The sequence below is a fragment of the Lamprocystis purpurea DSM 4197 genome (genome assembly GCF_000379525.1).
In the GTDB taxonomy this organism is placed as follows: domain Bacteria; phylum Pseudomonadota; class Gammaproteobacteria; order Chromatiales; family Chromatiaceae; genus Thiodictyon; species Thiodictyon purpureum.
This window is the reverse complement of sequence record NZ_KB902564.1, coordinates 1-115343: the sequence shown is the minus strand read 5'-3', so window position 1 is coordinate 115343 and position 115343 is coordinate 1. Positions and strand designations below refer to the sequence as shown.

Annotated in this window: 85 protein-coding genes, 1 other RNA gene and 3 pseudogenes (1 of these 89 running past the window's edge); 49 read left to right on the top strand and 40 right to left on the bottom strand. The window is 64.4% G+C overall.

Annotated features, from left to right (window positions below):
• Both A39O_RS0130390 and A39O_RS0130385 read right to left on the bottom strand, forming a co-directional pair.
• Window positions 1-919, bottom strand: partial view of a glycosyltransferase gene (locus A39O_RS0130390; RefSeq protein WP_020508414.1) — the 5' portion only. It extends 527 nt beyond the left edge of the window; only the first 919 of its 1446 coding nucleotides appear in the window; its start codon is at window positions 917-919; its stop codon lies off the left edge, out of view.
• 212 nt (window positions 920-1131) lie between these two features.
• Window positions 1132-1890: a competence/damage-inducible protein A gene (locus A39O_RS0130385; RefSeq protein ID WP_040529189.1), complete on the bottom strand. Its 759-nt coding sequence runs from the start codon at window positions 1888-1890 to the stop codon at window positions 1132-1134.
• A gap of 204 nt (window positions 1891-2094) precedes the next feature.
• On the opposite strand from A39O_RS0130385, the gene A39O_RS0130380 reads away from it, so the two are divergent.
• The 5 genes and pseudogenes from A39O_RS0130380 to A39O_RS0130360 all read left to right on the top strand — a co-directional run bounded on the left by A39O_RS0130380 (window position 2095) and on the right by A39O_RS0130360 (window position 13954).
• Entirely contained in the window at window positions 2095-7830 is a 5736-nt protein-coding gene (locus A39O_RS0130380) for a right-handed parallel beta-helix repeat-containing protein (RefSeq protein ID WP_026199862.1), read from the top strand.
• Window positions 7831-8696: 866 nt separating this feature from the next.
• Window positions 8697-10151, top strand: coding sequence for an N-6 DNA methylase (locus A39O_RS0130375; RefSeq protein ID WP_026199861.1), 1455 nt, complete (start codon window positions 8697-8699; stop codon window positions 10149-10151).
• Window positions 10148-11350, top strand: a complete 1203-nt coding sequence (locus A39O_RS35860) for a restriction endonuclease subunit S (protein WP_083924993.1) — start codon at window positions 10148-10150, stop codon at window positions 11348-11350. Before A39O_RS0130375 ends, A39O_RS35860 begins: the two co-directional genes overlap by 4 nt.
• Before the next feature lie 8 nt (window positions 11351-11358).
• Window positions 11359-13770, top strand: a pseudogene (hsdR, locus tag A39O_RS35855) (EcoAI/FtnUII family type I restriction enzme subunit R).
• On the top strand, window positions 13751-13954 hold the full coding sequence (locus A39O_RS0130360) for a hypothetical protein (protein ID WP_020508409.1): 204 nt from the start codon (window positions 13751-13753) through the stop codon (window positions 13952-13954). The pseudogene hsdR and the gene A39O_RS0130360 overlap by 20 nt, the downstream one beginning before the upstream one ends.
• A 400-nt stretch (window positions 13955-14354) precedes the next feature.
• Here A39O_RS0130360 and A39O_RS0130355 read toward each other — a convergent pair whose 3' ends face one another.
• Genes A39O_RS0130355 through A39O_RS0130340 form a run of 4 tightly spaced genes read right to left on the bottom strand, consistent with a single transcriptional unit; the run spans window position 14355 to window position 18348 of the window.
• Entirely contained in the window at window positions 14355-14996 is a 642-nt protein-coding gene (locus A39O_RS0130355) for a 2OG-Fe(II) oxygenase (protein ID WP_020508408.1), read from the bottom strand.
• A 6-nt stretch (window positions 14997-15002) separates the two neighbouring features.
• Window positions 15003-16244, bottom strand: coding sequence for an SAM-dependent methyltransferase (locus tag A39O_RS0130350; RefSeq protein ID WP_020508407.1), 1242 nt, complete (start codon window positions 16242-16244; stop codon window positions 15003-15005).
• Complete coding sequence (locus A39O_RS0130345) at window positions 16244-17011, bottom strand: DUF1365 domain-containing protein (RefSeq protein WP_020508406.1); 768 nt, start codon at window positions 17009-17011, stop codon at window positions 16244-16246. Before A39O_RS0130345 ends, A39O_RS0130350 begins: the two co-directional genes overlap by 1 nt.
• A complete protein-coding gene (locus tag A39O_RS0130340; RefSeq protein ID WP_020508405.1) occupies window positions 17008-18348 on the bottom strand; it encodes an NAD(P)/FAD-dependent oxidoreductase in 1341 nt (446 codons plus the stop codon). The genes A39O_RS0130345 and A39O_RS0130340 overlap by 4 nt, the downstream gene beginning before the upstream one ends.
• A gap of 217 nt (window positions 18349-18565) precedes the next feature.
• Between A39O_RS0130340 and A39O_RS0130335 the strand changes: the two genes are divergently transcribed.
• Entirely contained in the window at window positions 18566-19375 is an 810-nt protein-coding gene (locus tag A39O_RS0130335; RefSeq protein WP_020508404.1) for a fumarylacetoacetate hydrolase family protein, read from the top strand.
• Window positions 19376-19520: 145 nt separating this feature from the next.
• Here the strand turns inward: A39O_RS0130335 and A39O_RS0130330 are convergent, their stop codons facing one another.
• Window positions 19521-20105, bottom strand: a complete 585-nt coding sequence (locus A39O_RS0130330; protein WP_020508403.1) for a hypothetical protein — start codon at window positions 20103-20105, stop codon at window positions 19521-19523.
• Window positions 20106-20403: 298 nt separating this feature from the next.
• On the opposite strand from A39O_RS0130330, the gene A39O_RS0130320 reads away from it, so the two are divergent.
• From A39O_RS0130320 to A39O_RS0130265, 13 genes are all read left to right on the top strand, one after another.
• Window positions 20404-20778: a hypothetical protein gene (locus A39O_RS0130320; protein ID WP_157640530.1), complete on the top strand. Its 375-nt coding sequence runs from the start codon at window positions 20404-20406 to the stop codon at window positions 20776-20778.
• A gap of 310 nt (window positions 20779-21088) precedes the next feature.
• The gene (locus A39O_RS37300; RefSeq protein WP_020508401.1) at window positions 21089-21814 is read left to right on the top strand and encodes a GNAT family N-acetyltransferase; all 726 of its coding nucleotides are present in this window, start codon (window positions 21089-21091) and stop codon (window positions 21812-21814) included.
• Window positions 21815-22043: 229 nt separating this feature from the next.
• Window positions 22044-23435 (top strand): M16 family metallopeptidase, encoded by a 1392-nt coding sequence (locus A39O_RS0130310; RefSeq protein WP_020508400.1) that lies wholly within the window; start codon window positions 22044-22046, stop codon window positions 23433-23435.
• Window positions 23425-24819, top strand: a complete 1395-nt coding sequence (locus A39O_RS0130305) for a M16 family metallopeptidase (RefSeq protein ID WP_020508399.1) — start codon at window positions 23425-23427, stop codon at window positions 24817-24819. The genes A39O_RS0130310 and A39O_RS0130305 overlap by 11 nt, the downstream gene beginning before the upstream one ends.
• A complete protein-coding gene (gene rsmD, locus A39O_RS0130300) occupies window positions 24806-25429 on the top strand; it encodes a 16S rRNA (guanine(966)-N(2))-methyltransferase RsmD (protein WP_157640529.1) in 624 nt (207 codons plus the stop codon). The genes A39O_RS0130305 and rsmD overlap by 14 nt, the downstream gene beginning before the upstream one ends.
• 129 nt (window positions 25430-25558) lie before the next feature.
• Window positions 25559-26035 (top strand): pantetheine-phosphate adenylyltransferase, encoded by a 477-nt coding sequence (gene coaD, locus A39O_RS0130295; protein ID WP_026199860.1) that lies wholly within the window; start codon window positions 25559-25561, stop codon window positions 26033-26035.
• Window positions 26036-26206: 171 nt separating this feature from the next.
• On the top strand, window positions 26207-26455 hold the full coding sequence (locus tag A39O_RS0130290; RefSeq protein ID WP_026199859.1) for a YfhL family 4Fe-4S dicluster ferredoxin: 249 nt from the start codon (window positions 26207-26209) through the stop codon (window positions 26453-26455).
• A gap of 29 nt (window positions 26456-26484) precedes the next feature.
• Window positions 26485-28215: a gamma-glutamyltransferase gene (ggt, locus tag A39O_RS0130285; RefSeq protein ID WP_020508395.1), complete on the top strand. Its 1731-nt coding sequence runs from the start codon at window positions 26485-26487 to the stop codon at window positions 28213-28215.
• 298 nt (window positions 28216-28513) lie between these two features.
• On the top strand, window positions 28514-28828 hold the full coding sequence (locus tag A39O_RS43765) for a diguanylate cyclase domain-containing protein (RefSeq protein WP_083924991.1): 315 nt from the start codon (window positions 28514-28516) through the stop codon (window positions 28826-28828).
• A gap of 92 nt (window positions 28829-28920) precedes the next feature.
• Complete coding sequence (locus A39O_RS0130280) at window positions 28921-30009, top strand: SUMF1/EgtB/PvdO family nonheme iron enzyme (protein WP_020508394.1); 1089 nt, start codon at window positions 28921-28923, stop codon at window positions 30007-30009.
• A 305-nt stretch (window positions 30010-30314) separates the two neighbouring features.
• Entirely contained in the window at window positions 30315-31121 is an 807-nt protein-coding gene (locus A39O_RS43050) for a metalloregulator ArsR/SmtB family transcription factor (RefSeq protein WP_020508393.1), read from the top strand.
• Window positions 31122-31124: 3 nt separating this feature from the next.
• Complete coding sequence (gene arsB / locus A39O_RS0130270) at window positions 31125-32207, top strand: ACR3 family arsenite efflux transporter (RefSeq protein WP_020508392.1); 1083 nt, start codon at window positions 31125-31127, stop codon at window positions 32205-32207.
• Between the two features lie 16 nt (window positions 32208-32223).
• The gene (locus tag A39O_RS0130265; RefSeq protein WP_040529177.1) at window positions 32224-33174 is read left to right on the top strand and encodes a sulfurtransferase; all 951 of its coding nucleotides are present in this window, start codon (window positions 32224-32226) and stop codon (window positions 33172-33174) included.
• A 188-nt stretch (window positions 33175-33362) separates the two neighbouring features.
• Here the strand turns inward: A39O_RS0130265 and A39O_RS39725 are convergent, their stop codons facing one another.
• The 5 genes from A39O_RS39725 to A39O_RS0130240 all read right to left on the bottom strand — a co-directional run bounded on the left by A39O_RS39725 (window position 33363) and on the right by A39O_RS0130240 (window position 39070).
• Window positions 33363-33512 (bottom strand): PIN domain-containing protein, encoded by a 150-nt coding sequence (locus tag A39O_RS39725; protein ID WP_020508390.1) that lies wholly within the window; start codon window positions 33510-33512, stop codon window positions 33363-33365.
• On the bottom strand, window positions 33499-33759 hold the full coding sequence (locus A39O_RS0130255; protein ID WP_020508389.1) for an AbrB/MazE/SpoVT family DNA-binding domain-containing protein: 261 nt from the start codon (window positions 33757-33759) through the stop codon (window positions 33499-33501). Before A39O_RS0130255 ends, A39O_RS39725 begins: the two co-directional genes overlap by 14 nt.
• 364 nt (window positions 33760-34123) lie before the next feature.
• Window positions 34124-35110, bottom strand: coding sequence for a hypothetical protein (locus A39O_RS35845; protein ID WP_211211762.1), 987 nt, complete (start codon window positions 35108-35110; stop codon window positions 34124-34126).
• A 463-nt stretch (window positions 35111-35573) separates the two neighbouring features.
• Window positions 35574-38660 (bottom strand): HAD-IC family P-type ATPase, encoded by a 3087-nt coding sequence (locus tag A39O_RS35840; RefSeq protein ID WP_020508387.1) that lies wholly within the window; start codon window positions 38658-38660, stop codon window positions 35574-35576.
• A gap of 20 nt (window positions 38661-38680) precedes the next feature.
• Window positions 38681-39070: an EF-hand domain-containing protein gene (locus A39O_RS0130240; RefSeq protein WP_020508386.1), complete on the bottom strand. Its 390-nt coding sequence runs from the start codon at window positions 39068-39070 to the stop codon at window positions 38681-38683.
• Between the two features lie 588 nt (window positions 39071-39658).
• Between A39O_RS0130240 and A39O_RS39720 the strand changes: the two genes are divergently transcribed.
• The 3 genes from A39O_RS39720 to A39O_RS0130225 all read left to right on the top strand — a co-directional run bounded on the left by A39O_RS39720 (window position 39659) and on the right by A39O_RS0130225 (window position 41164).
• Entirely contained in the window at window positions 39659-40363 is a 705-nt protein-coding gene (locus A39O_RS39720; protein ID WP_169338517.1) for a formylglycine-generating enzyme family protein, read from the top strand.
• 163 nt (window positions 40364-40526) lie between these two features.
• The gene (locus A39O_RS0130230; protein ID WP_020508384.1) at window positions 40527-40961 is read left to right on the top strand and encodes a PIN domain-containing protein; all 435 of its coding nucleotides are present in this window, start codon (window positions 40527-40529) and stop codon (window positions 40959-40961) included.
• Window positions 40958-41164 carry a hypothetical protein gene (locus A39O_RS0130225; protein ID WP_020508383.1) on the top strand — a complete coding sequence of 69 codons (207 nt, stop codon included), beginning with the start codon at window positions 40958-40960 and terminating at the stop codon, window positions 41162-41164. Before A39O_RS0130230 ends, A39O_RS0130225 begins: the two co-directional genes overlap by 4 nt.
• A gap of 46 nt (window positions 41165-41210) precedes the next feature.
• On the opposite strand, the gene A39O_RS0130220 is transcribed toward A39O_RS0130225, so the two are convergent.
• The 14 genes and pseudogenes from A39O_RS0130220 to A39O_RS41455 all read right to left on the bottom strand — a co-directional run.
• Entirely contained in the window at window positions 41211-41444 is a 234-nt protein-coding gene (locus tag A39O_RS0130220; RefSeq protein WP_020508382.1) for a thioredoxin family protein, read from the bottom strand.
• Window positions 41445-41455: 11 nt separating this feature from the next.
• Window positions 41456-42508: a permease gene (locus A39O_RS0130215; RefSeq protein ID WP_020508381.1), complete on the bottom strand. Its 1053-nt coding sequence runs from the start codon at window positions 42506-42508 to the stop codon at window positions 41456-41458.
• 181 nt (window positions 42509-42689) lie between these two features.
• A complete protein-coding gene (locus A39O_RS0130210; protein WP_020508380.1) occupies window positions 42690-43529 on the bottom strand; it encodes a sulfite exporter TauE/SafE family protein in 840 nt (279 codons plus the stop codon).
• Between the two features lie 243 nt (window positions 43530-43772).
• Window positions 43773-45329, bottom strand: coding sequence for an ATP-binding protein (locus tag A39O_RS0130205; protein WP_020508379.1), 1557 nt, complete (start codon window positions 45327-45329; stop codon window positions 43773-43775).
• A gap of 491 nt (window positions 45330-45820) precedes the next feature.
• Complete coding sequence (locus A39O_RS0130200; protein WP_020508378.1) at window positions 45821-48160, bottom strand: toll/interleukin-1 receptor domain-containing protein; 2340 nt, start codon at window positions 48158-48160, stop codon at window positions 45821-45823.
• A 381-nt stretch (window positions 48161-48541) separates the two neighbouring features.
• Complete coding sequence (locus A39O_RS0130195) at window positions 48542-50095, bottom strand: ATP-binding protein (protein WP_020508377.1); 1554 nt, start codon at window positions 50093-50095, stop codon at window positions 48542-48544.
• Between the two features lie 144 nt (window positions 50096-50239).
• Window positions 50240-50770: a sigma-70 family RNA polymerase sigma factor gene (locus tag A39O_RS0130190; protein WP_020508376.1), complete on the bottom strand. Its 531-nt coding sequence runs from the start codon at window positions 50768-50770 to the stop codon at window positions 50240-50242.
• A 16-nt stretch (window positions 50771-50786) separates the two neighbouring features.
• Window positions 50787-51212: a methyltransferase domain-containing protein gene (locus A39O_RS0130185; protein WP_020508375.1), complete on the bottom strand. Its 426-nt coding sequence runs from the start codon at window positions 51210-51212 to the stop codon at window positions 50787-50789.
• 42 nt (window positions 51213-51254) lie between these two features.
• The gene (gene arsA / locus A39O_RS0130180) at window positions 51255-53003 is read right to left on the bottom strand and encodes an arsenical pump-driving ATPase (protein WP_020508374.1); all 1749 of its coding nucleotides are present in this window, start codon (window positions 53001-53003) and stop codon (window positions 51255-51257) included.
• Complete coding sequence (gene arsD / locus A39O_RS0130175) at window positions 53003-53386, bottom strand: arsenite efflux transporter metallochaperone ArsD (protein WP_020508373.1); 384 nt, start codon at window positions 53384-53386, stop codon at window positions 53003-53005. Before arsD ends, arsA begins: the two co-directional genes overlap by 1 nt.
• 5 nt (window positions 53387-53391) lie before the next feature.
• Window positions 53392-53703, bottom strand: a complete 312-nt coding sequence (locus A39O_RS0130170) for an ArsR/SmtB family transcription factor (protein WP_020508372.1) — start codon at window positions 53701-53703, stop codon at window positions 53392-53394.
• A gap of 126 nt (window positions 53704-53829) precedes the next feature.
• Window positions 53830-54162: a DUF5615 family PIN-like protein gene (locus A39O_RS0130165; protein WP_020508371.1), complete on the bottom strand. Its 333-nt coding sequence runs from the start codon at window positions 54160-54162 to the stop codon at window positions 53830-53832.
• Window positions 54159-54389: a DUF433 domain-containing protein gene (locus A39O_RS0130160; RefSeq protein ID WP_020508370.1), complete on the bottom strand. Its 231-nt coding sequence runs from the start codon at window positions 54387-54389 to the stop codon at window positions 54159-54161. Before A39O_RS0130160 ends, A39O_RS0130165 begins: the two co-directional genes overlap by 4 nt.
• A 452-nt stretch (window positions 54390-54841) precedes the next feature.
• Window positions 54842-55003: pseudogene (locus A39O_RS41455) on the bottom strand (GTP 3',8-cyclase MoaA); the annotation flags it as partial.
• Window positions 55004-55593: 590 nt separating this feature from the next.
• On the opposite strand from A39O_RS41455, the gene A39O_RS41450 reads away from it, so the two are divergent.
• Entirely contained in the window at window positions 55594-55770 is a 177-nt protein-coding gene (locus tag A39O_RS41450) for a response regulator (protein ID WP_020508367.1), read from the top strand.
• Between the two features lie 71 nt (window positions 55771-55841).
• Here the strand turns inward: A39O_RS41450 and A39O_RS0130140 are convergent, their stop codons facing one another.
• Window positions 55842-57200 carry a hemolysin family protein gene (locus A39O_RS0130140; RefSeq protein WP_020508366.1) on the bottom strand — a complete coding sequence of 453 codons (1359 nt, stop codon included), beginning with the start codon at window positions 57198-57200 and terminating at the stop codon, window positions 55842-55844.
• A 170-nt stretch (window positions 57201-57370) separates the two neighbouring features.
• Entirely contained in the window at window positions 57371-59161 is a 1791-nt protein-coding gene (locus A39O_RS0130135; RefSeq protein ID WP_040529170.1) for a GspE/PulE family protein, read from the bottom strand.
• A 356-nt stretch (window positions 59162-59517) separates the two neighbouring features.
• On the opposite strand from A39O_RS0130135, the gene A39O_RS0130130 reads away from it, so the two are divergent.
• On the top strand, window positions 59518-59907 hold the full coding sequence (locus A39O_RS0130130; RefSeq protein ID WP_026199857.1) for a hypothetical protein: 390 nt from the start codon (window positions 59518-59520) through the stop codon (window positions 59905-59907).
• A gap of 47 nt (window positions 59908-59954) precedes the next feature.
• On the opposite strand, the gene A39O_RS0130125 is transcribed toward A39O_RS0130130, so the two are convergent.
• The 4 genes from A39O_RS0130125 to A39O_RS35835 form a co-directional block, all read right to left on the bottom strand.
• Entirely contained in the window at window positions 59955-61352 is a 1398-nt protein-coding gene (locus tag A39O_RS0130125) for an FAD-binding oxidoreductase (RefSeq protein WP_020508363.1), read from the bottom strand.
• Between the two features lie 4 nt (window positions 61353-61356).
• Entirely contained in the window at window positions 61357-62019 is a 663-nt protein-coding gene (locus A39O_RS0130120; protein WP_245562017.1) for a BON domain-containing protein, read from the bottom strand.
• 123 nt (window positions 62020-62142) lie between these two features.
• Window positions 62143-62514 (bottom strand): YraN family protein, encoded by a 372-nt coding sequence (locus A39O_RS0130115; protein ID WP_020508361.1) that lies wholly within the window; start codon window positions 62512-62514, stop codon window positions 62143-62145.
• Complete coding sequence (locus tag A39O_RS35835) at window positions 62511-63857, bottom strand: penicillin-binding protein activator (RefSeq protein ID WP_051088918.1); 1347 nt, start codon at window positions 63855-63857, stop codon at window positions 62511-62513. The genes A39O_RS0130115 and A39O_RS35835 overlap by 4 nt, the downstream gene beginning before the upstream one ends.
• Window positions 63858-63919: 62 nt before the next feature.
• Here A39O_RS35835 and rsmI point away from each other — a divergent pair, with 62 nt between their 5' ends.
• The 16 genes from rsmI to ftsZ all read left to right on the top strand — a co-directional run bounded on the left by rsmI (window position 63920) and on the right by ftsZ (window position 81426).
• Entirely contained in the window at window positions 63920-64771 is an 852-nt protein-coding gene (gene rsmI, locus A39O_RS0130105; RefSeq protein ID WP_020508360.1) for a 16S rRNA (cytidine(1402)-2'-O)-methyltransferase, read from the top strand.
• A 254-nt stretch (window positions 64772-65025) separates the two neighbouring features.
• An RNA gene (gene rnpB / locus A39O_RS37320) (RNase P RNA component class A) lies at window positions 65026-65411 on the top strand.
• A gap of 277 nt (window positions 65412-65688) precedes the next feature.
• Window positions 65689-66144 carry a division/cell wall cluster transcriptional repressor MraZ gene (gene mraZ / locus A39O_RS0130100; protein ID WP_020508359.1) on the top strand — a complete coding sequence of 152 codons (456 nt, stop codon included), beginning with the start codon at window positions 65689-65691 and terminating at the stop codon, window positions 66142-66144.
• A gap of 8 nt (window positions 66145-66152) precedes the next feature.
• Window positions 66153-67085 (top strand): 16S rRNA (cytosine(1402)-N(4))-methyltransferase RsmH, encoded by a 933-nt coding sequence (rsmH, locus tag A39O_RS0130095; protein ID WP_026199856.1) that lies wholly within the window; start codon window positions 66153-66155, stop codon window positions 67083-67085.
• Window positions 67082-67396 (top strand): cell division protein FtsL, encoded by a 315-nt coding sequence (gene ftsL / locus A39O_RS0130090; protein WP_020508357.1) that lies wholly within the window; start codon window positions 67082-67084, stop codon window positions 67394-67396. The genes rsmH and ftsL overlap by 4 nt, the downstream gene beginning before the upstream one ends.
• Window positions 67383-69146, top strand: a complete 1764-nt coding sequence (locus A39O_RS0130085) for a peptidoglycan D,D-transpeptidase FtsI family protein (RefSeq protein WP_020508356.1) — start codon at window positions 67383-67385, stop codon at window positions 69144-69146. Before ftsL ends, A39O_RS0130085 begins: the two co-directional genes overlap by 14 nt.
• 11 nt (window positions 69147-69157) lie before the next feature.
• Window positions 69158-70507, top strand: a complete 1350-nt coding sequence (locus tag A39O_RS0130080; RefSeq protein ID WP_020508355.1) for a UDP-N-acetylmuramoyl-tripeptide--D-alanyl-D-alanine ligase — start codon at window positions 69158-69160, stop codon at window positions 70505-70507.
• Window positions 70508-70518: 11 nt separating this feature from the next.
• Complete coding sequence (gene mraY / locus A39O_RS0130075) at window positions 70519-71601, top strand: phospho-N-acetylmuramoyl-pentapeptide-transferase (RefSeq protein WP_020508354.1); 1083 nt, start codon at window positions 70519-70521, stop codon at window positions 71599-71601.
• Window positions 71601-72956: a UDP-N-acetylmuramoyl-L-alanine--D-glutamate ligase gene (murD, locus tag A39O_RS0130070; protein WP_020508353.1), complete on the top strand. Its 1356-nt coding sequence runs from the start codon at window positions 71601-71603 to the stop codon at window positions 72954-72956. The genes mraY and murD overlap by 1 nt, the downstream gene beginning before the upstream one ends.
• Entirely contained in the window at window positions 72953-74161 is a 1209-nt protein-coding gene (gene ftsW, locus A39O_RS0130065) for a putative lipid II flippase FtsW (protein ID WP_020508352.1), read from the top strand. Before murD ends, ftsW begins: the two co-directional genes overlap by 4 nt.
• Window positions 74146-75225, top strand: a complete 1080-nt coding sequence (gene murG, locus A39O_RS0130060) for an undecaprenyldiphospho-muramoylpentapeptide beta-N-acetylglucosaminyltransferase (RefSeq protein ID WP_026199855.1) — start codon at window positions 74146-74148, stop codon at window positions 75223-75225. Before ftsW ends, murG begins: the two co-directional genes overlap by 16 nt.
• Window positions 75222-76730, top strand: coding sequence for a UDP-N-acetylmuramate--L-alanine ligase (gene murC, locus A39O_RS0130055; protein ID WP_020508350.1), 1509 nt, complete (start codon window positions 75222-75224; stop codon window positions 76728-76730). The genes murG and murC overlap by 4 nt, the downstream gene beginning before the upstream one ends.
• The gene (locus A39O_RS0130050) at window positions 76730-77653 is read left to right on the top strand and encodes a D-alanine--D-alanine ligase (protein ID WP_020508349.1); all 924 of its coding nucleotides are present in this window, start codon (window positions 76730-76732) and stop codon (window positions 77651-77653) included. Before murC ends, A39O_RS0130050 begins: the two co-directional genes overlap by 1 nt.
• Window positions 77646-78758: a cell division protein FtsQ/DivIB gene (locus A39O_RS40085; RefSeq protein ID WP_020508348.1), complete on the top strand. Its 1113-nt coding sequence runs from the start codon at window positions 77646-77648 to the stop codon at window positions 78756-78758. The genes A39O_RS0130050 and A39O_RS40085 overlap by 8 nt, the downstream gene beginning before the upstream one ends.
• Window positions 78759-78765: 7 nt before the next feature.
• A complete protein-coding gene (ftsA, locus tag A39O_RS0130040; protein WP_020508347.1) occupies window positions 78766-80001 on the top strand; it encodes a cell division protein FtsA in 1236 nt (411 codons plus the stop codon).
• A gap of 255 nt (window positions 80002-80256) precedes the next feature.
• Entirely contained in the window at window positions 80257-81426 is a 1170-nt protein-coding gene (gene ftsZ, locus A39O_RS0130035; protein ID WP_020508346.1) for a cell division protein FtsZ, read from the top strand.
• Between the two features lie 110 nt (window positions 81427-81536).
• Here ftsZ and A39O_RS0130030 read toward each other — a convergent pair whose 3' ends face one another.
• Window positions 81537-83039 (bottom strand): sigma-54 dependent transcriptional regulator, encoded by a 1503-nt coding sequence (locus tag A39O_RS0130030; protein WP_211211761.1) that lies wholly within the window; start codon window positions 83037-83039, stop codon window positions 81537-81539.
• Between the two features lie 871 nt (window positions 83040-83910).
• On the opposite strand from A39O_RS0130030, the gene A39O_RS0130025 reads away from it, so the two are divergent.
• Both A39O_RS0130025 and A39O_RS41960 read left to right on the top strand, forming a co-directional pair.
• Window positions 83911-85407: a sugar transferase gene (locus A39O_RS0130025; protein ID WP_020508344.1), complete on the top strand. Its 1497-nt coding sequence runs from the start codon at window positions 83911-83913 to the stop codon at window positions 85405-85407.
• A gap of 371 nt (window positions 85408-85778) precedes the next feature.
• Complete coding sequence (locus tag A39O_RS41960; protein WP_169338516.1) at window positions 85779-85934, top strand: hypothetical protein; 156 nt, start codon at window positions 85779-85781, stop codon at window positions 85932-85934.
• Between the two features lie 167 nt (window positions 85935-86101).
• On the opposite strand, the gene A39O_RS0130015 is transcribed toward A39O_RS41960, so the two are convergent.
• The 3 genes from A39O_RS0130015 to A39O_RS0130005 form a co-directional block, all read right to left on the bottom strand.
• Window positions 86102-87250, bottom strand: a complete 1149-nt coding sequence (locus tag A39O_RS0130015) for a sulfotransferase family protein (protein WP_020508342.1) — start codon at window positions 87248-87250, stop codon at window positions 86102-86104.
• A gap of 139 nt (window positions 87251-87389) precedes the next feature.
• Window positions 87390-88013 (bottom strand): hypothetical protein, encoded by a 624-nt coding sequence (locus A39O_RS0130010; protein ID WP_157640527.1) that lies wholly within the window; start codon window positions 88011-88013, stop codon window positions 87390-87392.
• A 370-nt stretch (window positions 88014-88383) separates the two neighbouring features.
• The gene (locus A39O_RS0130005) at window positions 88384-90519 is read right to left on the bottom strand and encodes a glycosyl hydrolase family 28-related protein (RefSeq protein ID WP_083924988.1); all 2136 of its coding nucleotides are present in this window, start codon (window positions 90517-90519) and stop codon (window positions 88384-88386) included.
• A 781-nt stretch (window positions 90520-91300) separates the two neighbouring features.
• Between A39O_RS0130005 and A39O_RS0130000 the strand changes: the two genes are divergently transcribed.
• From A39O_RS0130000 to A39O_RS0129985, 4 genes are all read left to right on the top strand, one after another.
• Window positions 91301-95179 carry a Calx-beta domain-containing protein gene (locus tag A39O_RS0130000; RefSeq protein ID WP_169338515.1) on the top strand — a complete coding sequence of 1293 codons (3879 nt, stop codon included), beginning with the start codon at window positions 91301-91303 and terminating at the stop codon, window positions 95177-95179.
• A gap of 111 nt (window positions 95180-95290) precedes the next feature.
• Window positions 95291-97069, top strand: coding sequence for a hypothetical protein (locus A39O_RS0129995; protein ID WP_157640526.1), 1779 nt, complete (start codon window positions 95291-95293; stop codon window positions 97067-97069).
• Window positions 97070-97089: 20 nt separating this feature from the next.
• A complete protein-coding gene (locus tag A39O_RS0129990; RefSeq protein ID WP_157640525.1) occupies window positions 97090-98622 on the top strand; it encodes a lipopolysaccharide biosynthesis protein in 1533 nt (510 codons plus the stop codon).
• Window positions 98623-98912: 290 nt separating this feature from the next.
• Window positions 98913-101483 carry a putative glycoside hydrolase gene (locus A39O_RS0129985; protein ID WP_020508336.1) on the top strand — a complete coding sequence of 857 codons (2571 nt, stop codon included), beginning with the start codon at window positions 98913-98915 and terminating at the stop codon, window positions 101481-101483.
• 323 nt (window positions 101484-101806) lie between these two features.
• Here A39O_RS0129985 and A39O_RS0129980 read toward each other — a convergent pair whose 3' ends face one another.
• The gene (locus A39O_RS0129980) at window positions 101807-102718 is read right to left on the bottom strand and encodes a sulfotransferase (RefSeq protein WP_020508335.1); all 912 of its coding nucleotides are present in this window, start codon (window positions 102716-102718) and stop codon (window positions 101807-101809) included.
• A gap of 1235 nt (window positions 102719-103953) precedes the next feature.
• Between A39O_RS0129980 and A39O_RS0129975 the strand changes: the two genes are divergently transcribed.
• The 3 genes from A39O_RS0129975 (at window position 103954) to A39O_RS0129960 (ending at window position 112585) form a co-directional block, all read left to right on the top strand.
• Window positions 103954-105348 carry a sulfatase gene (locus tag A39O_RS0129975; protein ID WP_020508334.1) on the top strand — a complete coding sequence of 465 codons (1395 nt, stop codon included), beginning with the start codon at window positions 103954-103956 and terminating at the stop codon, window positions 105346-105348.
• A gap of 897 nt (window positions 105349-106245) precedes the next feature.
• A complete protein-coding gene (locus A39O_RS0129970; RefSeq protein ID WP_169338514.1) occupies window positions 106246-108663 on the top strand; it encodes a Calx-beta domain-containing protein in 2418 nt (805 codons plus the stop codon).
• 430 nt (window positions 108664-109093) lie between these two features.
• A complete protein-coding gene (locus A39O_RS0129960; RefSeq protein ID WP_083924986.1) occupies window positions 109094-112585 on the top strand; it encodes a Calx-beta domain-containing protein in 3492 nt (1163 codons plus the stop codon).
• Between the two features lie 306 nt (window positions 112586-112891).
• Here the strand turns inward: A39O_RS0129960 and A39O_RS0129955 are convergent, their stop codons facing one another.
• The 3 genes and pseudogenes from A39O_RS0129955 to A39O_RS35820 form a co-directional block, all read right to left on the bottom strand.
• A complete protein-coding gene (locus A39O_RS0129955) occupies window positions 112892-113530 on the bottom strand; it encodes an FkbM family methyltransferase (protein WP_040529154.1) in 639 nt (212 codons plus the stop codon).
• 120 nt (window positions 113531-113650) lie between these two features.
• Entirely contained in the window at window positions 113651-114544 is an 894-nt protein-coding gene (locus tag A39O_RS35825) for a sulfotransferase family protein (protein WP_169338513.1), read from the bottom strand.
• 475 nt (window positions 114545-115019) lie between these two features.
• Window positions 115020-115343: pseudogene (locus A39O_RS35820) on the bottom strand (hypothetical protein); the annotation flags it as partial.

The following is a 115343-nucleotide window of genomic DNA, read 5'->3' as shown; positions in this document are numbered from 1 at the left end:
GCTTATGCCGGAATGACAAGGCACTGCTGCGCCAGACGCGGGGCGTCAGCTTGAGCGCGCACTGCACGAATCCTTTGGTCCAGCGAAACTGCTGCGCCCGCCAGGCCGGCGCGGAGGCCGGCAGGGCGCCGGGGACGGTCACATCGATCAGGAAGGCCGACCGCCACCCGCGCAGCCGCGCACGCACGCTGAGATCCAAATCCTCGGTCAGGGTGTCGCCCTGCCAGCCACCGGCATCGTCGATGGCGGCCCGCCGCCACACCCCGCAGGTGCCGTTGAACGGCAGGAACAGACCGAGCCGCCAGCGCGCCTCCTGCTCGACCCGAAAATGGGCATCCAACAGCCGCGCCTGGATGCGGGTCAACAGATTCTCGGGCGCGTTGAGGTGGGTCCAGCGGGCCTGGACGTACGCCATGACCGGGTTCGCCTCCAACACCGCCAGGGTGCGCCGCAGAAAATCCGGCGGCGGGATGAAATCCGCATCGAAGATGGCGACATAAGGTGCGGCACAGCGCTTCAGACCCGCGGCCAGGGCGCCCGCCTTGAACGCGGTGCGGTGGGTGCGATGCAGCAACTCGATCCGGAAACCTTGCCGTTTCAGGTCCGCGACCGCCTGACGACTCAGGGCGCAAGACCCGTCGGTGCTGTCATCGAGGACCTGAATCTGCAAGCGGTCGCGCGGCCAGTCGAAAGCAGCCACCGCGCCCAGAATGCGCCGGACCAGGGCTCCTTCGTTGTAGAGCGGCACCTGCACCAGGACCTGAGGGAGGTCGGCACCGTCCAGTCGGGCGCGCACGCCGCGCCGTTCGCCGACCAGCAATCGGGCGGCGGCGAGCACGACGAGGTTCAGCGAGAGCACGCTCAAGACGATCAGACCAACCGTAACCAGGTGATCCAGGGCAGGGACGGATGCGAGCATGGAGAAACCCTTTGGTTGACGACTAAACCGCGCCCAGCGCGGTATGCGATGTTTTTTGATGAGATCGGCCCCGGCAGACGCAACGATTGCTGGATCTGGCGCGGTTTAACGTTTTAAAAAATATCAATTTTAAACCGCGTCTCCACCGAGGTTGGTGAAATCCCCAAGGCCGAACACACCATGAAAATCACGCATTTCGCGCTGGACGCGGGTTAAACTTCGCAAAACCGCATGGACTCGCTGACGAGCCGGGCACGCAGGGTATCCATCGCGGTCTCCAGGTCGATCCGGCCTCGGAAGCCTAGCAGGATGCAGGCGTCTGCGCCCAGATGGGGCAGGCTGAACATCTTGAGCTGCGGGAACGCCTCTCCCAGGTCGCGCATCAGCGGGATCAAGGCGCTCTCCGGGACACCCAGCACCTGCACGGCCGACTCGCGCACCAGATCCGCGGTCCCGTAATGCGTTTCCAGCACCCATTCGGCCATGGGCCAGGCCATTTGCGGAAACCCCGGCAGAAACCAGTGTCCGGACACGGAGAATCCGGGGATCTGATTGAATGGATTGGGAATCAGCTCAGCGCCCGCGGGCAGATCGGCCATCAGGATGCGGTGTGGATAGGCCGCATCTCCAAAGCGTGCTTCGATCAGGTCCCGCGCGCCCGGGTGGCGCACCAACGCCACGCCGGCCGCCGCGGCGGCGCCGGCGCGGGTGTGATCATCCGGGGTGGCGCCGATCCCGCCGCAGACGAACACCGGGTTGGTCCGCGCCATGGACCAGCGCAAATGCGCTTCCAGCACCGCCGGGTCATCCGGCAGCAGCCAATGCCAGGACAGCGCGTGTCCGCGCTCGCCCAACAGCGTCTTGAACGTCCGCAGATGCTGATCGGTGCGCGCGCCGTTCAACACCTCGTCACCAATGACGATGAGCCCGAAGCCAATAGGTCCGAGGCTGGACCGGCGCGCAATATGCATGGTTGAGGTGACCGCCAAAACGAAACTCCAGCACTTGCTTTCGCGTTCAATTGCTACGATTGGGGTTTTCAGGTTATTTTCATTTTGCGACCTGAATCACGACTCAGGCCTGGCCGCCGCACCATACTGCCTTAAGGTTTGCCAGGAATTGGGACGCCACACAGCACAAACAAGCCCCAAGGCACTTCAGCCGGGACGGCCATCTTGAACAACGCGCATCGCCAAGCCCTGTCTTGGCTCGTTTCCCTGACCCTGTTTTGCGGGACCGCCCAGGCCGCAACCCTGACCATCGGCGCCGATGCGCCTTACCAGACGCTTGCCGCGGCTTATGCGGCGGCCCAACCGGGCGATGTGCTGGAGATCGCCGACGGGCGCACCTACAACGAGAGCCTCTCGATCCTCAAGGACGATCTGACCCTGCGCGCCGCGCCGGGTACCGCGCCTACCATCCGCGGCAAGGCGGCCAGCCATGGCGCGGCCATCTTCATCGCCGCCGATGGGGTCACCATCGAGGGGCTGACCCTGGACGGCATCGACCGCAGCGGCCGGGTGCTGGCCACCCTGGCGCCGACGCGGCTGATCATCCGCGACAACGTGATCCGCAACGGCGCCTACGGCATCTTCGCGCTCTACACCCTGGGTGACCCCCAAGGTTTCCGGATCGAGCGCAACGACCTCTATGACAATGCCTCCGACCTCTGGCTGCACAATGTCAGCGGCGCCTGGGTGGCGAACAACAGCGTCCATTCCAATTCAGGTTCCGGCATCGGCATCGGCGGCTATTCCTCGCGCATCCAGGTGGTCGGCAATCAGGCTTACGCGGACCTGCCGCCCACGCAACTGCGCTCCCGTTACGGCATCCTGGTCTCCGGTGATGACAATCTGGTGGAGCACAACGAGGTCCACGGCTCGGTGCAGGGCATCTGCCTGAGCTGGAGCGCCGGCAATCAGGTTGTCCGCAACCGTGTGTACGACAATCTCCAACAGAACTTCGCGCTGATCGGCGCACTCGACAACCGGCTCGAGGGCAACCTCGACTTCTTCACCGGGACCCAATTCGCGGGCGGCATGTCGATCTATCTGGCCAATGCCAGCCACAACACCATCAGCCAACACTCCTCGATCGGTGCCGGGCGCGGCATCTGGTTCACGCAGAATTCCGGGGCCAGCCTCGACAACCGCGTGCTTGACTCGGTGTTCGTCGGCGACCCGACCACCGGCCGTTACGGCCTGGATGCCACCGCGGCTTCAGTGGCCCAGACGCAACTGAGCCATCTGGCGATCCATGGGTTTCGCGCGGCCTTGGGCGGCGGTCTCGCGGTCGCCAATCTCTACCCGACCGACCCCCGCCTGACCACCGATTACCGGCTGAGCACCGACAGTTGGGCCTTGAGCGCCGGCAGCCTGGGGCAGCATCTGGGTGCCTACGGCGCCGGGCTGGACCGCATCGACCGCGATCTGGACAGCGTGGCGGACCTGGCCGCATTCACCCGTTTCAATATCCCGGCCACGGCCCTGGCCGCCGGCGGCCTGGAGATCGCCGATCCGCAAGACGGGGTGCAGCGCGACGCCGGTCTGCTGAGCCTTGCCGCGCTGTCCGGCAATCTGGACGTGATCGTCGAGTACCGCGATCATGCGCTCCTGAACACCGGCTATCAGGCCAAGCTGGCACTCTTGCTGGCTGGAGCGGACTACGACTGGGCGACCGACCAGCCGACGGCCCGTCTCACCCACACCATTCACGACAGCAGCAACTGGTCCTGGCACACCTTTGCGGAGCCCGGCGGCCCCAACTACAACTACAACCACAGCGGACGACTGCAAAGCGGCTACCTGCGGCTCACCCGGCAGGATGGACTGATCAGTGCCTTCGTCTGGGACTCGGATCACTGGCAGGCCCTGGCCGGCGAAGGGCTGGGCGTGACCAGCCCGGCCCCGCTGCGGGTCGGCCTGCGCATGCTCAGCAATTGGAACGATGACTACGCGGTGCGAATCGAGCGCATCCAGATTCAGTCGGATACCGACGGCGACGGACTCCTGGATGCCGAGGAGGACGTGATCGGCACCTTCCCGGACCTCGCCGACAGCGATGCGGACGGCACCCCGGACGGCGCCGAACTCGCCCCGCGCGACGCCCGGACCCAGTCCCCGACGCCGGCGCCACTGGCCGGCGACGCGGCCGTCCGGCTGCACTGGTTCAGTGACGCACAGCACCGACGCTTCATCCTGGCCCACAACCTTACCGGGGCCGCGGCCGCGGTCGCGTTCCCCGTGGCGGGTATCGCGGCCGTGCAAGTCCCGCTGGAGGGGATCGCGGTGCAGCCGAGTGACGGTCAGCTCAGCGACACGCTGCCGGCGTTCGCCCGCCGACTCTATCGGATCGCCGAGGATGCCGCGCTCCTGCTCCCGGCACCACCCGCGACGCCCCTGGTCCAACCGCGCGACGGCCCCTGGACCCTGGATCTCAGCACTTACGTGCTCGACCTCCACGGGGCCTCGCCGCTGACCTTCAGCCTGGTGTCGCTCGATCCGACCGCCCTCACCGGCACCCTGACCGGCTCCAGCCTGCACCTCACCCCGACCGCTGCCGCCTGCGGTCCGAGCAGCATTCGCTTCAAAGTCGTCAACGATTTGGGAGATGAAGCAATGGTGGACCTCGTTGTCCAGAGCCTGGGCGACGCCGGTCCCAACCTGCTGGTCAACGGCAACTTCGAACAGCTCGGCGCGTCCAGCGGGCAGATTCCAGGGTGGATCTACAACATCTGGAGTGGCACGGCAGAGTTGGTGCAGGACAGCAACGCGCAGGAAGGTCAGCACGCCGCCCGCCTCCAGGGCCTTGGCACCAGTAAGAGCGCGATCCGCCAGACTCTGACGCTGAGTCCGGGGCGCTATCGGTTGAGCGCGCGGGTCGCCTCCTGGGACCTGCGGCCCGGCGAGTACGATCGCACCAGCCTGCTGTATGTGAGTGGAACCGGCGGTGCCGACCTGTCGCTGCCGCTGGTCGGCGGCGACAGCGACTGGACTACCGCGGAGCTGATTCTCACGCTCACCGAAACCCGCAGCGTCTCGTTCTATTTCTTCAACTATGGCTCGGGCTACCTGTGGGTGGACGACGTGCGGCTGCAGACACTCGAACCCTGTGCCGCCGATGCGGATAACGGCCGGTTGGTCGGCCCGACCGGCGACCCGCTCGACTTCCTGCCGCCGGTCACCGCGTCCGACCTGCTGCTCGCCGGCTATTGCACCGACCCGGGAATGGCCGACACCCTGATCTGCCGGCGGCTGGCCGGTGTGGACCCGACGACGCTGACCAAACCGCGCGCCGCCGGCCCACTCACCATCGCCGGTTTCGATCCCTGGGCCGCGGTCGGGGACACGGCCGGTTACCTCAATCTGGGCGCCGCGGTCACTCTGCCGACCGACTGGAGCGGCCACGACTACCTGGAAATTCGTCTCACCAATCCGGGCACCGCCACCCTGGACGGGATCGTGGAGATCCGCGATCAACACACCAGGGACTACTGGTCACGGGTCAACTGGTACACCCAGTTCGTCCCCGGCGAGCAGGTCATCCGCATTCCGCTCCAGGTCTTCGTCGGCGAGAAATCAGTGATCCAGCAGCGCCGTCGGCTCGATCTGACGGCCATCACCCATCTGTTCGTCGACGTGCTGGAGCCTGGCCAGGTCTTCGTGCAGGACGTGCGGCTCACCCTGGAGCCGCCCTATCAGCATGACTTCGCACGCCTGCTCAAGCTCGATCCGGGCACCGACGTCAGTCCGATCATGCATGGCTTCACCGCCCTCACCCCGGCTTCGACCTATCGGCCTGAGTTCGGCTTCGGTCTGACCTCGGCCACGGGGTTACGCGCCGAGGACCGCCAACACCCGGACGAACTGCTGCGCGACTGGATCTCCATCCCGTCCGGCGACCTCAGCGTCACGCTGCCCAACGGCCGCTATCATGTCTGGATGATGCTGGAAGACCCCGGCTACTGGGAATACGTCCAGAGTTACAGTTGGCGCGCGGTCTCCGCCGAGGGCTTGCTCGAGTACAGTGACACCATGAGCGCGGACAGCCTCTGGTCGCGCCTCTTCGCGCACGCCGCCGCGGAAGACCTGCCGGGCGACGCGATCTGGCAGCGCTATATCCCGGACCGCTACCAGCCGGTGGAATTCACCGTCGAGGTCGGGGACGGCAAGTTGGATCTGAGCTTCACCTCGGGCAGCTATTACACCTATGCCAACACGGTCTCCGCGCTCTTGATCTGGCCCGCGGCGGACGAGGCCCAGGGCCAGGCCTTCGTGGCCGAGCTGTGGCAGCGGCTGCGTGCCCATTTCGACACCGAGTATGTTCAGACCCTGCCCGCGGCCAGCCCGCACCCGGTGCCCGCCGCAACGGCGGTCCCCGGTCTCCTGGTCTTCCAGCGCAACCCCGAGGACGATATCCAGGCGCACGATTGGCCGACGGAAACCGAACTGGTCGAGGCGCTCGACCTGAATCTCGCCCGCGGTGAGTTCGAACCCCTGACCCTGGGACTCTATGCCAAAACCAACCTGACCCTGACCCGAGCCGAACTGACCCTGCCGGGGCTCGCAACCCAGGCACTGAGCGTCCGCAACAAGATCCGCCGCACCGCGCCGGGCGGGGTGCGCTACAGCGCCCTGCCCCATCTGCTCGACGACCTGGAACTGCCGCTCGAACTCCCGGCCAATGCGGCGCGACGCCTCTGGTTCGTGGTCCAGGCACCCGTGGACACGCCTTTGACCCAGGTCGCGGGCACCCTGGCATTGGACTTCGCCAACGGCGCGTCGGTCACCCTGCCGGTCAGCGTGCGGATCAGCCCCTTCGTGCTGCCCGCGGCCGACATCCCCTTCGGCTACCTGGGGGTCCTTCCGAACTACCCGTCCAGCGCCTTCCCGGACGCCGTGGACGCGCGCGCCCTGGCCGACCTGGGACCCGCGGTCCAGTTGGTCGGCGACCATGCCATGACGGCGTTCAGCGGCGGACGCGGCGGCCCGGCCTTCAGCGGCTACGGCGTCGGCGGCGTCCAGATCGACTGGGCGCGGTTCGACTCGGTGATGGCGGCGGCAACTGACGCCCTCCCCTTCGCCCCGCTGACCTATGGCGGACTGGCACCGAGCGGCGGACTCGGATTCGAAACCTACGCGGTCACCGACACCCTGACCCGGTACGGCAAGCCCCACACCCAGGTGCTCACCGACGTCCTGGGCGCCGTGCGTACCCGCTGTGCGGCCCAGGGTTGGCCGGAGCCCGTCTACACCGTCGGCGACGAACCCGGCGAGACCAGCCTGCCCCAGGTCACCGCCTTCGCGGACGCCATCCAAGCGGCCGGATCACGCACCGCGGTCTTCACCAGCTTCACCGCCGCCGACGCGCCCAAGGCGATCCTGGCGAACCATGTGGACCAAGTCTATCTGACCCACCACAACGCGGCGGCCATGCAGCACATCCTCGCGCAGGGCCACGCCTGCGGAACCTACAACCTGGGCGGCCGCTATGCCCGCGGGATTTACCAGTTCAAGCTGCGTCAACTGGGCTGCCGCGCCGGGTTCTACCAATTCGCGTTCGGCTCCAGTCACGGCGATATGTACTACGCCCTGGACGGCCGCGAGGACGATCTGGTCGCGGCCCTGCCGAGCGCCGAAGCCGGCAAGCTCATCCCCACCCTGGAAGTGGAGCGCTTCCGCGAGGCGGTCGACGACTACCGCTACCTGCTCGCCCTGGAACAGGCCATCGCGGCACCGGTGAATCCGCAAGCCGCGGCCACCGCCCGCGTCTGGCTGGACAACCTGATGGCGGGCCTCACCGTCGACCATACTGAACTCGCGGACCCGCCGTTCGATGCCGCGGATCTCGACGCGATTCGCGCCGTTGCGCGGCAATTCATCATTGAGGTTTTGGGGCTGTCGACGGAATAGGGCACGCGTCACCGGCGGGGACTCCCCGCCGGGCACCCCGCGCGTGCGGGTGGGCGAGTCGGCCTTGATCACGTACCCGATTTAAGCGACGCACTCTCGACCTCTTCGTGCGTCATAACGCACGAAGGGTAAATAGTAAACGAGTTCCGGGCGAGTTCCGGGGACAGTTTACTCAATTCCGGCGTCCTTGATCATCGTCTCGGCCGCAAGAAGACCGGAGGTCGAGGCTTCAGCCGGTGGACCTCGCGTCTGAGCGACCCTTGTCCGGGTAAAGCGATTCCCAGGAGTAAAGATCCCGACCGCGCATGCCTGCAAGATCCGTAGGGGCAACTGTAGGGGCGAATTAATTCGCCCCTACACGCCGGCCTTGGTCATGAACCCGGCCACCGCGCGATCTGCACGGTCGTTGGTCCGCACAGCGGACCCTACAGGTCACGGTGTTACCGTAGGGTCCGCTGTGCGGACCGTCCGCTATGCGGACCCTCCGCGGCCGGCCGGAACCATGATCAAGGCCCGGCTCGCCCTGAGACAGGCCATCAAGGCGCCGGCGAGCCCGCAAGCCGCGGGGCAACCGCCCGTGGCTGGCTGGCTGAAGAACCGGATGGCGGGCCTCACCGTCGACCCCGCCATACGAGGTCGCCGATTGCCAGCCGTCCCAAGCGTCGGCTCTTTGACACCCCAGGTAACGCGTAGTAGCCTCGCTACAGGGTTGGCATCCGCGCGAAGGTTTCGGAGCAAACGATCAGCAGGCCCTGTCGGTGTCACGCGGTACGCGCAACCGCGGAGCGGCTGACCGGTGACACCGACCTGCGTGACAGACAAGAATATAAGGAGCAGCCATGGGCGCACGGGAAGACCTGGGACGGATGTTCCAGCAGGCATTCAAGAATATCGATGACGTCCTCTGGAAAGAGGCCGGTTGCACCACCGAACTCGACTATACGGAGCAGACCTCCTGGCTCCTGTTCCTGAAATATCTCGACGACCTGGAGGGTGACCGGGCGACCGAGGCCGAGCTCGAAGGCCGGGTCTATGACTACATCCTGGAAGAGCAGTACGAATGGGACAGTTGGGCCGCGCCCAAGGGGCCGGACGGCACCCTCGACCACCAGCGCGCCCTGACCGGAGACGACCTGGTCGACTTCGTCGAGCGCAAGCTCTTTCCCTATCTGCACGGGTTCAAGCGCCGCGCGAGCGGACCCAACACCATCGAATACAAGATCGGCGAGATCTTCGGCGAGATCAAGAACAAGGTCCGCAGCGGCTACAATCTGCGCGAAGTCATCGACCAGATCGACGGGCTGCGCTTCCGCTCGCAGGTGGAGAAGCACGAGCTCTCCGCGCTCTATGAAGAGAAGATCAAGCGAATGGGCAACGCCGGGCGCAACGGCGGCGAGTATTACACCCCGCGCCCGCTCATCCGCGCCATGGTGCAGGTGGTCGCGCCCAAGGTCGGGGAGCGCATCTACGACGGGGCCTGCGGCTCCGCGGGCTTTCTGTGCGAGGCCTACGACTACCTGGCCGCCCGACCCGAGATCTCAACCACGGATCTTAAGACACTCCAGGAGCGCACTTTCTACGGCAAGGAAAAGAAGTCACTCGCCTATGTGATCGCGATCATGAACATGATCCTGCACGGCATCGAGGCGCCGAATATCGCCCATACCAATACGCTTGCCGAGAACCTCGCCGACGTGCAGGACCGCGACCGCTTCGACGTGGTACTGGCCAATCCCCCCTTCGGCGGCAAGGAGCGCAAAGAGGTCCAGCAGAACTTCCCGATCCGCACCGGCGAGACCGCCTTCCTGTTCCTCCAGCACTTCATCAAGACGCTCAAGGCCGGCGGACGGGGCGGAGTCGTCATCAAGAACACCTTCCTCTCGAATTCGGACAACGCCTCGGTGTCGCTGCGCAAACTCCTGCTGGAAAGCTGCAACCTGCACACCGTGCTCGACTGTCCGGGCGGCACCTTCCAGGGCGCCGGGGTCAAGACCGTGGTGCTCTTCTTCGAGAAGGGTGCACCGACGCGCCAGGTCTGGTATTACCAGCTCGACCCTGGGCGCACGCTGGGCAAGACCAATCCGCTGAACGATGGCGATCTGGCCGAGTTCGTGGCGCTTCAGAAGACCCGAGCCGACTCGCCGAAAAGTTGGACCCTTGACGTGTCGGGGGTCGATGCGGCGACCTGCGACCTGTCGGTGAAGAATCCGAATGGCGGCGAGGCGGTTACGCATCGGAGTCCGCAGGCGATCATGGACGAGATTGCGGCGCTTGATGCGGAGAGTGCGGAGGTGTTGGAGAAGATCAGGGCACTGCTATGAAAACGGATTGGCAAAGTAAATCATTGGGCGAAGTGTGCGACGTCGTGAACGGCGGAACGCCTAAGACTGGCGTTCCGGAATACTGGGGTGGAGAACATCGCTGGATTACACCTGCCGAAATGGGCAAGCGCCCCACCCACTATGTCGACGACACCGAGCGCAAGATTTCCGATCTCGGTCTCCGTGATAGCTCGGCGCGGCTGTTGCCCTCTCACTCTGTCATTCTTTCTTCGCGTGCTCCAATTGGCCACTTGGTTATCAATACTAAGCCAATGTCTACGAACCAGGGCTGCAAAGGTTTGGTTCCAGCGAAGGAACTTCACCACAAGTTTTTATACTACTATCTCTCCAGCATCGTTGAGATGCTCGACTCGCTAGGCACTGGCGCGACCTTCAGAGAACTGTCAGCCGGAAAGCTAAAAGAGATAGCCGTACCGATCCCTCCGCTTCCCGAACAACAGCGCATCGTCGGCATCCTCGACAAAGTATTTGAGGGAATCGTTGTCGCCAAGGCAAACGCCGAAAATAACCTCAAGAACGCTCGCGCGATCTTTGAGAGTGAATTAGATGCGATCTTTACTCGAGAAGGGAAAGAATGGGAGCAAAAGAAGTTAGGAGACGTGTGTGAGTTTGAGAACGGTGATCGCGGAAAAAATTACCCAAACCGATCCGAATATGTGGAATCGGGCATACCCTGGATTAACACAGGGCATATCGAACCGGATGGAACTCTGTCTATTCGTGAGATGAACTATATTACTCGGGAGAAATTCGATTCTCTTCGTAGTGGTAAGATTAAGTCAGGAGACTTGGTTTATTGCCTGCGTGGTGCAACGCTCGGGAAAACCGCAATAGTTGATCCTCTCACTATAGGCGCTGTTGCGTCCTCGCTGGTCATCATCCGCCCTGGCGACTTAGTCGACTCCCGGTTCCTTTACTATTTTCTAACCAGTCCATTCGGCCAGCGCCTTATCAAACTTTATGACAATGGCGCTGCTCAACCGAATCTTGGAGCAAAGAGCGTCGCTAAGTATAGGATAGCAATCCCGACGCCAGCGGAGCAAAGAGTCATTGCGGAAGATCTCGACTACCTCCGCGCAGAAACGCAAAACCTCGAATCGACCTACCGCCGGAAGCTCGAACAACTCGACGCTCTCAAGAAGTCGCTCCTGCACCACGCCTTCACTGGCCAACTCTGAAAACGACCATGAACGAATCCGAAACCCGAGCCGAGCACATCGACCCCGCCCTCAAGGCCGCGGGTTGGGGCGTGGTCGAGGGGAGCCGGATTCTGCGCGAATATCCGATCACGCTCGGGCGGCTCCAGGGCCACGGCCGGCGCGCGATGCCGCTCAAAGCGGACTATGTGCTGGCGTACAGGAACCACAAGCTCGCGACCCTGGAGGCGAAGGCCTGGGCGAAGCTGCTGACCGAGGGGGTGATGCAGACCAAGGACTACGCCGGCCGGCTGTGCGTGCGTTTCGCCTATTCAAGCAATGGACAGGGATTCTACGAGATCGATATGGAAACGGGCGCCGAGTGCGAACTCGCAGGCTTTCCGTCACCGGACGCACTGTGGGACCGGACCTTTGCGGCCCCGAACCGCTGGCGCGACCGGTTTGCGGCCGTGCCCTTCGAGGACCGGGGCGGCTACTTCCAGAGCCGCTACTATCAGGACATCGCCGCCGAGCGGGTGCTGGCGGCGATCGTCGCTGGACGGCTGCGTATCCTGCTCACGCTCGCGACCGGCACCGGCAAGACCTTCATCGCGTTCCAGATTGCCTGGACGCTCTTTCACAGCCGCTGGAACCTCGCCGACTGGACGCGTGACGGGGAACCGACCCGCCGGCCGCGCATCCTGTTCCTCGCCGACCGCAACATCCTGGCGGATCAGGCCTACAACGCCTTCTCGGCTTTCCCCGAGGATGCGCTGGTGCGGATCGACCCCGCGGATATCCGCCGCAAGGGGCGGGTGCCGACGAACGGGAGCCTGTTCTTCACCATCTTCCAGACCTTCATGAGCGGGCCGCCGAAAGACGGGCAGCCGTCGCCCTGGTTCGGCGACTACCCGCCGGATTTTTTCGACTTCATCGTGGTCGACGAGTGTCACCGCGGCGGCGCGAACGACGAGAGCCAGTGGCGCGGCATCCTGGAGCATTTCGCGCCGGCCGTGCAGCTTGGGCTCACCGCGACCCCCAGGCGGAAGGAGAACGGCGATACCTACGCCTATTTCGGCGAGCCGGTCTTCACCTATTCGCTCAAGGAGGGGATCAACGACGGGTTCCTCACCCCCTTCCGCGTGAAACAGATTGCGACCACGCTCGACGACTACGTCTATACGCCGGACGATACCGTGGTCGAGGGCGAGATCGAGGCGGGCAAGCGATACGAGGAAAAAGACTTCAACCGGATCATTGAAATCCGCGAGCGCGAGCAGAAGCGCGTCGAGATCCTGCTGTCGCAGATCGACCCGCGCGAAAAGACCCTGGTGTTCTGCTCGAACCAGGCGCACGCGCTCGCCATCCGCGACCTCATCAATCAACTGAAGACGAGCCCGGACCCGAATTACTGTCATCGGGTGACCGCGGACGACGGCGCCTTGGGCGAGCAGCACCTGCGCGATTTTCAGGATAACGAGAAGACCATCCCGACCATCCTCACCACGTCGCAGAAGCTCTCGACCGGGGTCGACGCGCGCAATGTGCGCCATATCGCGCTGCTGCGCCCGATCCGTTCGATGGTGGAATTCAAGCAGATCATCGGCCGCGGCACCCGGCTCTACGACGGCAAGGACTATTTTACGATCCTGGACTTCGTGAAGGCGCACCACCACTTCAGCGATCCGCAGTGGGACGGAGAGCCGGTCGCGCCCGAGCCCTGCACGCGGTGCGGAGCGGCCCCTTGTGTCTGCGGGAGCGCGGACCCCGAGCCCTGCGCCCGCTGCGGACGGTTGCCGTGCGTCTGCGTCAGGGAGCCGGAGACGCGCTGTCCGGTCTGTGGCACGTTGCCCTGCGGCTGCGGGAAGAAGGTGAAGACGCGCGTGACGCTCGCGGACGGCAAGGAGCGGGCGATCCAGAATACGCTGGTGACCTCCTTCTGGCACCCGGACGGGACGCCCATGTCCGCCCAGCAGTTCATGGAGGCGCTGTTCGGCCGGCTGCCGGCCTTCTTCAAGGACGAGGCGGAACTGCGCGCACTCTGGAGCCTGCCGGACACCCGCACGCGATTGCTGGCTGGATTGGCGGAACACGGCTTCGGTCAAGAACAACTCGCGCAGATGCAGCGGCTCATCGCGGCGGAGCACAGCGATCTGTTCGACGTATTGGCTTACGTCGGCTATGCAGTGGCCCCGCTTACGCGCGCCGAGCGCGCGGCACGGGCGAAGGTCATCATCAGTACGCACTTCTCCACCCGGCAGCAAGTGTTCCTCGATTTTGTGCTGTCTCACTATGTGCGGAGCGGCGTCGAGGAGCTGAACCAGGAGAAGCTGGCACCGCTGCTGCGGCTCAAGTAGCGCGGTTCCATCGCCGATGCGGTCGCGGATCTCGGGAGCGCAGCGGAGATCGGGCAGGTCTTCGCCGGGTTTCAGAAGTGGCTCTATGCGGACGAGGCGGCCTGACTGGCTGTTCCGCATCGCCTTCGGCCGCGCGTACCAGCGGCTCCAGAGGCAACCCGAGCGTGGTCAAGAGGTGGTGACCGCGCCGGTCCCCGCCGAGACGCCGCGGCTCACCCGCCACACGGGACAGGCCGCCCCCGGCCTGCGCTCGCCCTCGCCCGCACGCCGGAAAATGGTCTACAATTGACTCCCAATAGCCTGCTTAACCAGCGTCGTTACGGCGCAGGACTCATCTGAATAGGTATTGACCCATGGAAAAGCCAAAGAGCACGAAAAGCTATGTCACTCCGTTTGCGCTCAAGAGTGCGAACAACCGGATCATGTCCGCAAAGAGATCAGGGGATGGCTTTGTCATTCGCCACTCAGCTACCGGCAGGTTCGTCTCTCGCGCTGAACTTAAGGCCGCTTTTAAGACGGCCTCTCGAAAACTGAAGACCACTTCATGAATCCGTCTGCACGAGATGAAGGATACAACTATATCTACAGCGAGTTGGTAGAGGACTCAGACGACATCTTAGGAATCATCGCCGGCATTGATCATCGTTCCGGCCACCCTGCGGCCTGAATGGTGATCAAGGCCGCCGCCGTCACCCGCGCCGCTTAAACCACCCAGTCAGACTCAAGCGCTCACGGCTGGCGAGCATGACCTCATGCTCAAAGCTGGCGCTAAGGAAGGTCACCAGGGTGCCGCCGATCGGCGCAACCTCCTCATAGTGATCCGGCCGATCAGGATCGGTGTAGATGCGCAGCAGACCACCGTCCGCCGGCTGCCAGTCGGGGTTGAGGTAAAGAATGCAGGTCAGGGTGCGCAGTTCCACGCCGCGGAACTGATCCAGGTGGCGGCGATAGAAAGACCCCGGCGGATAGATGGCGAGGTGACCCTCGAAGTTGAAAAGACCAAGGCAGAGATCGCGGTTGAGGGTTTGCCGCAGGTCTTCGAGTTGGGCCAGATAGGCGCCGATGGCGCCGTCGCGGGACTCGGGATCCAGCCAGCAAACGCGATCCGAGCGGATGGTGGAGCGGATCGCCAGATCGGCGGCCCGGCCGACTCCAGCGGGTTTGAACGCCCCTTGGCGATCGAGCGTATCGGCCTGTACGCGCAACGCATCGAGTTGCGCCGCGGACAGGAAGCCGCCGGTCAGACACCAGCCGGGTCCGGCGAGTGCGTCGGCGATACGGGCGTAGGCCGCCGCGTCCGCGGCGGCCTGGGGCCTGTCAGTGACGTTCATGGGTGTTCAATTGCTGGTCTGCGCCGGAACCTGATAGAGCGTTTGGACGAGATCGGTGACACCGCTGTCGAAGCCGACCTCACAGTAGGCCAGATAGTAGTCCCACATCCGCCGGAAACGCGCATCGTAACCCAGCGCGTCGATGGCCGACTCGGCTTCGTGGAAACTCCGGCGCCAACGGCGCAGGGTCTCGGCGTAGTCGGCACCCGACCAGCGGCTTTCAAGATGCACGAGCCCGGCCGCGCCGGCCGCGGACTGGAGCCGCTCCGGGGTGGGCAACATGCCGCCCGGAAAGATGTAAAGCTGGATGAAATCGGCAGTGCGGCGATAGTTGGGGAAGTCGTCCTCGTTCATGGTGATGACCTGCAGCGCGATGCGCCCGCCCGGTCGGACCAGACGGCGCAGTGCACCGAAGTAGACCGGCCAATAGGCCTCGCCTACGGCTTCCAGCATCTCGATCGAGACCACATGGTCGAACTGACCGCGGATGTCCCGGTAATCCTGCAGCCGCAGTTCCACCTGTTCGGCCAACCCGGCGTCGGCGATGCGGGCACGGGCAAAGTCCAGTTGTTCCCGTGACAGGGTCACCCCGGTGACTTTGAGTCCGCGGCGCGCCGCGGCTTCGGCCAGCCCGCCCCAGCCGCAGCCAATCTCCAGGATGTGCTCGCCGGGCCGGGCGCCAAGGTCGTCGAGCAAACGCTCATACTTGCGCGCCTGGGCCTCCGCCAGCGGCTCGCGCTCCACATCCGCGAACAGGGCCGCGGAATAGGTCATGCTCGGGTCCAGCCACAACTGGTAGAACGCATTGCCCAGATCGTAATGCCGGGCGATGTTGCGGCGGCTGTTGCGGCGATGATTGTCACGCAGCCGGTGCGTGAGCCGGTTGAACCAGCGCGACCAGACCAACCCCTTGGGACCCGCACCCAGATGCTCGGCATTGAGTTGAAGCAGGTCCAGCAGCACCGGCAGGTCGGGGGTGCGCCACTCACCCTCCATGTACGCCTCGGCGAAACCAATCTCGCCGCGGATGACCAGCCGCCTGAGAAAGCGCCAGGGCCTGGTGATCACCAGTTCACCCGTCGGGCCGGCGAACCGGCCGCGGTACAGATCGGCACGACCGTCGGGGAAACGCAGCAGCAGACTCCCGAAGGCGAGGTGACGGCAAAAGCCGCCGAACAGGCGCCCCACCCTGGCCGGACGATCCGGCACGGCCTGGGGCGGGCAATCGAGTATTTCCTCCGCAGACATCAGGTAACCTCCTCGGGGGGCGGCGCGGGCTTGGGATAATAGGTCGCGCCGCGCAGCCAAATCTTCAGGGCATGCCAGTGAATCAGGGCGACGACCTTGAGGGTGAGCAACGGGAAGGCGAGCGCCGCCCGTAACAGATTGGAATCGGTGAAGGCCTGCAGGTTGCCCCGCTGGACCGCGACCAGCATGAGCCGGTCGTCTTCGTATTCGTGGATGACGATGCTGGATTCGTCTCCGACGCGGGCGAAGCGAAAGCGGTAATCCGCCGCCATGCCGACAAAAGGCGAGACATGGAAGCCCTTGGCGCGTCCCTGCCGCACCGGCCATTGCATGGGCTCCCCGTGCTCATGCAGCAGATAGCCATGACGCTCCCCAAAGGTGTTATGGACCTCGGCCAGGATGGCCAGCAGCTCATCCTTGGGGCCATAGCAGTACCAGGTGCTCATGGGGTTGAACCCATAGCCGAAGACCCGCGGCATACACTGGATTTCGATCCGACCGATGGGCAGTGAGAGCCCCAGGCGAGCGATGTTGCTCATGAGCCAGTCACGCAGCGACGCGCCATCCCCGGCCCCATGGTCGCGATCGTGAAAGGCGAACAGATTGAAGCCATTGCGGGAGAACCAGCGATGCTGCCGTGCCAGATCGTCGATCCGATCCAGGTCCAGCAACATGCTGAGTACCCCGTAGACGAAACGGTACTGCACCGGAAAGAAGCGCCGGTGCATCACCTGTCCGAACAGGAGCTGTCCGGCCGGGGCGGTCATGACCGCACCGGCCGCGGGACAGCCGCGGCATCGGGAACCGCCCGGACCGGCGCACCGGCACGCGCGGTCGCCCAGGGGACCGACACCCCCAGGCCGCCGGCCACGTCGACCGCCGCCCGCAGACCATCCTCATGGAAGCCGAACCCCAGCCAGGCGCCGCTGAACCAGAGCCCGGAACGGCCCTGGATCTCGTGCATCCGGCTCTGGGCGGCAATGGCCGCCGTGTCGAAGACCGGGTGGTCATACTCCATCTGCGCGATGACCAGCTCGGCTCGCGGCGGCTCCACCGGGTTCAAGCTGACGAAGCAGTCCTGATCCGGGGGCAAATCCTGGAGGCTGTTCATCCAATAGGTCACGGTCACCGGACCGGTCGGCGCGACGCCGGGGCCGCGCAGGTAGTTCCAGGATGACCAGACGCGGCGGCGCCGCGGCATCAGCGCCGGGTCCTGATGCAGATAGACGCGATTGCGCTGATAGCGGAAGCACCCGAGCAGCTCGCTCTCCAATGGGGACGGGTCTTCTATCATCGCCAGGGCCTCGTCGCCGTGACAGCCCAGCACCAGATTGTCGAAGACCATGCGCTCGCCCTGAACCGTCTGCACCTCCACCCCGCCCGGGGTACGGCGGACCCGCTGCACCCCCGCGGCCGTGCGTACGGTGCCGCGCAGTTGGCCCAGCAGACGCCGGACATAGGCCTGACTGCCGCCGGTCACGGTCCGCCACTCGGGTCGGTTGCTCAGATCCAGCAGGCCGTGATTATCGAAAAAGCGGGCGAAGGACAGGAACGGGAAGGCACGCATCTGCTGCGTCGGACAGGACCAGATGGCCGCCGCCATCGGCAACAGATAGTGCGCGGCGAAGCGCTCCGAGTAACCCCCGCGCTCCAGGAACTCACCGAGCGACAGGCCGTCGCGCTCGCGACGCTCCAGAAACGCCTTGGCCTCGCGGTTGAAGCGCAGGATCTCGCCCAACATCCACAGGAATTTGGGATTCAGCAGGTTACTGCGCTGACCAAAGAGCCCGTTGATGTCCGACCCGGCGTACTCCACCCGTCCCCCGTCCAGACTGGCCGCGAACGACATGGTGGTCGGGTAGGACGTCACGCCCAGGTGATCGAAGAGCCCGCACAGCAGCGGATAATTGCGATCGTTGAAGACCATGAAACCAGTGTCGACCGGGAAGGCCCCCCGCGGGTGATCGACCATCAGGGTATTGGTATGGCCGCCCACGTAGGCGTGACGCTCCAGTAAGGTGACCTCATAGCGCTGATCCAGCAGCCAGGCAGCCGCCAGCCCGCCGATTCCGCCCCCGACAACCCCGATCGTTCGTATCGACACCGAGACACTCCCCCAGTCCAGTCGTTCAGGACTTGACGCAATCCCACAAGCGCACCATGCACTTGTCCAGGTTCCGACCAATATTGAAACCGTGGGCCGCGAGTACAAGGGGGCCGGCGGGTCCGAGCAACCGCACCGGATGTTGCGTGGGTCGATCGCAGCCCCATGTTCATCGGCCGTGTCACCACAATTGCGACCCAACCTGGCAGGATTCACTATGAAAATCGCGCGCCTGATCGACACCGCCGGTCAGATCCACTACGGCTCACCCAGCGCGGCAGGACAGGCCCGACGCCTGGCCGGCAGTCTCTACGAGGGACTCACCGAGACCAGCGAGACGCTGACCGTCGCGCGCTGGCTGGCACCCGTGCTGCCCGTCAACATTTACGGCATCGGCCTGAACTACCGTGCCCACGCCATCGAAACCGGGGCGGCGCTGCCGGAATCACCGGTGCTCTTCATGAAGCCGACAACGACGATTGCTAATCCGGGGGACTCGATTCCCCTGCCGCTCGCCTGCGAACATGGCCCGGAGGTGGACTATGAGGCGGAACTCGCCGTGCTGATCGGCCGCACCGCGCGCGACGTGCCGGTCGCGCACGCGCTCGACTACATTCTGGGCTACACCTGTGCCAACGATGTCTCCGCCCGCCGCTGGCAAAAGCAAGGGGGCGCGGGCCAGTGGATTCGCGGCAAGAGCTTCGACGGATTCTCTCCGCTGGGTCCCTGGCTGGTCACCGCGGACGAGATTGCGGACCCCCAGGCGCTGGATGTGACCTGCACCCTCAATGGTGAACGCGTCCAGACCGGCAACACCAGCGACATGATCTTCAGCGTGGCCGAAATCATCGCCTTCCTGAGCCGGGACACCACGCTGCTCCCCGGCACCCTGATCCTGACCGGCACGCCGCCCGGCGTGGGGATGGCGCGCAATCCGCCGCGCTACCTGAGCGATGGGGATCAGGTCGTGGTCGAGATCGCCGGGATCGGCGCCTTGGCGAATCCGGTCCGCCAGACGATGCCGTAGCCACTCGACCGCCGGTCACCGGGGTGACTCGACTGCGGGCCGACGCTGCAGCGGGCGCCGCCGCGTCCGGCCGACGCCGCGATCTCCGGTCGGTTGCGGGGGTCCGGCGTTATCCGGACTTCGCCTCGGGCGGTTGCCGTCAACTTCAGAACGGCGGTTCGCCGGGCGGCCGCGGCGTCCAGACATTCGTGAAGGGGTACGGCGCGGCGCGCCCCAGCGGCAGATAACCGAAGATGATCTCGCCCTTGGTGCCGTCGTTCAGTGTCAGTTGGCCGATGCCGTTGCGGCCGGTCTGATCCAGGATGAGGTCCGCCCAGCCGGCACGTCCGTCGTCACAATAGACGTCATAGAGCGCATCCCGTGACCCGGCGAAGGCATCGAACGACCCGCGGCAGGCGTTCTTACCGCTGGAAACCTCAAACCGCCCCGAGAAGGGCTGCGAGGCGTAGGTTCCCATGTAAAATGTGCCGTCCATCGACACCGCGAAGGGCCCCGAGGTGGATTGCCCGGAGGGGAGGTCGTCAGCGTGCGGTTCCTCGAAATAGTCCAGGACACTGCTCATACAGGACGGGTAACTCTCCAGGTCAACCTTGGCGCAGAGCAGTTCACCATAGTCTTCGGCCGAGACATAGGTGGCAATGCCTCCGAGGTGACCAGGCAAGGTGGTACCGCAGCCGCCAAGTAGCGGGGCCAGAACCAAGATTGTGGTCGTCAGGATGAGTCTATGCATGGGTTTTGGCCTCAGCACAAGGTCCCCGGTCCGTTTCGCCGACGCGTCTCGAACTCGGCGGGGCGTGACCGCCGGTGCGCGCACCTTCTCAGTGTACCCGCACCGGGGTCTGGATGGTATGCCGTCGCGTTGCCGCTTCTCACCTGACACGCGTGCGCAGAGATGCGTTTACGCACCGATAGGGCTAAAGTTAAGGATGACAGTTGAGTCGTGAAGCACGGACGGAGGTTACACTAGCCGGCAGCCCGGACCAGTGGTCCCCGTCACCCGCCATTTTTTCATTATCGGGGTCACCCTGATGAGGCCATCGTCAGCCAATGCCGCGTTTGGAACCAGGCCGTATTTCATGGCGGCGGTCTCCATCTCCCTGCTCCTCGCCGCCGCGGGATGCACCCGTTCACTCTTCTCCGAGGACCTGTCCCGGCGAGTCGCCGAGAACGCCTGCATCAACCGCTGCCAGAACGTCAAGGACCAGTGCGACGCCGACGCCCGCTACGACTATCAACAGTGCCAGGCCGGCTATCAGGCAGCCCAGCGCACCTTGCGCTGGTGTAACGCCTCCGATCAGGAAAACTGCGGCTACCCCTGGTGGTCATGCAGCGAGAACCTCTACGGCTTCTGCACCAACCGCTACTGGGAATGCCACACCGCCTGCCGACGACCGCGGAGCTAACCCGCTGCGCGTCATTCCGGCAGGATGCCGGAATCCCGCGCCATGGATGGTCCCTCGCGGCGGGCACGGACCCGCAAAATGAGACGCAACACCCCGCCCGTTCGCCGTTGAACGCCTGATCGCGTTGCCATGGACGGTCACGTGGCGCCCCCTGCCCCACCAGTCACGCCTCCGCCGCTGGCCCGCCCTGCCCCATAAGGGTTGTTTATGGTTTAGCCAGGAACCATAATGCTGCAATGCACAAAAAGGCACTGGGGCGACAATCGACGCCGCCCCTGGCCCAGAACTGCCCTCGCGGCAGGGGAACTGAATGTATGAACCACATCTGGTCGAACATGAAACCAATCACATAAACCCGGCGCCTCAGGCGCTGAATCTGCGGATTCGTCCCTCCGGAGCCGCCGACCGGGAACGGCTCAAAGCGTGCTTCGGCGCGCTCTCGCCCGAATCGCGGCGCCTGCGCTTCTTTGCCAGCAAACCCAACCTCAACGACGCGGAACTTGACCTCTTTTCCAACGCCGACGGCTGGGATCACATCGCCGTTGCGGCGGTCCGACTGGACGACCAGGGCCGGGAGACCGAGACCCTGGGTTTCGCCCGGTGTATCCGTCTCGCCCCTGGGGGTGACTGCGCGGAGTTCTCGATTACCGTGGCGGACGCCGCTCACGGTCAGGGCATCGGCACTGCCATGTCCCGCCAACTGCTGGAACTGGCCCGGGCGGCCGGCGTCCGGCACCTGCGGTTCGAGGTGTTGGCCGAGAATACGCCGATGCGCAAACTCGCCTTGGCGATCGGCGGTAAGCCGGATTGGACGGGAGATGGTATCGTCGAATACGACTGCGAACTGCTGCCGTCGGTCAACCCGCACCGCAGTCTGCCCTGGTTCGCCAGCCCGCATCGACTGCTCAGCGCCTACGTGGATCTGTGGCTTGCCTCGCTCGATCGCGGCCTGCACGCGGCGCGGACCGCCCAGCAGGGGTTTGCCCACTGGCTGGACCAGGTCGGGGGCCTCGATCAAGATTCGCCGGATGCGTAGTCAGGCCATCCTGGCCTGACACCATCAGGGCTGGAAGCCCTGACGACGCACGCCGCTGACCGGGATTATGATCACGGCCCCAGGTCGCACCGCAGGCGCGCCGCTGCCTGAAGCGGAACAGCCTCGTCACGCGTAAGCCCCATGACGAAATTGTCACCCCAGCCAACTGGCAGCGGGCCTCACCGGCCCATACATTGCCAAATTATCGCAGTCGATTACCGGAGACCTCATGCACCGACGCGCGCTCGCACTCAGCCTGCTCATCGTTCCGCTCCTGACGGCCGCGCCGGCGTTCGCCGACGCCCCCAAGGTCTTCGAGCGGCGGCTCGACAACGGGCTCAAAATCCTGGTCAAGCCGGACCACCGCGCCCCGATCCTGACCACTCAGGTCTGGTACAAGGTGGGGGCGAGTTATGAGTACGGCGGCATCACCGGCGTCTCGCATATTCTCGAACACATGATGTTCAAGGGCACCCAGACCCGCGGCCCCGGCGAGTTTTCGCGCATCATCGCGGAGAACGGCGGTGAGGAGAATGCCTTTACCGGGTCGGACTACACCGCTTACTACCAGAATCTGGCGAGCGACCGGCTGGAGGTCTCGTTCGCGCTGGAGGCCGACCGGATGCGCAATCTGGCGCTGGACCCGGCGCAGTTCGCCAAGGAGCTGGAAGTCGTCAAGGAAGAGCGTCGCATGCGCACCGATGACGACCCCCAGTCGCTCACCTATGAGCACTTCGACGCGACGGCCTTTCTCGCGTCACCCTACGGCAACCCGGTGATCGGCTGGCCCGGCGACCTGGAGCAACTCACGGCAGAGGATTTGCGCACCTGGTATCGCCTCTGGTACGCACCGAATAACGCGACCCTGGTGGTTGCCGGCGACGTGGACCCGGATCAGGTGTTCGCCCTGGCGGAACAGTATTTCGGGCCGCTCAAAGCGGAAACGGTCGCCCCGCCCAAGACCCGCGCCGAGCCGGAACAGGTGGGCGAGCGGCGTATCCGGGTCAAGGCGCCGGCCCAGGAGCCCTACCTGCTGATGGGCTATAAGACACCGGCCATCGCGGATGCCGCGGAGGCGTGGGAGCCCTTTGCCCTGGAGGTCCTGGCTTCGGTCCTGGACGGCGGCAGCAGCGCGCGCCTGACCCGCGAACTGGTGCGCGGCAGCCGGATCGCCGCCTCCACCGGCGCCTCTTACAGCGCGACCTCACGGCTGCCGGGGCTCTTCCTGTTCGACGGCGTACCCGCCAAAGGACACGACATTCCGGCCCTGGAGCAGGCCCTGCGCGCCCAGATCGAGCGACTTGCGCAGGAGCCGGTCGATCCGGCCGAGTTGGAGCGGATTCGCACCCAGTTGATCGCCGGCAAGATCTTCGCCAAGGATTCAGTCTTCGCCCAAGCCATGGAACTCGGACAATTGGAGAGTGTGGGACTGCCCTGGACCCTGGCCGATCAGTACGTCGACCGGCTGTCCGCGGTGACCCCGGAACAGGTCCAGGCGGTCGCCCGCAAGTACCTCACCCCGGACCGGCTCACGGTCGCGGTCCTCGACCCCCAGCCGCTCGCCGCCAACCAACCGCAACGCGCCCCGACAGGGCTCGGAGGACACGACAATGTACGTTAAGGCGATTTCCGAAGAAGGTCGTACTACCCCAGCCCGACCGCCGGCAACGCTGCCCAGGGCCGGCCTCGCCGCCGCCCTGCTGCTGTTGATCGGCGTGGTTCAGGCCGGCCCTCGGATTGAAACCTGGCAGACCGGCAACGGCGCCAGGGTGCTGTTCGTGGCTGCCCCGGAATTGCCGATGGTGGATGTGCGGGTCGTCTTCGACGCCGGCAGCGCCCGCGACGGAACGCGGCCGGGGCTCGCCGCCTTCACCGCCGGCATGTTGACGGAAGGCGCCCGCGACTGGGATGCGGATACCATCGCCCTGCGCATGGAGAACGTCGGCGCCAGCCTGAGCGCGTCCGCCGACCGGGATCTGGCCGCGGTCGCCATCCGCAGCCTGACCCAGGAGCCGGCGCTGGGGACCGCGGTCGAGACCCTGGCCGGCGTGCTGACGGCCCCGACCTTTCCGCCGACCGACCTGGAACGGGAGCGCGAGAACGCCCTGATCGGCCTGCGCCAGGCGCAGGAGCAACCCGCCAAGGTTGGCCAGAAGGCCCTGTTCCAACAGGTGTTCGGCACCCACCCCTATGCCTCGGACCCGGCCGGCACCGAGGACGCGATCCGCGCCCTCACCCGCGCCGACCTGCAAGCATTCCACCAGCGCTATTTCACCGGATCCAATGCCGTGGTCGCCATCGTCGGCGCACTGGACCAACCCGCCGCGCAGGCTCTGGCCGAGCGGGTGGTCGGCGGTCTGCCGGCCGGTGAGCGGCCCCCGGCCCTGCCGCCGGTCGCCGACCTCGCCGCCGCCGCGGTCGAGCGGATCACCTTCCCGTCGAGCCAGACCCATGTCCTGGCCGGTCAGCCCGGCATGGCCCGCGGCGATCCGGACTACTTCGCGCTCTATCTGGGCAATCACATCCTGGGCGGCAGCGGCCTGGTCTCGCTGCTGATGAATGAGGTCCGGGAGAAGCGCGGGCTGTCCTACAGCACCTACAGCTATTTCGTGCCCATGGCCAAACCGGGCCCCTTCCTGATGGGCCTGCAGACCAAGAACGCCCAGGCGGACCAGGCGCGGACGGTCATGATCGACACGCTCAAGCGCTTCGCTACCGAGGGTCCGACCGAAGAGCAAGTCAGTGCCGCCAAGAAGAATGTTACCGGCGGCTTCCCGCTGCGCATCGCGGAGAACTCGGACATCATCCAATACCTGGCGGTGATCGGGTTCTACGGGCTGCCGCTCGACTATCTGGACCGCTTCACCGATCGCATCCAGGCCGTCACGGCCGAGCAAATCCGCGACGCCTTCGCCCGCCGTGTCCACCCGGACCGACTCGCCATCGTCACCGTCGGCGGCGACGCCGACACCGCTCAAGTCCCCGCGCCCGGTGACCCGGGCTAAGGCGCCGGGCCGATCCCCGGCCGGATCCGGCGGCGGCTCCGGGCGATTGCGCATCATCGGCGGCCGCTACCGGGGCCGCCGCCTGCCCATCCCCGATCAGCCGGGATTGCGCCCGACCGCCGACCGGGTGCGCGAGACCCTGTTCAACTGGCTGGCACCCGTGCTGCCGGGCGCGCGCTGCCTGGATCTCTTCGCCGGCAGCGGCGCCATCGGGTTCGAAGCCGCCTCGCGCGGCGCCGGTGAAGTGGTGTTGATCGAGCGTAACGCCGCGGTCGCCCGGCAATTGCGCACCAACCTGCTGACGCTCGCGGCGCCGCGGGTCAGCGTCATCCAGGCGGACGCGCTGGCGTGGCTGGCCGCCGACGCCACACCCTTCGATCTGGTGTTCATCGATCCGCCCTTCGCCGACGACCTGCTGGCCCCGGCCTGCGCGCGACTGGCCGACGGCGGCTGGCTGGCGCCCGGCGCGCGGGTCTATCTGGAAACCGCGGCGCGCGCCGGCTTCCCGCCGCTGCCCGCGGGTTGGGAGCTGATTCGGGACAGCACCGCCGGCCAGGTCCGCTTCGGGATCGCGCTGATCCAACCGGCCGCGGGGATCGCGTCCGACTGAAACCGCCGGCGGCCGACGCACGGCTGATGACGATCGATGCCCCCGGCGCCGCGCCTGTGCTATCGTGCCGCACCTTTCGCGGTAGCGGCCCCCGGCCGCGTCGGCTCACTCATACCGGAGTCTCGATCCTTGCGTAGCGTGGTCTATCCCGGGACCTTTGATCCCATCACGAACGGTCATACCGACCTGATCCAACGCGCGGCCCGGCTGTTCGACCGGGTGGTGGTCGCGGTCGCGGCGGATACCCACAAGGCCCCCACGTTCTCGATCGAGGAGCGGGTCATCATGGTGCGGGAGGTGGTCGGCCAGGTGCCGGGCGTGGAGGTGGTCTCCTTCAGCGGCCTGCTCGTCACCTTCACCCGCCATCTGGATGTCGGGGTCATCATGCGCGGCCTGCGCGCCGTGTCGGACTTCGAGTTCGAGTTCCAGTTGGCCGGCATGAACCGCCGCATGGCCCCGGATATCGAGACCTTGTTCCTGACGCCGGCCGAGCAGTACGCCTATATTTCATCCTCCCTGGTACGCGAGATCGCGCGGCTGAAGGGGGATGTATCCACCTTTGTCGCCCCGAACGTTCAGGCTGCATTACGCGCGCGGTTTGGCTAACATCTGCGCCGCAGGAACCCGATGGACGCCGGGACAGGCACCGCGCGCAAACCATGGCCGACGGTTTGTCGCGGACCGGAAGGCCGCTCGGGTATGCTGCGCGGGCGCGAACGCCAAGCCAACACAACCGATAAGCGCATCCTGTGTTTTTTCACCAAGAGGAGTCATCCCATGTCACTACTGATCACCGACGAATGCATCAACTGCGACGTATGCGAGCCCGAGTGCCCCAACGGCGCCATCTCCCAGGGCGACGAGACCTATGTGATCGACCCGGACCTCTGCACCGAGTGCGTCGGCCACTATGAGACCTCCCAGTGCGTCGAGGTCTGCCCGGTCGACTGCATCATCAAGGACCCGAACCACGAGGAAACCGAGGCCGAATTGCAGGCCAAGTACGACCGCATGAAAGCGGCCTGAGGATCGGCACCGCCCTGACGGTGCCCGTCATGCCGCCCTCCCCGCTGGGGTGCCGCCTGGCGCCCCTCGGTATTTTTCTGGCCATCTGTCTCATCGGCCAATCACCGGCCGCTGAGCAGACAGGGCCGCCGCGCGCCGCGGTTGCCTCAGCCCACCCGGCGGCGACCCGCGCCGGGATCGACATCCTTGCCGCCGGCGGCAACGCCTTCGATGCCGCGGTTGCCGTCGGCGCCGCCCTGGCCGTCGTCGAGCCCTACAGCTCCGGTCTGGGCGGGGGCGGCTTCTGGCTGCTCCACCGGGCGGCGGACGCACGCACGCTCATGATCGACGCACGTGAGCGCGCCCCGCTGGCCGCTCACCGGGCGATGTACCTCGACGACCAAGGCCAGTTCGTACCCGAACGGGCACTCGACGGTCCACTCGCGGCCGGCATCCCCGGTCTGCCGGCCGCCCTCACCCACCTGAGCACCCGATACGGACGCCTGCCCCTGGGCACGACCCTGGCCCCGGCCATCGCGCTGGCGCGGGATGGCTTCGCGGTGGATCGGGTCTATCGGGACTATGCCGCCTTCCGGCGCGACACGCTGCGCGCGTCCCCCGCCGCCGCCGCGCAGTTCCTGGTCGACGGCGAACCACCACCACCCGGTCATCTGCTTCGTCAGCCGGATCTGGCCGCCACCCTGGATGCACTGGCTCGGGAGGGACAGGCCGGCTTCTACGCCGGACCCATCGCCGAGCGACTGGTGACGGCGGTCCGGGCCGGCGGCGGCATCTGGACCGCGGACGACCTGCGGGACTATCAGGCCATCGAGCGCGCCCCCATCAGCGGCACCTACCGCGGCTGGCACCTGGTCAGCGCGGCCCCGCCATCGTCCGGCGGCGTGCTCCTGATCGCCATGCTGAACATGCTCGACACCCTGGATGCCGCCGCCCTGACCGGGACCGAGCGGACCCACGCCCTGGTGGAGGTGATGCGCCGCGCCTACCGCGACCGCGCCCGCTCTCTCGGCGATCCCGACCAAACGGCCGTGCCCGTGGAACAGCTCACCCACCCCCTTTATGCGGCCGGGCTGATCCGCGATTTCGACCCGCGCCGGGCCACCCCGAGCCGCCTGGCCGATCTGGACTGCGCGCCCTGGACCGAGCGGCGCCCGGCGGACCAGATCCCGCCGCCGGAAAGTCACCACACCACCCATTTTTCCATTCTCGATCGGGACGGCAACCGGGTAGCCGCCACTCTGAGCATCAACTACCCCTTCGGCTCGGGGTTCGTCGCCCCCGGCACCGGCGTCCTGCTGAATGACGAAATGGACGACTTCTCCGCCCAACCCGGCGTCCCCAACGTCTACGGCCTGGTGGGCGGAGAGGCCAATGCCATCGCCCCCGGTCGCCGCATGCTCTCCAGCATGTCGCCCACCTTTCTGGAGTCCGAGCAAGGCATCGCCATCCTCGGCACCCCCGGCGGCAGCCGCATCATCACCATGGTCTTGCAGAGCGTGCTGGCCGTGACCGAGGGTGCGCCGGTGACCGACTGGGTCACCCGGCCGCGCATCCACCATCAATTCCTGCCGGACCGCATTCAGTTCGAGCCGGACGCGCTCAGCGCCGCGGACCAGGCCGCGCTCGCGGCCAAGGGCCATCGGCTGGAGCCGCTGCAACGGCCGTTCGGCAACATGCAGGCCATCTTCTGGGACCGCGCGCACGGGCGGGTGCAAGCCGCGAGCGACCCGCGCGGCATCGGCAGCGCCTGGGTCGAGTAACGCCGCCACCGGCCTGAACGTCGCGTAGCGCCCCCGTGCGCGTTGTAATCCCCTGGGCTCGGTATCAGAGACCCGGCACGTCGGTCGCGCACGCCGCATCAGGGTCGCACGATGACAACAAACGTTTACTCGTCAGGCGTCACCTTTAGCCTTGCGATTGGGACAGGCGTGCAGCTACGGGCATCCTCGTCGGTGCTCTCTCGGTGATAGTGGTCACGTCTATCCGGTCGGCTCTCGCCCATGACCGAGTCGGACATGGCCTTGATTCTCTGCATCCTGGCCGTGCTTCTGGCCGCAGGTGTCGGAGGGGGCACGGCGGGGATTGCGACGACGCTCATACGGACTCAAGCGTACGAACGACACGCTCGGCCACGAACAGGGCGACGCCCTGATCCTCGCCGTTGCGGCGGCACTGCGGGGATCGTGTCGTGCATCAGATGAAGCGTATCGCATCGGCGGTGACGATATCAGAGCGTTTACGGTCGATTGGGCGGGGCCGCCCCTACAGACTAAAGGACTACCCGCCTGGGCCTCGACCCGGGATCCGCTCACGCCCGGTTGTAGTATGCTGCCGTCGGTCGCTTCCACCATGAAGGGCATGTCGGCGTGCTGATTTGTCTCGATCGCCGCCTGCCGCGGCGCCTTGCCGCCGCCCGATCCATTCTTCTGCGCACCGACTGTTGCCGCTCCACAGGAGTCCCGCCCATGCCCATCCGTCACCGCGCCGCCCTGCTGCTCTGGCTGCTCTGGCTGCCGCTCCCCGCCTTTACCGGCGACCTGGACCCCCTGATCGACCAGCTCAAGGGGTTGGTCGGCAGCAAGGGTCGCCTGGAGGTCAGTTCTACGCCGGGTGGGGTCAAGGTGTTGGTCAACGGCGAGTGGAAGGGCAACACACCCACGGAGCCGACCCGCACGCTGTTGCTGACACTGCCCGTGGGGCCGTACCGGCTCGAGGCGGTCATCGAAGCGACGGGGCAGCGCGGCGTACAGGAGGTCTATGTGGCCGCCGATTCGATTCAGCCGGTGCAGCTACTGCTGTCCGCTCCCGTCCCCGCAACCGTCAACATCCCTGCCGGCAGCTTCCTGATGGGCAGTCCGGACGACGAACCGGTGCGCGACGGTAACGAAGGTCCGCAACACCGGGTGGAGGTGCCGGGCTTCGCCCTTGGCAAGTATGAGGTCACCTTCGCCCAGTGGGACGCCTGTGTCGCCGACGGCGGCTGTCGGCGTGAGCCTTCGGATTACCGCTGGGGCCGTGATGACCGCCCGGTGATCGACGTCGACTGGCACGACGCGCAGGAATATGTGAACTGGTTGAGCCGCACGACCGGAGAGACCTGGCGTCTGCCGAGCGAGGCGGAATGGGAATACGCCGCCCGCGCCGGCACTACCAGGCCGTTCAGCACCGGTGCCTGCATCGACACCACCCAGGCCAACTACGACGGCAGGAACGAGCACAAGGAATGCGGTACCACCGGCTTTATTTCCGATTCCAACGGCGTGCATCTCGAACAGACCCAACCAGTCGGTAGCTATCCGGCCAACCCCTGGGGGCTGCACGACATGCAGGGCAACGTCTGGGAATGGACCCAAGACTGCTGGAACGACACCTACAGCAGCGCGCCGGGTGACGGGCGGGCCTGGACCAGTGGCGATTGCCGGAGGCGCGCGCTGCGTGGCGGTTCCTGGGACAGCGACCGGTGGAGCCTGGCTGCCGCCCGTCGCGTCGGGAAGGCTACCAACATCCGGCGCAACGATCTCGGTTTCCGTGTGGTCAGGACGCATCCTCCCTGACGCGATCCTCCCTGACGACCGCCAGACAGCGGATTCGCGATCCCTCCATCCGGCCCACCTCATACGACACCGACATCTGAACCACCAGCGCCTGACCCTGACCGCTATCGACACCTGATCGCCCGCGAGCGCTGGAAGGACGGGCGCTCACGTTGGACAGCTATATCCGAAATCCAAGATGTATAGGCTTTGATCGACACTGGATCTGCAAACCTGATGCGTTTGACAATATGCGTCTCTCCGCATATTATCTGCGGCATACAGCAGTCTCGGACACGGCGCTCACCCCCTGAGATCGGCCCCCTATGCTCGACCCGCAAGCCTTCTTCGAGTCGCTCGCCGATCCCATCCGGCGCCGCATCCTGGCCATGCTCCTGGAGTCCGACGAGCGCTGCGTGTGCGACATTCATGGCGCACTCGACGTCCCGCAGCCGAAGGTCTCGCGCCACCTGGCGGTGTTGCGCGGCGCGGACCTGGTGCTCGCCCGACGCGACGGGGTCTGGATGCACTACCGCATCCATCCGCAACTCCCGGCCTGGGCGCTGCGCATCCTGATCCACATGAAGGACGGCATGGGACCCGACCCGTTGGCGCCGCCGCCCAGCCGCTGCGATCCCCGTGCCCGCTCCCGCACGACCACCGACTGCACCCCTTCAGCCACCCCCGAGGACATGCCCATGACCGCAGCATTCAAGACCGTCCTGGTCCTCTGCACCGGCAACTCCTGCCGCTCGCAGATGGCCGAGGTCCTGCTCAATCACGATCTGGCCGGACAGGTCCGTGCACTGTCCGCCGGCACCCGCCCCCAACCCAAGGTGGCGGACGGGGCAATCGCGGCCCTGCAAGCGGCCGGACTGCCGACCGATGGGCTCTATCCCAAGGACATCGATTCGGTGCTCGACGCATCCATCGACCTGGTGGTGACGGTCTGCGACAACGCCAAGGAGAGCTGCCCGATCTTTCCGCGCCCGGTGACGCGGATTCATCTGCCCTTCCATGACCCCCACGGCGAGCCGCTGGAGTCCTTTATTGAGGTGCGCGACGCCATCCGCGCCCGGCTGGTGCCCGCGGTGGCCGCGGCGCTTGGCCTCGCCCCGGCGGATGCGGGGTAAGCCATGTCGGTGCAATGCGAGGTGACGGCCAAGCAGGCGGCGGGCGCGCCCATGAGCGTCTTCGAGCGCTGGCTGACGCTGTGGGTGGCGCTCTGTATCCTGACCGGAATCGGTCTGGGCCAATGGTTCCCCGCCCCCTTCCAGCTCCTGGGCCGCCTGGAGGTCGCGCAGGTCAATCTGCCGGTCGGGGTGCTGATCTGGGTGATGATCATCCCGATGCTGATGAAGATCGACTTCGGCGCACTGGGACAGGTCAAATCCCATTGGAAGGGCATCGGCGTGACCCTCTTCATCAATTGGGCGGTGAAGCCCTTCTCGATGGCACTGCTGGCCTGGATCTTCATCCGCGGCCTGTTCGCCCCCTGGCTGCCGGCCGAGCAGCTCGACAGCTATGTGGCCGGGCTTATCCTCTTGGCCGCAGCACCCTGTACCGCCATGGTCTTCGTGTGGAGTCGGCTGACCGGCGGCGACCCCTATTTCACACTCACCCAGGTGGCGCTCAATGACGCCATCATGATCGTCGCCTTTGCGCCGATCGTCGCGCTGCTGCTCGGGCTCTCGGCCATCGTGGTGCCCTGGGACACGCTGCTGACCTCGGTGGTGCTCTATATCCTGATCCCGGTCGCCATCGCCCAGGTCTGGCGCTATCTCCTGCTCAAGCAGGGCGAGGCGCGCTTCAATGCCACCCTGGCGACCCTGGGCCACGCCTCCATCGTCGCCTTGCTCCTGACCCTGGTGCTGCTGTTCGCCTTCCAGGGCGAGCAAATCCTCGCGCAGCCGCTGATCATCGCCATGTTGGCGGTGCCGATCCTGATCCAGGTCTTTTTCAACTCCTCCCTGGCCTATTGGCTGAACCGCGCCGTTGGCGAAAAGCATAGCGTCGCGTGCCCGTCGGCCCTGATCGGCGCCTCCAACTTCTTCGAGTTGGCGGTGGCGGCGGCCATCTCGCTCTTCGGTTTCCAGTCCGGTGCGGCGCTGGCGACCGTCGTCGGGGTGCTGATCGAGGTCCCGGTGATGCTGCTGGTGGTCCGGGTGGTCAATCGCAGCAAGGGCTGGTACGAGGCCGGTCTTGCTCCCCGAGGGTGAATGCATGGAGATCCCGATGACCAACTGTCTGCAACCTGTCCGCGTGCGACTGCGCGTCCTCTTCCTGATCGCGGCGGCGCTCCTGCTGCCCGGCGCCCCGCAGGCCTCCCCCGCCTTTCTGGTCGACGCCCAGTGGCTCTCCGAGCAGATCGATGACACGAACCTGATCGTGCTCGAGGTCCGCTATCACCCCCATCGCTACTTCACCGTCGGCCATATTCCCACGGCGATTCAGGTACAGCGATTCAAAGATTTGGGTGATAACGACGGACGTCCCATCATGCGCTTTCCGTCCCGTGCGGCATTCCAGCGGACCTTACGGGGCTGGGGCGTCAACGACGATTCCACGCTGGTGCTCTACGACGACTCCCGCACCGCCCTGGCCGCGCGCCTGTATTACCTGTTGGACCTGTACGGCTTCGACATGAGCCGGGTCAAGATCCTCAATGGCGGCACCACCGAGTGGAGCGCCTTCAATGAGCTTGAGAAGGAACCGGCCAAGCCGCGGCCGGCCGGCACCGTGACCCTGAAGGACGCGAACCCGGACCGCTTCGTCGAATGGACCGCGGTCTATGACGACGTGGTGTCCCGCCGCGACCCCAATGTCGTCCTGCTCGATGCGCGTCCGGCCGATATGTACACCGGCAAGGTCATCCGGCACTCCATCATGGGCGGTCACATCCCGGGAGCATTGAATGTGTCGAGTCTCGACGGCACGGACGGTCAGAGCGAGCAATGGAAAGACGACGCCAGCCTGACCGCGCTCTACCGCTCCGTTCCCAAGGATAAGCGCCTCTATGTCTATTGCCACGACGGGTTCCGGATGGGCCTGGCGTACTTGCAGCTCAAGCACCTCGGCTACCGCGACGTGCGCCTCTATAACGGCGGTTGGTCGCACTGGGGCAACGAGCTGACCTTGCCGACGGTCGAGGGGGCCGAGCCCTACGACGAGGCCTATGCGTTGTGATCGGTGTTGTGCCCGAACGCCTCATCGTCCCGGCGAAGGCCGAATCCTGCGCCGGACGTCCGCGCCCAGCCGTCGCGCTGGGCTTACACGATAAAGTTTATCGTGCAGCAATCGACCCGCGGGCACTCACCAGGGTATCGAGCACCGACACCAGATTAAAGCTCCACCAGGATCGCCGCGGAGTCCAGCTAGCGGCCCAGGATCACGGTCAGCGGGTCGAAGAGGCTCGAACCTTTGGTGACGATTCCGTAAGCGATCGGCCGCTGCTTGCGCGCCTCCGGATCGCCCGGATCGACGGCGTAGAACCGGGCCAGGATGTTGGTATCAAAGGCGATCATCGGTCGCGTCGCGCATCGCGGTGGCGACATCGAAGTCGGCGAGGTGCCGTTCGTTCGGCTGATCGCAGGTCAGCATTCCGTACCCGTCTGCGGCCCGGGTTCGCTTGATTGCCCGCAACGGACTGACGCGGATGCTGCCACCTTCCAACTCGACATCGAGCCGGGTGCCCGGTGCGATCCCGAGCCGACGCCGAATCGCGGCAGGAATGACCAGTTGCCCCTTATCCGAAACGGTAACGGTCGACATCGTCGGGGACTCGCATCTTACGCAGTAAGAGGCATTGTCCGCGCAAACCGCCCCAATGGGCAAGATGTGTCACGCTCGATGCTATGGCGTTCCTTATCCGACGGGACTCCGACCCAGAGGTTGAATGCGCCTTGGCAGGAGCAGTCCAGCGGCAGCGGCGGTTAGGGATTTTCGTCGCACAGGGCACCGCGATCGGGCTTGCGGATGAGGGTCCCGCTCGACCGCGGCAGGCGCGCAAGCCCTTCTCCAGGGCGATCCACCGGCCGTGCTGCAAGCGTTCGGTGAACCAGGCGCCTGTCCACCACCACCAGAGCTCGGCGCGGGTTGCGCCCGCAACCAGGGAAACACCGCGAATCGGCAGATCCTACGAATCCGGTATGCGCTTATTCTCCTTCCCTCGTGGTCGCGCCCAGGCAAATCGAATCGGGTCTTCGCGAAGCAGAAAAGTTCGCATTTCCGACTGCTGGGCAGCATCCGCGCGGAAGAAAATGTTACGCAACTCGTGATCGATGACATCGAGGCTGGCGCCGCGCGCATGGGCTTTCTCGTACCATTCCTGGCCCAGACTGTAGTTGCCTGTTTCCATGTGAATCGCGCCAAGCAGCGTGCAGGGACGATAGTCCATTGGGCGGATGGCGTGCGCACGCTCGCCGAGCCGTAAGCCTTCCTCCCAACGTCTCAGGTCGCGCATGACACCGCCATGCGTGGTGCAGAGGGCGGCTTGGAGTTTCGGCGATCTTTCCCGATCGGCATCGATGGTATCGAGCAGCCACTTCGCCTCGCTCGCTTGGCCGCACTTTCGGTAGTGGCCGCTGGCGTTGACAGCCATCCATGGGTCGCCGGTTCTCTGGAATTTGCTGGCGAGGAATTCAGCCTCCAAGTGATGGTAGGCGTCCCACAGCTCACGAGAGAAATACTCTTTCGCGACGGTCGAGAGCCAGACGAAATCCTCTCCGCTCAGGCGCTGCCCGGCGTCGACAGATTTCAGCAGCGACATCAGACCAGCGAAGCAGTGCTGCTCGATAAAGGTATCGATGCCGTATCGGGCACGGAGTTCTTGGTCTTTGATCTTGGCGATGTATTTCGGGTCGCTCTCCCGCGCCCGGCGAGCGGACTCCGCCTGCTCACGCGCCAATTTCAGTTTGGCCTGCATCGCCGCTTCGCGAGCTTGTTGCTGCGCTTCGCGAGCCCGCTGTTGCGCTTCGCGCGCTTGTTTGGCGGCCGACGCGGCTGCGATACGCAGGGAGCGCTCAGCCAGCGCCAGCTCGCGAAAGGCGTCAAACGTTAGCCCACCCTTGGCGAATTGTTGTAAGGCACGCAAACCGTGCTGCTCCAGGTAAGCCGCTGACAAGGATGTCATCCGTCCACCAAGCCGCAGCCGTATGAGGATATTCTGAAGGCGAGAGCCGGGTGCACTGGCATCCGGCAAGTCATCCGCATAGTAATAGACTGCGGCGCTATCGCACTCTGGACTGACCGATACCTCGCGTTGAGGGTCGCAGAGGGGGCTTGACGGCATTCGAGGATTCCATTTTGTACGAAGGCGGGACCGCTATTTCATCTTGCAACTGGATTTTTCGCAAGCATTTCGCAAGAGTCGATCGGGGTTGGCCTGTTCGACGCCGGCAGATTCCCGCGGACCAGCGTCCGTTGGGTGTCCGACTCCTGAACCCAGCAGGGGCGTACCTTTTCCAAGGTGGAATGACCGGGCGGGTCGATGAGTGAACCGGCAGGGCTGTCGGCTCCCGCAATCGCTCAGTTGGCGTTGCGACGAGTCAGGATAAAGGTGGTTTCCAGTGTGCGGACGGCATCCATCAGGCGTTGGACCGGCGGTTATGGATGCGGCGGTCAGCGATTCGGCGGTCGAGGGGTCCGACGCTGGGCAGTCGCAGCGCCCGGTACTCGTGCACCAGTGCCCAGCCGCCAACCGCCAGGCCGGCCGCAAAGGCGATCATCGCCCAATTGGCCAGGGATAGGCCAAGGACGACGAATTGCGCTTCGTCGCAGAAACCGCCGGCGAGGAACAGGGTCGGGACCTGTTGGCCGAGCCATTCCACCAGGTCCTCGATCCGGGAGAGTTGGCCTGCGCTGCAGGAGACCGTGTTCGCGGGCGGGAACTGGAGCCAGCTCTGGTACCCGGCGACGGCCAGACCCAGGGTCGCCACCCCCAGGGTCAGGACGGCCGGGAGCCAGCGCCACCGCGCGCTGGCCGGGACCGCCGCGATCAGCGCCAACACGGCGATGGCCATGAACAGCAGGCGCTGGAAGATGCACAGTTGACAGGGCTGCAAGTTGAGCCAAGGGGTCAGAGCGAGGCTCGCGACCACCCCCGCCGTGCCGGCGAAAGCCACGATGCCCCACACCAGGCGCGGGGTAAGCGGGCCGAGCTTGAGCAACTGGAACCAGAGCACGCTGGCCAGTCCCAACCCGACGGCCATCGCCAGTTCAGCCGGCGGCAAGGGTGCGAAGCGAAAGACGCCGGACAGTCCCGGCAGGTAAAGCGCCAAGGCCAGCAACCCCAGCGCCAGCCCGGTGACAATCCACAGGGTGGCATTGGGTGCCAGCAGCGAGGCAAGCCAGGAGCGTGCGCGTGACCGATGGGAGAAGATCAGCGCCAGATTGGCGATCACGAGTGTCGTGAAGGCGAAGGCGCGGGCCGCCGGCTCGCTTAGTTGCAGGTGTGCCCACGTATAGGCGCCCATCACTACCGCGAGCACCCCCAGGCCTTGCAACAGCGCCAGCAGCAGCGTCGCGCCGCCAAACAGTTGCGCCTCGGGATCGCGCGGCGGGCGCTGCATGCTGTCAGGCTCTTCCGGTTCGTTCTCGAAGGCCAGCGAGCAGGCGGGGTCGATGATCAGTTCAAGAAACGCGATGTGCATCGGAAACAGCATGGCCGGATAGCCCAGCAGGACCGGGAACAGGGCCATGCCGGCGATCGGCACATGCACGGCCAAGATGTAGGACATGGACTTGCGCATGTTGTCGAAGATGCGCCGACCGAGGCGCACCGCACGCACGATGGAGGCGAAGTTGTCGTCCAGCAGCACCAGCGAGGCGGCCTCGCGGGCCACGTCGGTGCCGCGTCCGCCCATGGCGATGCCGACGTGGGCGGCCTTGAGCGCGGGGGCGTCGTTGACACCGTCGCCGGTCATGGCGGTGATCTCGCCGTCGGCCTTGAGCGCCTGGACGATGCGCAGTTTCTGTTCGGGCGCAATCCGGGCGCAGACGCTTACCGTCTTCATGCGCGCCTGCAATTGCGCGTCATTCAACGCCGTGAGGTCGTCGCCCGAGAGCAGGTCATCCGCCGCCAGTCCGGCCTGACGGGCGATGGTGCGGGCGGTGGCGGGATAGTCGCCGGTGATCATCACCACCCGGATGCCGGCCTCACGGCATTGGGCGACCGCCGCGGGGATCTCCGCGCGCAGGGGGTCGGAGAGGCCCAAGAGGCCAATGAAGGTGAAGTCGAATGCATGCTCGACCGCCGGCCAGTCCTCGCCGACAAAACGCGCCTGGGCCACCGCCAGCACCCGCAGGCCCGCGCCGGCCAGGGTCTCCACCTCGGCCGCAATCCGCGCCTGGACGTCCGGGTCGAGATGGCACAGATCGATGATCGCCTCCGGCGCGCCCTTGGCAGCGACCACGTGAGCAGCGCCATCCGCGGCCTTCCAAACCTGCGACATGGCGCGCAACTCGGGCGTCAGGCCATACTCCTGCACCAGGGTCCAGTCACGATGCAGATGTTCGGTATTGGCGAGAAAGCGCTGGCCCAGGCGCTGGAAGGCCTGCTCCATCGGATCGAAGGGGTCGATGGCGCTGGCGAGGATCGAGAACTCCACCAGCGGATGAAATGCCTCGGGCAGCGCGTCCGCCGCGGCCTCGTCCACCGCAAAGGCGTCCGCGCCGACCAGGAGCCGGGTCACCGTCATCCGGTTCTCGGTGAGGGTGCCGGTCTTGTCCACGCACAACACGGAGGTTGCGCCCAGGGTCTCGATCGCGGTGACACGCCGCGTCAGCACCTGTTCTTTGGAAAGCCGCCAGGCGCCCAGGGCCGGAAACACCGTCAGCACCACCGGGTACTCTTCCGGCAGCATGGCCATGGCCAGGGCAATGCCGGCCAATACGGCCTGCAACCAGTCCCCGCGCATCAGGCCGTGGACCAGGATCAACAACAGACTCATGCCCAGCGCGAGCAGCGCCAACGTGGTGATCAGGCGTGCCGTTTGCTTCTGCAGCGGCGAGCGCTCGGGCTTCAGCGTCCCCAGGGCGGTGCCGATGCGGCCAATCTCGCTGCGGGGGCCGGTGGCCGTGACCCGTGCAGTGCCCTGCCCCGCCACGACCAACGTCCCGGAATAGACGAAGGGCGTGTCGTCGCCGCCGGGCCGGGCGGCCGGGGTCTCTCCGGTGGCGATGACCTTGGTCACCGGCACCGCCTCGCCGGTGAGCAGGGACTCGTCCACCTGGAGCCCGCTGCCCGCGACCAACACCGTGTCGGCCGGCACCCGGTCACCCTCGACGAGCATCACCAGATCGTCGCGGACCACCTCACGCCCGGCGATGCGCTGGGCCGCACCATCGCGCAGTACCAGGGCACGCGGGCTGGTGAGGTCGCGCAAGGCCTCGATCGCCCGTTCGGTCTTGCCTTCCTGGTACAGGGTGAGGCTGAGCGTAACCAGCACAAAGCCGAACAGGATCAGCCCCTCCTGCAATTCGCCGAAGATCAGGTACAGGGTGCCGGCGGTGAGCAGCAGCAGAAACATCGGCTCCCGCGCCGTCTCCCAGACGATGGTCAACAAGCTGCGCCGCTGGCCGCCGGGCAGGGCATTGGGGCCATCCTCGGTCAGGCGTTCGGCCGCTGCCGCGGCCGTCAGACCTTGCGTACTGTCATCCGTGGAATTGGTCATCGGAGCACCGGTTTGGCGACTTATTTTCCTGGGCCGGACCCATTACCCGGACCAGGACCCGCGCCCATGCCGGGTCCCATCCCCGGGCGGCCCTGCATCCGTGCCTGACGTCCGGCGTCGAACTCGGCCGGGGTCATCTTGCCGTCAGCATTCTCGTCGAAGTCGGCGAAGCCCGGGGCGTTGGCCGCGCCGCGCATCGGGGCGCCCTGGGCCGCGCGGGCCGCCATCTGCTCGCCGTGGGCGGCGGCGAACTCCTGCGCGGTCACGGTGCCGTCGCCGTTCTTGTCCATCGCGGAGAAGCTCATGGGGCCCGGCGCCGACGCGGGCTGCGCCGCCCCGCCCGCGGACCAGGCGGCACACGCGATGACCAGGGTCGCGCCGAGCGAAAGGGTACGGATAGGGTGTGTCATCGTCTCACTCCGGTATTGCCATGGTCGCGCCATGGTCAGTCATGACAACCGTGCGCCGCCAACGTGGCTGGCGGCGGCACGGCGAAGGAGCAGTCTTTCAGCACTGCCACGACACTCTAAGCACAAGCACGGGCACACTCCGTGCGGCATCGTACAGAGGGCGTCCAGACCTCGGGCTCGCCCGGTCCCTCAGCACCCCTTGCCTACCTCAGACCCCCGCCGTACCCTTTGCGCTTGGCCTGCCACTGGCGGGCGCACGCCAGGTGCTCAGTGCCGGTGCATTGGTCAGCGAGCCCGACGTTGCTGATAGGCCATTGGCCACTGCCGTGGATACAGCCCAGCGCCCTAAGGAATTCGGCAGGGTCCCTCGACCCGCCCGGGTTAGAGGCATCGATCGCAAACCAACCCTTAAGGACGCACCCGCGATGACCAACGACCCGAGCTCCGCCAATGGCCACCGTGGCACCACCCTCGCCCACGCCCTCTGGGCCGACCCGCTCTATGTCGCCGAGAAGTATCGCTACCGGGAAGGCGCCATCTGGCTCGGCCAGCACAACTACGACCCCCCTCGACCGCTGGCTGCGCGCTATGATCGAGATCCTGATCGGCGGTATGCAGGAGCGCCAGGGCTTGGGCACCAACGGCGAGCGCGTGCTGTTCTGCATCGACGAATTCGCCAACCTGGGGCGCATGGACAGCATCGCCAAGGCCAGCAACTCAATCGCCGGGGCCGGGATCAAGCGCTCCATACCCGTCGCGCCTGAGAATGCGAGCGTCTGCGATTCCTACACTCCTGACCGCAATGTATCCTGGGACGACGCAGTACATTACTGTTGGTGGCTATCCGCGCAGACCGGCCAGACCTATCGGCTGCCCTCCGAGGCGGAGTGGGAATACGCCTGCCGGGCCGGGACGACGACCCCTTTTCACTTTGGCGAGACGATCTCCCCCTACCACGCGAACTACAACACCGAATACGACTACGGCGGCGGACCAACAAGTCCGAGCCGCAACCAGACTGTCCCGGTGGGAAGCCTACCGGCTAACCCTTGGGGCCTCTATGAGACGCATGGCAACGGTGATGAATGGACGGAGTACTGCTGGAACGAAAGCGACGTCGGTGTTGAAATAGACGGTAGCCTTTCCCGGAGTGGTGATCGCGGGCGGCCGGTGGTGCGCGGCGGCAGTTTCGGTTGTCCTCCGTGGATATTGCGGTCTGCGCGTCGATACCCGCCCAACCGCGATCACAGCTGGGCCATCGGTTTCCGCGTATGCAGAATGCTTATGCCCTGATTGACTCGCTTGAGGCTGACTCATTCCCAAGGTGTCCTTTGGAATGCTGCGAAGCTCCGCTTCGCGTCCCGCTGGTCGCGCTTGCGGCCAGCAAGTCGGCGTGAGGAGCCCTGCCGGCGAATCTGTGGCAGGGTCATAAAAGCCCATACCCGGCAACTCGGCAATGAAGATCTATCTTGACATGCGCTGCTTCAACAGACCCTACGACGACCAATCGCGTCCTCGGATCATGCTTGAATCGGAGGCCAAGCTGATGGTTCAAGAGGCGATCCGCAACGGCGCCTATGATTTGGTGTGGTCGTATATCCTTGACTACGAAAACAGCAAGAATCCATTCGAGGAAAGGCGGGAGCAGATTGCCAGATGGCGCACCTATGCCGCCGCGGACATCGAGGAAAGCCCCGGCGTGCTCGATCTGGCGCGCGGGTTTCGAGAACATGGCATCAAGAAGATCGACGCCTTGCATCTGGCTTGTGCCGTCCATGCCGGTGCGGGGTTCTTTCTGACGACCGATGACGGCATCCTCAAGCGGGCCGCGTTGATCCCAGGCACCCGCGTCACCGACCCGATCGGCTTCATCAAAGAGGTCTTCCCATGATCACAGACACAGAGATAAGGGCCAAGGGTCTGCGCGTCCTGACTCAATATTTGGGCGACATCGAAGCGGAGCGGTTTGTCGCACTGATCCAACGACAGCCCTTCGATTACACCGCATGGAGACAAGCGCTGGACGAAGACCTGAGTCTCGATGAAATAAGCCGTCAAGCAATGACTCTCAGGGCGCGGCGGGGTGGGGCATGATCTGTTGGCCTTGATCATACACCCGGCAACCTGTCAGCGATTAGCCTCAGCCGAGCCAGCCCTCGATCTTCTTGCGGTCCGGCACACCGCCCGCGTGGACCACGTGGCCATCGATGACCACGCCTGGGGTGGACATGACACCGAAGCCCACGATCTCGGCCATCGACTCGACCTTCTCCAACGCGATATCGACCCCCTTGGCCTTGGCGACCTCCGCGATCAATTGCGCCGTGGTCTGACAGTTACGACAGCCGGAACCCAGGACCTTGATGGTTTTCATGATGGAACGCCTCACAGAACGAGATTGAAGACATAGCCCACCAGCAGGATGCCGGTCGCCACGACCCCGATGAAGGTCGCAATCAGGGGCCATTTGAGTACCTTGCGCAGAATCAGCATCTCCGGTGCGGAGAGCGCGATGACGCTCATCATAAAGGCGAGCGTGGTGCCAAGCGCCGCCCCCTTGCCGATCAGGGCCTCGACGATCGGCAGAATCCCCGCCGCATTGGTGTACATGGGCACCCCGAGCACCACCGCCGCCGGCACCGCCCACCAGACATCGCGGCCCATGAAACTCGCCATGAAGTCCTGCGGCACGAAGCCGTGGATGGCCGCGCCGAGCCCGATGCCCACCAGCACATAGGGCCAGACCTTGCCGACGATCTCGCGCACATGGTGCCAACCGGCTTCGAAGCGCTCGACCCAGGTATACGACGTGTTGCTGGGGGCCGCCGCCGTACCCTGATGGATGGCACGCACCCAGTCCTCCAGATAGCGCTCCATCTTGAGCCGACCGATGATGAGCCCGGCGACGATCGCGATCAGGAGTCCCATCCCCAGATAGAGCGCCGCCACCTTCCAGCCGAAGAGGCCGAGCAGCAGGGCGAGCGCAATCTCGTTGATCATCGGCGCGGCGATCAGAAACGAAAAGGTGATTCCCAGCGGGACCCCGGCCGAAAGAAAGCCGATGAACAGCGGCACCGCCGAGCAGGAGCAGAAGGGCGTGACGATCCCCAGGCTCGCGGCCATGGCGTTGCCGATCCCCAGCCGTCGCCCGGCTAACAGCGCCCGGGTGCGCTCCGGGGCGAAGAAAGTCTGGATGACCCCCATCAGGAAGACGATACCGGTCAGCAAGAGCAGGACCTTGGGGGTGTCGTAGAGGAAGAAGTGGGTCGCCTCGCCCCAGTGCGTCGCGCGCGACAGCCCCGCGGCTGACACCAGCAGGTCGGCCAGATCGGAGAGATGCCAATAGACCGCCACCCACAGGGCGGCAGCCAGGGGTAGGCCCCAGAGCCAGGGGCGCAAGGCGTGGGTGTCGGTGGTGGTAACGGTTTCCGGGTGCATGGCGTAGGTCTTGGTCTCAGTCGGTGATCAGCGCTCGTACCCGGAGCACGGGATGCAGACGTGGTTCTCGCCCAGGAGGGTTTCACGGTCATCGTTCATGTTCGGCTCCTGATTCCGGGATGATATCGTTAAGACAAAGGGCCAATGCGCCATGTCGTATCAGGGCCGCATCAGGGCCGCATCAGGGCCACAGCAGATCCCACGCCGTCTTGGCGGCGACCGCGATCAGGACCAGGGCAATGGCGCGCTTCAACTGCGCGGCCGACAGGCGTTCAGTCGCCAGCCAGGCACCCAAGGCCGCGCCGACCATCGTCGCCAACGCGGTGACGCCGAGCAGGGCGGTGTCGATCCGGGCGACCTGGACATGGGCCAGAAAGCCGCTGATGGAGGCAAAGATCACAACGAATGAGGCGCTGGCCGAGGCCCGTTTGGGCTCCAGACCGGATGCCACCAGGGCCGGGACGATCACGTTTCCGCCGCCCACCCCGAGCAGACCGCCGATGAAGCCAGCCGCCCCGCCCACCGGCAACCCCAGCGCCAGGGTCGCCGCCAGGGAGGCGCGGGTCTCGCGCGGCTTGGGTTGGTACAACATCATCATCCCCGCGGCGAAGACCAGAAAGCCCACGAACAGCCACAACAACAGGCTAGGGTCCATCCCGTGGGCGGCCCAGACCCCGAGCGGCGACAGCCCAACCGCCAGCACCAGCATCGGCACGACCAGTCGCCATTCCACCAGCCCCTTGCGCACGAAGGTGATGGAGGCGATCGACATCCCCACCGCGTTGAGCAGCAAGGCAGTGGCCATGGCCGTCTGCAATTCGATCCCGAAGGCCAGAAAGACCGGGATCAGGATCAGCGCCGCACCGACCCCGGCCATGCTGAAGAGCGTGGTCAGGGCGAAGGTCAGCAGGGCGGTGATGACGAGCACGGTCATGGGTGAGACATCCTCGAAACAGGTCATGGCAAGCAGCGGATAGCCCCCGACATGGGAGGAGACGCAGGCGACCGCAAAAGGATGCACCTTCCGGCCATTAGGGCTCGCTGGGTGCGTAGTCTGGCCATCTTGGCCTGACACCGTCAGGGCTTGAAGCCCTGACTACGCACGCCGCTGGCCGGGATTATGATCAAGGCCGCATACCGCGAATACTTGCCCATTGCTCAGCCGCGACGAGACCTCGCGGGTTGTCCGAGTGTCGCGGGGCACCGCGGTCTCGCGTCGCGGCTAAAGCCGCTCCCACCGGGGGGCATCCCGCCTCGCGTCGCCTCAGGTCGGCGCCAGGGTCTCGACCTCAAAGCCGACCAGGGTCCGCCGCTCACGACTGAATTCGATGCCGATCAGATGGATCGGCAGGCCCTGCGCGCGGTATTTGTCGGCATAGCCGCGGTCTTTGAGTTGTTGCAATGCGCGGCCCGCGGGGGCGAGTTCCACCACCTTGAACTCGAATAGCCAGACCTGGGCGTTGAAGCGCAGTGTCAGGTCAATGCGCCCGTGTGAGGTGGCATCCTCGGGGGTCAGGTCCAGGCCCAGGGCGGCGATGTGGCTGTAGAAGACGCTGGCATAGAAACCCTCGTAACGGGCGATGGGGTTGTTATCGTGCCACTGATGGGGGATGGCGTCGAACAGGGCCTGGACATGGGCGCGCAGTGCCTCAAAGTCGCCGCCGACCAGGACATCGTAGAGTCGGCTGGCCAGCTCGCTGGCCTGGCCGGGCTCGCCGATCATGGCCTTGGCCAGGCAGTCGTTGAGCGCGGCTTCCACCTCCAGGTTCGGATAACCCAGGGTGTATTCCAGCCGCGCCCCGAGCCGTCGGCTGCCGGTGAAGGTGAGATAGCCGGTCTGCCACAACAGCGCCTCGGGGGCAATCTGGTCGACGTCGAAGGCCGACAGCAGAGCGTCGTCGGCGCGCAACTGGGCCAGCCGCGGGGTGAAGAACTGCCGCCGGGTGAGCAGATCGACCAGAAAGGTTGGCGTACCGGTCTCGAACCAAAACGCGCGAAACTCGCGCTTCGCAAAGAGCAACAGCAGGTCAAAGGGGTTATAGACCGCCTCCCCGGTCCAGTTGTAACCGTTGTACCAGCGGCGTACCTCGGCCCGGTCGAGCCCCGGGAGTTCCGGCGCGAAGACCTGATCCACATCCGCCTCGGTGTAGCCGCACAGGGCCGAATAGCGGGCATCGATGGTAATATCATTGAGATTATTGAGCCCGGAGAAAATGCTCACCTTACTGAACTTGCTGACCCCGGTCAGAAAGGCAAAGCGCAGGTGCGCGTCGGCGCCCTTGATGACCGAGTACAGATTGCGCAACCCATCGCGCATGGCCCGGGCGGTGTCGGGGTCGGTGAGATTGTCCAGGATCGGCTTGTCGTACTCGTCCACCAGGACCACGACCCGCTGGCCATGCCGGGTCTGTGCGCGGCGGATCAGGTCGCCGAAGGTGCCGGCCACATCAAGCCCCGGGTGCAGGGTCAGGTCCAGTGCCTCGGCGTTGATGCGCAGCAGGTCGTCGATCCGGGCATCGAGCGCCGCGCGGCTGTGCAGCACACCCTCGGCGAAGCTCAGCCGGATCACCGGGAAGCGCACCGACCAGTCCCAGTGGGGGTGGATCTCCAGCCCCCGAAAGAGCGGTTCGTTGCCGGCGAAGACCTCGGCGATGGTGTCGATCAACAGTGACTTGCCGAAGCGTCGCGGGCGGGAGAGGAAATATTGGCTGCCCGCGGCGATCAATTGCCGGATAAAGCCGGTCTTGTCGACGTAATAACAGTCGTCCTCGCGGATCTTGGCGAAGGTCTGGATACCGATGGGCAGCTTGCGGGTGTTCATGGTCGGTCTCGGCGGGGGCGATGCGGGCACGATGCCGCCGGGGCGCGTTGCGGTCAACCCCACCGCGTGGTTCCCACGCGCCGCGTCAATGCCATTAAGTTAAGCCGTTCTGGCTCCCACGCGGAGCGTGGGAACGAGAAGCCGCCCCGTCGGCGCTAAACTTACTCGATCCGCTCGCCGTAAAGCCCGTCGAGCGCAGCCCGAAGCCGTTGAAGTACGCAACGGCTGGCGGTCATCATCCGCGGGATCTCCGGCTCAAACGCAACGCTGGGCCAATGGATGTCCCGGCAGGTCTTATGTGCGGCGGACGGCGCTCGCCTGACCGGAGTATACCGCCGCGCTTTTTTCCGGCGACACCGCTCCTGCGCTGTCGCCCTCGCCTCCCGCGCTCTGCACCCATGGTGCGAGGCACCCCGCCGCGGGCGCGGGGCGCCGGGAAGGGTGAGAATACAGAATCGGCACGCCCGGTGCGCCTCCTTCGTCGGCACAGGCTACGGCGTTTCCATGACCGGCGCGGGAAGCCCAAGCTCGGCGGCAACCTGGAGGAGCTGCGGCCACAGGCCCCACTGATCGCGTGCGCGGAGATCCGACTCGGCACGAGCGAGTGCGGCGCGGGCCTCCGCGGGGCGGGCCTGATGGTGCTTCAGGCGCGCCTCCAGGAGGTGCAACTCGGCCTCGCGGCGACGATAGCCAGTCTCGCGGATCAGGCGGTCGGCCTGGGTCCAGTGCTTCGCCGCGTCGGGGACGGCATCCGGGGCGGCGGCGCGGTCCGGCGTAGGGCGGATGCCCGCAGGGCGATCCGCCATTGCCGACCAATCCACTGGCCGGTCCAGCTCAAGCTGACCGGCCAGCAAGGCGCACTCGGCGAGATCAGTCCGCATGCCGGACGGGGTGGCCAGGCACACCGCGGCCTCCAGGTCGGCGCGGGCGCCGGTCGGGTCGCCCCGGGTGCGGCGGTGGCGGGCACGGGTGAGGTACAGGATCGGCAGGAATTCCATCTTGCTGGCCCGACGCATGGTCTCGATAGACAGGTCCAGTGCGGCCCCGGCCTCCCGGATCTGGCCGTCGGGATCGGCCGCCGATCCGTCCGGTCCGACGAGCGCCTGGCCGATGGTGCAGTGGTCGAGTGCGATGGACAGCAGGTGATGCGTGGCCTCTTGGTGTTCCAGCGACGCCCGCGCCCGCTCCAACACCGCGCGCCGCGCGTCGCGGGTCCGGGCCTGCTCCAGCAGGAGCTGGGCGTAGTCGAAGCCGTCCAAGCCTATGAGCGTCGGCAGGTGCGGGGCGAGTTCCGCCCGCACGGACTCGGACTCAGCGAAGGTTTGTGCGGCCTCGCGAGATCGGCCCTGGCCGTGCAGCGCGCGGCCGAGATAGCCGAGGGCCGGGAGCCGGCCCTGCCGGGCCTCGTTCGGGTCCGCGACGCGCCCCGCCGCCTCGACCGCCTCGCGCGCCACGGACTCGGCCTCGCGCCAGTGCCCGAGCGGGGTCAGCAGGTCGACGAGGTTCCCCGAGGAGCGACAGGAGTTGTTCCAGTCCCCGGCCTCGCGCCGCAGATCCACGGTCATCCGCCGCGGCCCCAGCGCCTCGTCGAGTCGGCCGAGCGGGTGATCGGCGCAGCGCTCGGCCATCGCGTCGAACTCGGCCGGGGTGCCGTCGAGCCCGCGGGCCTCGATCAGCGCGACCGACCCCGGGCGCGGCAGCACGCCGAGCCGGATCTCCCGAAAGTGCGGCTGGGATTCGATCAGCGAGTCCGGGATCGGCAGTCGGGAGCTTCCGAGACACACCGCCTGGCCCGGTGCGCGTCCGAGCCCTTCAAGCAGTGCGGCGAGCCCTTGATCCTTGAGCTGGCCGTTGAGCTTGGGGTCGTTGGACGCCTGCTGGAGCGGCTCCAGCCCGTCGAGCGCGAGCACGGTGGGGGCCTTGTCCGCGCACTCGGCGAGCAGGCGGCCCAGGTCGGCGTCCGAAGCGGTTTGCTCAGGGTTCTCGCCGAGCGCTGCGAGCGCGCGCAGCAGAAAGGCGCGGGCGCTGACGGTTTGATCGCGGCTCCCCTGGGAATAGAACGAATGGCCGACGAAGCGGGTGCCGGGCGGCCAGTCGCGGCTTTCGAGCCACCGGCGGGTGAGCGCGGACTTGCCGACCCCGCCGGGGGCGACCCAGAGCAGGACGCCGCCCGGTCTGCCGCCGAGCCCAGCGCCAATCAAGCTGTCCATGCGGGCGATCTCCGACTCGCGGCCGAAGAGCCGGGGCGTGACGCCGGGGAGTTCGGCGAGCAGGGCGGCGAGCGCGTCCCGGGTGCGGTCGGTCGGCGCGGCGGCGGCCGGGGCAGCGTTCGGGTCGGGGACGCGGGGGCGCAGGCCGTGTTGGGCGCGGTGGGTCTCCAGGACAGTGTGGATCTCCTGCACCACGGCGGTATAGGCCCGAGAGCGCGGGTTGTGGGCGATGATGGGCTTGGCGTCGCGCGGGACCATCTGATGCTCGGCGATGGCGGGGATCGCCTTCCAGTAGCAGTGGTCGGCCAGCACGAAGAGGATCAGGACGCCGTCCTCGCGCCGGCGGCGAAGGAACGCGGCCAGCTCGGTGTCCATGCAGAACCCGGAGGCGAGGAAATGCTCGCAGACGACGAAGAGCGCGGCATCGGCCCGTTCGATGGCCGCTTCGATCTCCGCGCGCCAGGCCGCACCGGGCGGGATGGCGCGGTCGGTCCAGGTGGAGACCAGCCCCAGCCGCTCCAGCACGCGCAGGTGGGTCAGCAGCCGGTCCTTGACCGCCTCGCGCTGATGCGAATAGCTGATGAAGAGCTCGAACGGGCGCGCGCGATCCGGGCCGGGCATGGCATGGCATGGCGGTTTCCATGGTTACCTTGGTGCTTGCGGTTGTAGCCGTTGCGATGGCGGTTTGCAAGGCGCCCGACGCGGCCGCGGTGATGCCCTGTGCTCCGGGGCACCGCGGACTACGGCCGCCAGGTCAAGCTCCCTGCGGCTGGACTCCAAGGCGCTATCGTGAAAGTCGCGCAGCGACCCTGTGGGAGCGGCGTCCCGCCGCGATGGGGCCGGGCGTGTCGCCGCCAGCGTTCGCGGTCACCGCGGCACCGCATCGCGGCGGGACGCCGCTCCCACGGGGGACATGCATCGTCCGGGGTGGCTGATGTTCCTTCCACGGCCGTTAGCCTTGTCCTCCTCCAAGGCTGAAGCCTTCGACTCCATCGCTCCGGCTCAGGCCGGCGCCAGGGTCTCGACCTCGAAACCGACCAGGGTCCGCCGCTCACGGCTGAATTCGATGCCGATCAGATGGATCGGCAGGCCCAGCGCGCGGTATTTGTCGGCATAGCCGCGGTCTTTGAGTTGTTGCAGCGCCCGGCCCTCGGGCGCGAGTTCCACCACCTTGAACTCGAATAGCCAGACCTGGGCCTCGAAACGCAGGGCCAGGTCGATGCGGCCGTGCGCGGTGGCGTCCTCCGGGGTCAAATCCAGGCCCAGTGCGGCAATGTGGCTGTAGAAGACGCTCGCGTAGAAGCCCTCGTAGCGGGCGATGGGGTTGTTGTCGTGCCACTGGTGGGGGATGGCGTCGAACAGGGCCTGCACATGGGCGCGCAGGGCCGCGAAATCGCCGGCGACCAGAGTGTCGTAGAGCCGGCTCTGCGCCCGCTCGGCCGCCATGGGGTCGCCCATCAGACCCTTGAGCAGGGCGTCGTTGAGGGCGGTCTGCACTTCCAGGTTGGGGTAACCCAGAGTGTGCTCGATGCGCGCCCCGGTGCGCCGGGAGCCGTGAAAGGTCAGGTAACCGGTCTGCCACAGCAGGGCCTCGGGGGCGATGTGCTCCACATCGAAGGCGGACAACAGGGCCTCGGAACTGTGCAGCCGGGCCAGGTCCGGGGTGAAGAAGCCACGCGCGGTGAGCAGATCGACCAGGAAGGTCGGGGTGCCGGTCTCGAACCAAAAGGAGCGGAATTCGCGCTTCTGAAAGAGCAACAGCAGATCGAAGGGGTTGTAGACCGCTTCGCCGGTCCAGTTGTAGCCGTTATACCAGCGGCGCAACTCGGCCCGGTCGAGCCCAGGGAGCTCCGGCGCAAAAACCTCATCCACATCGGTCTCGGTATAGCCGCATAGGGCCGAGTAGCGGGCATCGACCGTGATGTCGTTGAGGTTGTTGAGCCCCGAGAAGATGCTCACCTTACTGAACTTACTGACGCCCGTCAGGAAAGCAAAGCGCAGATGGGCGTCATTGTCCTTGAGCACTGAATAGAGATTGCGCAGCCCGTCGCGCATCTCCCGGGCCGCCTCCGGGCGGGTGAGATTGTCCAGGATCGGCTTGTCGTATTCGTCGATCAGGACCACCGCCCGTTGGCCGGTCAGGGTTTCGGCCTCGACGATCAGCCGGGCGAGCTGTCCGGGCCGCGTGGGCGCGGCGACCCTGACGCCCAGCCGCCGGGCGTTGTCCTCCAGCAGTTCGCCAATGCGCTCATCAAGCTCCTGGCGGTCACGCAGGACACCGCCGCCGAAGCTGATGCGGATGACCGGAAAGCGCACCGACCAGTCCCAGTGCGGATGGATCGAAAGCCCCCGAAACAACGGCTCGTTGCCGGCGAAGACCTCGGCAATGGTGTCGAGCAACAGAGACTTGCCGAAGCGCCGCGGGCGGGAGAGGAAATACTGGCTGCCCTCGGTGATCAGCGCCCGGATAAAGCCGGTCTTATCGACGTAATAGCAGTCGTCCTCGCGGATCTTGGCGAAGGTCTGGATACCGATCGGCAGCTTGCGGGTCTTCATGGTCGGTCTCGGCGACGGGCAATGCGGCCACGATGCCGCCGGGGCGTGCCTCGGTCAAGTCCGGGTCAGGCGCGTCCCACCCGCCGGCCGGCCCGCCGCGGGCGAGGCCGCCGCGCCCGCGTCTGCCGCGCCCGGGCGGCCCTATCAAGATGGGGTAACCGGCGGTAGACGCAGGACGAAGCAGCACACCCGGCCGGTATCGTCCAGGCGCACTTGGCAGACGGTGGCGAGGTGTTCGCGCAGACGCTTGCGCGCCCGCTGCACCCGTGACTTGGCCCCGGGCAGGCTCAGGCCCTTGCGCTGGGCATAGGCTTCCTGGGTCAGCCCCTCCAAGTCGCACAAGGTCAGCGCCTCGCGGTCCTCTGCCGACAACTCCGCCAAGGCCCGCGGCAGGCAGGCGGCCAAGGCGTCCACCGGCACCGGCTCCTCATGGGGGGCCGGCAGGTCTTCCGGCAAGTCCAGGTGGTCATGACGCGAACGCAGACGGTCGGTCAGGGTGTTACGCGCGACCGCGAACAGCCAGGCGCGGGCGTTGACCAGCTCGCAGAACTGGTTGCTCCGGCCCAGGGCCTTGACGAACAGGTCTTGCAGCACGTCCTCGGCTTCGTGAATATCGCCCAGTTGGCGGATCAGCCAGGCGCGCAACTCACGCTCATGCCGGCCCCAGGCGGTCATCAGGCAGATCACACCATCACCCGGCGACCGCCGTATCCGTTGGTGGTTTGACCGCCTCGATCATGGCCGAGACCACATAGTCCGCGATAGCGCTCTCCGCCCCCCAGTCGCGGATGAAGGACCGGCTCGCGTCCTGCGGGTTCTGTGGCGTCACCCGAATCTGGATGAATCCGCTCGCCTCCAGCATCGCCTCCACCTCCGACACCAGCGCGGCGCCGGCGATGCAGCCCGCATAGAGGGCCAGATCCCGCCGGATCACCTCCGGCAGGTCCGTGCGCGCGACGATGTCGGAGATGGCCAGTCGGCCGCCGGGTTTGAGCACCCGAAAGACCTCGGCGAAGACCCGCGGCTTATCCGGCGACAGATTGACCACGCAGTTGGAAATGACGACATAGCGTTCGCGCACGGTGTCGTGAATCGCGTCAATCGTTACCGTGGTCATGGGAGTCTCCAGTGGTTGATGAGCGCGCCGCAGCGCCTGCGTTTATTGGGTCAACTGGGCGAGCCCGGCAACCCCCACCGGCGCCTCGGGCAGCCACGGGACCAGCGCACACCGTGGGCTGAGTTGGTCGGCGACTCGGCGAATGAAGGGGACCTCCGCGGCGCCGCGTTCGCGCAGCAGCGGGTGCCGGGTCCCGCTGGCCAGCAGGCTCTGGTTGATCACCCAGGCGAAAGGCGCGATGCCGGCCCGGCCCAGGTCCGCTTGCAGGCGTTCCGCCTCATGCACCGGGGTCGCCTCCGCCAGGGTGACGATGAGCACGCGCGTGAGCGCGGGGTCACGCAGCCGCGGCAACAGTTGCCGCACCGCTTCGGGCATCTCGCCCTGGGTGCGCGAGACCTCCCGATGGTAGGCCTCGGCGGCATCGAGCAGCAGGATGGTATGCCCGGTGGGTGCGGTATCGAGCACGACGAAGCCCTCCTGGCCGGCGTCCACGGCACGGGCGAAAGCGCGGAAGACCGCGATCTCTTCGGTACAGGGGGAGCGCAGGTCCTCCTCCAGCATCGCCAGGCCGTTGGCATCCAGGTTGGGCGCGGCCTTGGCCAGAACCTCGGCCTGATAGGCGGCGACCTCGGCCGCGGGATCGATGCGGCCAACGTGCAGGCCGGGGACGGACGCCCCGATGGCCTCGGCGACATGCGCGGCCGGATCGGTGGTGGACAACTGCACCGCATGACCGCGCCGGGCGAGCGCGACGGCGATGGCCGCCGCCACGGTGGTCTTGCCCACCCCGCCCTTACCCATGGTCAGGATGACGCCCCGCCCCGCCTGGGCGAGTGCGTCGACCAGCCTCGACAGCCGGGCCGGCAGAGCCGTATCGACCTCAACCGTCTCGACGCGCGACCCGGCTCGCTCAGGATTCGCCATCAGGCGCAGGGCGTGGAGACCAACGGTCCCCAGGGCCAGCAGCGGGGTACTGCTGACCGGCAACCCGGCCAGGCCGACCGGCATCCCGGCCAGGGCATCGGCACCACGCGCCATCATCGCCGCGGCGATGGCGTCATCGGTCGAGGCGACGGCCAAGACGCCGTTGAGCGCCAGTTGCAGATTGCTCACGCCGAGTGCCGCGAGCTCCTCGCGCGTGCGCTCGGCCTCACGCAGGGCCGAGACATCCGGTCGGCTGACCAGCACCACCGTGGTCTCCGACGGGTCCGCAAGGCGGGCAACGGTCGCGGCATAGAGCGCCTTCTGTTTCTCCAGTCCGGCCAGCGGACCGAGACAGGAGGCGCCGCCGGTGGCTGAGTCGATGAACTCGCTCCAGGCCGAGGGCAGAGTCAGCAGGCGCAGGGTATGGCCGGTGGGCGCGGTGTCGAAAATGACGTGGTCGAACTGGGCGGTCGCGGCGGGCTCACCCAGCAGTTTGGAGAACTCATCGAAGGCGGCAATCTCCACCGTACAGGCGCCGGAGAACTGCTCCTCCATGCTGGCGATGGCGGCGGCCGGCAGGATGCCGCGGTAGGGTGCGACCATCCGCTCGCGGTAGTCGTGGGCCGCGGCCTCGGGGTCGATGTTGAGCGCAAAGAGTCCCGACGCACCGGGGATTGCCGTCGGTGTCTGACCGAGCGCGACCCCCAATACCTCATCGAGATTGGACGCCGGATCCGTGCTGACGATCAGCACGCGCCGCCCGGCATCGGCCAGTGCGAGACCGGTGGCGCAGGACAGCGAGGTCTTGCCCACCCCGCCCTTGCCGGTAAAAAAGAGGTGACGGGTGTCCGCGACAGAGATGGCCATCAGCAGCAGCCACTGTCGGGCGTGCAGCAGCCGGAGCCGACCTGGACGGGGAACGAGCCTGGGGCTACCGGGGCAGCCACCGGGGCCAGCCCCAGCTTCTGCGCCAACTGGGCACGCGAGAGATAGACACCGGTGCCGACGACGCGGCCGTCGACCAGGGTCAGGGGCAGGCGTTCCATTCCCGCCTCCAACTCCTTGAGCACCGCGGGATTCGCGGCAAACGCCTGGGGCTCCTGAGACAGGTTGTGCCGGCTGACCTGAACCCCTTGTCCGGCGAGCCATTGCAGGTCGGCATTGAATGCCACCAGCACGGGGTCGACCTCGACCCCGCAGACGCCGGTCGAACAGCACATGGCAGGATCATAGATTTCGAGCGTTTTCATGAGGATCACTCCTTCGGCACGCAGCGGTTGAGACCACCGCCACAGCAGTTTTCGGTCAGGAAGGCTACGAGGGCCTCGATCGCGGCCATCTCGGCCCGGTAGCGGACGAACCGGCCCTCCTGGACCGTGCTCACCAGCCCGGCCTGCGCCAGGGTCTTGAGATGAAACGACAGGGTCGGCGCCGGCAGGCCGAGGTGCTCGCCGATGACACCCGCCGTCAGCCCCGCGGGGCCGTTCTGTACCAGCAGGCGGAAGACGGCCAGGCGGCTGTCTTGGGCCAGGGCAGCGAGGGCGGATACAGCGGTTTTACTTTCCATGATTCCAACATTATCGAAATTTTTTGACAAAAGCAACCGGGATTTCCAGCCTGTCGAGAGGCACCGACGGGCTTACCGTCTTGCCCGCGGACGCATTGACATCCGGGATGACGCCCACCTCCTGCGCTAGCGAATCTCGATAACGGTCTTTCCTTCTTCGAGGAGCTGCCTCAGGCTGGGAAGCAAAGCGCCGAAAGCCGCTAACAAGACAGACTTGCGGCAATTCCCGGTTCTGACCCAGACCACTTGCGGTGCCGTTGCACCTTCACGATCAGCCATCAACGCGAAATCCTGATCTTTCGTAACGATGACGAGTCGCTCGCTTTTCGCCAACCGCCATATCTCACAATCATCGCTCGCATCCATGCCGATATCGGCAACATGACGACAAGCAAACCCCTGATCGGCGAGGAACCGTGCCAGTGCCGCAGGCAACTGGTTATCTACCAGCAGCTTCATGCCGCGATCAGGATCGGGTGTTGGGTCTGAACGGCAGCATATTCCAGGGCCGCAAAAATATCCTCCTCTTCCAGAGACGGATAATCTTCAAGAATCTCAGCGTGTGATGCCCCAGCACTGAGAAGACTGAGGATATCGCTCACGCGGATGCGGTAACCGCGGATACAAGGGCTACCACCGCATTTGCCGGGTTCGAGAGTGATGCGTGCGAGTCGTTTCTGGTCCATATCGTAACCTCCGGGGGACGCTGTTATTGACAAAAACATCGGCGCCGTGTAGCCCCGCGGCGCGAGTCGATGATCAAGGCCAGCAAGAAGGCTCAATGTGCACGCCTAATGGGCCATATTTCAAACAGAGCCGACGACTGCTGAGATCTTAGTTCCACGATGCTATCAAAGGCCGACACCTCACATTCACTTAGGATACTGGCCCGATATTGGGCGCGGCGGCTACCCCGCACGGCTGACCATGTTGCTTCCGTGCCCCTTTTGCTCATCCTGGCGACGGGAGATCGCCTTGTAGCGCCAGGCCGCTTTGGTGCCGGGGACGGCCAGCCGGGTCAGGTCCGCGGTGTTCCCCTCATGACACCGCTCCAGCGGTGTCGCGCATGTGTTCGGCGCTCCGCGCCCCGACGCCGACGGGCGGCACTATGATCAAGGCTAAGGCTGCCGTTTACCATCACCCCGGCCATGACGACGGTGTTGATCCGGATCGGCTTGAATCCCGCCCGGCGGGCCGCCGCGAGGCCGCGCAGCACCTGGTCAAGCCGCCCTCCGGTCACCTGGGCGAAGACCTCGGGCCGCAGGCTGTCGAGGCTGGCATTCAGGCGCCGCACGCCGGCCTGATAGACGTGGTAGCCGCAGCCGACGATGCAGAAGTGGCAGGTCATGTTGGTGCGCTGCGCGTCCGGGGGCGGCAACGGGATACGGTCGCTGAATTGGGTCATGGGTCTCTCCTGGCTAAAGCAAGTTGCATTGACGGCCGTAGATCAACCCCTCGACCGCCACGGGCTTCTTGAGCAAACGCCTCGGGCGTACACTGCAAGGCATCCGGCAGACTGGAGGGGACTTGAACATGAATATGCATGGCGATACTCCCGGCGTTCAGATCAATTGAGCTTGGTAGTCTATTGGTTGGAGTGCGACACGACAGATTATTTGGGTTGGTTCCTTAAGCCACCGGCCCCGTGTTACAAGAGGGTAACGCCAGACCCCAAACCAGCCTTCCAGGCAGTGGACATCACCGCGGAGGGCCACGCCTGACCATGATCTCCCGTCGCGAACTGCTCGGCGCCCTCTTGGCCTTGGACGCCAGTCGGGCTGTCCGTGCGGACACGGACGTCAGATCCTTTTCCAGGCGACAGTGAGATCGGCCAACTCGGCCGCCGCTTCGCGGAGATGGTCGCCGCCCTGGCAGATTCGGAGGCCGACCATGACTGAGCCGCGGCCCTGCATCTGTCTGGTCGAGGACGACCCGATCATGGGCGAGGCCCTGGCGGAGCGGCTGGATCTGGAGGGGTTCGAGGTGCGCCGGCACCGCACCGGCCTCGCGGCCCTACCGGACCTGACCGGCGGGGCCATCGCCATCGCCGTCATCGCCAGAAAATGAAGCGCTATGGCATCACGCGACCGCAGTAACCCGGAGGCCTTAAATGCCGCGGCGCCCGGCCCTTTGTCGCCCTACACCCCATCGGTCGCGAGGGGGTGAACGGGTTCCGTGGTGTTCGCAGCGTCCCCACCCTCCGGCACGGACCCTGGTTCCGGCAGCCGGGTAGCCAGTACCTTGTCGATCCGCTTACCGTCCATGTCGACGATTTCCAGACACCAGTGCTCCCATTCGACCCGGTCCGCGGTCTGGGGCACCCGGCCGAGGAGCCACAGCAGCATGCCGCTCAGCGTGTGGTAACGACCTTTGTCTTCCTCCGGCACGGACTTCAGCTCCAACCGGTCCTTCAGCTCCGGAACGGGGATCAGCCCGTCCAGCAGCCAGGAGCCGTCGTTACGGGCGACGGCCCAGGCGTCCTGCGGGTCGCGCGGCTGAAACTCACCGGTCACCGCCTCCAGCACATCCTGCAGGGTCACGAGACCGAGCAGTTCGCCGTATTCGTCGATGACGAAGACCATCTGCGCGCCGTTGGCCCGGAACTCGTCGAGCAACTGCATTCCGGTGAGTGACTCGGGGACGTAAACGGCCGGTTCCAGGTCAGCGTTCAGATCGATCCCGGCGCCGCGCAGCGACTGACCGAACAGGTGTTTCATCACCGCCACGCCAACCACCTCATCGAGCCCGCCGCGGCAGACCGGAAAGCGCGAGTGCGCTGAGCCCGCGATGCGCGCCAGGTTCGCATCCAGCGCGAGATTCAGATCGAGCGAGACGATCTCGCCACGCGGCACCATCAGTGAACCGAGTTGCCGGTCATCCAGGCGAAAGACGTTGCGCACCATGTGGTGCTCGGTGGCATCGATCGCGCCTGCATCGGATCCTTCCTGTAACAGCGCATGGATATCGTCTTCAGTCACCCGCGGCGCGGCCTGCTCCCGCTGACCGAGCAGACGCAGGAGGCGCCCGGTGGACCAGGAGAGCAGCCAGACGAACGGGCGGGCGGCGATGGACAGGGCGTTCATCGGCCGCGCGACCAGGCGCGCAACCGCCTCAGGGTTGATCTGACCCAGGCGCTTGGGCACCAACTCGCCGATCACGATGGCCACAAAGGTGATCATGATGACGACCACCGCGGTCGCCGCAAGATGCGCCGAGTCGTCGTCCATACCGAAGAACACCAACAGGTCCGCCAGGGGCATGGCAATGGCGGCCTCACCAAGGATGCCGCTCAGCACCCCAATGGAGGTGATGCCGATCTGGATGGTGGAGAGAAAGCGGGTCGGGTCCTCGCCGAGCTTGATCGCCATCGCGGCCCCGGCATCCCCATCTTGTGCGAGCCGCGACAGACGGGTACGACGCGCGGTGACCAAAGCAATTTCGGACATGGCGAGCGAGCCGTTCAGGAGGATCAGGCCGATCAGAAACAGGATTTCCATCAAAAGGGGTCTCGGGGTAAAGCCGGCGGCCGGCAACAAAGGCAAGGATGTCATGTCGCGGTCGGCAGGTTCCAATGCCAACGCCGCCGGTGACCAGGCAGGCGGCACCGACGGCACGCGAGCGGCTGGCCGACCGGCCGACGGCTACACGTCGGGCGCGTTTACTCCACTCAATCGGAGCGGATCGGCGCGACTTTGAAGACTTCCTCCATGCTGGTCACGCCGCGGGCGGCCTTGAAGGCGCCGCTGATACGCAAGGGTCTCAGACCCTTCTGGTAGGCGAGACGACGCAGTGGGGTCTCGTTGAAGTCCGCGGCGATCAGTTCGCGCAGTTCCGCGTCGAGGGTCAGGATCTCATAGAGCCCGATCCGGCCATAGTAACCGGTGTTGCGGCACTCCAGGCATCCCTTGGGGTGCCACAGGGTATCCGGGGCGTGGAGTTTCCAGGGATTGACCAGCGACTCCCACAGGTCCGGGTCGGTCGGGGCGTCTTGCTTACAATGGGGGCAGAGGGTGCGCACCAGACGCTGGGCGACCACGCCGATGACGGTGGCCTTGATCAGATAGTGGGGCACACCGATGTCGAGCAGCCGGGTGATGGCGGCGGGCGCATCGTTGGTGTGCAGGGTGGAGAGCACCAGATGACCGGTGAGGGACGCCTGGACCGCCATCTCCGCGGTCTCGCGGTCGCGAATCTCACCGACCATGATGATATCCGGGTCCTGGCGCATCAGGGTGCGGATGCCGCTCGCGAAGTCCAGACCGATATTGTGCTGCACCTGCATCTGGTTGAAAGCGGGCTCCACCATCTCGATCGGCTCCTCGACCGTACAGACATTCACGAGCGGGGTGGCCAGTGTCTTGAGGGTGGAATAGAGCGTGGTGGTCTTGCCCGAACCAGTCGGACCCGTCACCAGGATGATGCCGTGTGGGCGGCCGACCATCGCCTGCCAGCGCTTGGCATCCTCCTCGCCGAAACCCAGGTCGGCAAAATCACGCAACAGCACGTCCGGATTGAAGATGCGCATCACCAGCTTCTCGCCGAAGGCGGTGGGCATGGTGGAGAGGCGCATCTCCAACTCGCGGCCGTCTTCCGAGCGGGTCTTGATCCGTCCGTCCTGCGGACGACGTTTCTCCGCGACATCCATGCGCCCGAGAATCTTGATGCGGCTGGTCACCGCGGTCATAACGAGTGCCGGCACCTGGTAGACCGGGTGCATCACCCCGTCGATACGGAAGCGGATATTCCCTACCTCGCGCCGTGGCTCCAGGTGGATATCGCTGGCCCGCTGATCGAAGGCATATTGCAGCAGCCAGTCGACGATGTGCACGATGTGGCTGTCGTTCGCGTCGATCTGCCCGGACTTGCCCAACTCGACCAGGGCTTCGAGGTTACCGAGCCCGAAGAGGCGTTTATTTCCCTCGGTATTGCTCGCCCCCTTGACCGAGTTGGAGACACCGAAGAACTCCTTGCGGTAGCGCTCGATATCCCGCGGATTGGCCACCACCCGCACGATCTCGCGCTTGATGATGCCGCCCAGCTCCTCGATCCAGCTCGTCAGGTAGGGCTCGGACGTCGCAAACACCACCTGCTCCGCGGTGATGGACACCGGCAGGATACGGTTCCAGGCCGCATAGGAAGCGGTGACCAGATCGCCGACGTTGGGGGCGTCGATTTTCAGCGGGTCGATCCGCAGGTAGTCGAGCCCGGTGCGCTTGGCCAGCCAGAAGGTCAATTCCTCCAGCGTGATGATGCGCTTGGTTGAGTTGGCGTGGTGGATTTTGGCATCGGCCACCAGTTCCAGGGCGTGACGCTCCGCCCGATCCTTCGGGGTCACGGTGAAGAGCAGGCCCTGGGCCACCGGCCGCGTGACCATGCCGTCCGCAACCAGATCATCCAGGACCTCATCGACCGTGAGTCGATGGTCCGGACGGCTTTCGGTTTGCTTCTCTGCGGCCATGTTCGGCTCCATTGGGGCGTACTGAGACCCTTCAGTCTCTATCCGGATAAGGAGATGAGGGTAAGAAGATGAACGACCGCGCACCAGATCGGTGCGAACCGGACGCACTGGCGGTCATCACCGATCAGGCGAGCGCGTACCCTGCTGTCAGAATATCGCAGATTGCAACGGTCAAACCGCCGATTGCGTCGCGATCACGCCGGCTCGTGACGCTTGTTACAGGGAGAGGATCGATGCGCTCGGAAGCGGTCGGTGGAGCGGTAGGATCATGCTGACGAACGGTCTCAGAGGTGTTGGCACGTTCAATGCTGCTCATCCTGCAAAAGGTCCCCGCTCCGGGGGCCAGGAGACGCAAAATGCATCCTGAGTTACTCCAGACGCTCATCGAAACCCTCCCGCCACAGGAGCAGGAACGCTCGCGGCGACTGCGCGGTGTACTGACGGAACTGTCGCTTCGTGACGAAAACGCGCTTTTTGAACTCAGCCGGGGAGTAAGCCAGAACAACGCTCACCTCGGCTTCGTACCCGCGTATCTCAACACGGCCACCGGAGAGCAGGTCCGCGCCCGGTTCGCCGACGGTTCTCCCGCACCGGTCCATCTGCTCGACGGGCTGCCGGAGACCTGGGTGAGCGCACGCGACAGCGAGGGGCATGTGACCCGGACCTGCTCCGGCTTGATCAGCGGTTTCATCCGCGACGGGCGCTTCTATACCCGCGACGAGGCCAGCCGCGCCGCCGCGCATTGACCCTGAACCCAACCCGGCTATGGAAACGCCACCATAGCCGGAACCCCCTAGATCGGGAGCGCCTTACCAGGGTTGAGTATCCCCGCCGGGTCGCAACACTGCTTGAGATCGGCCATCAGCCGCAAGGTGGGCGCATCGATTTCCCGCGCCACGAAGTCACGCTTTTCGAGCCCGACCCCGTGCTCCCCGGAGAGGGTGCCGCCGAGCCCCAGGACCAGCGCGAAGACCGCATCGAGACAGCCATGCGCACGCGCCAGTTCAACCGGATCATCCGGGTTGACCAGCAGATTGACATGGATGTTCCCATTGCCCGCGTGGCCGAAGTTGACGATGCGGACCCCCTGCTCCCGCGACAGCCGTTCGAGGCCGTCGATGAACTCGCCCAGACGCGAGACCGGCACCACCACGTCTTCGTTGATTTTCTTGGGTGCGATGTGGCGTAGCGCCGGCGACAGCGCCTTGCGGGTCTTCCAGAGGGCGGCCACCTCGGCCGGGTCCGCCGCATGGCGGCAGTCCAGCAAACCGGCATTGCGGGCCGCGGCCTCCACCGCCGTCACCGCGCTGTCGACACAGGCCGCCGGCCCGTCCACTTCGATCATCAGCAAGGCCCCGGTCGCGTCCGGCAGGTCGAGCCCGGAGTAGGCGCGCACCGTCGCAATCGCGGCGGCGTCCATGAACTCCAGGGCGCAGGGCGTGATCGGCTGCGCCATGATCGCCGACACGGCGGCGGCGGCACTATGGATATCGCGGTAGGCGGCACGCAGTGTACGGGTCGCCTCCGGCAGCGGGGTGAGCTTCAGCGTCGCCTCGGTGATCAAGGCCAGGGTGCCCTCCGAACCGATGATGAGGCGGGTCAGATCATAGCCCACCACGCCTTTGGTCGTGAGAACGCCCGTGCGGATCGACTCGCCGCGCCCGGTGATGGCTTTGAGCCCGAGCGTATGCTCGCGCGGGGTCCCGTACTTGACCGCCCGCGGACCGGCCGAGTTGTAGGCGAGATTGCCGCCGATGGTGCAGACTGCGGCACTGGTCGGGTCCGGCGGCCAGAAGAAGCCGTGGGCACCGATCGCCCGTTGCAGGTCGGCATTGACGACCCCGGGCTCACAGACGACATAGCGGTCGCCGGGGGCGATGCGCAGGATGCGGTTCATGCGCTCGAATGAGAGGACGACCCCACCGCGATCCGGCACCGTCGCCCCGGTGGTGCCGGTGCCGCGGCCGCGCGCGATCAGCGGCAGTCCCGCCTCGGCACAGAGGCGCACCAGCGCCGCGAGCTGATCGGGAACCTGGTCGTCGGCGGCGGCGAAGACCACCGCCTGCGGCAGCGCGTGGCGGCGGCTGTTGTCGTAGCCGTAGGGCCAGCAGTCCGCCGGATCGTTCAGCAAACGACCGGGCCCGGCGATGGCTGCCAGGCGCGCACGCAGGCCGGGTGTCAGTTCGGACAAGGGTTCAGACCTCGGGTTCCCGATACTCGAAAAGCTTCACCACCCGCGCGATCCCGGGCACGAAGCTGACCTGTTCGGCCGCCGCATCCCCTTCCTCGCTCGACACCAGTCCCAGCAAGTAGACCACACCATCTTCACTGACCACCTTGACCCGCGTCGGGTCGAAGCCGGGAACCTTGACATTGAAGAGCGCCAGTTTGGCGCGCGAGGTCAGCAGCACGTCTTCGCTCTCGCGCCGCAGGCTGATATCCGGCCCGACGGTCAGTTGATTGACGACTGTCTGCACCTTCGGCAAGCGGCTGACCACCCCGGCCGCGTGGGCCGCCACCGCGTCGGTCTGTGCCTGACCGGTCAGCAACACCTTGTAATTGTAACTGGTCACTGAGATACGTCCACGGTCCTTGAGCGCCGGTTCGGCCGCCAGGGCACGACCGGCATCGAACTCGATCCGCTGGTCGTCGATGAACGCCGTATAACCGCGGCGGTCATAGGCAGCCATCGCGCCCACCGCGGCCCCGCCAACCACCACAGCCGCACACCCGCTCAGGAGGGGGGCGCCCAGCAAAGGGGTCAGGGTTATGACCAGCAGCAGGACCGCGGTGCGGTACCGGGAGGGGTGCGGATGGGTGCCGTTCGGGCCGTGCCGCCACGCACCGGTCAGTGGCACAACGCAAGTGGCGCGCGGCGAGCCTGGTGCCATGCCGATACAGACAGCTAGAGAACGAACAACTGAGAAATGCAAACCCATCGGGTGTAGCAAGACACGTCACCACGCATAGTTGGAGGCTCGCTAAGTGCCGAACGCATCCTTGAGCCACAGAACCTGATCCTGGCCGGTCATCGCGACCACATCGAAGCGACAGGGTAACACGCTGGGGTGGGCCAGCAGATAGTGGTTCGCGGCGGCGACGAGGCGCCGCTGCTTGTGGTGATCCACGGTCTCGGCCGGGGTGCCGAACCGGGAGGAGGCGCGATAACGAACCTCCACGAACACGAGCACCCCGGCGTCGCCCATGATCAGATCGATCTCGCCGAAACGACAGCGGTGGTTTCGGGCGATCAGGCGCAATCCCTGACGCGTCAGGAAATCAGCGGCGAGACGCTCCTTGTCCTGGCCGATCGACGACCGGGCAGCGCCGTCCGGACCGCCGGTAGGCTTCATCCACCCGTGACCGCGGGCTGCGGCAACGGGCGCTTGGGTTCAGGCTTCGGCTTAGGCTCTGCCGCCGACGGTGACGGGGTCTTGGCTGGCGCGACGACCGCGGCCGGTTGGGCGGCCGGTTGGGCGGCCGCTGCCGGCCTGGCAAAGGGCATCCAACCGCGCTGTTTGGCGGCCGGCTTGGCAGTCACCGGCTGGGGACCGGTCGCGGTGAACTGCGCCAGGGTCAACTGACGCTGCACCCGCCCCAGTGCGTCGAGCGACAGCGTGCCGGTCGCGCCGGGGAAGGTGGCCGCCGGGTCCTTGGCGAGACCGGCGAGACGCGGTGCCAGCCGGTACGCATCGATCCCCATCGCATAGAGACGCAGTCCCAGGGGCGTCGCCAGCGCCGCCGATTTCCCCTTGAGATTGGCGCGGGCCACGGGGTCATTCGCCTGACCCACCCCGAGCACCCAAGGCAGATCGACGAAATACAGCCCGGCCAACGCCTTGTCGCGGGCGGCATCGGCCGCGCCGGAGTAAACCGCCGAGGTCGCGATCACCGGGAGGGCGTTCGCACCATCGCGGATCGGGGGGTAAAGCCGGCGCGCCTGGTCCGCATCGACGGCCAGAAAGAGGAAGTCCGCCTCGCCTTTTTTCAGCAGTGCATTCAGCGTTTTCGCAGCGTCCGTGGCGGCTGGATCGAAGCTGGCCTGGCCCACCAGGGTCGCACCGAGCTTTTCCCACTGGCGCCGGAAGGCATCGCTGCGCCGCTGGCCCGCCTCGCCCGCCGGGGCCAGCATCAGGGCGCGGGTGAAACCCATCGCCTTGGCCTGGTTGGCCGCATCCACTGCCTCGGTCTCTGGCGCCAAGGCGAACTGGTAGAGGTTCCCCACGGCCTTGCCGGCAGCGGCCGCTTGGTTGAGGGCCAGGGTCGGGACCTTCAAGGCCGGCCCCGTTGCCAGGACATCGACTGCCGGCTTCAGCAAGGGCCCGATCACCTGGGTTGCTCCGGCCGCTACCGCTTCCCCATGGGCCTCGGCGATCTTGTTGGGTTGCTCGCTCGCGATGAACGTCAGGGTCGGCTTGGCGGCCGTGTCGTCGGCGCCGTGGGCGGCCCGCAGCCCCTCGCGGACTGCATCGGCAACGTCCGCTACCGGCCCCTTGCCGGGCAGGATAGCGGTCACCTTATCGCCCGCGGCATACCCGCCGCGGAAGTTCGTCGGCGCCTTGTCCCACGGCAGGCCGGCGCAGCCGCCGAGCGTCCCGCTCAGGATCATTGCCATACTCAAGGTCAAGGTCCGAACCGAGCCGGGGAACCGACGGATGTTGGAGCGGAAGGACGCGACGGGGCGATCTTGATGCATGATACGGGTTCCGTTGCAGTGCGGGGAGCGATGAAGTGGAAGGAAGACGCGGGATACTATACGTGGTGGCAACACCGATCGGCAATCTGGGCGATTTGACGGATCGCGCCCGTAAGGTGTTGACTGACGTGGACCTGATCGCCGCCGAGGATACTCGGGAGACGCGGCACCTGCTCGCCTATTGCGGGATCAATACCCGACTCATCGCCTACCACGATCACAACGAGTCCAAGGCCGCAGCGCGCCTGATCGAATTTCTGGAGTCCGGTCTGAACCTGGCCCTGGTTTCCGATGCCGGCACACCCCTGATCAGCGATCCGGGCTATGAATTGGTCGCGACCGCGCGGGCGCGGGGGCTCGAGGTGGTGCCGATCCCGGGGGCCAACGCAGCAATCTGCGCGCTCTGTGCCGCCGGATTGCCCAGCGACCGCTTCCTGTTCCTCGGGTTTCCGCCGCGCACCAGCGCCCAACGACGGGCCTGGTTCGCGCCGCTGGCGCGCGAGCAAGCGACCCTGATCCTCTACGAGAGCGGGCGGCGTGCCATCGAGACCCTGACCGATCTGGGCGCAATCCTGGGACCAGACCGGCGCGTCGTGGTCGCCCGCGAACTGACCAAGCGCTTCGAGACCTTTCTCAGCGGCTCGGCGGACGAACTGGCCCGACGGCTGGCGACCGATGCGGAGCAGCAACTCGGCGAACTGGTGATCCTGGTCGAGGGTAACCGCTCCCCGCAGACCGCTGACGCGGCGGAACAAGGCCGCGTGCTGCGCGTCCTGGCCGCCGAACTCCCCCTGCGCCAGGCCGCGGGCCTGGCCGCACAACTGACCGGCGCCCGAAAAAACGACCTCTACAAACTCGGCTTGGCATTGGGGCTGGCAGCCGGGCCTCCCGATCAGTCAGCAGAACCGGATTGACAAGAGAGCCTCCTTACGTCTTTGCGTAAACGATCGCCGGATATTGGTTGAGCAGTTAGGTGATTTGCGCGAAATATCCAACCCGTAGGAGCCCGCTTGCGGGCGACGGGTGGGGGCACAATGACTCGCTTCCGGCAGGTCGGGTCGCCCGCAAGCGGGCTCCTACGGAGCTTGATTCTTGATCGCGTCCGATTCGGAAATCGCCTTAACGAATCGTTCCTGGGATATCATGAATTCGGGTAGACTGCTCATCGGGAGTCGGCCGGACAGCCGCTCCGCCCGCTTGCGAGCGGGGAGGAAAGTCCGGGCTCCATAGGGCAGGGTGCCAGGTAACGCCTGGGGGGCGCGAGCCCACGGAAAGTGCCACAGAAAATAGACCGCCAACTCCGTGTTCAGGCGACTGTCGGGACACGGAAGGTAAGGGTGAAATGGTGCGGTAAGAGCGCACCGCGCCGACGGCAACGTCGGTGGCAGGGTAAACCCCACCCGGAGCAAGACCAAATAGGGGGACGGGCAGCCCACGGGCTGCGCTGCGCGGCCCGCGCATGTCCCCGGGTAGGTCGCTCGAGGCGTATGGCGACATACGTCCCAGATGAATGGCTGTCCTCGACAGAACCCGGCTTACAGGCCGACTCCCTCCCCTTCACCGGTGACGCCCGCCCGCACCCAGCGGCGGCGCGCACCCGTCCCCGCCCCTTCAGCCGCACCAATCCCACGGTAATCAAGCTCATCTTACTGAGCGGACGCGCTTTTGTCCGACTTCGGATGACGCGTTGCGACTTACTTTTAAGTCGCTGAGCATTAACAAAAAAACTGGTCAGACAAACTTGACGCTCGCGCGGTCGCTGGCTAATATGGGCGCAAAGTGGGGAAAAGTGGGAAGAACGGGAAAATAAGCGCGACCCGGGGGGAGAGGAGTGTTTCGCGGTTCCACCTATCTCAGTCTCGATGCCAAGGGGCGCCTCGCGATCCCGGCCAAGCCGCGCGAGCGGCTGTTGGCCGCGGGCGATACGAACCTGATCCTGACGGTGGACCGGGCGCGTTGCCTGTTGCTCTTCCCCGTGAAAACCTGGGAGGTGATCGAGCGTGACTTTGCCGACATGCCCGCCTTCGATGAAGTCGCCCGTTCCGTACTGAGGCTCTATCTGGGTCACGCGGAAGAAGTCGAGATGGACGCCCAGGGGCGCATCCTGCTGCCCCAGCCCCTGCGTGAATTTGCCTTTTTAGATAAGCGTGTCGCCCTGGTCGGTCAGGGTGGGAAGTTCGAGATATGGGACGAACAGCGATGGAAGGACAAGACCCTGGCGGATCTGGACGACCGGAACATCGGCGAGCTGGCCATGTCGTCCGCGCTCGGCAAACTGAAGTTTTAACGCGCGCCGTGACGGACGCGACCCATCGACCGGTCTTATTGGAGGACAGCGTGCAGGCCCTGGCGATTGACCCCAACGGCATCTACGTCGACGGCACCTTCGGCCGCGGCGGCCATGCGCGCGCGATTCTTGCGCGGCTGGGCAGCGCCGGGCGGCTGATCGCCATCGATCGCGACCCGGAGGCCATCATGGCCGCGCGGGAGCTGGCCGCGACCGACTCCCGCCTGACCGCCGTCCAGTCCCCCTTCGGTGAACTGGCCGCCGCCGTCTCAAGTGTCGGCGTCAGCGGATGCGTACAGGGTATCTTGTTGGATTTGGGTGTCTCTTCGCCGCAACTCGACACCGCCGAGCGCGGCTTCAGCTTCATGGCCGACGGTCCGCTCGATATGCGCATGGACCCCACCCGCGGTGCGTCCGCCGCCGTCTGGCTGGCACAGGCCGAACCAAGCGTGATCGCCGCGGTACTGCGCGAGTTCGGCGAAGAGCGGTTTGCCGGGCGTATTGCCCGCGCCATTGTCGCGACGCGCGTGCACGCCCCCATCGAGACCACTCGCCAGCTCGCCGACCTGGTGGCGCGTGCGGCGCCGACCCGTGAGCCGGGAAAACACCCCGCTACCCGGACCTTCCAGGCCCTGCGCATTCAGGTCAACGACGAGCTCGGCGAGCTGACGCGCGCGCTGGCCCAGGTGTGCGACCTCCTCGCGGTCGCCGGACGCCTGGTGGTCATCAGCTTCCACTCGCTGGAGGATCGGATCGTCAAGCGCTTCATCCGCGACGAGGCACGCGGCCCGCAGTTGCCCAAGGGGCTCCCGGTGACCGCGGCCGAGACCCGCGGACGCCTGCGCGCGCTGGGCAAACCGGTACGTCCGAGTCCGGCGGAAACGGCAGGCAATCCGCGGGCGCGCAGCGCCATCCTGCGGGTTGCGGAGCGTTGCGCATGAAGCCGGCGCGTCATCCATTGATGAAGCGTACCGGCGCCGTCGCGGTGCTCCTGTTGCTCGGCCTGATCACCGCGTCCGGGGTCTGGGTAGTGCATACCAAGTACCTGACGCGCATCCATTTCGCTCAATTGCAGGACCTTCGCGCCCAACGTGACGCGCTGGACGTGGAGTGGAATCGGTTACGCCTGGAAGAGGCCGCCCTGTCCACCGATGTCCGGGTGGAACGCAAGGCGCGCGACCAACTGGGCATGTATCTACCCCGCGTCGATGACGTAATGCTGATTGAAGAGGCAGGCCATGGCGCTCCCTAAGCGGCGGATCAAACACGGCGGTCGAGGCGCACGCGACCCGGTCCCGCCCAACCCGCGGGTCCGTCGCCGCGTCCTGCTGGGCGGCCTGGCGTTCGCCTTCGTCATGGTCGCCTCCGCGGTGTTCTACCGCCAGGTGGTCGAAACCGAGTTCCTGCGCGGTGAGGGTGAGCGGCGCTACCTGCGCGTGGGTGAGATCCCGGCCCGCCGCGGCATGATCCTGGACCGCAACGGCGAGCCGCTGGCCGCGAGCACCCCGGTCGAGACCATCTGGGCCGATCCGCGCAAACTCGTGACCCAGCTCGAGGCCCTTCCCGAACTTGCCCGCTGCCTGGGACTCAAGCCGACTGAACTGCGTGAGCGCGTGCAGGCGAACGCCGAGCGCGGCTTCATTTACCTCAAGCGCCGGGTCAGCCTCGAGGAAACCGGCGCGCTGCGCGAACTGATCAAACGCCGCGGCATCGACGGCGTGGACTTCGAAACCGAGTACCGGCGCTTCTACCCCGGCGTCGAGGTCTTCGGTCACGTCCTGGGCTTCACGGACGTGGAAGACCGCGGCCAGGAGGGGATGGAATCCGTCTATGACAGCCTGCTGCGCGCCGAACCCGGTCTGCGGCGGGTCATTCAGGACGGGCGGCAGCGCATCGTGCAGGAGGTCGAGCAGATCCGCCCGCCCCGCCACGGCAAGGATCTGGTGCTGAGCCTGGACCGGCGGCTGCAATTCCTCGCCTATCGGGAACTCAAAGCCGCGGTGGCCGAGAACAAGGCGGTCGGCGGCACCGCGGTGGTGCTGGACGTGACCACCGGCGAGGTGCTGGCGATGGTCAACCAGCCTGGCTATAACCCCAATGCATTGAGCGGACGCGACGCCGAACGACGCCGTAACCGCGCCCTGACCGACGTCATGGAGCCGGGTTCCACGGTCAAACCGCTGGTGGTTGCCGCGGTGCTGGAGCGCGGGTTGGTGACCCCGACCACCCGGGTCAACACGGCCGGCGGCACCTATGCCGTGGCTGGCGGCATCGTGCGCGATGTGCATAGCTACGGCACCCTCGACGTGACCGGAATCATCACCAAGTCGAGCAACGTGGGCGTGGTCAAACTCGCCCAGATGATGGACTACGCCTCACTCTGGAAGGCCTATGACCAACTGGGGTTCGGACACCCGACTGGGGTGGAGTTCCCGGCCGAGACCCGCGGTGTCCTGCGCCATCACACCCGTTGGCGGCCGTTCGATCATGCCACCATGGCCTTCGGCTACAGCGTCTCGGTCACCGCCGTCCAGTTGGCCCAGGCCTACGCGGTGCTGGCGGCCGATGGCGTCAAGCGCCCGATCACCCTGATCCGGCGTGATCGCGCACCCGAAGGGACACGCGTCCTGAGCGCCAAGACGGCACGCGCGGTGCGGGTGATGATGGAGACCGTGGTGTCCGACAAGGGCACGGCCAAGCGCGCGAGCGTTCCGGGCTATCGGGTCGCCGGCAAGACGGGGACCGCCAAGAAGGCGTCCGGCAGTCGCGGCTATGCCGCCGGCCGTTACCAGGCGGTCTTCGCCGGGATGGCCCCCGCCGGAAATCCACGCCTGGTGATGGTGGTGATGATCGACGAACCGCACGGCGGCGCCTACTACGGCGGCGTGGTGGCGGCCCCGATCTTCGCGAAGGTCATGGAAGGGGCCCTGCGACTCTTCAACGTGCCCCCGGATGATCCCACGCCATCCATGCTGCTGGCCGGCGGACGGGCTGACCCATGACGCCCTTGCCCATGTGGACGCTGACGCAGGCTGCCGCGCGCGCCGGGGGTGAAACCCGGGGGGCCGACACCGCCTTCAGCAGTGTCGGAACCGACAGTCGTCGCGACTGCACCGGACAACTGTTCGTGGCTTTGCGCGGCGAGCGCTTCGATGGTCACGCCTACGTGGCGGCCGCGCGCGACCGGGGCGCCGCCGCGGCCATGGTGGATCATCCGCTGGCGCTCGACCTGCCCCAGTGGATCGTGGACGACACGCGTGCCGGTCTCGGACGGCTCGCCGCGGCGTGGCGTGATCGCTTCCCGGGCCGGGTGGCCGCGGTCACCGGCAGCAACGGCAAGACCACGGTCAAGGAGATGCTCGCGGCCATACTGTCCCAGGCCGGCCCGACCCGCGCCACCCAGGGCAACCTGAACAACGACATCGGGATGCCGCTGACCCTGCTGGCCGCCCGCGACGAGGCCTTTCTGGTGCTGGAGATGGGCGCCAACCACCCGGGCGAGATCGCCTACATGACCGCCATCGGCCGGCCGGAGGTGGCACTGATCACCAACGCCGGACGCGCCCATCTGGAGGGCTTCGGCAGCGTGGCCGGAGTGGCTCGCGCCAAGGGCGAGATTGCCGATGGATTGGCCGGAGACGGGGTCTTCATCGTCCCCGGAGACTCGCCCTACACCCCCCTCTGGCGGGAACTGGCGGCCGGCCGCACCCTGCGTACGTTCGCCCTGGACGCACCGGCGGATCTCAGTGCAGCGCGCGCCTCGGTCGAGGTGGGCTGGGCTGAGGACGGATTCCGGACCAGCTTCGTGGCGGTCCAGGATGGCGTGGACTACCCGCTGGAGATACGGCTCGCCGGTTTACACAACGTGCTTAACGCCCTGGCCGCGACAGCCGCGGCGCTGGCCTTGGGGGTTGGCTTCGCGGCGGTGCGCGCCGGGTTGCTCGCGTTGACCCCGGTCCCGGGACGGCTCTGTCCGCGTCTGAGCAACGGCCGGAGGGTCATTGACGACACCTATAACGCCAATCCGGATTCGCTCGATGCCGCCATCGCGGTGTTGATGAGTCTGCGCGGGCGGCCCTGGCTGGTCCTGGGGGATCTGGGCGAGTTGGGACCGCAGTCGCTGGATCTGCACCGCGCGGTCGGCACCGCGGCCCGGGCCGCCGGGGTCGAGCACCTGATCTCGGTCGGCACCCAGAGCGCCGCGGCGAGCACCGCGTTCGGTCCGGGGGCGCGGCATTTCACTGATCAGAGCGCGCTGATCACCCATCTGCAAACCGTATTACGTCCTGATGACCTGGTCCTGGTCAAGGGTTCGCGGACGGCGCGCATGGAACGGATCGTCACCGCCCTCTGCGGCGCATAAAGAGGTCTAGAGTGCTGCTTTTTCTGACTGAATGGCTGACGCGTTATGAAAGCGGATTCACGGTCTTCCGTTACCTGACCCTACGCGGAATCCTGGGCACCCTGACCGCCCTGGCAATCTCGCTGATGGTCGGCCGGCCCATGATCCGACGCCTGCGCGCCTACAAGATCGGCCAGACGGTCCGCGACGACGGGCCCCAGAGTCATCTGGCCAAGTCCGGCACGCCGACCATGGGCGGTGCACTGATTCTGGTGGCGGTGGGGGTCAGCACCCTGCTGTGGGCGGACCTGCATAACCGTTACGTCTGGATCGTATTGCTGACCACCCTGGCCTTCGGTGCCGTCGGCCTCGTCGACGATTACAAGAAGCTGGTTCTCAAGAACCCGCGCGGCCTGGCCGCGCGCTGGAAGTATCTCTGGCAGACCGTCTTCGGCCTGATCGCGGCGGTCGCGCTCTATGTCACGGCAGTCACGCCCGCGGAGACCGCGCTGCTCATTCCCTATCTGAAAGACGTCTCGTTTCAGCTCGGCCCCTGGTTCATCCTGCTGGCCTATCTGGTCATCGTCGGGTCCAGCAACGCGGTGAACCTGACCGACGGCCTGGACGGGCTCGCCACCATGCCGACCGTCCTGGTGGCCGGGGCACTCGCAATCTTCGTCTATGCCGCCGGGCACTTCGAGATCGCCAACTACCTGCGTATCCCGCATATCAAAGAGGTCGGCGAACTGTTCATCTTCTGTGGCGCACTGGTCGGCGCCGGGCTCGGCTTCCTCTGGTTCAATGCGTATCCGGCCCAGGTCTTCATGGGCGACGTCGGCGCCCTGGCCTTGGGCGCGGCCTTGGGCGTGGTGGCGGTCGCGGTGCGCCAGGAGTTGGTGCTGTTCGTCATGGGCGGCATCTTCGTCGCGGAGACCGTCTCCGTGATGTTGCAGGTGCTGTCGTTCAAGCTGACCGGCCGGCGCATCTTTCGCATGGCTCCCTTGCACCATCATTTCGAGCTGCAGGGCTGGCCCGAGCCGCGCGTCATCGTCCGCTTCTGGATCGTGACCGTGGTGCTGGTCCTGGTCGGACTCGCCAGTCTGAAGATCCGCTGATGAATCACGCGCCACTTCCCGCGGGCAAGACGCTGATCGTCGGTCTGGGCAAGACCGGCGTCTCATGCGTCCGCTTCCTGCGTGCCCGGGGCCTGTGGGTGGCGGTGACCGACACCCGGCCCAACCCGCCCGGACTCGCCCAGATCCGCGAAGCATTCCCCGAGGTGGCGGTCTTTGTCGGCGGCTTCGACCCGGGTGCCTTCGCCGCCGCCGAGCAACTGGTGGTGAGCCCCGGCGTCCCGGTGGCTGAACCGCTGATCCAGCAGGCGCTGGCCCGCGGGGTGCCGGTGATCGGCGACGTGGAGATCTTCGTCCGGACCGCGCGGGCACCGATCTGTGCCATCACCGGCTCCAACGGCAAGAGCACGGTCACCACACTCCTGGGGCTGATGGCGCAGCGCGCCGGACGGCGCGCGCGGGTCGGCGGCAATCTCGGCGAACCGGTCCTGGAGCTGCTCGACGACACGGCGGAGCTCTATGTGCTGGAGTTGTCGAGCTTCCAGCTCGAGACCACGGCGGGGCTCTGCGCCCAGGCTGCCGTGGTGCTCAATCTCTCGGCCGATCATCTGGATCGCTATCCGGATTTCTCCGCCTACGCGGCGGCCAAGGCACGTATCTATGACCGCGCCCTGGTGGCGGTCGTCAATCGGGATGACCCGCGGGTCGCGGCGATGGCGCGCACCAGCGCGCGCGAACTCGGTTTTACCCTGGGCACGCCGACCGCCGGTGACTACGGGTTGTGCGAGGTCGAGGGCGCGCACTGGCTATGCCGGGGCGACGCGCGTCTGCTGCGCGCGGATGAGGTCCTGATCACGGGCCGGCACAACCAGGCCAACGCCCTGGCCGCGCTCGCCCTGGCCGAGGCCTGCGACCTGCCGCTCGCACCCTGCCTGGAAGTCCTGCGGACCTTCCCCGGACTGGCCCATCGCAGTCAGTTGGTCTGCACGCACGCCGGGGTGCGCTGGGTTGACGACTCCAAAGGGACCAACCCCGGTGCCACGGTGGCCGCGCTGGATGGACTGATGACGCCGGGCAGTCACGGCCGGGTCGTGTTGATCGCGGGCGGCGACAGCAAGGGCGCGGACTTTGCCCCGCTGGCTCCGGCGGTCGCCCGGGCCGCGCGGGCCGTAGTCTTGATCGGACGTGACGCCCCGCTGATCGAACAGGTGATCGCCGGTCTGGCGCCGCTGGTCCAGGCGACGGACATGGAGGACGCGGTCCGTCAGGCCGCCGGCCTGGCGCACCCCGGCGATGCCGTCCTGCTCTCACCCGCCTGCGCCAGCTTCGACATGTTCGACAACTACGAGCATCGCGGCCGGGTCTTCGCCGACGCGGTCCGGAGGTTAGCGCGATGACCGCGGCGACCCGTCAGACCAAACGCTGGGGCAGCGCGGGCCGGCGGCGGCGCGAGCGCCCGGCGGCGTTCGACTTTCCGCTGCTGGTGGTCGTGCTGGGACTCTTGTCGTTCGGCTTCATCATGGTGGCATCGGCCTCGATGACCATCGGCGATACCTGCTGTAAAGACCCCTTCTTTTTCGTGGTCCGGCAGGCCATCGCCCTGGGACTGGCCCTGGGCGCCGCGACCCTCGCTTTCACGCTCCCGGTCAGTTGGTGGGAGCGCTCCGGGGTCTGGCTCTTTCTGCTTGGGGTCGCGTCGCTGATCCTGCTCCTGATTCCCGGCATCGGCCATAGTGTCAACGGGGCCAACCGATGGATCCCCCTGGGTCCGTTGAACCTGCAGCCCTCCGAGTTCGTCAAGCTGTTCGCGGTGCTCTACATCGCCGGCTATCTGGTCCGCCACGCGCAGTCGGTGACCACCGAACTGGCCGGCTTCATCCGGCCAATGATCCTGATCGGGATCGCCGCCGCCCTGATCCTGAAACAACCGGATTTCGGCACCACGGCGGTCATGCTGGCGACGGTCATGGGGATGCTGTTCCTCGGCGGAGTCAGCGTCATGCCCTTCGCCGTGCTGTTCGGCACCGTCATCACCGGGCTCGCCTTCCTGGTCCTGACCTCCGAGTATCGGATGCGCCGCATCCTGTCTTTCCTCAACCCCTGGGAAGACCCCTTCGCCTCGGGCTACCAGCTCAGTCAGGCGCTGATCGGCTTCGGACGTGGGGAATGGCTGGGCGTCGGGCTCGGCAACGGCATCCAGAAGCAGTATTTCCTGCCCGAGGCACACACCGACTTTCTCGCCTCGGTAATTGCGGAGGAACTGGGTCTGGCGGGGATGCTGACCATCATCGGCGCCTTTGCCTTCATCTCCTGGCGCGCCTTCGGTATCGGCGCCCGCGCGGAGGCCATCGGCCAGCGTTTCGCCAGTTACACGGCACAGGGCATCGGCTTGTGGCTCGGCCTCCAAGCCTTCGTGAACATCGGGGTCAACTCCGGCATGCTCCCGACCAAGGGACTGACACTGCCCTTCTTGAGCTATGGCAGCAACAGTCTGATCGTGGCCTGTGTGGCGATCGCGATCCTGCTGCGCATCGACGCGACCGTCCGCCAGGAGGCGTCCGAGACCACGCTGCCGCGGGGGATACCATGGCTGCGTGCATAGGCGTCATGGCCGGGGGCACCGGCGGCCATGTCTTCCCGGCCCTGGCGGTTGCCGAGGCGCTGCGCGCCCAAGGCGCGGACGTCTTCTGGATCGGCACGCGCCGCGGGATGGAGTCGCGCCTGGTCCCCGAACAGGGGTTCGACATGGAGTGGGTCGAGATCGCCGGCCTGCGCGGCAAGGGGCTCGGGGCGATCCTGAGCGGTCCGTTCAAATTGCTCGGCGCACTGCGACAGGCCTGGACCATCCTGCGCCGCCGCCGCCCCGCGGTCATCCTCGGAATGGGCGGATTCGTTTCCGGGCCCGGCGGATTGGCTGCCCGCGCCCTGGGAATACCATTGGTGATCCATGAACAAAACGCGATTCCGGGCCTGACCAACCAGTGGCTGGCCCGCATCGCCAGCCGGGTCTTCGAAGCCTTCCCCGGCAGCTTCCCGCAGGCCCGCAACGCCATCGCGACCGGTAATCCGGTACGCCCCGTGATCGCCGCACTGCCGCCGCCGCGCGAGCGTTTCGCCGGCCGCACCGGTCCGGCACATCTGCTGGTGGTGGGCGGCTCGCTGGGCGCCCAGGCGCTCAACGAGACCCTGCCGCTGGCGCTGGCCCGGCTGCCGACCGCGAGCCGCCCGCTGGTGCGCCACCAGGCCGGTGAACGGACGCTGGCGGCGGCTGCCGCCGCCTATCGCCAGGCGGGGGTTACGGCCGAGGTCACCGCCTTTATCGGCGACATGGCGCAGGCTTACACCTGGGCCGATCTGGTGGTGTGCCGCGCCGGTGCGCTGACGATCTCGGAGTTGGCGGCCGCGGGGCTTGGCGCGATCCTGGTTCCCTACCCCCATGCAGTCGACGACCATCAGGTCAGCAACGCCCATTATCTGACCGCGGTCGGAGCGGCCCTCCTGATCATCCAGCACGACCTCGATCCGGCCGGACTCGCCATGACCCTTGAGACATTACTCGCCGACCGCGCGCGGCTGCTCACCATGGCCGAGGCGGCGCGCACCCGTGCCACGCCGGCCGCCGTGGACCAGATCGCCGCCGCCTGCCTGGAGCTTGCCCGTTCATGAACCGCCATCTGCACCACACTGCCGCCAACATGGGCCGGGTCCGTCGCCTGCATTTCATTGGTGTGGGCGGGTCCGGGATGAGCGGGATCGCCGAACTGACGGCCAACCTGGGCTACGAAGTCACGGGCTCCGATCAGCGCGAGAGTGAGACCACCACGCGCCTGCGCCGCCTGGGTATCGCGGTCTTCATCGGCCATCGCGCCGAGCAGGTCACGCACGCGGATGCGGTGGTGGTGTCCAGCGCCATCGATGAATCCAACCCGGAGATCATCGCCGCGCGCGCACGCCGCATCCCGCTGGTACGCCGCGCCGAGATGCTCGCCGAACTGATGCGTTTCTATTACGGCGTGGCCGTGGCCGGCACCCACGGCAAGACCACGACCACCAGCCTGGTGGCCAGCATCCTGGCCGAGGGCGGGCTCGACCCGACCTTCGTGATCGGCGGCCGGCTCAACAGCGCCGGGGCCAATGCCAAGCTCGGCACCAGCAAGTATCTGGTGGCGGAGGCCGACGAGAGCGACGCCTCGTTCCTGTATCTCCAGCCCATGGTGTCGATCGTCACCAATATCGATGCCGATCACATGGTGACCTACGGCAACGACTTCAATCGGTTGCGCAATACCTTCATGGAGTTCCTGCACCACCTGCCCTTCTATGGGCTGGCCGTGTTGTGCATCGACGATGATGAGGTGCGCGCCATGGAGCCGCAAGTGCCGCGCCCGGTGCGGACCTACGGTACCCGCCCCGAAGCGGATGTGCGTGCCGAAAACATCCGGCAGGATGGGTTGCGGATGTATTTTGATGTGCACAGCGCGAACCTCGCGGCGCCCTTCCCCGTGGAGCTGAACCTGCCCGGCCGTCACAACGTCCTGAACGCCCTGGCGGCGATCGCCGTCGCACTGGAACTCGGCGTGGACGAGGGCGCCATTGGCCTGGCGCTGGCGGGATTCCAGGGGGTCGGCCGCCGCTTCGTGGTGAGCGAGGTACGCGATGCCATGGGCCGCCGCCTGACACTGGTGGACGACTATGGTCACCACCCGCGCGAAGTTGCCGCCACCCTGGCAGCAGCACGCGGGGGCTGGCCCGACCGCCGCCTGGTGCTGGTGTTCCAGCCGCACCGGTATACGCGCACCCAGGAGCAATTCGATGATTTCGCCCAGGTCCTCTCCACTCCGGACCTGTTGATCCTGGGTGAGGTCTATCCGGCGGGAGAGGCGCCGATCGCCGGTGCCGACGGCCGCTCCCTGAGTCGTGCCATCCGCACCCGCGGCGTCCTCGACCCGATCTTCGCACAGGACCTCAGCGAGGTCCCGACACTGCTCGGCAACCTCCTCCAGGACGGCGACCTGGTCTTGCTGATGGGCGCCGGTGACATCGGCAGCCTGGCGGCCCGCCTGCCCGGACTCTTAATGAACCATCCAGGCCACGCCTCGCTTGGGGACAGTGCGGGACTGGTCGATCGCCTGCCGCACCCGGAGCGGATCGGCAGCGGGGAGGGAGTGTAATGACAGCGCAACCGAAGACCTTCGGCAAGGTGGCCGTCCTGCTGGGCGGGCGCGCCGCCGAGCGTGAGATCTCCCTGAACAGCGGGAATGCGGTGCTCAACGCCCTGCGCGCCCGCGGGGTGGACGCGCATCCGCTCGACCCGGACGACACCGTTCTGGAGCAACTGCGCGCCGGGGACTTCGACCGCGCCTTCATCATCCTGCACGGACGCGGCGGTGAGGATGGGGTGATCCAGGGCTTTCTGGAGACCATCGCGCTGCCCTACACCGGCTCCGGCGTGCTGGGCTCGGCGCTCGGGATGGACAAATACCGGACCAAGCTCGCCTGGGCGGGCGCCGGACTCCCGACGGCGGAATCGGTCCTGCTGCGCACCGATGCGGACCTGGCGGCGGCCGCGGCCATCGGCTTCCCGCTGATGGTCAAGCCCGCGCGCGAAGGCTCCAGTATCGGCATGGCACGGGTCACGGACGCCGCGGCGCTGGCGGCAGCCTGGGAACTGGCGCGTACCTACGACTCGCTGGTACTCGCGGAGCGCTGGATTGCGGGCGCCGAGTATACCTGCGCGATCCTCGGGCATACGGCACTGCCGTTGATCCGGTTGGAAACGCCGCACGCCTTCTACGATTACGACGCCAAATACCGGGCCGACAACACCGGTTACCACTGTCCTTGCGGGCTGCCGGCAGCGCACGAGCAGGCGTTGCGGCAACTGGCCCTGGATGCCTTCGATGCGGTCGGTGCGAGCGGCTGGGGTCGTGTCGACCTGATGGTCGACGACGCGGGCCGCGCCTACTTGCTGGAGATCAATACGGTGCCCGGGATGACCGATCACAGTCTGGTGCCGATGGCCGCCCGCGCAGCGGGAATCGACTTCGAATCGCTGGTGATCCGCATCCTGGAGACGAGTCTGAACCGTGTCTGAATCTGTCGCCGCCATCCTCCCGAATCTCCAGGAACCGACGCCGACGGCCACCCGGCCGGCGCGTCTGCGCGCCCTGACCGGCGTCCTCCTGCTGGCGGTCATGGCCGGCGGCGTCTGGGCCTTCGGCTATTGGGAACCACGGCTGCTGCCGGTGCGGATGATCGAGGTGCAGGGCGAATTACATCATCACTCATCGCAGCAATTACGGCAGACCCTGGTCGAGCGGCTGAATGGCGGCTTCCTGACCGCCGATCTGGCGGATCTCAAGCGCGCCGCCGAGGAACTGGCCTGGGTGGGCGGGGCGAGCATCCGCCGCGTCTGGCCCGACCGGCTCCAAGTGCGGGTCAACGAACACAAACCGGTTGCACGCTGGAAGGGCGACGGGCTGGTGACGGCCGATGGCGTGGTATTTCGACCCAGTACCGGCACCATTCCGGCCGGATTGCCGATGCTTGAAGGCGACGAGCAGCGCGCCCCTGAACTGGTCCAGCGCTATCTCCAGTGGCGCGACCAACTGATGTTGGCGGGTCACTTGATCGACACCCTGGCGGTGGACGCCCGCGGGGCCTGGCGCGTCGGACTGGTCTCCAGAGCGCGCCTCGAACTGGGCAACAGCGATATCGAAGAACGGCTTGCGCGCTTCATCGGCGCGGCACCGCAACTGGATGCGGCCGGCCGGGCGGAGGTAGTGGACCTGCGCTACAGCAACGGATTCGCGGTGCGATGGGCGCGCCAGACGGCGCTGGAGACACCGGTGGAAACACCGGTGCAGACCAAGTCCCCAACCCGGCAGAAGTCGCCGACGAAGGCAAAGGCGCGGGGCCAGCCAAAGGCGCCGGGGCAACAGCGGGCGAAGTCTCAGCCGAAACCGGCAGCGCGTGCGAAGACGCCGACAGCGACCCCGCCGAAGGCGCGTGCACCGACAGCCCAGCCAAAGGCGGGCGCGGTCAAACCAAAGGCCGGGACAACAACCAAACCAAAAGTAGCGACACCGACCCAGCCGGCCGCGCGGGCCGCGACCCGGACGGCGTCGCCGGCACTAACACAGGTGGGTCCCGCACGCCCGGGGGCGACGCCGCAAGAGCGAACAGGCAAACGGGGTTAACAACGGCATGTCACGACGTAACGACAAGAACTTGCTGGTGGGCCTGGACATCGGCACCTCCAAGATCGCCGCCCTGGTCGGCGAACTGAAAGACGATGACCAGATCGAGATCATCGGGGTCGGGACCCATCCGTCCCGTGGTCTGAAGAAAGGCGTGGTGGTGGACATCGAGTCCACCGTCGCGTCCATTCAGCGCGCGGTGGAAGAGGCCGAACTGATGGCCGGATGCGAGATCCACTCGGTCCACGCGGGAATCGCCGGCAGCCATATCCGCAGCCTCAATTCTCATGGCACCACGCCGATCAAGGACCGCGAAGTCACCCAGGCGGATGTGGATCGGGTGCTCGACTCCGCGCGGGCCGTCGCCATCCCCGCCGATCAGCAACTACTCCACATCCTCCCTCAGGAATTCATCATCGACGACCAGGAGGGCATCCGCGAACCGATCGGCATGTGCGGCGTGCGTCTGGAGGCACGAGTGCACATGGTCACCGGTGCGGTCAGTGCGGCCCAGAACATCCTGAAGTGCATCCGCCGCTGTGGTCTGGAGGTCGATGATCTGGTCCTGGAACAACTCAGTGCCTCCTATTCGGTGCTCGGCGAGGATGAGAAGGAATTGGGGGTGTGCCTGGTCGACATCGGGGGCGGCACCACCGACATGGCCGTCTTCACCGACGGGGCCATCCGCCATACGGCGGTGATCCCGATCGCCGGCGATCAGGTCACCAACGACATCGCGGTGGCGCTGCGCACACCCACGCAGCATGCGGAGCAGATCAAAATCCGGCACGCCTGTGCCCTCACCCAACTCGCTACCGGCAGTGAGACCATCGAGGTCCCGAGTATCGGCGATCGCCCGCCGCGGCGGCTCTCGCGCCAGACGCTCTCGGAGGTGGTGGAGCCACGCTACGAGGAGTTGCTCACCCTGCTGCGCAATGAGTTGCGTCGCAGCGGCTTTGAGGACCTGGTCGCCGGCGGTGTCGTGCTCACCGGCGGCAGCTCCAAGATGCAGGGCCTGATCGAACTGGCGGAGGAAGTCTTCCACATGCCGGTTCGCCTGGGCACACCCCAGTATGTCATCGGTATGGATGAGGTGATGCGCAACCCGGTCTTTGCCACCAGCGTCGGTCTGCTGATCTATGCCCGCCAGAACCGCTTTGCCAAGCGTCCCGACCTCAGTGCCGGCGGGGGCATCAAAGGCGTTTGGTCACGCATGGGCAGTTGGTTCCGGGGCAATTTTTAGCCGTGGGCTGTGCCCAGCCGCCGGCCGTTGCGACCGGGCTCAGGAGCGTGCCGACGCCCTGTCGGACGCGCGCGGGCGGTACCGGCGATGCACGATGCACGTGCGGACGATCAGTTGAGGGGCCGCGAGCTGCGGCTCCGTGGCACGGGGGCGCGAGCGCCCGTGCCGAGTCGGGGGGGCGGTTCCGCCATGGGCGGGAACGAACGGGGTTTCAGGCTTTTTCGGTTACCTACAACACTCAGGGGAGATGCAACGATGTTCGAAATGATGGATACCCATAGCCAGAATGCGGTGATCAAGGTCATCGGCGTCGGCGGTGGCGGCGGCAACGCGGTCAATCATATGGTCGAGTCCACCATCGAGGGGGTGGACTTCATCTGCGCCAACACCGATGCCCAGGCGCTCAAGGGCCTGAAGGTCAAGACCATCCTGCAACTGGGCTCGGGAATCACCAAGGGTCTGGGCGCCGGCGCCAACCCGGAGGTGGGCAAACAAGCCGCGCTCGAGGACCGTGAGCGCATCGCCGAGGCCCTGGCCGGCGCGGATATGGTCTTCATCACCGCCGGCATGGGCGGGGGCACCGGCACCGGGGCGGCACCCGTGGTTGCCGAGGTCGCCAAAGAACTGGGTATCCTGACCGTCGCCGTGGTCACCAAGCCCTTCCCCTTCGAGGGCAGCAAGCGGCGGCGGATTGCCGAGGACGGCATCACCGATCTGGCCAAGCATGTCGACTCGCTGATCACGATCCCGAACGAGAAGCTGCTCGCGGTACTCGGCAAGGACATGACCTTGCTGGGGGCCTTCAAATCGGCGAACGACGTCCTGCTCAATGCCACGCGCGGTATCGCCGAGTTGATCACCCGTCCCGGACTCATCAACGTGGACTTCGCCGATGTGAAGACCGTCATGTCCGAGATGGGGGTCGCCATGATGGGTACCGGCGCCGCCAGCGGCGAGCATCGGGCCCGCGAGGCCGCGGAGGCCGCCATCCGCTGCCCCCTGCTGGAGGACATCGACCTGGCGGGCGCCAAGGGCATTCTGGTCAACATCACCGCCGGCGCAAGTCTGACCATGGGTGAGTTTGACGAAGTCGGCAACACCGTTCGCGACTTCGCCGACGACGACGCGACCGTCGTCCTCGGCACCGTCATCGACCATGACCTGGAAGACGAACTGCGTGTGACCGTCGTCGCCACCGGCCTGGGGGCGCGCCGCATCTCCATCATGCGTCAGAGCGGCGACGAACCGCACATGCGCCTGGTTCCCGCGGAAAGCGACGACAGCCGCCCGGACTATGCCGAAATGGAGCGGCGTCCGGCAATCTACCGCAAGGGGGCAACCGCGGGCGGCAATACCGCCGAGGCGATCGATAACGATCTCGACTATCTGGATATCCCGGCCTTCCTGCGTCGCCAGGCTGATTGACCCTCGGCGATTCCCAGGAATAAAGATCCCGACTGCGCATGCCTGCAAGATCCGCAGGGGCTGTAGGGGCTGTAGGGGCGACTTCAGTCGCCCCTCCACATCGCAGATTCTCAGGAATTTCGATCACGCTGCCAGTCGATCGCGTGCTGCTCCAACAGTCGATAGAGGGTCACCCGTGAGATATCCAACCGCCGCGCCGCCTTGGACACATTGTTGCGCACCGCACTGAGCGTGGTTTCGATCGCCTCCTTTTCCGCCTTCGCACGCGCCTCGGCCAAAGTCATGAGGGAACAGTTCGGCGCGTCCTGATCCAGGCCGAGATCACGCGGACTGATCAATCGTCCCTCGCACATCACCACCGCCCGCTGGATTCGGTTGATCATCTCCCGGACGTTTCCGGGCCAGGGGTAAGCGTTGATCGCATCGATCGACTGTTGACTGAGCCCTTTGAGGTTCGGGTTGATCTTGTTGGCGAACTCCCGAAAAAAGTGTCCCGCCAGCAACTCGACATCCTCCCCACGCTCGCGCAGTGGCGGCATGTCCAGATGCAACACATTCAGCCGGTAATAAAGGTCTTCGCGAAAGCGCCCCTCCTCCACGGCCTTTTCGAGATTGACATTGGTTGCAGCGATCACGCGCACATCGACTTGGATCTCGCTGGCCCCACCAATCCGATCAATCGTTTTTTCCTGCAGGAACCTCAGCAGATTGACTTGCAGTTCGATCGGCAGATCGCCGATCTCGTCCAAAAACAGCGTCCCGTTCTGCGCCGATTCGATCCGCCCTAATCGACGGCGATCCGCCCCGGTAAAAGACCCCTTTTCGTGCCCGAACAGCTCCGCCTGTATCAAATCCTTGGGAAGTGCCCCGCAGTTCACCGCGACGAACGGACCACTGCTGCGGTGCGAGAGGCGGTGCACAGCACGTGCTGTCAGTTCTTTGCCGGTCCCACTCTCGCCGCGAATCAGCACATTCAGATCGATGGCGCCGACCTTCTGAATGCTCTGAATCAGCGCACGCATCGCCGGGCTCCGTCCCAGAATTTCGTGATGGATTGCATGGAAAGGATTCGGCTCGGCGTGAAACCGCGTCATCTCGGCCATGCCGTAGGCGTGCCCCAGGGTCACCAGGAGCCGGTCCGGATCAAGCGGCAATGTGTGGTAATCGTAGAAGTGCGTCGTGATGACACGTGACACGGGCCGCGACGTACTCGCCGCATCGGCCAGCAATGCCACCCAGTTGATGTGGCTGTTCGCATCGAGCATCTGGAGCACATGCTCCCGTTCCGATCGCAAGGAGTGCAGATCCTCGTGCGATCCGTCCCAGTGGACCAAGCCCACCAGAAACTCATGCTGACTGATCAACTCAAGGGCCTCTTCGGGATTCGAGGCCGGATGGACACTCCACCCCCGCAGACTCAGCTCAGCGGAGAACGAATCCTCCGCGACCGGCGGCCTGAGATAGAGAAGCGCTCGGGATTCCGTGGCTGCCATTGCATACCCTCGCGAAAACGCGTGTTTGTGGTCACCGCTCCGACTTGTCCGGCAGTCAGATGACAATAAATCGTGTACAGTCGATCTGAAAAATTTCGGGCTCTGGTGGATTGGCTCCAACGAATGTGTAAACGTCTCGTGCCGCAGGCCCGCGCGACACCCGTTCGACACACCGGTGGCGTGCCGAACCGCTTCTGGTTGCACATACTCCGCTGACCCTGGCACCCGGCCATCCGCAAGACCTTCCGTCCGCCGACCAACCGCCAATAGTTGTAACGCCAATGAGTCAACTGCACAACTCTGTTACGTAACATACTAGTGCGAAAATCAGATCCGTGAACGTGCGCAGGTTCAAAGGCCGGAAACTTCCTTGCTGGCATGATGTTTGCTTTCTCGTTTGCCAACCTCCAGGTGCCGGCAGCAGCACTCAGACGAGACGATCGCTTGGCGCGAAGGAAAACAGTGTGTCTCAGGCACCAAGCAACACAGCGACTTCGATCACGTACTGCTAGCCGGGCGGACGATAACGCTCATCGCGGTTCGGAGCAATCCCTGGGCGTAGATGGGTTTCGGGCGAAGCCGAGTCCCGGAATTCTACGTAACAAACTCGCGGTCGACATGGAGTTTTCGCAAATTGCGTCGCACCTTTTGCGTTTTTTCAGAACCCGCTGAAAAGCACATCCCAGTCAGGGTGTTCGACTGCTGGAGAGGTTCGTCAGCCGAAGCCCAGCCTACGGGGCCTGTTTGAGGCTCAAACGATGTGCTCGACCGAAGTCCTGGACCCGGCCCCCTGGACACACGGAGTTCCGAAAATAGGGGCGTCATGGCCCTGGTGACGACGATATGGAGCGGGTGATCGACAGGGCGATTACCTGAAGAGCTAACACGTCCTTGGCGATATCCGACCGCCGGACTAGGCTCACCGAATTCTTGCAATGTGCAGTTGCCGACGCTTGAAACCGTCAGCCGAACCTGACCAGAGGAACTCACGATGTCGACTGAAAATATCATTGATTCCGCCCTGATCCGGGAGTCCAGCCGGGGGCGGTTGCGGTACCACCAAAGTACCCTGTCCATCGTTCACCGCATCGCGGACGCCTCTATCATCATGGCCAGCCTTTACCTGGCACGCGAGTGGACCGGCTTGCCATGGACGTCCTCGCTGGCCCTGACCGGTCTGATCGGAGTGCTCGTATTCTACTTCCTCGCCAGCGCAAAGAACCTCTATCGATCCTGGCGTACCGAGTCGATGACAACCGAGGTTTGGTATACGATCGAATCGTGGCTTGGCGTCACCGCGGTCTCCCTCGTAGCGCTCTACATGCAGCGGGACGCACTCAACTACCCCCCGGAAACTATCCTTTATTGGCTCTTCGGGACTCCCGTACTGCTGGCCACCGCGCGGATCGGTGTCCGCTTTGCCCTGCGGTGGGCCCGAGCGCACGGGTACAACACACGCCGGTTGGCAATTGCCGGAAACAGCGACCTGGGTCAGCACATCGCACGGTGGGCCGAGGAGAACCACTGGCTTGGATTTCGGATGGTTGGCATGTTCGACGACGCGGGCTCACATGCCACTCACGGCACGTCCGGCGCCAGTGCTCCGGCATCCCTCGATCGCATGGTTGAACTCGCCTGTCGTGGCGATGTGGACGTTGTCTACATCACCCTGCCGCCGGACCATGCAGAGCAACAGATCGAGTCTCTGATTCGCAAATTGGGAGACAGCACGTCTTCCGTGTATCTGGTTCAAGATCGCCGATCCCGGAACGCCGATGGGGCAACGAATTCGTTACAGTCCATGCCGGACATCGGCCGCGTTGACGCGCTGCACCGTCGGTGTGTGAATTTGGACGGCATCAAGGCGGTGAGTGTCTATGAGAGCCCGTTCCATGGCCCCGATGCGATGATCAAACGCATTGAGGACTTGGTGGTCGGCACCGTCGCCGTCATACTTCTCGCGCTGCCGATGGCGATCATCGCGGCGGGCGTCAAGATGACTGGGCCTGGTCCGGTTCTGTTCAAGCAGCGTCGCTTCGGCCTTGACGGCAAAGAGATCATGGTCTGGAAATTTCGCAGCATGACAGTCTGCGAGGATCATGGCGAAGTCACACAAGCGCGCAAGGGCGACCTCAGAGTGACCCGCTTCGGAGGCTTCCTGCGGCGGACATCATTGGATGAGCTGCCCCAATTCTTCAACGTGCTGCAAGGCTCGATGTCGATCGTCGGACCACGCCCTCATGCCGTCGCCCACAATCAATATTACCGCGGCCTGATCGGCGGCTATATGCTCCGCCACAAGGTCAAGCCCGGCATCACCGGATGGGCTCAGGTCAATGGCTGGCGCGGAGAAACCGATTCACTTCATAAAATGGGAAAGCGGGTGGACTACGACCTGGACTATATACGGAACTGGTCGCTCTGGCTGGATATTCAAATTATCCTGTCGACTTTCATCCGTGGGTTTGTGCACAAGAACGCCTATTAATCGGTCCAGTGAAACCCAATGCGGCCATTTGCCGGGTTGGGTGACATTCCTCGTCCTTAGACCGGTCGATAGTCGCGTGGTGATTCGTGGGCCTGCACTGGACTGGTCGACGACGGCCGCTATTCCGGTGTGCGCCTGGGCTGGGAAAGCCTCAGCGCACAGGCGGCCTTGGTCTCGCGGCTACGCTTGGATGCATGCTGATTCACGCCGCCCGCACCGCTGCCGCGGGGGCGCCGCGGCCCCAAGCCGAAGAAGGGCCAAGCCCTTGCCCAACTGACCAGGCGCGTAGAGGAGGCAGGCACCCCGGGCACCGCGACCACGGTTCAATGGTATCGCGGCGAATTCAAGACGCTACGCCTACTCAGCGAGACGTGTCTCTGGCGCAGCCAGGGGGTGGTTCGACCCTGCCGATCCGCTGTGTGTTGGTCGTCGATCCGCTCGGTACGCGTGATCGCCAACCCTTTTTCCCGACCGACCTGACGTTGGCGCCCGCACGCACGATCGAATGGTTCGTCTTCCAAGACTGAAGCCGACCGGGGGCCAAAAGGGCACACCCCTCATCCTCTCATTCACGTGACGCAGTGCCGTGATCGTTGTTCCGGTTCGGTGGAGACGCGGTTGAAAGTTCGCGCCAGCGCCAGCACGCGTCGAGTCTGTCGGAACCGATGTCATTCAAGAACATCGACACGATCCCTCATTTGCTTACCGAAGCACGAGCAAGGTGCCCGGTATCACGCCGACGCCGGAACAGCGCTTTAACGTGAATCCAGGCACGCCCAGGATTCAGGGCGACCACACCCATCGCGTGCAGTGGATAAGACAGCAGGCTCGGAAGCGCTGACAGCCGATGAGCGTCACCGAGAAACTCGGTTGGATATCCTAGCTCTTCCATTTGGCGCCGGCAGGTCGATTCGCAGATCCGCGCCTCTCCAGTGGAAAGACAGTCTCGCCACTTATTCACGACTTCAGCCGAGACACCTTTTTGCTCGCTGCTGTGCTCGACATTCGATGAACCCCAGCGCGGAATTTCGAGCATTTCCGGTTCGTATTCCAGATCCAGAAAACCACTCAGACGCTCCGCGCCCGTCTTTGGATCAGCAGCTAGGTCTTCGAATCGCAGCATCATGAAGCGCGGGTGCCCGACGAGGCCCAACGCCTCTTCAGTCGCCCTCGCCCACAGTTTGCCCATGGTCAGCGGGTGATAATTGACACGGTTACGAAGCATCTCCGACAAAGGCAGGTGATGAGCACCCAATCGCCTGAGTTGCCAGCGATTCTTTTGTGATGCCAGTACGGCGCGCGGGTCGCGAACGATGTGTATGACACGTGCGTTAGGGTAAAGATCCAGCAGCTGTCTGGCGTAGAAGATGTTCCGCGGCGTTTGCTCACACGCAATTGTTTTCCCGGCATCCTTGGCTAAACGCATCAGGACTGCTGCGAACACGCCGGCGGGAGTCCGCTCATGTTCGGCCAAGTCCCGCTCAAGGTGACGGCCCCAGGATTGTTCGTCCGTACTGGGACGACCGCCCCACAAACCGCGAGTTTGCCGTGCCAGCAGAATTGCGGCGATCTCAGCCAGTTTCCGCGATGTAAACTCCCGGCCATTATCGCTCGGATCCCAGAGTGAGCCGAAGTAGTGCAGCTCGTCGAACGCCATGATCGCACTGTGCGATCCAAGCATTCGGGCCAACATCGTGGTACCCGAGCGGGACGCCCCGGTAACGAAAACAAGCGGGGATGACAAAGCGACGGTCTGATCCGGGCCTGGGCGAACGGCCATCCCGGCGTTGATACCGTGCGCGACAAGCGTCAGTTCGGCACTGTGGGGCGGGTCGAGTTGCATCTGATTATCTCCTGCGGTCAACTACAGTGATTTTCCGGCCGAACTTGGAATCGACGCCTTGGTTGGTGGCCCTCGGGCCTTCGATCAACAATTGCCGTAGGGTGAAGGTGTGTCGCATCAGCGCGCTGACGACCACGATCTACTTGGATGGTTGCTGAGACAACGTCTCAGCACCTTGCGTGACCGCGAGGACACCCCGAAGTTTTGAACCGGCGAAATCGAACCTGCCGGGAACCGTTGTCTCCGCAACTGGAAGATCGTTCAAACCAACAGGCAAACCAACGAGTTCCGTGCGTTGTATCGAAGCTCCATCGGTCTCGACATGCGTCTCCATCTTGAGGTGGTGATAACCCCGGCTGGCAGCGCGGACAGTTAATTCAATCGATCCACGGCAGGGAATCACGCCTTCCCGAAGGCTGCTCTCAAGAGCGACCCCAGCACTTGGCGTAATGACGTACCGCCCGCTCTTACACGGCTCCCTTTGCCAGAATGCAACTCGGACCATCGCCGACTGACCGGCCTTGATATCGCCGTCGATCTTGAACTTCAGTTGTACCGGCCCCGGTGCCTCCGCCGGAAGCGCTTCCAACAAAGCATTAAACTCAGCCATTTCCGGATGAACCGCTGGATTATTACATCCGAGCGCAGGAAGCGTGCACAACAACAAGAGCCCAAGGAAGGAAGCCGACTGAACCCGCGGGATGAGCATCACCTTAATCTCCGTCATTACAAAATCATTTGACACTTTGCCTTCAGCTTTCACCCGACCACCGTCAGCAATGGCCTGTGACCTGGAGCGGCTTCCGATGATTGCCAATCACTAAAATATGCAATTATCATGCCACTTCGCGGTTTTCTCAGGCCAAGCCATGAATAGGCCGCGCTGTTTCCGAACCAGGTTCGCCCGCGGGCCTGATATCATCCCCCGCCGATCTTAATTGCATCGCAGGTCTTTCGCCAGACATCCGCAGCCTGTTGAATTGGCCTCGATCACAGCTCCGGCCATTTTCCCGGGAGCGCGGGCCGCCGGCCAGCACGGAGGCGGGAGGCGGGCGCCCCCCCCCCGGCGTGGACCTTGGCGCAATTGCGACCAAAGCCGTATCACTGACCCGCCCGCCTTACACCTTGCTCGATCAGGGCCGGGTTAGGGTACCGCGCTCACGCTTGAACAGGGCCAGCGGCGTGTTACCGCCAATCTTCAGAGAACTGCCCGATCGCAGTTCGACGACGTTAAAAAAATCGTCCTTCGGCCGAAATCCCGCGACCTGAGTCAACATAACGTCATCGCTGCCATCGAGCGTGACTAAAGAAGCGCCTGGCGGATGAGCGTTTCCGGTCATCCCGAATATCCGGATGTTACGGGAGCGTTCGATCAGTAACACGCCGGGAGGCGTTGCCCCCCGCCATTCATCGGCCTCCACTTTCAAGTAGAATAGGTCAATGTTGGCTGAATCACGGATGATGGCCTGCGGCCAAACGGCATCGCGCTCGATGTTCAAACCGTAGAACGCGAGTGCCTGACTCGTACCCTCGACCAGCAGGTGAGAGTAGTTTGGATCATAGGTGGCCCCATGCAAGTGACCCCATTCCGCGGCAATCGCGTACCAGCGCCCGCCGCCTGTTCCGGAGATACGGAATGTATGGCCAGGATTGCTGATCTTTTCTCCGTAATAAGACGCGATAGGACCCGCCATGATATCGCGCACGCTCGATGCGGACCCAGCACGCCAATCCACCGCCGCACGGGCAGTCGACAGGGTCTCAAGCAAGACAAATGAGAGCGATGGCCGCGCATTCGCGTCAGCAACCGTGGTAACCAGCGCCTTTCCTGAACCAGCCACCCAGCGGGTGCTCTCGCGCAGTACTGAGATGGTCTTTCCGATACCGAGCAACGCGTTGGAAGGCCCCAACACAAGCGGCCGATTCAAGAGAAAAACCCCTTTTGGCAACAATACCTTGGCATTCTTATCCAAGGCTTTCTGGATCGCATCGGTATCATCGATAAGGTCATCCGGGATAGCACCAAAACGGCGAACGTCCACCACCTCCGGGTCATCGAACGACGGAAAACCGACTTCCCATAAGTGGCGCCGGATCAGCGCGTCAGTCGCGGGTGGAGCACTCGCCGCGGCCTGAATGACTTCATACCCGGCGGAGTGAGTCTCGCCGTTGATCATCGACAAATAGCCGGTACCGGTATAACTGTACTCCAGGATCCGCGTCCACAAGCCCGCCGTCGGCACCGGCGGTTTGTACGCGCTCTTGACACTGGCCCCGTTGGTCTTGAAGTATACGTTGGTGAGCGTTAGGGCTTTTCCGGCCGTATTGTCGACGGCCAACGGACCCGCGGACTCTATCACCCCATCAACCAACACGAATCCGCGACTGAAGACCGGTCCGCGCTCCCGTAAGGTGAGCACTGGTCTGGATGATGCATTTTCGATCAGAAAGCCGACCATCACAAACACGACATTCCCGGACCAATCGATGGCGGCAGTATCCTGGCGGAGGAATCGACAGCCGACCAGGAGCGGATACCGGGAGGCCGCGGTCGCATAGACTCCATAACGTCCACCATACACGCGAAGGTCATAAACCCCGCCTCCTTGTCCAGGCGTGTCATACAGGCCGGAGAAGGCTCCATCCGCAAATATGCTGATGTCTTCAATGGTCGAACCTTGGGAACCCGCGTGGCGGATGCCGACGGCGCCTGCATTGCCCGCGGCACGGAGGTCGATGTCGATCCCCTTGATGACCTGATTGAACGAGATGCCCGGATCGCCGTCCAGTGGATCAACGCTGGCGGCCCGCGCTCCACGGTCGGGCTGCGCCCAGAACCAAACCAGCGGTTTCGGGCGCTCCGGATCGTTAAAACCCGGCGCTCCAGGAATCAAGCGCAACACGGACCGCTCGCCATTCCCCGCGCCGACCATAGCACACGGCTTGCGGCGCTCCAGCACGTGCCGGCGACCGTTGTGGGTCGCCCGCTGAAAGCAGGTCAGCGTGTCCGAGACCAGGTAGGTCCCGGAGGCAAAGTAAGTGACCATACCGCGGTCTCGTGCAGTCGCCAAGGCTTTGAGGATCGCCGCGGTATCGTCGGTATCGTCGTTCGCCGTCGCCCCGAAAGCACTGACCGAGACGAGACCTCGCTGAACCAGCGGATCGTCCGGGTCCAAGGCTTCGCCGGCCCCGAAACCGACACCGGCATACACCACGAGAGCCAGGAATGCGACCCAGCACCACGGTTGAGTTTTTGGAAATCGTTGCACAATCGAACTCCAGCATCAAAACGCAAAGCAATTTGACGAAGACCCGGCACGCCGGACAAGCGAAACGGCAAAAGATGTGACGAAATCACAACAGGCCTCGCGTACTCCTTGACGCTTAGCGACTAACCAGGCCCAAAATGTGAACGCAAAGGTTGCGCCACTAAATCCTGTGCCGCGGCGGGCCGCGACTGCTGACGACGCCTTGCCCGACGCCGAAACTTCGCGATCGGTAACAAACGAGCGAACTGAGCAAACTGCTTCATCAGAAACTGCTTCATCAGCGATACAGAATTGCAGTCGCCCGCGTGCGCGCCGGAAATCCGCCGGCGCCTGAGTCAGCCGGGGGCCTTGCTCACGGTTACGGCCACGCGGGATCCTAGGGTAGACAAGCGCCGCGCAGTCCACCAGCGGCGGCGCGGGCTGCGGTGGACTGCACTGTCGTTTGTCCACCCTAAGGCCGGAACGACGATCAAGGGCCCAACCGGGTCTTCATCCGTGACGGTTGGCTTGCTTTTTGCTAGATATAAACCAATAGCGTTCCCCCATCCTCGCTGCGGCCCGTCACACTGCCCCGACTCCTGATGTGTCACCGCCAGCTTGAGGTTGCGGCAGGAACGCCGTGATGGCGGGACCGCGAGCAGCCGCAACCCATCCGCGATGGATGAAAAACAGCGGCGGCCATTCCCGGTTCCCGCGAGCCGCCCATCCTTTGCCGTCAGCGGCTTTCGCCTCGCGGTCATCGAGTCACAATTTACGTAATCCTCGTTTACAGGGCCATACCATGATACTTAGAGGTTCTATCACCGGACGATCCCCGCTCACCGCGCTGCTCACCGCGGCGCCACTGTGCTCCCTGCTGATCTTTGGGGAGGGGGCATCCGCGCAGGTTCAGTTCGAAGACGTAACGCCGCAGGCAAACGTCATGTACAGCGGCGAGTCCTACGGTGCGTCCTGGGGTGACAAGAACAGCGACGGCTGGCCGGACCTCTTCGTCAACCATCATCGGGCACGGCCGAGCCTCTACCTCAATATGACTAACGGCAGTTTCGACGATCGCTGGTTTGAAGTCGATACCTGGCGAACCTCGCCCAAGGCCGACCAGCATGGCGCTGCCTGGAACGATTTTGACAATGACGGCGATCAGGACCTCGTCGTGTCGGTTGGCGCGGTCGACAAGACACAGTTCCTGGTCAACGACGGCCAGATACTCTCGGATCAAATGTTGGGTTATGGGCTTTCCGGGTACACCTGGGGTGCCCGCATGCCGATTTGGATCGACTTCACTCGCGACGGACATCTCGACTGGGCGATGTCCAACCATGGCGGCTCCACCGGGGCCGGCGTAAGCCAGTTCTTTGTTCAGGTCCCCTACGTCTCACCGGCGTCGACCCTGGTCCGCTCGAATGCGCGCGTGGCGCACCAGTGCAGCAACAATCAGTACATGCAACTGGCGGATCTGACCGGAGATAACGCGCTGGATATCATTTGCGCCGGGATGGAAGTATTCCCCAACAAAGTCTACGATATCAACCGGCTACCCTTCGCCGACAAGACATCGATCCTGCCGGCGACCAGCCTGGCGTCGGATTCGGTCGTCGCCGATTTCAACGGGGACTTGCAGACCGACATGCTCGTGATCCGGGGAGTGCAGCGCCCGAGCGGCGCAAGCATCACCGGGGACAACAATGACCGTCTCGAAGCGAATATCATCACGGATAATGCACGTGAGAAGGCGTTCAGCTTCGTCACTGACGGCGACCTGTCGTTCCTGATCACCTGGAACGCGCGAAATCCGTTCGATGTTCACATCGGCTCGACCGGCTACGCACTCGGTGCGCAGCCGGGCGGCGGTCCGATCGTGGCACAACTCTCCCCGGCGGACCCCGACAATGCCGGCATCCAGCCACATGACCCCGCGGTTGACAAGGGTATCTACATCGGATACGAGCCCCAAACCAAGACCTGGACCGTGCAGATGTCTCCTGGTGGACGGTGGAATTATGTCTATTTCGCCATCACCAGCACCGCCCCCATTTCCGACCTGACGATGACCGGCCGCCAGCCCGGCGATCTGCCCATCGCACCCGTGCTGTATGTCAATCAGGACGGCACTTTCACGAATGGCGCCGCCGCCGCCGGCTTGGGTACACCAATCTCCTGCGTCAGCGGCGCTTCCGGAGACTTCGACAACGATGGGGATGTCGATCTGTATCTCGTTTGTCGTGACGCGGTCGCGAACATCGAGAATCGCTTTTACGACAACCTGGGCGACGGCACCTTTGAACTGGCGCAAAACACCGGTACCGAGGGTCCGGTCGGGGTCGGCGCCGGACTGGGAGAGAACGTCGTCATCGCTGACTATAACGTGGACGGCTTCTTGGATCTCTTCGTGACGAACGGCTTGGCGGTCTACCCGGAGGTCGAAGCGAGCACCGGCGGCGCTGACCTCATGTTCAAGAACCAGGGGAACGGAAACCACTGGATCGAGCTCGACCTGGTTGGGATCACCACCAATCGCGACGCGGTTGGAGCTATCGTGTACGCAACGACTGGCGGCAAGACCCAACTGCGCGAACAGAACGGCGGATATCATCGGTGGGCTCAAAATCACCAGCGGATTCACTTTGGCCTGGCCGGCAACACGACAGTGGATATCGAAGTGCGCTGGCCCGCTCCGAGCACACTGATTGAAACCTTTCCCGACCTCGCCGCGGATCGCCTGTATCGCCTGACCGAAAACGGCGGTGTCGAGGAGGTCGTCTTGCCCGGGACTGTCCCTCCGTCCACCGTGCCAACGAGCTGCGCGGCGCCCACCCTCGATCTGAACACCGACGCGGGCACCTTCCTGTGGCAGGACTGCCCGGCGGGAACCTGGCATTTGCGAACCTTCGGAAATAGCCCGGTCAACAATTACCGGGGCAGCGTCTTATCGACTCAGGCCATTGGCGGCGTGACGGGTTTCAGTATCGAGACCACTGATTTGCTTGACTACACCACTGACCCCAAGCAAGTGAGCTACTCACTCAACGTCAGCGGTGCCGCGCAGGACGGATTCGACTTCACCCCGGCAGCGACGGCCGCGACCTGCCTGACGCTGGACGCGCCATCCGGCACTCCCGTGTACGTCGGATACCTGCGTACGCCGGTCTATCCGCCCTTCGATCCGCGGACCCTGGGCCCCTGCACCCTGATCTCGGTGGCGGATGTCACCGTAGCGGAGGACACACCGAGCGGCGCGGCGACCCTCACGGTCAACTTGTCGAAGGCGAGCGAGTCCTATGTCAGCGTGGACCTCGTAACCGCCGACGGGACGGCGACGGCCCCAAGCGACTACACGGCATTACCGCCGACCACCGTGACCTTCGCGCCGGGCGAGACGACGCAAACGCTGCAGATTCCAATTCGTAACGATGAGGACCGGGAGACGACCGAGGTCTTCACGTTAAATCTCAGCAACCCGGCCGATGTGTTGGTCGCGGACACGTCGGCAACGGTCACGATCACCGATGACGAGGGTTCGCCCTGCGGCGCGCCGACCTACAATCCGGCAACCAACCCCGGCATTTTCATGTGGAAAGACTGCGCGACCGGCGTGTGGCAGACCCGCGTCTCAGGGGGCGGGACCAGCAGCAAGACGTATCGTGGGCGGGTGATCGCTGATCAGAACCTACTCGGCGTGACCCGATTCAGCATCGAAGCCAATGATGTCCTGGATTACACGACTGATCCAACGCGGATCGCCTACCAGTTGGTTGTCAGCGGCAGCGGACAGGACGGCATGGGCTTCAGTTTCCCGGCGGAGGCGAACGTCTGCTTTACCGTTGACGCACCAGCGGGAACCCCCGTGTATGTCGGCGCGTCCCGGATGTCGGTCGCGACGCCGTTCAACCTGGAAACCTTGGGCGACTGCGGTTCGTTGCTGCCGCCTACCATTTCGGCGACTGCAGTCACCGTCGCGGAGAACGACCCAACCGGCGAAGCGGCCTTCACGCTCACCCTCTCCGCGGCAAGTTCAGCGACCGTGAGCGTGAACGTGGCGAGCGCCGACGGCACGGCAACGGCGCCAAACGACTACGCCGCATTGGCGCTGAGCACCATCACCTTCGCACCGGGTCAAATCAGCAAGACCGTGCCTGTGCCGCTGGTGGACGACGTCCTCGCAGAGGGTCCGGAGACTTTCAACCTGGTGTTGAGCGGTCCGACGAACGGCGTCCTGGGCAACCTCGTCGCGACAGCGACGATCGTCGACAATGAGGCGTCTCCATGCGGCCAACCGGCGTACAACCAGGCGACCGAGCGCGGCGTGTTCCTGTGGAAAGATTGCACTAACGGCCGGTGGCGTGCTCGGATGACCGGGGGTGGTACCACGGCCACTTACCAGGGAACCCTTGTGGCCGACCAGAACCTGCTCAACCCGCAGGGGTTCAGCATCGAGGCTAACGATGTATTGGACTTGACGTCGGACCCGACACGGATTTCCTTCCGGCTGAATTCGGGCGCAACCGGCCAGGACGGCGTTGATTTCACCCTCCCGGCCGCGGCGGATGCCTGTTTCACCGTCGACGCCCCCGCGAGCGTACCGATCTATGTCGGTGCGGTGCGCACGGCGCTTGCGAACTCCGTAAATCTGACAACCCTGGGTACGTGCAGCATCCCGTAACCGGCGGCGATCCACCTGCTCCAAGGCAGTAAACCTTGGGGCGAACTGGATCCTGATGCACGGCGGGACGTCCAGAACCACCTCGAATGAAACCGACTGACGGTGCAGGAAATGCTATTCCTGGACCGCCAGCCGGTTTTTTGCTATATCGGGGCGTGGCCAGGGACATCCTGGCATTCGCTGACGGCCCCGATCGCGACGCCCTCGCGGGAGCGGGTGTTATTATTTTTCACTGCGCTCGGTGCCCGGTTCCTCCGGTTTCCCCCGATGCGCCACGACTGCGCTGGGAATACCATGGGCGTTTACGGCCGTGTCGACAAAGACCTGGGGACTGGACTTGGCATCGGCGCCGCGGGTTTGGCAGCCGCCGGTGCAATCGGCTGGCTCGCCGCCCAAGGCAATCCGGGCATCGCTTTGATTGCCATCGCACCCGCGGCCGCGCTGATCGGACTCTTCTTCGCCATGCGCCCCGTGTGGCTGCTGTGGGGAACCGTTATCGGTGCATTGGTGATCAGCGGTCTGTTCAAGCTGTATCTGCCGCAACTGCAACTGGTCCGCTGGGCACTCTCGCCGATTGCCATCCTGCTCGCCTTGTATGCGGTATGGGGAACCCCGGGATTAGGGCCCAACCCCGGCTGGCGGCCGGTCCCCAGTGTGATCTGGTGGGCACTCGGCTTTTTCGCTGCCGTCACTCTCGCCAGCGCCTTTTCCCAGTTTCTCCCAACGCGATTTATCGTCGGATTCAAAGGCTATTTTCAGGTCTGGGGGTTGTTGATTGCCCTTGCCTTCATTCCGTGGCCGCCAAACGTGATCGATCGGCTGCCGCGCGTGTTTCTTGTGATCGCCTTCCTGCAACTGCCTTTCGTTTTACACCAGTTCCTGTTCCTCGTTCCGGCGCGCGCGCATATTGGCAACGGCATCGTTCCCATCGATGTCGTGGCAGGGAGTTTTGGCGCCAGCATGCAAGGCGGCGGGGCGAACGCAGTCCTGAATGCTTTTCTGGCGATGGTCATCGCAGGGCTGATCGCCGCGCGTCAACTCAACGTCATTTCAACGGTCAGACTCTTCCTGCTTTCCGCGCCGCTGACACTACCCATCTTTGTCAACGAGGCGAAGGTCTCCGTCATCTACCTACTGGCGGTCTTTGCGGTACTATATGGGAAGGACTTGATACAACGACCCCTTCGGTTCCTGCTGGCGCTGCTTCCCGTATCACTGCTGCTTATCGCCCTCATGACATCCTTCGTCCTCCATGCTCCGAGTACGGCACGACTGGAAAGCATTCAGGACCTGATTCACTGGACCTACCAATACAACATCGCAAATGATGAGGTCGGCGATGAACTGTCGCGCTTCGGCGGGTTTAAGTTCTGGATCGATCGGCATGGACTTGTCGACATCAAGGGCACGCTCATCGGACATGGCCTCGGCTATACGCGCGTCGGCGACATCGAAACACCTTATCGCGAGACAGCAAGCGCGCTGGCTGACGGCATTCCCGTGGTCATCAACCTCAAACAGAATATCGGTAACACCGCCGTCGTCGCCCTGCTGTGGGAGACCGGCCTGTTCGGATTGCTTTTGATCCTAGGCCTGCTGGCGGCGACGTTCCGTTCGGCTGGTCGCCTCGAACGTGCGTACGCTGACGTACCGGAGCGCGCTGCCGCCTTACGTGCGGCTCGTCCCGCCATCGCAATCATACTGATCACGCTTGCCCACAAGAATGTGTTGGTGTTCGACGTCGCTTATCAGACACTGCTCATGATCATCATCGGCTTCGTCGCCTATTGGGAGCGGCAGGCCAACATGGCGGGTCTCACTACATCCGGACACGCCGCTCCGAGTCCAAACGAACGCCGACCAGACCCCCAAACATCGTCCTTCAGTTAACGCGAAAGAGACGCCAAACCGTGCACTCAGATTATCGCAAACATTACGGCTGGAGCATGATCCGCCGCAGTCTGGCCCATTTCGCCTTAGGGAAGACCTTTCGCATCGTATCATCCCTGACCATTTTTTTTATCTTGGCGCGCATACTGCCCCTGGATGAATACGCGGCCTACGTTTCCTTTCAGGCAGTGATTGTCACGGTCGGTGTCATCACCGCGATTGGTATTCAAAAGGTTTTGTTCCGGTATTTGCCGGAACTGCGGGCCACCGGCAACAACCTTGCCGCTTATCGCTTGCTGTTCGGCGGCATGCTGGTCCGTACATTGATCGTCTCCCTGCTATTTGCCGCGTTGATACCTTTTGCTCCAACCATTGCCCGGACATTCAATTTCGAAGACTGGATATGGCTTTTTCCCTGGTATCTTCTCGTCGGCTACCTGCGGCTCAGCGCATTGTGGCTTTCGCAATGCCTGGAGTCGTTCTTATGGCAGAAAGAAAGCCAATACAGTCTGGCGCTGGGCGGTGCAGTGACGGCTCTGCTGTTGGTGGGTTTTGCGGTATTCGGAGTCTTGCATCTGCCGCTCGTGGTCGTTGCTGAAACCGCCGGCGAGGCCACATCCTTAACAGTCCTGCTGATCGGATGGCTACGCAAATGGCGGGGTGACAAACAACGGGGCGTCGGCGATCCGGGGTGGTGGCGCGCCAATCGTAGGCGTGCCATCAGATACGGTGCCTGGGGGTTCTTGCTCAGTCAGAGCGCGTTGTTCTACGGGAGTGCGCCGAATCGGCTGGTCGCCGCACACTTCCTGCCTACGGCGGATGTCGCTGTGCTTGGTGTTGCCGACAATCTGCTGAATTTGGTCCGCAGGTTTCTCCCGACCCGCATGCTGATGAGCATGGTTCGGCCACTCGCCATGGCGCGGTTCGCCGCCGAGGGGGATTTCCGGGCGGTCGCGGCAATCTCCGAGTTTGTTTATCGCATCAACCTGACCTTGCTGACCCTGCCGATTGTCATTTTAGCCGTGGAAGGTCCGACGCTCATGGACTGGATAACGGACGGTAAATACGGCAACGCCGCTTATCTCCTGATGGGATTCCTGATCGTGCTGATCTCCGAAGGCACGCGCAATCTCGTCGAACTGATGGTGCAGGCCCTGGAAAAAAATCCAATTTTCTTCTGGACTAATGTTATCCAGTCGGCCTCGCTACTGATCGCGCTCCCACTGCTACCCATCCTCGGGGTCTGGAGTCTGGTGATTGCCAACTTCCTCGGAACGGTCGTTGCCAACACGATCGTGATCGTGCGCCTCCGGCGGGAAGGCTATGGATACGATGTAAACCTCAAGCTCTTCGCTTGGATCGTGGTACACGGGGCAACCGCGGGCGTAGCGGGCTGGTGGGTGTGGGACACCACAATGTCCGTCATCTTGACGACCCTGGTCATCACAGCGACCTATGGCCTGCTGTTGCTGGTGAAACCACCGCTGCTCGACCGGGAAAAAGAGATCGTCGCGGCCCTGGTGCGCGGACGATCTGTGGATAAGAAAAAGTAATTGACGGCTGAAGAAACAAATATACCTGAGCAGTCAACGTGTTTAGGCGATTTCGCAACAGAATGGAAGTACCGTTCGTCGGCGAAAGCCTACCGCTCAGCAGAAAATCAGGTTAGGATTCGAGCGCGAGGGATATCAACCCTCCTCGCCGGTCACCCGGTGCAGACAAGACTCAAGGTCGTGTCGCGTGGGGCGATCGGCGAAAAGCAAGTATTTGGCCGTCACCAGGACGTGCTGCCAGTATTGGTTTTCCGTCGCGTTAACTGCGCACGAATCCGGGTATTTCGAACATGCTTATCGAGACTGCACTCGTTCACAAGAAAAGTCACCGACGCAGGCTGCAATCAGCCTTCGGCATTGGGTCGCTTCTTATTGGTCAGAGTCTGCTCATCGGCCAGGTGGAGGCGGCGACCTTGGCCTGCGGCACCCCCGCATACAACCCCGCCACCGAGCGTGGCACATTCCTTTGGCGGGATTGCCAGACAGGAGCCTGGCGACTGCGAGTCACCGCCGGGAACAGTTCCTCAGCGATCCGATACACCGGAAGCATCGCCTCCTCACGGCCGCTCGCGGCGACTGCCGGCGTCTCGCTGGAAGACAACGACCTGGTAACTACCTCCGTGCCGGGTCAGGTCGGCTACACGCTGAACGTCTCTCAAAATTGGGAGGACGGAGTCGACTTCTCGCTGGCTTCAGGTGCCACCGGCTGCCTGACCGCGGGTGGAGCCGTGATCGCCGGTCCGAACCGCACCACATTGCAGACTCCTGTCGACATCACCACACTCGGCGCCTGCGGCAGCGCCCCTCCCCCGGTCCCGAGCGGCTACGCCTACCTCAACGATGCGGATACCACCGACAGCGTCGAACGGAACGCGGACTCAGACCTGGGTGACCGACCATTCCCGCGGATCACGACCGGCCCTCTCCGCGTCAGCGGCTCCGCTGAGCAGTTCTCCAAGTACGACACGATTCCGCTTAAGTCGCACCGCTTTGCCTGGCTTGCATCAGTCCAAGCCGTCAACCCAGACACCAGAGGTTTGCGTGTGCATTCGCCGTTTGGCTATCAAGGCTGGGCCGAACGGGACTCCTGCTCACCGGGCAGCGGCATGCCCTTCGCCGGCACCGGACCAGCCACCAGCGGGTGCAATGTCTATGCGGGGCACTGGCTTTACGCACCGGGCGCGACCTTGCGCAGCGCCATTGCCGCTAACACGACAAGCGTGCAGGTGACCGACGCGACCCGTTTCAACGCCGGTCGCTATGTCGTCATCTACGACGGTAGAGCCGGGTCCTTCGAGAACGCGGAACATGCCAAAGTCACCGCCGTGAATACCACAACCAACACCCTGACCCTGAGCAATCGCGGGATGAAGTCGACTGCCCGGGCCCATCCGGCCGGCGCGATCGTGGCCGAGCATGTGATCGGCAACGGCGACGCTCTCGAGGCCGAGATCTGGGTCTACAATCACAGCACGACCTGTCCGCGGGACTCCAGTGGACGGCAATTGAACGTGATCATGGCCGAGTGGCTGGCCAATAACTACCAAAAGGATGCACAAGGCCGGGCGACGAACGCCAAGATCGACGGCATCTTGTTCGACACGGACTTTCATTTCATCCAGGACTCCGGCCATAACAAGAAGCCGGATGTCAATAACGACCTGGTTCAGGATGATGGTCTCTCCCCAACCGGCGAGAATTACTGGGGTCAGGGACTCGACGACTTCTACACCAGCTTACGGGAACGACTCCCGAACGCGGTGATCGTCGGGGGCGTCATTGAGTCCCGCGGCTACACCTCATTGAACGGAAGCGATTTTGAGGGATGGCCGCAGCGCAACATCGGGAGCGCCTCGCCGGATTATCGGGAAATCAATGGCCGGATGTCGATCTACAGCGCACAGATGCACCACGGCAGCGTCGGCCCCCGTTACACGGAGATCATTAACCGGGTATCGACCCTCGTCTATCAGTTCAACAAGACGCCGGGCACCAGCAATGCGCCGTTTCGCTTCAGCTTCGGGCTGACATTGCTGGAGGACGGCTATTACGGCCAGGAAAACAATACGGCGACGCCCGATCCCTGGTGGGACGAATATGCCGTAGACGTAGTACCCGGCTCGTCAACCTTCGGCCGGGCGATCGACTCCACTCCAAACAACGAGGCGCTGATCCGGCGCCACGCCGGCTGGATGGGATTTCCCCTCGGGCCACGCTATCGCATCTATGACGAAGCCACCTTCGCTGCCGCACGGAACCTGATGCCGAACGGAACTTTCGACTCCGGCCTGGGTGACTGGCGGGGCAACAACGTGTCGGTCGGGATAGACACCGCGCCGGCTAACCGGCTCGAAGGCACTGGCGCCCTGGCAATCGGTAAGCACCAGAGTTACGCAAGCACCTTATACGAGGCATCCGCCAACGGGCCAACGATCCAACTCACGGGCGGCGTTGAATACACCCTGGCCTTCGCCGTGAAAACGGACGAGATACGCGCCATCCAGGTGGCCATGGGCGACGTCACCCAGCAGTACTATGTCCCGGCGAAATGGAGTCGGCAGGTGATGACCTTCACCGCATCGCGCACCGGCAATTTCCAACTGAAGTTCAATGTCGGCAAAGAAAGCAGCAACGTCTGGATTGACTCGGTCTACTTGTTCCAGGGGAACGCCGATATCTTCCGGCGCGACTTCGACAACGCGATTGTAGTCGTCAATGCCACGCCGACAAGCCGCACCGTGGATCTGGGCGGCACCTTCCGGCGCATCCGCGGGACCGGGCAGGATGCGGTGAACGACGGCTCCAGCGTCACGCGGATCACCTTGCCGCCCTATGATGCCTCGGTGTTGATTCGGCCATAAGGCCATTGCCGAAAAACCCTGCACCAGTTCGTGAAGGATTATTGTCTGCCTTCAAGGAGCGCCGACCGGAGCATAGCCGAGCTGTGCAACTGTCGGCGCGACGCGAAAGCGGGCGAAAAACGAGCGGGATGGTGCAGGATTTGACGGAAATCGCCTGAGTTAAACCGCGCCAACTCCATCAATCGTCGAGTCTGCCGGGGCCAGCCAACCCAAAGACATCGCATACCGCGATCGGCGCGGTTTAGTCAAGTCCGTTAGAAAAGACCTGAATAGCTTCGCTGTCTGCACCTGGCCGGCAGCGCAACGCGCCGCCCCGCCCCGCATCAAAGATACCCCGTCCGCGCGAGTGTATCCTTCTGTATCGAAAGCACCCTCGCTTTCTGCTCGTCCGTCCATGCGGTCATCCACTTCACTTTCTCCGGCTTTAACATCAGCGCGTCAACGGATGCCCGATAGTGCGTATCTGTAGACGGCTCGACCCCCATAAACCGCAGTAGGCTATCGAGTTGCGCGTGGGGGTGGGCCAGGAAATCCTCGTAGCGTAATTCGCAGACCTTAGTCGCAGCGACCCCGGCCAGGCCCTGCTCGATATATTTCATCTCCTCGACCCAATTTCGAGCGGCCAAGTCGATTGCATCCTCACCCTGCGCAAGCATCTGCGAAGGTGTCATGCCGGACCAGAAAAGAATGTGGTCAGCCCACCAATTCACACGCAGCAATGAGTACGCAACACCGCGGCCGTCCCGCACCAGGTGCACGAACTTCGCCTCTGGAAAAATCGATTGAAGAAAGCCGATCCTGCGATTGTTCGCGGTGCGCTTGGAAAGCAACACCGCGCCGCCGGTATAACGAAAGATCTCCCTGAACGTCCGCCGCAAGCACTCCCGTGACTGCGCACTCACGTCCTGACGATCCGCCGGTGTAATCGGCACGCCGCAACGCTGATAGACCGACTCACATTCAGCCGGCTGGGGTATTGCCTTGATATACAACTCGCGCGCCCGATTAAAATACGCACTCCCGTCGTCTTTGAACCATGACTTGAGTTTGATGCCGGGGTATCGCCGAAAGACCCGCTCAATACCAGACGCCAGTATCGTGTGGGGATACTTATTGTGATAATTGCTCAAATAAGCAACGTTCTGATGGAGCGAAAGCGTCTTATAGAGTAACGTGGTCCCCGATCTACCGGCACCGATCAAAAATACGATCGGCAAGGATTCAATCTCTGGCATTTAAGTCACCGATTATCGTAGGCAGGAAGGACTGTCGTTTGCGGCAAGCAGCAGCGCCGCAGCACTTGCGTCGGAGTCAGCGGGCGCGGCCAGTCAAGAAGGCTGTCCCCCACTGTGATGGGGGAGAGTAGCACCTGAGTAGGCCGCCAATCCTGCCGCCTCTTCCGCTCCCCCGAACGTCGGAGATACCCTGCGAAGTCACTCGCTTCGAAGTGTATCCTCAGGAACTCATCGCCTTACAAGCGAGCGCCTCCGTCAGGATGGTGCCATCCAGTCGGACGGCGCAAGATGTTAACCTAGAATCAGCCGCTTGCGCCACCCCTGCCGACTCAATCGCACAGCGTTCGTAACGCTCACAGGGACTCTCCGGAGTCAAGCATTTCCATAAAGATCGTCAATACAAGTCGGGTCCGGTATCGTGCCCCGATGTTCGCCATGTTGCGCATGTGTCGTCTAACCCATGCGATTCGTTAAATTATTGATACAGAATTACAAAAGATTCTATTTTGTCTGTTCTTCAGAACCTTCAGGCACCCGACCACCGCACCCAAGACATCTTATGGTGTCCGCGAGAGGCAGCTTGCCGTCTTGCTTGGGATCGCCAGGCGTCACATTGGCCCATTTAGTGCTGCACTTTTGGTTGGCTGCCGTGGCCTGATCGACCTTCGCGAAAATTGATGCCGAGCATCGGAACAAGTAGACCCATTTGTTGGACTGCCAGCCCTTTGGATCACCAAGATACACAGGCCACCGGAGCGGCAATCGTACTCCCGGAGTCGAGAGGCCCGCGCGTGAACTGGTACGACTGCAACACCAAGAACTTGCATCTAAGGGCGATCGGGGGCGGGCGGCGGGCAGCGATCCAGGGCAGCCCGCCCGGCCTTAACCAGAAGGTCCTGGGTTTCCATCGAGTCAACAAAACGGCTGCCGCCGCCCGGCTTCATCGTCAACGTGACTGGGGCCGCGCAAGACGGCGTGAACTTCACTCTATCCAAAGGCGGCCAGGCGTGCTTAGATGGGGGACGCCCAGTGGCACACCGGTCCTGGCCGGGTACAATCGGATCCCGGTCAGCGGGTTGGTGATCTTGCCCGTTGATCAAGCACGCACCCCGCCCTGATCGGGCGTTCCAATGCATCTCGCCCGTCGGTGCGTTTTCAGAAGCAGATCGGCCGGAACTTGCATTGTTTAAAAGCGTCACAATCTTCGACAATCTAAACTTGGTGGATCGATACCAATGAAACAGCAATTCCATTTTATTCTCTGCTTACTGGTGGCTTTGGCACCATTCGCCGCATCGACGGAAGCAGCGCCCGCAAAAAACGTCCTGCTGATCCTCACCGATGATATGAACGACGAACTGGGCTGCTACGGCAGCCCGGTCGTCAAATCACCGAACATCGACGCGCTGGCCGCTCGCGGTGTGCGCTTCAACAATGCCAACGCCAACTACCCCGTCTGCAATGCCTCGCGAACGTCCATGCTCAGTGGGGTCTATCCGGAGTCATCACAGGTCTACTACAACACAGACAATCCCCGCGCCTACCTGGGGCCGGACTGGGTGATGCTTCCGGAGTATTTCCATAACCAGGGTTATTACACGGCACGCGTGGGAAAAGTCGCCCACGACACCTTCGTTCAGGAATTTCATTGGGACTTGGACCGCGAGAACGGCCCGGTGACCAAGACGCCTCCCCCTTACACCACGGTGGCGAAAGGCGGGATTGGGCTTCTGTCGTGGTCAGCCACCACCCAACTCGACGAACACACCCAGGACGGGAGAAACGCACGTTACGCCGCCCAACTCTTGGAGCAACGCAAGGGCCAGGCTCAACCGTTCTTCATTGCCATGGGGTTCCGCAAACCACATACGCCCTGGACCGTTCCGATAAAATATTTCGACATGTACTCGACCGCGCAGATCAAGGTGCCCCGCGAATTGGGTGAGCCCTCGAATGATCGGGCGGATATTCCGTCTGTCGCGCTGACCTACAACTCGGAATGGGCGACCCTAGGGTCCAACGCCGAACGCCGCAAGGCCATTCTGGCCGCTTATGCATCGCACTCTTTTGTCGACGCGGGTGTCGGTGTCCTCCTGGACGCCCTGACCCGCCTTGACCTCTGGAAGGACACGGTCGTCGTCTTTGCCAGCGACCATGGTCAACACTTCGGCGAGCATGGCGGATTGATTGCCAAGCACACACTCTTCGCTGAAGCCACGCGGGTACCTTTTATCATTGTCGCTCCGGAAAAAAGCGTGGCGGAGGTGGCTGACGCACCCGTGGAACTGCTTGACCTGTATCCGACACTGGCTGAACTCTGCGGATTGCCGATTCCCAATGAGAACGAAGGGGTTAGCTTGGTGCCGTTGCTGAACGATCCGGCAGCAGAGATCCACAACGGTCCCGCCTACAGCGTGGTGAGGCGGTCGGGCGGCGGCCGGAGTATCAGGAATGGTCTCTACCGTTACACTGAGTGGGGTTGGAGCAAGCCGAAGGCCGCGGAATTGTACGACCTGCAGGCGGATCCCAGCGAGTACACGAATCAGGCTAAAAATAGCGCTTATCAAAGCATTCTGACCGATTTGCAAGGGGAACTGGCGCTTGCCAAACAACGACCCTCGCTCAAATAGCGAAGGGGGGTCGAGCGCTTACCGGATGTGAATCGCGGTAACGCCTTGATCATCATTCCGGATCTACGATGTCCGGAATCGTGATCAAGGCGCCCGGCCTCAGCCCGTCACTTTGAGTTTGGGTCGGCATTCGGTGCCCGATCGGACTCACCGCCCGCCATCGCGTCACCGTTGACCGGCCAGACGCGGCTGGAGTCAACGATCGACACATCCACAGAGCACGTTTCGATATCACTGGCCTTGCCCCGCTATTACACATATTGTTAATATGTACCTTAAATTATACAAGATTACAATAAATTTTCTCAGTGATCGTTCGAAGCCAGGCGCGTACCAACACAGAACGCCGCGCCCGACTCCGCGAGTCAGGGACATATTAAACGCAACGTTATCGATCACAGCAGCAGTTGAGCGGAAAAAGCCCCAGGTTCGACGGCTTTTCCTCAAGCTCTAGAAGCGCGCCTCAGAATCACTTCAAAAGTTGGCTCGCACTTTGCAATTTAGTAGCTCGTCAGCCTTGGAGCGACATCAGAACTTTCTACAGACTTCATAGACTTAGTGCGAGGAAGACACATGTGCAAGAAATCCCGTTACGCCCGGCGTTCAGCTCGGGCCGCGGTGGCACTCCTGACAATCGGAGCCTCAACCGCCGGCGCAGAGATACAGTTCGAGGACGTGTCGGCACCCGCGGGAATCGCGGACACAGGGGAAACCTATGGTACGGGTTTCCTCGATACCAACGGAGACGGCTACCCGGAGATCTTTGCCAATAAGCATCAGTTCTTACCATCCGTTCTCTATCAAAACCAGGCGGGCCCGTCTGGTAGTCGCGTGTTCCGGGATGGCGCATCTCAGGTTCTGGGCGGCACCTTCGACGTACACACCGATAGCCACTCGATGGAATCCGCGGACTGGGATAACGACGGCGACACGGACATCATGGAGGTGACAGGCGCGGGCTGGACCTTCCCGCTGTGGCTGAACGACGGCGACGGACAATTTACCAATCTGGGCGGCCAACTGGGATTCGCCTACCCAACGACTTGGTCCCGCGGGGGGAGAATGCCCACCGGCGGACGTGCCCCGCTGTTCTTCGACTACACTGACGATGGCAAGTTGGACGTCCTGGTCGTCGCCAGGGATAATTTTCCTGCCTACCGTCAACCCTCAGCCATGTTCCGGCAAGATACCTTACCCGACGGGTCGCCACGGTTCGTCCTGGACGAGTCGACTGGAGTCGATCTGATCAACGACGTCGCCTGTCACTACGCACTGCTGGCGGAACTGACCGGCGACGGGGTTCAGGATGTGATCTGCGCCGACTCATCGTCGGTCACACGCGTCTGGGACGTCACACAGACCCCGTTCCGCGAACTGCGGCCGGTCATCGGTGATACGCTGTACACGTCCTTCCCCTTGGATCTTGCGGTGGGCGACTTCAACGGCGACCTGCGAACCGATCTGTTTGCGCCTCGCGGCGCGTCGTCGACAAACCTCGTCACCGCGGTCGACAGCAAGACGGCTCATGCCTGGCTCGACAATAATTTGGCCTTCGACAGTGGGTTCGCCTTCACGGCAAGCGGCGCCGTCACCTTCGAATTCGACTGGTGGACCAAGACCCAGGAAATCTATCTGGGGTCAGCGGGACAACATCCCGCGGGAAGCACTCAACTGCCAACCTTGCCCGGCCAACTGCCCGGCTCCTTTCCGCGTCACATCAAGTTCACCCTGACCGCGGCCCAGGCGCAGGGACTTGCGCCTCGCACCACAAACATCCCGCGCGGAATCTTTATCGGCGTGGTCAACGGTCAGTGGCAGGTCAGGCTGACCGGTACTGACGGCTGGGAAGTGGGCATGGTGATTCGCGCCGCAGACTCGCTGTCCCAACTGAGCGCGATCGGACCGGTGCGCGTCGGGCAACCGACCACCGGGACGCCGCTGCTGTTGGTGCAGAACCAAAATCACCAACTCATCAACAGTTCAAGCCAGATCCAGAGCGTGAATCGCTCCTGCAACTCGGCCGCTGCCGGCGATCTGGATAACGACATGGATCTCGACGTCTATGTCGGCTGCGCGGGCGAATTGTCAAATCTCCCGAATGTCATTTACGAAAACCAGGGTAACGGCACCTTTGTGCCCGTATCCCAGGCCGGCGGGGCTGAAGGGCAGATGCCTGAGGGACGGCTCGACACGGTCACCCTGGGCGATTACGACCTGGACGGCAAACTGGACGTATTCCTGGCCAACGGCTTCTTGTTCCGACCCTTCTCCTATGCCGGCAAGCAGCAGTTGTTCCGCAACACCGGCGCAACCGGCAACCATTGGATTCAGTTCGACCTGGAGGGAACGATCTCCAATCGCGACGGCATCGGCGCCATCCTCTACGCCACCACCCCGGACGGCAAAGTCCAGATGCGCGAGCAGGGCAATGGAATGCACAAGAAGGCCCAGGACTTTAAACGGATTCATTATGGTCTGGCAGGGAACACCAGAGTAAACCTGGAAGTCCGGTGGCCAAGCGGGACAGTGGACACCTTCACCGGCTTGCCGGCGGACCAGGTTCACCATCTGGTCGAAGGAAGCGGGTCAAACCTTCCCTTCACTGTCACCGTAACCGATCCATCCGTGGTAGAGACCGCGGGAACCGCCGAATTTGCCGTCACGCTGTCGCCCGCATCCGGACCTGGGGAAACGGTGGCGGTCGCTTATCAGACGGCCGACGGGACAGCCCTCGCCGGCGGCGATTACACCGCGACGAGCGGCACCCTGACGTTTGGCCCCGGCGAGACCGTCAAGACGATCTCGGTGCCGGTCATCGACGATGCCATCACCGAGGGGGACGAGACCTTCGATCTTACACTGACCGGTACCCAAACCGGCGAGGTCACGGCCACCGCCACCATCCGCGACAACGACACCGCGGTGACACCGCCGGCCTGCGGCGCGCCGAACCCGGCCTATAACAAGGCGACCGAGACGGCGGTCTTCCTCTGGAACGACTGCGGCACCAACCAGTGGCACCTGCGCGGCACTGGCGGGGGCCAGGTCGTCCGCTTCGCAGGCAGCCTCACCGCCACCCCGGCCTTTGCCAGCCTGTCAGCGTTCTCGTTCGAGTCAACGGACCGGCTGCCGCCGAACTTCGTTATGAATGTCAGCGGAAATGCGCAAGACGGGATTGACTTCAGCCTCCCGGCTGGTGGGCAAGCGTGCTTCAGCGTGACCGCACCGGTCGGCGCGACCGTGATCGCCGGGTCTGATCGGGTCCCCGTGACCAGTGCCGTCAGCCTGCCCGGCTTCGGGCCATGCCCTGAGTAGCCGGTCTGACGGCACCCTGAGGTGCTATAACATTCGGACGTGATAACCGGACGTAGGGGCGGGTTTCAAACCCGCCCCTACACCAAGGGTTTGTCTGGATGTCAAGCACGAAGGCTATAACCAAAGTCCTGCCAGCCCCTGCGGGCCGGCAGGCCTTGAACCCTGCGAACGGCAGCCGATGGATCGTCAATCACGCATGACCTTGTGATCCGCCCGGCTCATCGGTGCGGTCGAACAATCCTTTCCAGGTCATCATCAGCACCGGTTCGAACACCGTGGGCGAGACGATGATCAACGACGAATTTTGGCCCAGTATCGTTTTTGCAGACGCGCTTCAGTTGTCTTGGAAGAACTCGGGGCCGCAATACCCGGTCCTGCGAACGTTATACCGAACAGGCAAGACGCCCTCACTGCGTCGGGAAGAACAGCAATGAATACGTCAGAACCACGAAGGGTCTCAGCCAGGCCGTTTACCGCGGCAGCGCCGGGACGCGTCATCAAGCGCTACGGGCTGCTGGTTGGCAGTGCGGCGCTATTGCAGCTTGCGGCGGGAGCCCAGGCCGCCCTCACTGCCGATCAATTCATCGAGGCCAGGGACGGTACCGATCGCCCGGTGATCGACAGCGCCGGTGAGACCTGGGGAGCCGCCTGGGGCGATCTCGACGGCGACGGCTGCCCGGACCTGTGGCTGGGCATGCATCAATACACGCCGACCGGCCTGTTCCGTAACAACTGTGACGGCACCTTCGTGAACCGCATCGACTCCGCGGTGGTCGATGCCGCCGCGCACTACAACGACGACACCCACGGCGTCGCCTGGGCGGATTTCGACAATGACGGCGATCAGGACCTCCTCGAGGTCAGCGGCGGCGGCGCCGGCCAGGCGGCCACCGCGCCCGAGATCAACGAGACCTGGCGCAACAACCTGTTCGTCAACAGCGGCGGGCTCTTGACCGAAGCCGCCCAGGCGTACGGCATTGATAACCCACGCGCCCGCTCGCGCACCCCCTTGTGGGTCGATTTCGACTCCGATGGTTTCCTGGATGCGGTCATCGGCGCCCTGAAAACACTTCCCGAGCAATACCCATCGACCGTATTCCGTCAGTTCGCGGGAACCTTCGTCGATGCCCGGCTCGACACCGGGTTCGCCGCCGACACCTGTCAAATGATGATGACCGCGCACTTGGGGCCGGTCGGCGAGCCGGCGTTGATCTGCAGTAATACTCGGGTCACCCACATTTACGACATGTCCACGCTACCGTTCACCGATCTGCGTCCCGTGATCGGCAGCGGCATCTATAACGCCTACCTGCTGGACTTGGCGATCGGGGATTTTGACGGCGACCTCGACCCCGATGTATTCGGCGCCGTGACGCCGCCCGACGTGTCCGCGGCGATCCGCATCGGTCCCGCCAACGACCGGATCCATGCGTTCTTTTCCCCCGGCACGGACGAAAAAGGCTTTACCTTCACCGCCCCCGGCGACGTGGTGGTCGAATTCGACTGGGAGACCGAGCGCCCGGACATTTTCCTCGGATCAGGCGCGGTCGCCCCGCCGGGGAATTCGGATGTCGGGCTGCGCGGCCCCAATCTCTACCCGCATCACGTGCGCTTCACCCTCTCGGCCACGAATCCCGCGTACCTCGGCCTGCCGGCCAGCCGCACCGCGGGCATCTATATCGGGTTCAGCGCCAACGCCTGGCAGGTGCGCGTCGTCAATGCCGGCCGGGAGGTCAATCTCCTGGCCCAGGCCGACGCGATTTCGGCACCGACCGCCATCGGGTCCGTCCGCCTCGATCAGGGCAACACCACCGCCCCTTCACTCTTTCTCAATCAAGCGGGCGCCCTGACCCTGCGCACCACGGCCCAGACCTTCCCTAACGACGCCAACGCGGTGCGCACCTATGCCCGCTCGGTGGTCGCCGGTGATCTGGACAACGATATGGACCTGGATGTCTATGTCGGCGCCAGTGGCCGCGTCGCCAATGTGCCCAATCTGCTGTTCGACAACCAGGGCAACGGCACCTTTCAACTCGTGCCCGGCGCGGCCGGGGCGGCCGGTAGCACGCTCGGCCGTACCGACACCGTCACCCTGGTGGATTACGATCAGGACGGCTTCCTCGACCTGTTCGTCAGCCAGGGCCGCTACCCCGCACCCTTCACCTACGCCGCCGAGCAGCAGTTGTTTCGCAATCAGGGCAACGGCAACCACTGGGTGCAACTCGACCTGGAAGGGGTGACCTCCACGCGCGATGGCATCGGTGCCGTCATCTATGCGACGACTCCGGACGGCCGCGTGCAGATGCGTGAGCAGAATCATGGCGTGCACCGCTATGTTCAGGATGCCGTGCGCACCCATTTCGGCCTGGCCGGCAACACCGCGGTCGAACTCGAAGTGCACTGGCCCAGCGGCACCGTCGACACCTTTGCCGGACTGCCGGTCGACCAAGTTCACCGCCTGGTCGAGGGCTCCGGCAGCGGCGGCGCTTACGTCCTGCGCGCGACCGCGCCAACGGTGGATGAGTCCGCGGGTACTGCCGAGTTCACCCTGACGTTGAGCCCCGCACCACCGGTCGGTGCGTCGGTCCTGGTCAGCTATCAGACCGCCGACGGCAGCGCCCTGGCCGGCAGCGATTACATCGCCGCATCCGGCACCCTGACCTTCCTGCCCGGCGAGACCCAGCACACCCTCGCGGTCACGCTCATCGACGACGCCCTCCCGGAGGACAATGAGCAGTTCCGCCTCGACCTCACCGGCGTCGACACCCCGGTCACCGCCACCGCCACCGCCACCATCCTGGCCAACGACACTGCGCCCGCCTTGCCCGTCTGCGGTACCCCGGTCTACAACGCGGCAACCGAGTCGGTGGCCCTGATATATAACGACTGCAACACCAACCGCTGGCATGTGCGGGCCACGGCGGGCGGCCAGCCAGTGACCTATCGGGGTGGCCTGATCGCCGATCAGCCGTTCGTCAGTCTGACTGGGTTCTCCTTCGAAACCGGCGACCTGCTGCCGCCACCAGACTATGTCATGAGTATGGGCGGGACCGGGCAAGACGGGCTCGACTTCAATCTCGCAACGGGGTCCAAAGCGTGTTTCACCCTCACCGCTCCCAGTAACAAGGTGATTCTGGCCGGAGCGACGCGCCTGCCGATGGGGACGGCCGTGAGCCTACCCGACTTCGGCCCCTGCACCACCAGCCCGACGGTAGTCAGCGCTTCGAACCCGAGTGCCGCCGAGGCCGCGGGGACGGCGGTTTTCACCGTCACCCTAGCACCCGCACCCGCCAGCGGTCAGCAGGTGCAGGTGAATTACCAGACAGCGAACGGCAGCGCCGTGGCCGGCAGCGATTACACGGCCACATCCGGTATCTTGACCTTTGCGGCCGGCGAAACCCAGCGCACCGTCGCCGTACCGATCACTGACGATGCGCTCCCTGAGAACGACGAGACCTTCAGCCTGAACCTGACCAGCAGCGTCGCTGAGGCGGTGACAGCGACCGCGACCATTGTCGACAACGACAGCGGCAGCACCCTTCCCGCCTGCGGGACCCTGGTCTATGATAAGGCCAGAGAGTCAGGCGTCTTCTTATGGAATGACTGTGGAACCACCAGGTGGCACCTAAGAGCAACCGGGGGCGGCCAGACGGTAACGTTCCGCGGCAGCCTGACCGCGAGTCCTGCACTCACCAACCTGTCCAGGGTTTCCATCGAGTCATCGGATCGCTTACCGCCCGACTTCGTATTCAACGTGACCGGTAACGCGCAGGACGGCATCGACTTCGACCTGCCGGCGGGTGGCCAGGGGTGTTTCAGTGTCACCGCCCCCGGCACCGCAACGGTGCTGGCGGGGTCGAATCGGATCCCGCTCAGCGGGCCGGTAAGCTTGCCAAGCTTCGGTACCTGTACGCTGCCCTAGGCTGCACCGCCTCGCCGCTGAGTTGCATTCGCAGCGAAGCAACGGATGGCCCGCCGGCAACCTGAAACCCAGATTGCCGACGGGCCTTGAACCAAGGGTCGTAGGCGACCGACCGCCCATCCCACGGATCGGACACGATGTTCGTCACTCAGGACGGCAAGCAACCCTGTTTTCGTCGCTGAGTGACGCCTATCCGGAATCCGCGAGAATTTATATCGTAATACCGAACGGGGCTGGGGCATGCCTCCGACAGCGTCAGAAAACCAGTCCAACCCTTTTCGAGACGATAGCCTAGGCCATCGTCAACTAGACCTTGCTACCAAAAATATCCCGGCCCGCGAATTTCGCTGAACTCCGCGCCAAAACGGTTGCGAAACCCGCTTCTTCAAGCATTTTGGTCACCTGCACGTAGAGCGGCTCCTCGTTCTTCTTATGCAGCGAGCGGATGACCATGCGAATGCCCGCCATCTTCAAGGTCTGGGGCATACCCTTCAGCGCTTCGACTTCCATTCCGCTGATGGTCATATGTAAGTGGTCAACTCTCCTGATTCCATTTTCAAGCAGGATGTTATCGATCGTATCAATATCGATCTCCACTTCGCGAACGTAGTCCTCATCCGACAATCCATCATCGATCTCTTGATTCGCCAGCTTATTGTAATCGGCACGCTCGCCGATCTGAATCGACTTTCGGCCTTTCGCTGAATCAACCCCCTTGACCACATAGGTCACGTTGTTCAGCGGCCAATTCAAGTGATGCTGCAGATTGCGACGAATGTTCTCCACGTAGTCGGGTACGGCTTCGATCACCAGCACTTTTCCGCGGCCGCCGACCAGACAGGACCAGAGCATCACCGTGTCGATCCGATGAGTGCCAACCAGAACGACAGTGTCCCCGGGGTTGACGAGAAACTCGTTCGGGATACCCCGAAGGTACTTTGCCATCACCGCCCTCATTTTGAACTTCAGCGAACCCTCGGGGAGCCTGCAAAAAGGGACGCGAAGGATGCGCTTGCCAACTGTCTTCAATAGCGCTGTCGTGCTACAGGGATTCATTGATATTTCCTAGATCCAGTGGGAAAATGACCGCCCGAATTTCTGTTCGAGGAATGGCAACTGAGGCGCATAGTACGCCGCTAGGGCGCTGCGCACGGCCGGCGGAATATCGTCCGTCGGAACATCGTTGACACGCTCGGAGTGCCCCCCCGCAGTTTCGAGCGGCCCCCGGTCGACATGAAGGAAATCGCATACTCCCCGTAACACATCCTGCGCGTCGACCATGATGTCGTCGTAGAAGAGATAAAGAATGCGATTTGGGTAATGAGTCTCCCAACGAGTAATCACGTCCGCATAGTTGCCGCAGGCAAGTACCTGCGGACGCATCGCCATGCGCATCAGCGCCTCAGGGCTCGACACCTCATGAGGGTGCATATGGAAACGCCACCAAAGCTCCTTTCTGACACCGGACCAAGCCCGCGCAATCGGGTTGCGCATGATGTAAATCAGCTTCAGGTCCGGCAGATGCTCCTTCACGACAGCAATCCGGTCGGCATCCAACACCGAATAGACCGGAGTAATCTCGCCGCAGACTTTGTTGCCGCACTTGCCGAACAGACTTCGGTACCAGCGCCAGTGGTGTGGATTATTCAGATCATAGGGTCGGCGAATAAAATGACCCACATCGGGGCCATAAACGTAAGTTCCCTTGCCTTCGGGGATACTCAAAAAATGCACTTCCTTCTTTTCCGACAGACAGATTCCGGGATGCAACGACAACCTTTGGTATAGCCAAGTGGTCGCGGACCTTGGAGCGCCGATACCAAGAAAATCCGGATTACGGGTTGGGAGCCAATAAGCAACCCGCGCATAGTCGAGACTCAAACGTCGCCGCACGGAGCGATACTCTTCCCGCCCCCGCCAACGCATGTACTGCAGCAGTCGCGCTAAAGTCCAGTCCAACGAACCACCCCCTAAATAAAACCCGGAAATTCGAGGCCCCCAAACTGTAGGCGCTTTCCTCCCGCGGGGAAGCGCCGGCCGGGAACCACCCGCCATCCTGGCCAAAGCATGCTGAGCGTTCGTCCCTGTCGCGCGCGGCCACTGGTTCCCTGGTCGTCATCCTGCCGAAACGCTAGGCCCGCGCTCGAGACAGCGGCTACTCGTGCCCGCTCGTTTCCACGCCCGTCCGGCCGGAGGGCGATCCGCCGGCACCGGTTCCGATGCCGGCCCTGGTCCTGAACAAGCCCGTTACCTGCCGCACGCGCGATTCTATTTGCGCTGAAGGCTGTCGGCAAGGATTACTGGAAGTCGCGGGAGGACGGAGCGAAGGCAGGATGCGGAAAGAGACGTGCGGACGCTGACCGCGGGTGGATCAACCGATGGCGAATGCTGCCGGGGTGGCAGCATTCGCCTCGGATCAGTTCAACAGCGATTCCTAGGGCCGAACCAGCACGATGGCATCGTAGGCCGGCAAGGTGACTTGCGTGACGGCGGCGCCGTCATTGACGGGATCCTGTCCGGTGCCGCGGATGCGCTGGAAGGTGCCGCCAAGATCGACCGTCCGTGCGGTCGGTGTCGCATTGACCACCACCACCGCGTTGTCGAAGTCGCGCCGGAACACATCGGCATTGCCGGCGAACAGGTACACCGAGTCAACCCACACATCGGTGCTCTCGCGGCCCACGTTGAACTTCACCTGGAAATTGCCGGTGCGCGGGGCGGTGAACGTAAACACCTGCCGGCTCCACTGCGCGGGGAT

Coding starts and splice junctions, on each gene's coding strand:
- A39O_RS0130385 (WP_040529189.1), bottom strand. CDS start 1,890: ATGCATATTGCGCGCCGGTCCAGCCTCGGACCTATTGGCTTCGGGCTC.
- A39O_RS0130375 (WP_026199861.1), top strand. CDS start 8,697: ATGTTCCAGCAGGCATTCAAGAATATCGATGACGTCCTCTGGAAAGAG.
- A39O_RS35860 (WP_083924993.1), top strand. CDS start 10,148: ATGAAAACGGATTGGCAAAGTAAATCATTGGGCGAAGTGTGCGACGTC.
- A39O_RS0130360 (WP_020508409.1), top strand. CDS start 13,751: ATGCGGACGAGGCGGCCTGACTGGCTGTTCCGCATCGCCTTCGGCCGC.
- A39O_RS0130355 (WP_020508408.1), bottom strand. CDS start 14,996: ATGAACGTCACTGACAGGCCCCAGGCCGCCGCGGACGCGGCGGCCTAC.
- A39O_RS0130350 (WP_020508407.1), bottom strand. CDS start 16,244: ATGTCTGCGGAGGAAATACTCGATTGCCCGCCCCAGGCCGTGCCGGAT.
- A39O_RS0130345 (WP_020508406.1), bottom strand. CDS start 17,011: ATGACCGCCCCGGCCGGACAGCTCCTGTTCGGACAGGTGATGCACCGG.
- A39O_RS0130335 (WP_020508404.1), top strand. CDS start 18,566: ATGAAAATCGCGCGCCTGATCGACACCGCCGGTCAGATCCACTACGGC.
- A39O_RS0130330 (WP_020508403.1), bottom strand. CDS start 20,105: ATGCATAGACTCATCCTGACGACCACAATCTTGGTTCTGGCCCCGCTA.
- A39O_RS0130320 (WP_157640530.1), top strand. CDS start 20,404: ATGAGGCCATCGTCAGCCAATGCCGCGTTTGGAACCAGGCCGTATTTC.
- A39O_RS37300 (WP_020508401.1), top strand. CDS start 21,089: ATGTATGAACCACATCTGGTCGAACATGAAACCAATCACATAAACCCG.
- A39O_RS0130310 (WP_020508400.1), top strand. CDS start 22,044: ATGCACCGACGCGCGCTCGCACTCAGCCTGCTCATCGTTCCGCTCCTG.
- A39O_RS0130305 (WP_020508399.1), top strand. CDS start 23,425: ATGTACGTTAAGGCGATTTCCGAAGAAGGTCGTACTACCCCAGCCCGA.
- A39O_RS0130290 (WP_026199859.1), top strand. CDS start 26,207: ATGTCACTACTGATCACCGACGAATGCATCAACTGCGACGTATGCGAG.
- ggt (WP_020508395.1), top strand. CDS start 26,485: ATGCCGCCCTCCCCGCTGGGGTGCCGCCTGGCGCCCCTCGGTATTTTT.
- A39O_RS0130280 (WP_020508394.1), top strand. CDS start 28,921: ATGCCCATCCGTCACCGCGCCGCCCTGCTGCTCTGGCTGCTCTGGCTG.
- A39O_RS43050 (WP_020508393.1), top strand. CDS start 30,315: ATGCTCGACCCGCAAGCCTTCTTCGAGTCGCTCGCCGATCCCATCCGG.
- arsB (WP_020508392.1), top strand. CDS start 31,125: ATGTCGGTGCAATGCGAGGTGACGGCCAAGCAGGCGGCGGGCGCGCCC.
- A39O_RS0130265 (WP_040529177.1), top strand. CDS start 32,224: ATGACCAACTGTCTGCAACCTGTCCGCGTGCGACTGCGCGTCCTCTTC.
- A39O_RS39725 (WP_020508390.1), bottom strand. CDS start 33,512: ATGATCGCCTTTGATACCAACATCCTGGCCCGGTTCTACGCCGTCGAT.
- A39O_RS0130255 (WP_020508389.1), bottom strand. CDS start 33,759: ATGTCGACCGTTACCGTTTCGGATAAGGGGCAACTGGTCATTCCTGCC.
- A39O_RS35840 (WP_020508387.1), bottom strand. CDS start 38,660: ATGACCAATTCCACGGATGACAGTACGCAAGGTCTGACGGCCGCGGCA.
- A39O_RS0130240 (WP_020508386.1), bottom strand. CDS start 39,070: ATGACACACCCTATCCGTACCCTTTCGCTCGGCGCGACCCTGGTCATC.
- A39O_RS39720 (WP_169338517.1), top strand. CDS start 39,659: ATGATCGAGATCCTGATCGGCGGTATGCAGGAGCGCCAGGGCTTGGGC.
- A39O_RS0130230 (WP_020508384.1), top strand. CDS start 40,527: ATGAAGATCTATCTTGACATGCGCTGCTTCAACAGACCCTACGACGAC.
- A39O_RS0130225 (WP_020508383.1), top strand. CDS start 40,958: ATGATCACAGACACAGAGATAAGGGCCAAGGGTCTGCGCGTCCTGACT.
- A39O_RS0130220 (WP_020508382.1), bottom strand. CDS start 41,444: ATGAAAACCATCAAGGTCCTGGGTTCCGGCTGTCGTAACTGTCAGACC.
- A39O_RS0130215 (WP_020508381.1), bottom strand. CDS start 42,508: ATGCACCCGGAAACCGTTACCACCACCGACACCCACGCCTTGCGCCCC.
- A39O_RS0130205 (WP_020508379.1), bottom strand. CDS start 45,329: ATGAACACCCGCAAGCTGCCCATCGGTATCCAGACCTTCGCCAAGATC.
- A39O_RS0130200 (WP_020508378.1), bottom strand. CDS start 48,160: ATGCCCGGCCCGGATCGCGCGCGCCCGTTCGAGCTCTTCATCAGCTAT.
- A39O_RS0130195 (WP_020508377.1), bottom strand. CDS start 50,095: ATGAAGACCCGCAAGCTGCCGATCGGTATCCAGACCTTCGCCAAGATC.
- A39O_RS0130190 (WP_020508376.1), bottom strand. CDS start 50,770: ATGACCGCCTGGGGCCGGCATGAGCGTGAGTTGCGCGCCTGGCTGATC.
- A39O_RS0130185 (WP_020508375.1), bottom strand. CDS start 51,212: ATGACCACGGTAACGATTGACGCGATTCACGACACCGTGCGCGAACGC.
- arsA (WP_020508374.1), bottom strand. CDS start 53,003: ATGGCCATCTCTGTCGCGGACACCCGTCACCTCTTTTTTACCGGCAAG.
- arsD (WP_020508373.1), bottom strand. CDS start 53,386: ATGAAAACGCTCGAAATCTATGATCCTGCCATGTGCTGTTCGACCGGC.
- A39O_RS0130170 (WP_020508372.1), bottom strand. CDS start 53,703: ATGGAAAGTAAAACCGCTGTATCCGCCCTCGCTGCCCTGGCCCAAGAC.
- A39O_RS0130165 (WP_020508371.1), bottom strand. CDS start 54,162: ATGAAGCTGCTGGTAGATAACCAGTTGCCTGCGGCACTGGCACGGTTC.
- A39O_RS0130160 (WP_020508370.1), bottom strand. CDS start 54,389: ATGGACCAGAAACGACTCGCACGCATCACTCTCGAACCCGGCAAATGC.
- A39O_RS41450 (WP_020508367.1), top strand. CDS start 55,594: ATGACTGAGCCGCGGCCCTGCATCTGTCTGGTCGAGGACGACCCGATC.
- A39O_RS0130140 (WP_020508366.1), bottom strand. CDS start 57,200: ATGGAAATCCTGTTTCTGATCGGCCTGATCCTCCTGAACGGCTCGCTC.
- A39O_RS0130135 (WP_040529170.1), bottom strand. CDS start 59,161: ATGGCCGCAGAGAAGCAAACCGAAAGCCGTCCGGACCATCGACTCACG.
- A39O_RS0130130 (WP_026199857.1), top strand. CDS start 59,518: ATGCATCCTGAGTTACTCCAGACGCTCATCGAAACCCTCCCGCCACAG.
- A39O_RS0130115 (WP_020508361.1), bottom strand. CDS start 62,514: ATGAAGCCTACCGGCGGTCCGGACGGCGCTGCCCGGTCGTCGATCGGC.
- A39O_RS35835 (WP_051088918.1), bottom strand. CDS start 63,857: ATGCATCAAGATCGCCCCGTCGCGTCCTTCCGCTCCAACATCCGTCGG.
- ftsL (WP_020508357.1), top strand. CDS start 67,082: ATGAAGCCGGCGCGTCATCCATTGATGAAGCGTACCGGCGCCGTCGCG.
- A39O_RS0130085 (WP_020508356.1), top strand. CDS start 67,383: ATGGCGCTCCCTAAGCGGCGGATCAAACACGGCGGTCGAGGCGCACGC.
- A39O_RS0130080 (WP_020508355.1), top strand. CDS start 69,158: ATGTGGACGCTGACGCAGGCTGCCGCGCGCGCCGGGGGTGAAACCCGG.
- murD (WP_020508353.1), top strand. CDS start 71,601: ATGAATCACGCGCCACTTCCCGCGGGCAAGACGCTGATCGTCGGTCTG.
- ftsW (WP_020508352.1), top strand. CDS start 72,953: ATGACCGCGGCGACCCGTCAGACCAAACGCTGGGGCAGCGCGGGCCGG.
- murG (WP_026199855.1), top strand. CDS start 74,146: ATGGCTGCGTGCATAGGCGTCATGGCCGGGGGCACCGGCGGCCATGTC.
- murC (WP_020508350.1), top strand. CDS start 75,222: ATGAACCGCCATCTGCACCACACTGCCGCCAACATGGGCCGGGTCCGT.
- A39O_RS0130050 (WP_020508349.1), top strand. CDS start 76,730: ATGACAGCGCAACCGAAGACCTTCGGCAAGGTGGCCGTCCTGCTGGGC.
- ftsA (WP_020508347.1), top strand. CDS start 78,766: ATGTCACGACGTAACGACAAGAACTTGCTGGTGGGCCTGGACATCGGC.
- ftsZ (WP_020508346.1), top strand. CDS start 80,257: ATGTTCGAAATGATGGATACCCATAGCCAGAATGCGGTGATCAAGGTC.
- A39O_RS0130025 (WP_020508344.1), top strand. CDS start 83,911: ATGTCGACTGAAAATATCATTGATTCCGCCCTGATCCGGGAGTCCAGC.
- A39O_RS0130015 (WP_020508342.1), bottom strand. CDS start 87,250: ATGCAACTCGACCCGCCCCACAGTGCCGAACTGACGCTTGTCGCGCAC.
- A39O_RS0130000 (WP_169338515.1), top strand. CDS start 91,301: ATGATACTTAGAGGTTCTATCACCGGACGATCCCCGCTCACCGCGCTG.
- A39O_RS0129995 (WP_157640526.1), top strand. CDS start 95,291: ATGCTATTCCTGGACCGCCAGCCGGTTTTTTGCTATATCGGGGCGTGG.
- A39O_RS0129985 (WP_020508336.1), top strand. CDS start 98,913: ATGCTTATCGAGACTGCACTCGTTCACAAGAAAAGTCACCGACGCAGG.
- A39O_RS0129980 (WP_020508335.1), bottom strand. CDS start 102,718: ATGCCAGAGATTGAATCCTTGCCGATCGTATTTTTGATCGGTGCCGGT.
- A39O_RS0129975 (WP_020508334.1), top strand. CDS start 103,954: ATGAAACAGCAATTCCATTTTATTCTCTGCTTACTGGTGGCTTTGGCA.
- A39O_RS0129970 (WP_169338514.1), top strand. CDS start 106,246: ATGGAATCCGCGGACTGGGATAACGACGGCGACACGGACATCATGGAG.
- A39O_RS0129960 (WP_083924986.1), top strand. CDS start 109,094: ATGAATACGTCAGAACCACGAAGGGTCTCAGCCAGGCCGTTTACCGCG.
- A39O_RS0129955 (WP_040529154.1), bottom strand. CDS start 113,530: ATGGCAAAGTACCTTCGGGGTATCCCGAACGAGTTTCTCGTCAACCCC.